Annotated in this window: 105 protein-coding genes, 2 tRNA genes, 1 rRNA gene, 1 other RNA gene and 3 pseudogenes (1 of these 112 running past the window's edge); 18 read left to right on the top strand and 94 right to left on the bottom strand. The window is 67.7% G+C overall.

The window, feature by feature from the left end; genetic code table 11:
- The 9 genes from SA87_RS10235 to SA87_RS10275 all read right to left on the bottom strand — a co-directional run.
- Positions 1-103, bottom strand: a 23S ribosomal RNA gene (locus SA87_RS10235); the annotation flags it as partial.
- 102 nt (positions 104-205) lie between these two features.
- On the bottom strand, positions 206-1,045 hold the full coding sequence (locus SA87_RS10240; protein WP_066202670.1) for an NAD kinase: 840 nt from the start codon (positions 1,043-1,045) through the stop codon (positions 206-208).
- A 257-nt stretch (positions 1,046-1,302) separates the two neighbouring features.
- A complete protein-coding gene (locus tag SA87_RS10245) occupies positions 1,303-2,187 on the bottom strand; it encodes a fumarylacetoacetate hydrolase family protein (RefSeq protein WP_082718130.1) in 885 nt (294 codons plus the stop codon).
- 77 nt (positions 2,188-2,264) lie between these two features.
- Positions 2,265-3,212, bottom strand: coding sequence for an RluA family pseudouridine synthase (locus SA87_RS10250; RefSeq protein ID WP_066202673.1), 948 nt, complete (start codon positions 3,210-3,212; stop codon positions 2,265-2,267).
- Between the two features lie 101 nt (positions 3,213-3,313).
- A complete protein-coding gene (locus SA87_RS10255; RefSeq protein ID WP_169793252.1) occupies positions 3,314-4,753 on the bottom strand; it encodes an LCP family protein in 1,440 nt (479 codons plus the stop codon).
- 201 nt (positions 4,754-4,954) lie between these two features.
- The gene (locus SA87_RS10260) at positions 4,955-6,388 is read right to left on the bottom strand and encodes an ABC transporter substrate-binding protein (protein WP_066441229.1); all 1,434 of its coding nucleotides are present in this window, start codon (positions 6,386-6,388) and stop codon (positions 4,955-4,957) included.
- Between the two features lie 268 nt (positions 6,389-6,656).
- Positions 6,657-7,295, bottom strand: coding sequence for a cell wall hydrolase (locus SA87_RS10265; protein WP_066202681.1), 639 nt, complete (start codon positions 7,293-7,295; stop codon positions 6,657-6,659).
- Between the two features lie 93 nt (positions 7,296-7,388).
- On the bottom strand, positions 7,389-8,888 hold the full coding sequence (locus SA87_RS10270; RefSeq protein WP_066202687.1) for a carboxypeptidase M32: 1,500 nt from the start codon (positions 8,886-8,888) through the stop codon (positions 7,389-7,391).
- A 127-nt stretch (positions 8,889-9,015) separates the two neighbouring features.
- Complete coding sequence (locus tag SA87_RS10275; protein ID WP_066202689.1) at positions 9,016-10,197, bottom strand: glycerate kinase family protein; 1,182 nt, start codon at positions 10,195-10,197, stop codon at positions 9,016-9,018.
- 202 nt (positions 10,198-10,399) lie between these two features.
- Between SA87_RS10275 and SA87_RS10280 the strand changes: the two genes are divergently transcribed.
- Positions 10,400-12,292 (top strand): asparagine synthetase B family protein, encoded by a 1,893-nt coding sequence (locus SA87_RS10280; protein ID WP_066202692.1) that lies wholly within the window; start codon positions 10,400-10,402, stop codon positions 12,290-12,292.
- Positions 12,293-12,506: 214 nt separating this feature from the next.
- On the top strand, positions 12,507-12,974 hold the full coding sequence (locus tag SA87_RS10285; protein WP_066441121.1) for a divergent PAP2 family protein: 468 nt from the start codon (positions 12,507-12,509) through the stop codon (positions 12,972-12,974).
- Here the strand turns inward: SA87_RS10285 and SA87_RS14135 are convergent.
- From SA87_RS14135 to SA87_RS13600, 4 genes and pseudogenes are all read right to left on the bottom strand, one after another.
- Positions 12,961-13,413 (bottom strand): annotated as a pseudogene (locus tag SA87_RS14135) (3D domain-containing protein); the annotation flags it as partial. The gene SA87_RS10285 and the pseudogene SA87_RS14135 sit on opposite strands and share 14 nt — an antisense overlap.
- 557 nt (positions 13,414-13,970) lie before the next feature.
- Positions 13,971-14,231: a YuiB family protein gene (locus tag SA87_RS10295; RefSeq protein ID WP_066202695.1), complete on the bottom strand. Its 261-nt coding sequence runs from the start codon at positions 14,229-14,231 to the stop codon at positions 13,971-13,973.
- 104 nt (positions 14,232-14,335) lie between these two features.
- The gene (locus tag SA87_RS10300; RefSeq protein WP_066202698.1) at positions 14,336-15,535 is read right to left on the bottom strand and encodes an NAD(P)/FAD-dependent oxidoreductase; all 1,200 of its coding nucleotides are present in this window, start codon (positions 15,533-15,535) and stop codon (positions 14,336-14,338) included.
- A gap of 284 nt (positions 15,536-15,819) precedes the next feature.
- Positions 15,820-16,233, bottom strand: a complete 414-nt coding sequence (locus tag SA87_RS13600; RefSeq protein WP_211264226.1) for a HesB/IscA family protein — start codon at positions 16,231-16,233, stop codon at positions 15,820-15,822.
- A 112-nt stretch (positions 16,234-16,345) separates the two neighbouring features.
- On the opposite strand from SA87_RS13600, the gene mqnE (SA87_RS10310) reads away from it, so the two are divergent.
- A complete protein-coding gene (gene mqnE, locus SA87_RS10310) occupies positions 16,346-17,446 on the top strand; it encodes an aminofutalosine synthase MqnE (protein ID WP_066202704.1) in 1,101 nt (366 codons plus the stop codon).
- Between the two features lie 112 nt (positions 17,447-17,558).
- Positions 17,559-18,764 carry an aminofutalosine synthase MqnE gene (gene mqnE, locus SA87_RS10315; RefSeq protein WP_082718105.1) on the top strand — a complete coding sequence of 402 codons (1,206 nt, stop codon included), beginning with the start codon at positions 17,559-17,561 and terminating at the stop codon, positions 18,762-18,764.
- Here the strand turns inward: mqnE (SA87_RS10315) and SA87_RS12830 are convergent.
- Positions 18,653-18,958, bottom strand: coding sequence for a YuzB family protein (locus SA87_RS12830; protein ID WP_082718106.1), 306 nt, complete (start codon positions 18,956-18,958; stop codon positions 18,653-18,655). The two genes, mqnE (SA87_RS10315) and SA87_RS12830, sit on opposite strands and share 112 nt — an antisense overlap.
- A 160-nt stretch (positions 18,959-19,118) precedes the next feature.
- On the opposite strand from SA87_RS12830, the gene SA87_RS10320 reads away from it, so the two are divergent.
- Positions 19,119-19,379, top strand: a complete 261-nt coding sequence (locus tag SA87_RS10320) for a NifU family protein (protein ID WP_066441179.1) — start codon at positions 19,119-19,121, stop codon at positions 19,377-19,379.
- A 140-nt stretch (positions 19,380-19,519) separates the two neighbouring features.
- Here SA87_RS10320 and SA87_RS13340 read toward each other — a convergent pair whose 3' ends face one another.
- The gene (locus tag SA87_RS13340) at positions 19,520-20,311 is read right to left on the bottom strand and encodes a hypothetical protein (protein WP_066202707.1); all 792 of its coding nucleotides are present in this window, start codon (positions 20,309-20,311) and stop codon (positions 19,520-19,522) included.
- Between the two features lie 47 nt (positions 20,312-20,358).
- Here SA87_RS13340 and SA87_RS10330 point away from each other — a divergent pair, with 47 nt between their 5' ends.
- Positions 20,359-20,856, top strand: coding sequence for a phosphatidylglycerophosphatase A family protein (locus tag SA87_RS10330; protein ID WP_066202710.1), 498 nt, complete (start codon positions 20,359-20,361; stop codon positions 20,854-20,856).
- A gap of 62 nt (positions 20,857-20,918) precedes the next feature.
- On the opposite strand, the gene SA87_RS10335 is transcribed toward SA87_RS10330, so the two are convergent.
- Both SA87_RS10335 and SA87_RS10340 read right to left on the bottom strand, forming a co-directional pair.
- Positions 20,919-21,716, bottom strand: a complete 798-nt coding sequence (locus tag SA87_RS10335; RefSeq protein ID WP_082718082.1) for an HAD-IIA family hydrolase — start codon at positions 21,714-21,716, stop codon at positions 20,919-20,921.
- On the bottom strand, positions 21,713-22,219 hold the full coding sequence (locus SA87_RS10340) for a hypothetical protein (protein ID WP_066202716.1): 507 nt from the start codon (positions 22,217-22,219) through the stop codon (positions 21,713-21,715). Before SA87_RS10340 ends, SA87_RS10335 begins: the two co-directional genes overlap by 4 nt.
- Before the next feature lie 366 nt (positions 22,220-22,585).
- On the opposite strand from SA87_RS10340, the gene SA87_RS14140 reads away from it, so the two are divergent.
- Positions 22,586-22,852: a DUF3055 domain-containing protein gene (locus SA87_RS14140; RefSeq protein WP_066202722.1), complete on the top strand. Its 267-nt coding sequence runs from the start codon at positions 22,586-22,588 to the stop codon at positions 22,850-22,852.
- Here the strand turns inward: SA87_RS14140 and SA87_RS10355 are convergent.
- Both SA87_RS10355 and lipA read right to left on the bottom strand, forming a co-directional pair.
- Positions 22,849-23,214: a YutD family protein gene (locus SA87_RS10355; RefSeq protein ID WP_245637721.1), complete on the bottom strand. Its 366-nt coding sequence runs from the start codon at positions 23,212-23,214 to the stop codon at positions 22,849-22,851. The genes SA87_RS14140 and SA87_RS10355 overlap by 4 nt on opposite strands.
- A gap of 44 nt (positions 23,215-23,258) precedes the next feature.
- The gene (gene lipA, locus SA87_RS10360; protein WP_272999762.1) at positions 23,259-24,188 is read right to left on the bottom strand and encodes a lipoyl synthase; all 930 of its coding nucleotides are present in this window, start codon (positions 24,186-24,188) and stop codon (positions 23,259-23,261) included.
- 104 nt (positions 24,189-24,292) lie between these two features.
- Between lipA and SA87_RS10365 the strand changes: the two genes are divergently transcribed.
- Positions 24,293-25,300, top strand: coding sequence for a M23 family metallopeptidase (locus SA87_RS10365; RefSeq protein WP_156423442.1), 1,008 nt, complete (start codon positions 24,293-24,295; stop codon positions 25,298-25,300).
- Between the two features lie 6 nt (positions 25,301-25,306).
- On the opposite strand, the gene yunB is transcribed toward SA87_RS10365, so the two are convergent.
- The 9 genes from yunB to SA87_RS10410 all read right to left on the bottom strand — a co-directional run bounded on the left by yunB (position 25,307) and on the right by SA87_RS10410 (position 34,034).
- Entirely contained in the window at positions 25,307-26,092 is a 786-nt protein-coding gene (yunB, locus tag SA87_RS10370) for a sporulation protein YunB (protein WP_066202729.1), read from the bottom strand.
- Between the two features lie 63 nt (positions 26,093-26,155).
- A complete protein-coding gene (locus SA87_RS10375) occupies positions 26,156-26,413 on the bottom strand; it encodes a DUF6154 family protein (RefSeq protein WP_066202733.1) in 258 nt (85 codons plus the stop codon).
- On the bottom strand, positions 26,410-28,032 hold the full coding sequence (locus SA87_RS10380) for a bifunctional metallophosphatase/5'-nucleotidase (protein WP_169816962.1): 1,623 nt from the start codon (positions 28,030-28,032) through the stop codon (positions 26,410-26,412). Before SA87_RS10380 ends, SA87_RS10375 begins: the two co-directional genes overlap by 4 nt.
- 159 nt (positions 28,033-28,191) lie before the next feature.
- Entirely contained in the window at positions 28,192-29,589 is a 1,398-nt protein-coding gene (gene sufB / locus SA87_RS10385) for a Fe-S cluster assembly protein SufB (RefSeq protein ID WP_066202737.1), read from the bottom strand.
- A 39-nt stretch (positions 29,590-29,628) separates the two neighbouring features.
- Positions 29,629-30,099 (bottom strand): Fe-S cluster assembly sulfur transfer protein SufU, encoded by a 471-nt coding sequence (gene sufU, locus SA87_RS10390; RefSeq protein WP_066202742.1) that lies wholly within the window; start codon positions 30,097-30,099, stop codon positions 29,629-29,631.
- Positions 30,053-31,339: a cysteine desulfurase gene (locus SA87_RS10395; RefSeq protein ID WP_066202744.1), complete on the bottom strand. Its 1,287-nt coding sequence runs from the start codon at positions 31,337-31,339 to the stop codon at positions 30,053-30,055. The genes sufU and SA87_RS10395 overlap by 47 nt, the downstream gene beginning before the upstream one ends.
- Entirely contained in the window at positions 31,336-32,625 is a 1,290-nt protein-coding gene (sufD, locus tag SA87_RS10400; RefSeq protein WP_066202748.1) for a Fe-S cluster assembly protein SufD, read from the bottom strand. The genes SA87_RS10395 and sufD overlap by 4 nt, the downstream gene beginning before the upstream one ends.
- A 2-nt stretch (positions 32,626-32,627) precedes the next feature.
- Positions 32,628-33,413, bottom strand: a complete 786-nt coding sequence (sufC, locus tag SA87_RS10405; protein WP_066202751.1) for a Fe-S cluster assembly ATPase SufC — start codon at positions 33,411-33,413, stop codon at positions 32,628-32,630.
- Positions 33,414-33,611: 198 nt separating this feature from the next.
- Complete coding sequence (locus SA87_RS10410) at positions 33,612-34,034, bottom strand: hypothetical protein (RefSeq protein WP_156423579.1); 423 nt, start codon at positions 34,032-34,034, stop codon at positions 33,612-33,614.
- Between the two features lie 110 nt (positions 34,035-34,144).
- On the opposite strand from SA87_RS10410, the gene SA87_RS10415 reads away from it, so the two are divergent.
- The gene (locus SA87_RS10415; protein ID WP_066202757.1) at positions 34,145-34,333 is read left to right on the top strand and encodes a hypothetical protein; all 189 of its coding nucleotides are present in this window, start codon (positions 34,145-34,147) and stop codon (positions 34,331-34,333) included.
- A 210-nt stretch (positions 34,334-34,543) separates the two neighbouring features.
- On the opposite strand, the gene gcvH is transcribed toward SA87_RS10415, so the two are convergent.
- The 4 genes from gcvH to SA87_RS10435 form a co-directional block, all read right to left on the bottom strand.
- Positions 34,544-34,924, bottom strand: a complete 381-nt coding sequence (gene gcvH / locus SA87_RS10420; protein WP_066202760.1) for a glycine cleavage system protein GcvH — start codon at positions 34,922-34,924, stop codon at positions 34,544-34,546.
- A 101-nt stretch (positions 34,925-35,025) separates the two neighbouring features.
- Complete coding sequence (locus SA87_RS10425) at positions 35,026-35,640, bottom strand: peroxiredoxin (RefSeq protein WP_066202763.1); 615 nt, start codon at positions 35,638-35,640, stop codon at positions 35,026-35,028.
- Positions 35,641-35,760: 120 nt separating this feature from the next.
- On the bottom strand, positions 35,761-36,129 hold the full coding sequence (locus tag SA87_RS10430; protein ID WP_066202772.1) for an ArsR/SmtB family transcription factor: 369 nt from the start codon (positions 36,127-36,129) through the stop codon (positions 35,761-35,763).
- Positions 36,083-36,451, bottom strand: a complete 369-nt coding sequence (locus SA87_RS10435; protein WP_066202775.1) for an arsenate reductase family protein — start codon at positions 36,449-36,451, stop codon at positions 36,083-36,085. The genes SA87_RS10430 and SA87_RS10435 overlap by 47 nt, the downstream gene beginning before the upstream one ends.
- A 178-nt stretch (positions 36,452-36,629) precedes the next feature.
- Here SA87_RS10435 and SA87_RS10440 point away from each other — a divergent pair, with 178 nt between their 5' ends.
- Positions 36,630-37,199 (top strand): acyl-CoA thioesterase, encoded by a 570-nt coding sequence (locus tag SA87_RS10440; protein ID WP_082718364.1) that lies wholly within the window; start codon positions 36,630-36,632, stop codon positions 37,197-37,199.
- A 105-nt stretch (positions 37,200-37,304) separates the two neighbouring features.
- Here SA87_RS10440 and SA87_RS10445 read toward each other — a convergent pair whose 3' ends face one another.
- The 7 genes from SA87_RS10445 to SA87_RS10475 all read right to left on the bottom strand — a co-directional run bounded on the left by SA87_RS10445 (position 37,305) and on the right by SA87_RS10475 (position 46,104).
- Positions 37,305-39,080, bottom strand: coding sequence for an acyl-CoA dehydrogenase family protein (locus SA87_RS10445; RefSeq protein ID WP_066202778.1), 1,776 nt, complete (start codon positions 39,078-39,080; stop codon positions 37,305-37,307).
- A 78-nt stretch (positions 39,081-39,158) separates the two neighbouring features.
- Positions 39,159-40,343: an acetyl-CoA C-acyltransferase gene (locus tag SA87_RS10450; RefSeq protein WP_066202781.1), complete on the bottom strand. Its 1,185-nt coding sequence runs from the start codon at positions 40,341-40,343 to the stop codon at positions 39,159-39,161.
- Between the two features lie 22 nt (positions 40,344-40,365).
- Positions 40,366-42,759: a 3-hydroxyacyl-CoA dehydrogenase/enoyl-CoA hydratase family protein gene (locus SA87_RS10455; RefSeq protein WP_281180936.1), complete on the bottom strand. Its 2,394-nt coding sequence runs from the start codon at positions 42,757-42,759 to the stop codon at positions 40,366-40,368.
- Positions 42,760-42,921: 162 nt separating this feature from the next.
- Entirely contained in the window at positions 42,922-44,268 is a 1,347-nt protein-coding gene (locus SA87_RS10460) for an MFS transporter (RefSeq protein WP_066202784.1), read from the bottom strand.
- Positions 44,269-44,334: 66 nt separating this feature from the next.
- A complete protein-coding gene (locus tag SA87_RS10465; RefSeq protein ID WP_066202787.1) occupies positions 44,335-44,985 on the bottom strand; it encodes a YigZ family protein in 651 nt (216 codons plus the stop codon).
- 209 nt (positions 44,986-45,194) lie between these two features.
- Positions 45,195-45,268, bottom strand: a tRNA-Thr gene (locus SA87_RS10470).
- A gap of 185 nt (positions 45,269-45,453) precedes the next feature.
- Complete coding sequence (locus SA87_RS10475; RefSeq protein ID WP_066441855.1) at positions 45,454-46,104, bottom strand: NUDIX hydrolase; 651 nt, start codon at positions 46,102-46,104, stop codon at positions 45,454-45,456.
- Positions 46,105-46,206: 102 nt separating this feature from the next.
- Here SA87_RS10475 and hemQ point away from each other — a divergent pair, with 102 nt between their 5' ends.
- Complete coding sequence (gene hemQ, locus SA87_RS10480) at positions 46,207-46,941, top strand: hydrogen peroxide-dependent heme synthase (protein ID WP_066202993.1); 735 nt, start codon at positions 46,207-46,209, stop codon at positions 46,939-46,941.
- A gap of 98 nt (positions 46,942-47,039) precedes the next feature.
- Here hemQ and ssrA read toward each other — a convergent pair.
- The 14 genes and pseudogenes from ssrA to SA87_RS10545 form a co-directional block, all read right to left on the bottom strand.
- Positions 47,040-47,392: a transfer-messenger RNA gene (ssrA, locus tag SA87_RS10485) on the bottom strand.
- A gap of 237 nt (positions 47,393-47,629) precedes the next feature.
- The gene (locus SA87_RS10490) at positions 47,630-48,937 is read right to left on the bottom strand and encodes a DNA recombination protein RmuC (RefSeq protein ID WP_066202995.1); all 1,308 of its coding nucleotides are present in this window, start codon (positions 48,935-48,937) and stop codon (positions 47,630-47,632) included.
- 133 nt (positions 48,938-49,070) lie between these two features.
- On the bottom strand, positions 49,071-50,711 hold the full coding sequence (gene rlmD / locus SA87_RS10495) for a 23S rRNA (uracil(1939)-C(5))-methyltransferase RlmD (protein ID WP_082910539.1): 1,641 nt from the start codon (positions 50,709-50,711) through the stop codon (positions 49,071-49,073).
- Positions 50,712-50,798: 87 nt separating this feature from the next.
- Positions 50,799-51,269 (bottom strand): SsrA-binding protein SmpB, encoded by a 471-nt coding sequence (smpB, locus tag SA87_RS10500; protein WP_066202792.1) that lies wholly within the window; start codon positions 51,267-51,269, stop codon positions 50,799-50,801.
- Positions 51,270-51,287: 18 nt separating this feature from the next.
- A complete protein-coding gene (gene rnr, locus SA87_RS10505) occupies positions 51,288-53,618 on the bottom strand; it encodes a ribonuclease R (protein ID WP_082910540.1) in 2,331 nt (776 codons plus the stop codon).
- A 200-nt stretch (positions 53,619-53,818) separates the two neighbouring features.
- A complete protein-coding gene (locus tag SA87_RS10510) occupies positions 53,819-54,634 on the bottom strand; it encodes an alpha/beta hydrolase (RefSeq protein ID WP_082910541.1) in 816 nt (271 codons plus the stop codon).
- 99 nt (positions 54,635-54,733) lie between these two features.
- Entirely contained in the window at positions 54,734-54,967 is a 234-nt protein-coding gene (gene secG / locus SA87_RS10515) for a preprotein translocase subunit SecG (RefSeq protein ID WP_156423533.1), read from the bottom strand.
- Positions 54,968-55,196: 229 nt separating this feature from the next.
- A complete protein-coding gene (locus SA87_RS10520) occupies positions 55,197-55,919 on the bottom strand; it encodes a class II aldolase/adducin family protein (RefSeq protein WP_169816963.1) in 723 nt (240 codons plus the stop codon).
- A 67-nt stretch (positions 55,920-55,986) separates the two neighbouring features.
- On the bottom strand, positions 55,987-57,036 hold the full coding sequence (mtnA, locus tag SA87_RS10525) for an S-methyl-5-thioribose-1-phosphate isomerase (RefSeq protein ID WP_066202803.1): 1,050 nt from the start codon (positions 57,034-57,036) through the stop codon (positions 55,987-55,989).
- A 29-nt stretch (positions 57,037-57,065) separates the two neighbouring features.
- Positions 57,066-58,280, bottom strand: a complete 1,215-nt coding sequence (gene mtnK / locus SA87_RS10530; protein WP_066203009.1) for an S-methyl-5-thioribose kinase — start codon at positions 58,278-58,280, stop codon at positions 57,066-57,068.
- A 37-nt stretch (positions 58,281-58,317) separates the two neighbouring features.
- Entirely contained in the window at positions 58,318-59,292 is a 975-nt protein-coding gene (locus SA87_RS10535; RefSeq protein ID WP_066202805.1) for an ABC transporter permease, read from the bottom strand.
- Positions 59,293-60,150: an ATP-binding cassette domain-containing protein gene (locus SA87_RS14515; protein ID WP_409359820.1), complete on the bottom strand. Its 858-nt coding sequence runs from the start codon at positions 60,148-60,150 to the stop codon at positions 59,293-59,295.
- A gap of 144 nt (positions 60,151-60,294) precedes the next feature.
- Positions 60,295-60,807: pseudogene (locus SA87_RS14520) on the bottom strand (ATP-binding cassette domain-containing protein); the annotation flags it as partial.
- Positions 60,808-60,818: 11 nt separating this feature from the next.
- Entirely contained in the window at positions 60,819-61,913 is a 1,095-nt protein-coding gene (locus SA87_RS10545) for a sugar ABC transporter substrate-binding protein (RefSeq protein WP_245637718.1), read from the bottom strand.
- A 223-nt stretch (positions 61,914-62,136) separates the two neighbouring features.
- Between SA87_RS10545 and SA87_RS10550 the strand changes: the two genes are divergently transcribed.
- A complete protein-coding gene (locus SA87_RS10550) occupies positions 62,137-62,901 on the top strand; it encodes a DeoR/GlpR family DNA-binding transcription regulator (protein WP_066203012.1) in 765 nt (254 codons plus the stop codon).
- A gap of 102 nt (positions 62,902-63,003) precedes the next feature.
- On the opposite strand, the gene eno is transcribed toward SA87_RS10550, so the two are convergent.
- The 6 genes from eno to SA87_RS10580 form a co-directional block, all read right to left on the bottom strand.
- The gene (gene eno, locus SA87_RS10555; RefSeq protein ID WP_066202814.1) at positions 63,004-64,308 is read right to left on the bottom strand and encodes a phosphopyruvate hydratase; all 1,305 of its coding nucleotides are present in this window, start codon (positions 64,306-64,308) and stop codon (positions 63,004-63,006) included.
- A 216-nt stretch (positions 64,309-64,524) separates the two neighbouring features.
- The gene (gene gpmI / locus SA87_RS10560) at positions 64,525-66,090 is read right to left on the bottom strand and encodes a 2,3-bisphosphoglycerate-independent phosphoglycerate mutase (protein WP_245637719.1); all 1,566 of its coding nucleotides are present in this window, start codon (positions 66,088-66,090) and stop codon (positions 64,525-64,527) included.
- A gap of 110 nt (positions 66,091-66,200) precedes the next feature.
- Positions 66,201-67,064, bottom strand: coding sequence for a triose-phosphate isomerase (tpiA, locus tag SA87_RS10565; RefSeq protein WP_066202820.1), 864 nt, complete (start codon positions 67,062-67,064; stop codon positions 66,201-66,203).
- Between the two features lie 136 nt (positions 67,065-67,200).
- Complete coding sequence (locus SA87_RS10570; RefSeq protein WP_066202824.1) at positions 67,201-68,385, bottom strand: phosphoglycerate kinase; 1,185 nt, start codon at positions 68,383-68,385, stop codon at positions 67,201-67,203.
- A 197-nt stretch (positions 68,386-68,582) separates the two neighbouring features.
- Entirely contained in the window at positions 68,583-69,590 is a 1,008-nt protein-coding gene (gene gap / locus SA87_RS10575) for a type I glyceraldehyde-3-phosphate dehydrogenase (RefSeq protein WP_066202830.1), read from the bottom strand.
- Between the two features lie 64 nt (positions 69,591-69,654).
- Positions 69,655-70,704, bottom strand: coding sequence for a sugar-binding transcriptional regulator (locus tag SA87_RS10580; protein WP_066202833.1), 1,050 nt, complete (start codon positions 70,702-70,704; stop codon positions 69,655-69,657).
- A gap of 240 nt (positions 70,705-70,944) precedes the next feature.
- On the opposite strand from SA87_RS10580, the gene SA87_RS10585 reads away from it, so the two are divergent.
- Positions 70,945-71,020: transfer RNA gene (locus tag SA87_RS10585), tRNA-Arg, on the top strand.
- 78 nt (positions 71,021-71,098) lie between these two features.
- Here the strand turns inward: SA87_RS10585 and SA87_RS10590 are convergent.
- Complete coding sequence (locus SA87_RS10590; RefSeq protein ID WP_066202836.1) at positions 71,099-71,386, bottom strand: hypothetical protein; 288 nt, start codon at positions 71,384-71,386, stop codon at positions 71,099-71,101.
- Positions 71,387-71,584: 198 nt separating this feature from the next.
- Between SA87_RS10590 and clpP the strand changes: the two genes are divergently transcribed.
- Positions 71,585-72,190 (top strand): ATP-dependent Clp endopeptidase proteolytic subunit ClpP, encoded by a 606-nt coding sequence (clpP, locus tag SA87_RS10595; protein WP_066202839.1) that lies wholly within the window; start codon positions 71,585-71,587, stop codon positions 72,188-72,190.
- Positions 72,191-72,249: 59 nt separating this feature from the next.
- On the opposite strand, the gene SA87_RS10600 is transcribed toward clpP, so the two are convergent.
- The 34 genes and pseudogenes from SA87_RS10600 to SA87_RS10765 all read right to left on the bottom strand — a co-directional run bounded on the left by SA87_RS10600 (position 72,250) and on the right by SA87_RS10765 (position 110,240).
- On the bottom strand, positions 72,250-73,518 hold the full coding sequence (locus tag SA87_RS10600; RefSeq protein WP_066202843.1) for a LysM peptidoglycan-binding domain-containing protein: 1,269 nt from the start codon (positions 73,516-73,518) through the stop codon (positions 72,250-72,252).
- Between the two features lie 235 nt (positions 73,519-73,753).
- Positions 73,754-74,023 carry an HPr family phosphocarrier protein gene (locus tag SA87_RS10605; RefSeq protein WP_066202849.1) on the bottom strand — a complete coding sequence of 90 codons (270 nt, stop codon included), beginning with the start codon at positions 74,021-74,023 and terminating at the stop codon, positions 73,754-73,756.
- Positions 74,024-74,094: 71 nt separating this feature from the next.
- Positions 74,095-75,054 carry a DNA-binding protein WhiA gene (gene whiA / locus SA87_RS10610; protein ID WP_066202853.1) on the bottom strand — a complete coding sequence of 320 codons (960 nt, stop codon included), beginning with the start codon at positions 75,052-75,054 and terminating at the stop codon, positions 74,095-74,097.
- A gap of 19 nt (positions 75,055-75,073) precedes the next feature.
- Positions 75,074-76,036 (bottom strand): gluconeogenesis factor YvcK family protein, encoded by a 963-nt coding sequence (locus SA87_RS10615; RefSeq protein ID WP_066202857.1) that lies wholly within the window; start codon positions 76,034-76,036, stop codon positions 75,074-75,076.
- Between the two features lie 34 nt (positions 76,037-76,070).
- Positions 76,071-76,940, bottom strand: a complete 870-nt coding sequence (rapZ, locus tag SA87_RS10620) for an RNase adapter RapZ (protein ID WP_066203015.1) — start codon at positions 76,938-76,940, stop codon at positions 76,071-76,073.
- Positions 76,941-76,945: 5 nt separating this feature from the next.
- Positions 76,946-77,452, bottom strand: coding sequence for an NUDIX domain-containing protein (locus SA87_RS10625; RefSeq protein WP_066202860.1), 507 nt, complete (start codon positions 77,450-77,452; stop codon positions 76,946-76,948).
- Positions 77,453-77,659: 207 nt separating this feature from the next.
- Entirely contained in the window at positions 77,660-78,607 is a 948-nt protein-coding gene (trxB, locus tag SA87_RS10630; protein ID WP_066202862.1) for a thioredoxin-disulfide reductase, read from the bottom strand.
- A gap of 298 nt (positions 78,608-78,905) precedes the next feature.
- On the bottom strand, positions 78,906-80,060 hold the full coding sequence (locus SA87_RS10635; RefSeq protein WP_066202865.1) for a tetratricopeptide repeat protein: 1,155 nt from the start codon (positions 80,058-80,060) through the stop codon (positions 78,906-78,908).
- Between the two features lie 224 nt (positions 80,061-80,284).
- Positions 80,285-80,962: an imidazoleglycerol-phosphate dehydratase gene (locus SA87_RS10640; protein ID WP_066202868.1), complete on the bottom strand. Its 678-nt coding sequence runs from the start codon at positions 80,960-80,962 to the stop codon at positions 80,285-80,287.
- 22 nt (positions 80,963-80,984) lie between these two features.
- A complete protein-coding gene (gene hisD / locus SA87_RS10645) occupies positions 80,985-82,370 on the bottom strand; it encodes a histidinol dehydrogenase (RefSeq protein WP_066202871.1) in 1,386 nt (461 codons plus the stop codon).
- On the bottom strand, positions 82,367-83,230 hold the full coding sequence (gene hisI / locus SA87_RS10650) for a phosphoribosyl-AMP cyclohydrolase (RefSeq protein ID WP_066202874.1): 864 nt from the start codon (positions 83,228-83,230) through the stop codon (positions 82,367-82,369). Before hisI ends, hisD begins: the two co-directional genes overlap by 4 nt.
- Positions 83,227-84,027 (bottom strand): imidazole glycerol phosphate synthase subunit HisF, encoded by an 801-nt coding sequence (gene hisF, locus SA87_RS10655; protein WP_066202877.1) that lies wholly within the window; start codon positions 84,025-84,027, stop codon positions 83,227-83,229. Before hisF ends, hisI begins: the two co-directional genes overlap by 4 nt.
- The gene (gene hisA, locus SA87_RS10660) at positions 84,024-84,812 is read right to left on the bottom strand and encodes a 1-(5-phosphoribosyl)-5-[(5-phosphoribosylamino)methylideneamino]imidazole-4-carboxamide isomerase (RefSeq protein WP_066202879.1); all 789 of its coding nucleotides are present in this window, start codon (positions 84,810-84,812) and stop codon (positions 84,024-84,026) included. Before hisA ends, hisF begins: the two co-directional genes overlap by 4 nt.
- A gap of 192 nt (positions 84,813-85,004) precedes the next feature.
- Positions 85,005-85,664, bottom strand: a pseudogene (hisG, locus tag SA87_RS10665) (ATP phosphoribosyltransferase); the annotation flags it as partial.
- A complete protein-coding gene (locus SA87_RS10670) occupies positions 85,654-86,898 on the bottom strand; it encodes an ATP phosphoribosyltransferase regulatory subunit (RefSeq protein WP_066202887.1) in 1,245 nt (414 codons plus the stop codon). The gene SA87_RS10670 and the pseudogene hisG, both read right to left, overlap by 11 nt.
- Before the next feature lie 132 nt (positions 86,899-87,030).
- Positions 87,031-87,873 carry a prolipoprotein diacylglyceryl transferase gene (lgt, locus tag SA87_RS10675; protein WP_066202889.1) on the bottom strand — a complete coding sequence of 281 codons (843 nt, stop codon included), beginning with the start codon at positions 87,871-87,873 and terminating at the stop codon, positions 87,031-87,033.
- An 81-nt stretch (positions 87,874-87,954) separates the two neighbouring features.
- Positions 87,955-88,950 (bottom strand): HPr(Ser) kinase/phosphatase, encoded by a 996-nt coding sequence (gene hprK / locus SA87_RS10680; RefSeq protein ID WP_066202890.1) that lies wholly within the window; start codon positions 88,948-88,950, stop codon positions 87,955-87,957.
- A 41-nt stretch (positions 88,951-88,991) separates the two neighbouring features.
- Entirely contained in the window at positions 88,992-91,862 is a 2,871-nt protein-coding gene (uvrA, locus tag SA87_RS10685; RefSeq protein ID WP_066202893.1) for an excinuclease ABC subunit UvrA, read from the bottom strand.
- A complete protein-coding gene (gene uvrB / locus SA87_RS10690; RefSeq protein ID WP_066202898.1) occupies positions 91,814-93,850 on the bottom strand; it encodes an excinuclease ABC subunit UvrB in 2,037 nt (678 codons plus the stop codon). Before uvrB ends, uvrA begins: the two co-directional genes overlap by 49 nt.
- 90 nt (positions 93,851-93,940) lie before the next feature.
- Positions 93,941-95,179, bottom strand: coding sequence for a PDZ domain-containing protein (locus SA87_RS10695; protein WP_066202900.1), 1,239 nt, complete (start codon positions 95,177-95,179; stop codon positions 93,941-93,943).
- 76 nt (positions 95,180-95,255) lie between these two features.
- On the bottom strand, positions 95,256-96,749 hold the full coding sequence (locus SA87_RS10700; protein ID WP_066202903.1) for a S41 family peptidase: 1,494 nt from the start codon (positions 96,747-96,749) through the stop codon (positions 95,256-95,258).
- A gap of 61 nt (positions 96,750-96,810) precedes the next feature.
- Positions 96,811-97,986, bottom strand: a complete 1,176-nt coding sequence (locus tag SA87_RS10705) for a murein hydrolase activator EnvC family protein (protein WP_066441205.1) — start codon at positions 97,984-97,986, stop codon at positions 96,811-96,813.
- Between the two features lie 76 nt (positions 97,987-98,062).
- Entirely contained in the window at positions 98,063-98,944 is an 882-nt protein-coding gene (gene ftsX / locus SA87_RS10710) for a permease-like cell division protein FtsX (protein ID WP_066202904.1), read from the bottom strand.
- Complete coding sequence (ftsE, locus tag SA87_RS10715) at positions 98,941-99,633, bottom strand: cell division ATP-binding protein FtsE (protein WP_066441203.1); 693 nt, start codon at positions 99,631-99,633, stop codon at positions 98,941-98,943. The genes ftsX and ftsE overlap by 4 nt, the downstream gene beginning before the upstream one ends.
- A gap of 411 nt (positions 99,634-100,044) precedes the next feature.
- Positions 100,045-100,485: a GNAT family N-acetyltransferase gene (locus tag SA87_RS10720; RefSeq protein ID WP_066441202.1), complete on the bottom strand. Its 441-nt coding sequence runs from the start codon at positions 100,483-100,485 to the stop codon at positions 100,045-100,047.
- 104 nt (positions 100,486-100,589) lie between these two features.
- A complete protein-coding gene (locus tag SA87_RS10725) occupies positions 100,590-101,654 on the bottom strand; it encodes an ABC transporter substrate-binding protein (protein WP_156516538.1) in 1,065 nt (354 codons plus the stop codon).
- Between the two features lie 173 nt (positions 101,655-101,827).
- Positions 101,828-102,974, bottom strand: a protein-coding gene (gene prfB, locus SA87_RS10730) for a peptide chain release factor 2 (RefSeq protein WP_156423546.1) whose coding sequence is annotated in 2 segments (ribosomal slippage) — positions 101,828-102,901 and positions 102,903-102,974 — 1,146 coding nt in all. Because the reading frame shifts where the segments join, the coding sequence is not laid out codon by codon here.
- A gap of 79 nt (positions 102,975-103,053) precedes the next feature.
- Complete coding sequence (gene secA, locus SA87_RS10735) at positions 103,054-105,924, bottom strand: preprotein translocase subunit SecA (RefSeq protein WP_066203029.1); 2,871 nt, start codon at positions 105,922-105,924, stop codon at positions 103,054-103,056.
- Positions 105,925-106,195: 271 nt separating this feature from the next.
- Positions 106,196-106,750, bottom strand: a complete 555-nt coding sequence (gene hpf / locus SA87_RS10740) for a ribosome hibernation-promoting factor, HPF/YfiA family (protein WP_066203032.1) — start codon at positions 106,748-106,750, stop codon at positions 106,196-106,198.
- A 338-nt stretch (positions 106,751-107,088) separates the two neighbouring features.
- Positions 107,089-107,289, bottom strand: coding sequence for a cold-shock protein (locus SA87_RS10745; protein ID WP_066202908.1), 201 nt, complete (start codon positions 107,287-107,289; stop codon positions 107,089-107,091).
- A gap of 162 nt (positions 107,290-107,451) precedes the next feature.
- Positions 107,452-108,393, bottom strand: coding sequence for a hypothetical protein (locus tag SA87_RS10750; protein WP_066202911.1), 942 nt, complete (start codon positions 108,391-108,393; stop codon positions 107,452-107,454).
- A gap of 75 nt (positions 108,394-108,468) precedes the next feature.
- Complete coding sequence (locus SA87_RS10755; protein WP_066202914.1) at positions 108,469-109,404, bottom strand: PP-loop family protein; 936 nt, start codon at positions 109,402-109,404, stop codon at positions 108,469-108,471.
- A 4-nt stretch (positions 109,405-109,408) separates the two neighbouring features.
- The gene (locus SA87_RS10760) at positions 109,409-109,612 is read right to left on the bottom strand and encodes a ubiquitin family protein (RefSeq protein ID WP_211258053.1); all 204 of its coding nucleotides are present in this window, start codon (positions 109,610-109,612) and stop codon (positions 109,409-109,411) included.
- Positions 109,613-109,700: 88 nt separating this feature from the next.
- A complete protein-coding gene (locus SA87_RS10765; RefSeq protein WP_066202917.1) occupies positions 109,701-110,240 on the bottom strand; it encodes a 2-thiouracil desulfurase family protein in 540 nt (179 codons plus the stop codon).
- Between the two features lie 375 nt (positions 110,241-110,615).
- On the opposite strand from SA87_RS10765, the gene SA87_RS10770 reads away from it, so the two are divergent.
- The 4 genes from SA87_RS10770 to SA87_RS10785 all read left to right on the top strand — a co-directional run.
- Entirely contained in the window at positions 110,616-112,007 is a 1,392-nt protein-coding gene (locus tag SA87_RS10770; RefSeq protein WP_066202920.1) for an ABC transporter substrate-binding protein, read from the top strand.
- Between the two features lie 19 nt (positions 112,008-112,026).
- Complete coding sequence (locus SA87_RS10775; protein WP_066202923.1) at positions 112,027-112,950, top strand: carbohydrate ABC transporter permease; 924 nt, start codon at positions 112,027-112,029, stop codon at positions 112,948-112,950.
- Positions 112,940-114,112 (top strand): carbohydrate ABC transporter permease, encoded by a 1,173-nt coding sequence (locus SA87_RS10780; RefSeq protein WP_245637720.1) that lies wholly within the window; start codon positions 112,940-112,942, stop codon positions 114,110-114,112. The genes SA87_RS10775 and SA87_RS10780 overlap by 11 nt, the downstream gene beginning before the upstream one ends.
- Positions 114,113-114,216: 104 nt before the next feature.
- On the top strand, positions 114,217-114,920 hold the 5' portion of the coding sequence (locus SA87_RS10785) for a TraX family protein (protein ID WP_066202926.1). The gene runs 100 nt beyond the window's last position; 704 of the gene's 804 nt are visible here — the first part of the coding sequence; its start codon is at positions 114,217-114,219; its stop codon lies off the right edge, out of view.

Consider the following 114,920-nt stretch of genomic DNA (forward strand, 5'->3'; position numbering starts at 1 on the left):
ATCCCGGCCCGCTTGCGGCTCCCCGGGGCGTTTCGCCGCTTGCCGCGCCCTTCATCGGCTCCTGGCGCCGAGGCATCCACCGTGCGCCCTTCCACCTTTGCCTCGCCCACGATCCAGTTTTCAAGGAGCGTTCGACGGCAAAGCCGTCAGTGACAATAGCTAATATATCACGACGGCGGCACCATGTCAAATGGTATTTTATGCATCAGTCGCCCAGGAACTTCATCCGTACCCGCTGCCAGAAGGGAAAGTCGCGGTAGCGGGCAAAACGAACTTTTTCTTCCGCCACGTGGGCCTGGATGCGGACGACGCCTTGGGCGTAAAAGACGTTGCCGTCGACGCCGACGAGCATCTCGCCGTCGGGGTGCATCGGGTAGATGTCGAGCACGTGATGCCGCGGCAGGATGAACGACCGGCCGAGCGTCCGGTATTCGACGTTGTTGATCGCCGCCAGCTCCGACACCTGCAGCGCCGCGATCGACGGGTGGAGGATGCTCCCGCCGACGGAATGGCTGTAGGCGGTCGAGCCCGAAGGCGTTGAAAGGATGAGGCCGTCGCCGCGAAACGTCTCGAACCGGTCGCCGTTGATCCAGACGTCGACGACGAACGTCGAGAGGGTCTTCGACCGGACGATCGTCTCGTTCAAAGCGAGGTGCCGGTGGCGGCGGCCGTCTTTATATTCGAAGATCGCCGCGACGAGCGGGTACTCGACGATCCGCGGCGCCTCCGTCTTCAGGATCGTCTCGATCATCCAGTCGGCTTCGTACCGCTTCCAGTCGGCGTAAAAGCCGAGGGTCCCGGTATGCAGGCCGACGAAGGCCGCCTCCGGCACCTTCGGGTAATAGCGGTGAAACGCCTCGAGCATCGTCCCGTCGCCGCCGACGGCGATGACGAGCTCCGGCGCCTCCGCCAGCTCAAAGCCGGACCGAAGGAGCGCTTCCCGGATGCGCTCGGCGATCCGCTCGCTTTCTTCGTCCGGCCGGACGACGAGCTGAAAGCGCGAAAAGCGCCGCCGGGGCGCGTTTTTCGGCTCCTGCTCCTCCATCGCCGCCTCCCCTCCGTCCCAATCACGGCCTCCTTCGACCGGCGACCGCCCCATTGGAAGGTCCAGACGCCCGCCCCGGTGGTCGGGCGTAAGTCTCCGGGCGCCGCCCGGGGCCGCGCATCTTGCGGGCGCGACCCGGAGGACGGCCGGGCGGCGTCAACGCCGCCCGCGCTCCGCCCGTGGCGGAGCGCGGGCGCTTAAGCCGGCCCGCGACGTTCATGACGAAAACAGAGCGATGGCCGAAACCCGGCCGGCGCTCACGCTCCCGGTCGCGCGGCGACGCGGTTTTTGAGCCGGCCGATGCCGTCGATCTCCACGACGACTTCGTCTCCGGGCTTAAGAAAACGGGGGGGCGAAAAGCCGGCGCCGACGCCGCTCGGCGTGCCGGTGGCGAGGATAAGCCCCGCCGGAAGCGTCATGCCCCGGGAAAGTTCGGCGATCAGGGCCTCGATCGGCCAGAGGAGGTCCCGCACCGAACCGTTTTGCCGGAGCTCGCCGTTGACGGTCGTGCGGACGACGAGCGCCCGGGGATCGGGAATCGCCGCCCGCGGGACGATCTCCGGCCCGAGCGGAGCAAAGGTGTCCAAACTCTTCCCCTTAAAATACTGCACGTGCTTTTTCTGCAAATCTCGCGCCGTGACGTCGTTCAGGATCGTGTAGCCGAAAACGTGCTCGAGCGCCCGCTCCGGCGGAATGTCCCGGCCGCTTTTGCCGATGACGACGGCGAGTTCCCCTTCGTAGTCCAAGGCTTCGGTGACGCCGACGTGAGGGTCGATCGCCGCCTCCGGCGGAAGAAGCGCCGTCGGCGCCTTGGTGAAAAAGACCGGCGCCGACGGCGGTTCCCCGCCGCCCATCTCCTGGGCGTGATCGGCGTAGTTTTTCCCGACGCAGACGATCGGATACGGCGTTCGAAGCGGAACGTCGAGCGTCACCTCGTCCGGCGCGTACGCCGGAAGCTTGAGCCGCCCCGCCTCCGCCGCCTTAAGGATCGCCTCCGCCGCCCGCCAGGCGGCCTCCCCGGCGGCGATGAACGCATGAAGCGACGCAAAGCCGAGCGCCTCGTCGAGGGCGACATACCGATCCCCAGAGCGAAAGCCCCAGCGGAGCGCGCCGTCCGGCGTCAAAAATGTGGCCCACGCCATGCCCATCCTCCTTCCTGCGTCGACCGGTCTCCTGCAGGCGATTGCAGGGCCAGGCCTCAGGCGGCCGACCACCGCGATTATACCGCGCCGGTCCCCTGGTTCGCGAGGGCCTGAAGCAGGCGTTCGAGATCCGGCGGAAGCGGCGCTTCGACGGTCACCGGTCGATCCTCAAACGGATGATGAAACGCCAGGCGATAGGCGTGAAGCGCCTGTCGCCCGAGCGGCGCCGCCGGATGCTCCCGGCCGCCGTACGTTCGGTCGCCGAAAAGAGGATGGCCGAGGTGCGACAGGTGGACCCGGATCTGGTGCGTCCGGCCGGTCATCAAGGCCACGTCGAGGAGCGCCGCCCCCGCATAGACGGCCAGCGTCCGGTAGCGGGTTCGGGCCGGCTGCCCGTCCGGCGCGACGATTCGCCGCTCCGAATGCGCCGGATCCCGGGCGATCGGAGCGTCGATCTCCCCTTCCGGCGGATCGGGCACACCGTGAACGACGGCGAGGTAGCGCCGGTCGATCATCCCGCGCCGGAGCGGGGCGTCCAGGCGGGCGTGGGCGAGGGCGTGCCGGGCGAAGAGGACGAGGCCGCTCGTCTCCCGGTCGAGGCGGTTGACCGGACGGATGCGGGTGCGAATGCCCCGGGCCTGAAGCCAGCCGGCGACGGCGGCGGCGAGCGTTCCGCCGCTCCCCGGCTCGCCGTCCCGGCCGATCGGGTGGACGAGCATCCCCGGCGGCTTGTCGACGGCAAAGTAGTGGGCATCCTCATAAACGACCCGGATCGGGATCGGCTCCGGCGTGACGCCGTAGCTTTCCGGCGGCGCGATGCGGACGCTGATCCGATCGCCCGCCCGAACCCGCGCCGCCGTGTGGGACATCCGGCCGTTTAGGCGAAACGCCCGGGCATGGACGATCCGCTGGTACAGGCGTCCGGTGAGCCCAAACCGCCGGCGCATGAGCCTTCCCAGCGCCTCCCCGTCTTCATCGGGCCGGACGACGGCCGTCCACCACCCCCCGCGTTCAAAGGCGTCCATCCTCCCCCCTCCGAGCGGTCCAATCCCTTCTCAGAACAAACAACCTCTGAACAAAAAAGCCGCGCCGTCGCGCGGTGTCCCACATCCTGCGTCCGGTCCGCCTACGGCCGCCTTTCGGCCGGCTCGGGCGGCGCCGGAGCGCCGTCTGCCGGCGGCGCCGGCGGCACCGTCCCGTCGCTCGGCGTGAGGGGGACGTCCGGAGAATCGCCCTGACGCGAAACATCGCCCTCCGGCGTCCCTTCGTTCGACGGCACAGCATCCGGTGGCGGCGAATCCGACGCTGGCCCGCCGGACGACGGCGGCGCCGCCAGCGCTCCCTCATCGGAAGGCCCGGATCTTTTCTCCGGAGTGGAACCGACCGCCCCGGAGGAAGGCGTCTTCCGGCTCGGCGCCGATTGGGCCGGCGCGGGCTTGGCCGGCGCGGGCTTGGCCGGCGCCGCCTTTTTGCTCCCGGCGGACGAATCGCCGCCTCCCTGCCGGTCGTTGGCCGGGTCGATGAGCGCCATCCCTTTTTCCGGGTCGAGCCCAAGCGCCTGCCACAACGTCTCCCGGATGCGCTTCAGCTCTTCCTCCGGAAAAGCGACGTACGCTCCGCCGGCGGAGTAAAAACCGTACGGATGCGCCTCGATCGTCGTGATCGCCTCCGAGCCGACGCCGAGGAAGGCCGAAAGAAGCGAGCGGATTTCTTTTTTCGTAAAGTCGGTCCGGACGTGGTCGCTCACGATGTCGAGCAAGGTGAAAAAGCGGGTGACGCCCTGGATGGATTTGACCTTGTCCGCCACCTTTTGAATGACGATCTGCTGCCGCCGGTTGCGATCAAAATCGCTCGAGTAGTACTTCGGCCCCCGATCGTCATGCCGGTGGCGGACGTAGCCGAGGGCCTGCTCGCCGTTCAAATGCTGCAGGCCGGGGGAGAGGTCGATCACCGTGCCGTCGGTGGGGTCGTGGTAGACGAGCCGGCGCTCGACGTCGACGTCGATGCCGCCCAAAGCGTCGATGATCTCCTTGAAGGCAACGAAGTCGAGAAGCACGTACCGGTCGACCGGAACGCCAAAATATCCGCTGACGGTTTTTTTGACGAGGCTCGGCCCGGTGTCGGTCACCGGCTTTCCGTTTCGCTCGGCACGGGCCTTCCGGTTTTCGCCGATGGCGTAGGCGGCGTTGATCTTCGCGTAACCGTACCCCGGGATCATCACCCGGGTGTCCCGCGGGATGGAAAGGAGCGTGATCTTCCGCTCCGCCGGATTGACCACGGCGAGCATGATCACGTCGGTGTTCAGCGAACCGAGGTCCGGCCGGGTGTCGGTGCCGAGGAGGAGGACGGTAAACGGCTTTTCCGGCGGCCGCTCGGCGACGGCCTCCGCCGACCCGACGCCGTCGGCTTCGTTCCCTTCGCCGGCCGTCATCTTGTCCAGCGCGTGGTCGATCCGCCACATCGCGTAACCGGCGCCCCCGACGACGGCGAAGACAAGGGCGACCAGGGCCCAAAACCACCCCCGCCGCCACCAGCCGCCGGCCGGTCGATTGTCCATCACGTCCATCGCTGGCTCCCCCATCGGCCGGCGCCACAAGGCGCCCGCCTCTCTTTTTCCGCGCCCGTGTTCCCGGGTGACTCCCTCCGTAGGATATCCGATGCGACGCCGTTTGACAAGCGGCGAACGCTTCCGGCCGCCGACCGGCCATTCCCTGCCGATTCTGCCGTCGCCGACCGTTCCGCCGACAAAGGCGACGGCCTCCGGCCCCTAGCGGCCAGCCGGTGCCGACCACGCCCGAAGTCGCCGTTCCACCTCCGCGAGCGCCTGCGCCACCGCCTCCGGCCCGGCTGGGCCGGCCGAAAGGCGGGAAAAGGCCTCCCGGAGCAGCCCTTCCGCCTGCACGTACGTCTCTTCCGGGACGCCGGGCGGAGCGTACGGCGAGGGAAGGGGCGCCGGCGCGTCGGACCAGAACGCCGAGAGGTGAAGTCCTTCCCACGCCGGACGCCGGTTGGCGTCGACGCGGGTGAGAAGCTCCCAAAGATCCGTACTCCGCTTGGCTTCGGCGACCCGGTCGCTCAGGACAAAGCGGAGGAAATCGAGCGCCCGTTCGGGATGGTCGCTTTTGGCATTTACGGTCAGGATGAGGCTCGGCCAGAACGGCCCGCCGACCGCCCGGCCGTCGTCCGGCCGGGGAAAACCGACAACGTTCCAGGAAAACGCCGGCCGGACCCACCGGTCGCCGACGTACACGTTCTCCCCGCTAAAGAGATCGATGAGCCGCCTGAGGTCGTAAAACGTCACCACCATCGCCGCGGCCCGGCCGGTGAGAAAATCATCTTCGGCATACAGCGGTTCCGCCGGCGCCGATCCCTCGGCGGAAAGCTGCTCGTAGACGGAAGGGGCCAGCCAATTTTCCCGGCGCCAGCGGAGAAGATCCGCCCACGCCTCCCGGCGGGCCGGAAGGTCGAGCGTCGGCTTTCCGTCGGCGGAAAAAAGGCCGCCGCCGGCTTGCGCCACGCGGTATTCGGCGAGATCATACAGCGTCGAAAACGGGCCGTTGCCGAGGGAAAGGCCGTACCGCAGGGGACCGCCGGCGCGGGCGACGACGGCGGCGAGGCGCTCCCGCCATGCGCTCCACGACATGCCGTCGGACGGCGGTTCGACCCCGGCGCGGCGAAACGCATCGGCGTTGTAGACGATCGCCGTCGCGGCAAACGTCGGCGTCAGGCCGTACAGGTGGCCGTCCACCGTGAGCCCGGAGACGACGATCGGCGCCAGCGCCTCCGGCTTAAACTCCGGTTCCCGCAAAAGATCGTCGAGCGGCCGGAGGAGGCCGTTTCTGGCCAGAACCGGGTACACGTCCGGATCGACGACGACGAGATCCGGCGGCGGCCCGCCGTCGCCGGAGAGCGCCGCCCGGTAGCGTTCGAGGAGCGTCTGCAGATAGTCAAGCTGATCGGTCCGCTCCGGAAGCGAAAGGAGCGTCCGCTCGATCGACGCTTCCGGGTGCGCCACGAGGTACAGCGTCGCGTACTCATCGAAGGCGTAACCCGCGACAAGCACCCGAAGCGGGCCCGCCGCCCCCCGCTCGGCCCGGCCGCCGGCCGCACACCCGGCCAAAACGAGGACGAGGAGCATGGCAAAAAACGGCCGATTCCATGCCCTGAGAAAAAACCGCCGATCCCCCGCCGGCCAGCGCATCGCTTCGTCCCCTGCCTTCAATGTTTTTAGACGGGTTGTCTTTTTAGACGGGTGGTCGCCGGCGAAGTTGCACCTCCGGCGGCGTCCCTTTCGACGACCTCTTTCGACAACATGACAAAAGCCCGCCAGCGGCGGGCTTTCGCCTGCGTTCTCTTTCATCGTAGTCGACCGGACGAGACGTTGTCAACGGTCAGACAGACGGAGCACCGAGGATGTGTCGCATTCTCCCCCAACTTGCCCGGAACGCGGGGGGACAGAGCATAAGAACCTATAGGGCAAAAAGATGCGTTCCGATGCGGGCCGTGACCGGCCGGCTCCGCATCCAGGCGGAGGTCGTTTGGGCCGGATTGTAGAAATAGAGGGCGCCATGGGTCGGATCGTCGCCCCGAAGGGCGGCGTAGACCGCCCGGTAGGCCGACGCCGTCGGCGTGACCCGGAAGAAGTACCCGTTGGCGACGGATTCAAACGCCCGCGGCTCAAACAGGACGCCGGCCACCGTCGACGGAAAGGCCGGATGCCGGACCCGGTTCAGGATGACCGCCGCGACGGCCACCTGGCCGGCGAACGGCTCTCCGCCCGCTTCCGCGGTCACCATCCGCGCCATGAGGTCGATCTCCCGGGCGGTGAACGTCACGCCGTACAGCCGGGCCCACGTCCGGGGGCCGACGATGCCGTCGACGGCGAGGCCGTGAACCGCCTGAAACCGCCGCACCGCCTGCTCCGTCCCCGGCCCGAAACGGCCGTCCTGAGGCCCCGCATACAGACCGAGCTGATCGAGGCGATGCTGAAGATCGTAGACGTAACCGCCGGCATCGCCGATCTTCAGCGTCGGCGCCGCCGCCGCCCCCGCCGGCAGACCGATCGCCGTCAGCGCCAGGAAGGCGGCCAGCGCCCAAGCCGTCCGCATGGGCCTGCCCCCTTTCATGAGGCCAGTATAGCGGACGGCCGGCGAAATGGGGGTGGTAATTTGCGGGAGCGCCTTCCGGCGGCGCCGGCGAAGTCAGAGCCGGTAGACCGCCCGCACCTTGTCCTCGAGGTAGCGAAGAAGCGGGGCCGGGTCCGGTTCCCGGCCGGTGGCCCGCTTGAGGAGCTCCGGCGGATCGTACCGGTTTCCGTGGGCGTGAACGTGTTCGGTCATCCACGCCCGAATCGGCGCAAAGTCGCCCCGTTCGATCCGCTCGTGAAAATCCGGAAGGTCCCGCAGCAGGGCCTCGGTGAGCATGGCGGCGTAGAGGTTCCCGAGGGCGTAGGACGGAAAATAGCCGAACAGGCCGGAGCTCCAGTGCACGTCCTGCAACACGCCCCGGGCGTCGTCCGGCGGCGTGAGGCCGAGCAGTTCCTCCATCTTCGCGTTCCACGCCGCCGGCAGATCTTCGGCCTCCAGCTCCCCGGCGAACAGGGCCTTCTCCAGCTCATACCGGAGCACGATGTGGAGGTTGTACGTCACTTCGTCCGCCTCGACGCGGATGAAGGAGGGGGTGACGACGTTCACCGCCCGGAAGAGGCGTTCCGGCTCGACGCCGGCAAGCGCCGGGAACTGCTCGGCCACGATCGGCGCCGCGTATCGCCAGAACGCCAGGCTCCGGCCGACGACGTTTTCATAAAAGCGCGATTGGGATTCGTGGATGCTCATCGAGGCGGCGGCCATGAGGCCGTAGCGGGCGAGGGAAGTCGGCAGATTTTGCTCGTAGATGCCGTGCCCCGCCTCGTGCAGGGTGGAAAAGAGCGACGAAAACGGATCGTCTTCAAAGTAACGGGTCGTGATGCGGACATCCGTCGGCTCGATGCCCATCGTAAACGGGTGGGCGCTTTCGTCGAGACGACCCCGGCGATGGTCGAAGCCGATCGCCTCCGAGAGGCGAAGCGAAAGCGCCCGCTGCGCCTCTTTCGGAAAGCGGCCTTTGAGGAACGACCGATCCGGGGTCTCTCCCGAGGCGGCAAGCGCCACGAGGCGCGGGAGCGCCTCTCGGAGCGGCCGGAAGAGGGCGTCGACCCGCTCCACCGTAAGCCCCGGCTCGTACTGGTCGAGGAGAGCGTCGTACGGGTGGCCGGCCGGCTCCAGATAGTCGATAAACTCCCGCACAAGCTGAATCAGCTCCCGGAGCACGGGTAAAAAGGCGCCGAAGTCGTTCTCTGCCCGGGCCTCCCGCCAGATCGACTCCCCTTTGGCGGCGAGGACGTGAAAGGCCCGGTAGCGCTCCGGAGGAATCTTCTGAAGCCGCCGCACGTCCCGGAGAAGGACGGTGACCATCCGCCGTTCCTCCGGAGCAAGCGCGTCTCCCTCCGCTTCCAGCCGCTCCAGCGCCGCGACGAAAGTCGGCTCGGTGAGGAGCCGCTGGCTTTCGGCACCGAAAAAGCCCATCGTCTCCGCCCGGGCTTCGACGCCGCCGGGCGGAAGCATCGTCTGCATGTCCCAGCCCATGAGCCCCGCCGCCGCGTGATAATGCCGCAGGCGTTCGACGGTCTCAAAAACGGTCAAAAGCGCCTCGTCGCGCCGCATCGATCGGTCTCCTTTCCCGGCGTCGGATCCAGGGCCGCGACGATGGATGCGCCGGGCGCGCCGGCGATGAGCCCGTTCGTGGCTTCGCCCCACCCCACCGCTTCGCCCCGCGCCTTGAGATGGTCCGTCAGGCGCCGAACGACGTCCGCGCGGCCCGAAGGGCGGAAAACAGTTCGTAAGCCAGCGCTTCCAACCGACTTCGGGCGACGGCCGGTGCCGGAGGATCCGCCGCGCACTCCGGCGGCACGGTGGCCAGGGCGGCGGCAAACCGATCGCCGAGTCCTTCCCGTCCGACGGCGATGCGCCCCGAAAGGAGGAAAACCGGCCGGCCGTGCAGCCGGGCGAGGCGGGCGACGGCGGCGGGCACCTTGCCGAAAAGCGTCTGGCGGTCCGTCTGCCCCTCGCCGGTGACGACGAAATGAGCGCCGGCGATCGCCGCCTCAAGGCCGACGAGTTCGGCGATGCCGTCGGCGCCGGGGAGAAGGCGGGCGCCGAGGCGCGCCAGGGCAAAGCCGAGGCCGCCGGCGGCGCCGGCGCCGGGGGCGCCGACGGCCGCCTCCGGTCCTCCCGGGCAGGGCGGCGGCGCGTCGCACACCCGCTCCGCAAACCGCCGAACGGCCGCGTCGACCTCCGAAAGCGACGCCATCGGGAGCCCCTTCTGCGGCCCGAAGACGAACGTCGCGCCGTCCGGGCCGACGAGCGGCGCCCCGACGTCGGCGAAGACGGAAAGCTCGAGGTCGGCCGCCTTCTCCAGGGCGGGCGCCAGGTCGACCTCGGCGAGAGCGAAAAGGCTTTCCGCCGCCGGATCGAGTTCTCGCCCGGCGGCATCGCGAAAGCGGGCGCCGAGGCCGGCGAGAAGGCCGAGGCCGCCGTCGTTCGTGAGGCTCCCGCCGAGGCCGATCCAGAACCGGCGAAAGCCCGCATCCCGGAGATGGACGATGAGCCGGCCGAGGCCGACCGTCGTCCGCCGGAGGACGGGAACCGGCCGCGCCGTCCGCCCGACGATCCGGGCGCTTTCGACGACCGCCACCGGCCCCCCCGGCCCGTCCACCACGCCGTATTCGACCGGCCCCACCACGCCGGAAGCGTCTTCGACGAAGGCGACCTCGCGCCGTCCGCCGCGGGCCTGAAGAATCGCCTCCAGCGTCCCTTCGCCGCCGTCGGCCATCGGGATCAAGATCGCTTCGGCCTCCGGCCAGGCCGCCCGAAGCGCCGCCACCATCGCCGCCGCCGCTTCCGCCGCCGTCAGGGTGCCCTTGAATTTATCCGGCGCAAGCACGAAACGCACGGCGGCACGGGGGATCGGCATCCGCTTCACCCCTTTCCTCGCGCCGGACGGCTTCCCCCGGCGCCGAATGCCCTGCGCTTTAGTCCCGGCCCCTCAGCGTCAAGCTCGTAGCAACCGGCATAAGACAAGGGGCGCCGAACATAGCGTTACGGCGAAGCACCCGAGGGAAAACGTCGGCATCCGGGCGATGCCGGCCTCACCCCCCGACAAAGGAGCGACGACCATGGACGCGTTTTCCGGCGTGATCGCTTTCGACGCCCCTGCCCCGACGGAACGGCTGGCCCGGGAAGCGACGATGATGCTCGACGGGCTCCGCTCCCGCCTCGGATCGACCGAACCGCCGGCGGCCCACGGCCTTCGGCGGACGGCGGCGATGACGGTGATCGCCGACGACCGGGCCGCCGTCGCCATCCTCCGGCATCCGGACCGCCCCCTCATCCGCATCCTGACGGGCGAAGAGGCGGACGGCCCGCCCTTCCCGGACCGTCGACGTCAGGAAAACCCGCCCGCGCCCCGACGCTGGGCCCTCTGGCTCGGTCACCCCCTCGCCGCCGCGCCGCCGGAAGCCCTGCTGGCCGATCCCGTTTTGGCCCTGCTGGCGGCGGGGAGCGATTTTGCCGTCGTCGCCTGGGACCCGGCGCAACAGACGCTTTTTTTGGCCCGCGATCCCCTCGGCTACCGGCCGGTATGGGGCTACCGCCATGCGAACACGCTCCTGTTTGCCTCGGACCCCGCCGCCTTGTTCGCCCATCCGGCGTTCCGGCCGCGGCTCGGTCCCGAAGGATTGAACGTCCTCTTCGCCCTCGGGCCGTACCGCCCGCCGGAGCACGGCCTCCTGGAAGACGTGTTCCAACTCCGGCCCGGGACGTACCGGCTGGAAAACCCGGCCGGGACGAAGCGGGGCATCTACTGGTCCCTTGCCGGCCTCCCGCCCCTCGAGCGGCCGGTGAAGACGGAAGAAGCGGTCGAAGCGGTCTTGCCGCTCCTTCGCGCCGCCGTCCGCCGCGCCGCAGGAGGAGATGTGACGGCGGCGTTTTTGTCCGGCGGCCTCGATTCGAGCGCCCTCGTCGCCCTGCTCGCCGAGATCGTCCCCCGGCCGGTGGAGACGTTTTCCGTCGAGTACGAAGACAACGAACGCTTCTTCCGCCCGACGGCCACCGTCCCCGAACGGGACACGCCGTACATCGGCGAGATGGTCCGCCACGCGAAAAGCCGCCACACGACCGTCGTCCTCGACGCCGACGCCCTTTTAGGCGCCCTCGAGCGGTCCCTGTGGGCTCGCGGGCTTCCGGGCATGGCGGACATCGATGCGGCGCTCATTCTCTTCGCCGAAGCGGTCGCCCAAAGCCGCCGGGCGGTCCTCTCCGGAGAAGGCGCCGATGAGCTCTTCGGCGGCTATCCGTGGACGTTCGACCCGGAAGCCCGGGCGCTCGCCGCTTTTCCGTGGGCCAAAAACATCGACCGGCGCCTTCAGTATCTCCGCCCCGACGTCCGGGCCGTCCTCGCGCCGGACGCCTACCTCCGCGCGTCGTGGCAGGAGACGCTCCTCGAACTCGCGCCGCCGGCGGCGCTTCGGGCGCTTCAGGCCACCCCGGACGGCGGCCCGGAAGCGGAAGAGGCCCGCCTTCGACTCCTCGGCTACGTCAACCTCACCCGCTGGGGAACGGTCCTCCTCGAGCGAAAAGACCGCATGACCCGCCTCTTCGGCATCGACGCCCGGCTGCCCTTCCTCGACCGCCCGCTCGTCGAGGCCGTCTGGCGGCTCCCGTGGTCGCTCAAGGTCGCCGGAGGCCGGCCGAAGGCGCTTCTCCGGGAAGCCCTCGCGGGGATCGTCCCGGCGTCCATCCGGGCGCGGCGGAAAAGCCCCTTTCCGAAGACCTTCCACCCGCGCTTTGCCGAAGGCGTTCGAGCGCTGGCCGAAGCCCGCCTTCGGACGCCGGAGGCGCCTCTTTGGACGTGGATCGATCGGGACGCCTTCGCCCGGCTGATCGCGACCTTTCCGAATCCGGAGCCGTTCCCCTGGTTCGGGCAGCTCCTCGATGCGCCGGGGTGGGTCGCGTACCTGCTCGCCGTCGACCGCTGGCTGGACGCCCTCCGGCCGAGCGTGCGCCTCTAGAGAGCCGGAGCCCCGTTCCCTTGCACCCTCGCCGCCCGATCGGGTATACTGGGGACGGCCGAAGTCGTTTGCCCGACCGGAGAAACCGGTTTTTCCCAGCTTAACACGAACCCCTGCTCGAGGCAAGCCGCCGGGGCGCCGAGCCCCGGCTTTTTCCCGATCGTCCGCACCGACCGGCGCCGGGCGTGCCCCAAAAAAGGAGCGACGGCCGACGATGGAACCGATCGCTGCCCTCCTGGACAACGTTCCGCTCGTCGCCGCCGTGACGGCGGTGGCACTGGCGCAGCTTTTGAAAGTGCCCCTCAACTACCTCGCCAACCGGACGCTGGACTGGACGCTCCTCATCAGCCCCGGGCGCATGCCGAGCTCCCACACCGCCGGCATGAGCGCCCTTTCGACGGCGATCGCCCTCGTCGACGGCGTCCGCTCATCCGTCTTTGCCCTCGCCTTTTTGACGACCGCCATCGTCATGTTCGATGCCGCCGGCGTCCGGCGCCACGCCGGCGAGCACGCCGCCTGGTTGAACCGCCTCATATTCGAAAACGGCGCCCTCGGCGAGGAATTCCGCCGGAGTGCCCAGGAAGAGATCAAACGCTTAAAAGAAATCATCGGCCACAAGCCGAGCGAAGTGCTCGGCGGGCTCGTCCTCGGCGTGTTTGTCGGGTGGCTCATCGCCCGCTAAGCGGCGCCGGACCAAGCGCGTCCGGCGCCGCTTCGGCGTCGGTCCAAAGCCGCCGGAGGACCGCCTCGGCGTCGGCATTGAGCCCCTCGAGTTCCCCTTCCGTCAGGCGGCCGTCGCCCCGGACGAGGAGCGTCACCTCCACGGTCCGTTTGCCCCACTCGCGGTAGACGGCATCGACCGTCGGAAAATACAGATCGATCCGGTACCCCTTGATCCGGCTCCCGGTGTCGGCGACGACGCCGTAGCCGTACTCCGGGATATAGAGGATGCTCCCGATCGGAAAGACGGTCGGATCGGCGGCGATGGTCGAAAACGTGTCCCGCCGCACCCGGACGCCGGAGGAGGTGATGCCGTAGGCGGGATCGCCCGGGCTTTTGCCGGTCGATTCTTTGCCGGCGGTGTAACCGGTGGCGACGACGCGGTAGCGCGGATATCCGTCCCGACCGGCGTCCGGACTTTCCCGCGGCAACCCCCCCTCCGGGACGGGCGCCTGAGGAGCAGGATCGGCTCCGACGGCGGGGGCTTCCTCCGGAGGGGGAGCCGCTGCGGGGCCGAACGTCGGCTCGCCGGTCGCCGGCGGCCGGCGAGCCGCCGGAGCGGCGAGAACGCCGGCCCCGGCCCGGGTCGGGCCGGGCGGCAGCGAGGCTTCCCCTTCGGCCGGGGGAGACGCCCGCTTCGCCGTCCCTTCGGAGGCACCGTCGCCGGCGCCGCTTCCCGAAGCGAACGCCGCCGGCGCCTTACGCCGACCCGCGAGGGCGCCGTCGCCGGCGGCCGGAGCGAACGCCGGATCGCGTGAAAGGCCGGCCGCCGCCACCCCAGGCGCTCCCGCCTGGCCGGTCGCCGGCGGCGACGGCTCGAGGCCGGCGAGCATCAGAACCAGGAGCCCCGCGACCGCCGACCAGACCCGGGGAAACGGGCCGCGGCCAGCCTGACCCATTGGAAAAATCCCCCCTCCGGCCACCAGTGTGGCCGCCGAAGGGGGGATTTATACGATCGCTAGTACATCCGGTATCCGTGCGTGCGAAGGTAGTGAATGACGCCGCCGCTCGTCCAGGCGCCGAGGATGCCGAAGGCGAAGACGACGACGTCGACCCACGTCAGGCGCCCGACGGCGAGATAGGCGGCGATCGGAACGAACACGCTCAGGACGCCGGGAAGCCAGGTTGTCTTCAAAACCATGTTGAGGATGAAACCGAGGGCGAAAAAGAGAACGAAAAAAAGCGGAAGCGAAACAATAAATTGCAGCCAGCTGAACATCGGATCCCTCCTGGGGTCGGCGATTCCGCGCCGGAGCGACCGGCGGGGGTCGAATCGGGTCCTTCCGCCGCGGCCGTCAACCCGCCGCCCCCCAACCGACGGCGTCAGGCGAAAAAGTAGCGGATTTTCTTCAGTACGATCGGCATGCCGCCGAGCTGCCAGAGATACCGAAGGTCCGACCCCCGTTTCAGGAGCGAAGCGATGAGGCCGTAAAAGCGCCGCTTGCCGACGATGCCGATGCCTTCCCACCGGCCGAGGGACGCAAGCGTCCCCTGGATGTTCGGCTTAAACGGCTGCATCGGCGTCCCGCGGAGGATGGCCGCGAGATTGAGGGCGGCCGCCCGCCCCTCTTGCACGGCGATCTGGGCCGTCGGCGGATACGGGCGGCCGTCCTCGCCGAAGACGACGGCGCTGTCGCCGACGACGAAAACGTGATCGTACCCCGGGGCCCGAAGGTACGGGTCGACCTTCACCCGGCCCCGAATCACCTCGAGTCCGCTCGCTTCGACGATCCGATTGCCCCGCACGCCGCCGGTCCAGACGACCGTCTTGGCCCGAATCTCCCGATCCCCCTGAAGCACCACGCCCTCCGGCGTGCACGCTTTGATCGGCGTGTTCGTATGGACCTCGATGCCCTTTTCCCGAAGCTTCGCCTCCGCGTAGGCGACGAGAGACGGGTCGAAGCCGGGAAGAATCGTCGGCGCCGCCTCGACGTTCACGAGCCGGACCGCCTCCTCCGGCACGTCGTAGGCTCGGGCCAGCCGGGGCAACCGCTCGGCGAGCTCCGTGACGAACTCGATGCCGGTAAAGCCGGCCCCCCCGACGACGATCGTCGTGTACGCCGGATCTTCGCCTCGGGCCCGGTAGAGGGAAAACATGTACTCGATGTGCTCCCGGATGACCCGGACGGAATTGAGGCTCCGAATCGCAAAAGCGTGCTCCCTCAGCCCCTCGATGCCGAACGTCTCCGGCTCGCTGCCCAGGGCGACGACGAGGTAGTCAAACGGGATCGTCTCGCCGCCTTCGAGCTCCACGATCCGACCCGCCGGATCGAAGCGCTTTACCGTTCCCTGGCGGAAATGCACCCGATCGAAGTCGAGGACGTCCCGAAGCGGCACGCGAACCTTCTCGTCGGCCGCCGTCCCCGCCGCCGGCTCGTGCAGGTGCGTCGTCATGTAGTGGTAATCGTGCTTGTTGATCAGCCAAACGTCCGCTTCCCCGTCTTCCAGCGTCCGCATGAGCGTCGTCGCCGCCATCAGACCGCCGTACCCGGCCCCCAGAATCACAATCCGCGGCGTCGCCACATCCGCCACCCCTTTAGCCGTGCTGTCCGGTCCTCTCCCGTAGTGTGCCCGCCGCGCTCCCCGAGGCGGGTGGGAACCATTGCCACATCTTGTGCATTTGTTCACATTATTGATCCCTGCATCCCTTCTTTCCTACTTTACAACCTCCGGCGGCGAAAAGCAAGGCAAAGCGCGTTTCCCCGAACGACGCCCTGAAGCCGCCATGAAAACATGAAAAAAAAAGCCTGCTGCTTGTGCGCAGCAGGCCTTCGGCGGTTCGGCGCCTCCAAAACCCCATTCGACGCTCAGACTTCCGCCTCCTCCGGCAACGTGTACGAAGCGCCGCAGCCGCACGACGGCACAAGCTTCGGGTTGAAGACCGTAAAGCCGGTCTCGGGGCCGTCGTCCACGTAGTCGATCTCGACGCCGTCGACGTACCGGAGCTCGCCTTCCTTGACGAGGACCGTCACGCCGGCGACGTCGATCGCCCGATCGTCGTCCCGCCGTTCGGTATCGAGGGCCAGGCCGTAAGAAAACCCGCTGCAACAGCTCGGCTGGACGCCGATCCGAAGATACCCCTCGGGAACGTTCGCCTGGGCGATCAGTTCCCGAATCTTTGCGCTCGCCCGCTCGGTGAGCGTGACCATCGTCATCCCTCCTCGCGCCCCGTCGTTCGAGATGTGTCCTTTTTTCGAACCGATGCGTTCAGTATAACGCATCGCCCTAGGGAAAACAAGGGAAGCCGCCGGCGCGATCCGTTCAAAGCTGGCGGGGGGCGGACGAAAGGCGTATAATGGGCCTATATCGGGAGGGGAGGAAAGGGGGAGCGCCGTGGCGATCTCCACCGACACGCTCGCCGACATCGAGGAAAAAGTGTACCGCGGCGAGCGGCTCACCTACGAAGACGGCCTGCGCCTCATGCGGTCGAACGACCTCCTGGCCCTCGGCCGGATGGCCGACTTCGTGCGGCGGAAGAAAAACGGCGACCACGTCTACTTTATCGTCAACGCCCACCTGAACTACACGAACATCTGTTACCTGGATTGCAAATTATGCGCTTTTGGCGTCAAGCCGGACTCCCCGCGGGCCTACGCCCTGTCGCTCGACGAGATCGAGAAGAAGCTTTTGCAGCTCAAGGGAAAAGGGGTGACCGAGCTCCACATCGTCGGCGGCGTCAACCCGCGCCTCCCGTTTTCCTACTACGAAGACATGCTCCGGCTGGCGAAAACGCACCTCCCGGAAGTGCACGTTCAGGCGTTTACCGCCGTCGAGCTCGACTACCTCGCCCGGGTCTTCAAGATGGACATTCCGACGGTTCTTGCCCGGCTCCGGGACGCCGGCCTGGGCTCGATCTTGGGCGGCGGCGCCGAGATCTTTCACCCCGAGGTTCGTTCGATCATCGCCGGCCACAAGACCGACGCCGACCGCTGGCTTCAGATCCACCGGGAAGCCCACCGGCTGGGCCTTCGCTCCAACGCCTCGATCCTATACGGGACCGTCGAGCGGCCGGAGCACGTCGTCGATCATCTGCTCCGGATTCGGGCGCTTCAGGACGAGACCGGCGGCTTCGACGCTTTTTTCGGTTTCGCCTTTCACCCGGAGAACACCGCCCTCGCCCGGGAGTATCGCCTGGAGGGCGAGACGACCGGCCTCACCGACCTTAAAATGCTTGCCGTCGCCCGCCTCCTCCTGGACAACGTCCCGCACATCCGCGCCTTCTGGATGATGATCGGGCTGAAGCTCGCGCAGGTCTCCCTCTATTTCGGCGTCGACGATCTGGACGGGACGGTCATGGAAGAACAAATCGTCCACGACGCCGGCGCCAAGACGCCTGAGATGACGCCCAAAGAATCGTTCATCCGCATGATCCGGGAGGCCGGGCGCATTCCGGCGGAGCGGGACACCCTCTACCGCATCCTCCGGACGTACTGAACCCGCTCCCGGATGTCGCCGGTCCTCCGGCCGGAGCGCGGCGGACGGACCGGGGCGGACAAGCTTCGGCGGGCGGAGCGACTCATCAGACCTTGCGAAAGGAGCGTGCGCGATGCGCGACTGGGCGGTCCTCGACCCGGCCCTCGAGCCGATCATCGACAAAGTGCTCGCCGGCCGGCGCCTCAGCGTGGAAGACGGCCTCGTGCTCTACCGCTCGCCGGACCTCCTTACCGTCGGCCGGCTGGCGGACCTCGTCAACCGCCGGCTGAACGGCGATTACGCGTATTTTATCGAAAACATGTACATCAATCCGACGAACGTCTGCGAAGCCAGCTGCGCCTTCTGCGGCTTTCAGCGCAAGCCCGGCGAAGAAGGCGCCTACACGATGATGCCCGAAGACGTCCTTCAGTACGTCCGGGAACGGATGAACCCGAACATCCGGGAATTCCACATCGTCGGCGGCCACAACCCCCTCGTCCCGTTCGATTACTACGTCGACATCGTCCGGACGCTCAAAACCCACTACCCGTCGGTGACGATCAAGGCGTACACCGCGGCGGAGATCGTCTTTTTCAGCAAACTCTCCGGTCGTCCGGTCGAAGACGTCCTCAAGATCCTCATCGACGCCGGCCTCGAGACCCTGCCGGGCGGCGGCGCGGAAATCCTTTCCGAGCGCTACCGCCGGAAGATGAGCCCCGACAAGGCGACGGTCGACGAATGGCTGAGCGTCCACCGAACGGCCCACCGCCTCGGCCTCAAAACCCATGCGACGATGCTTTACGGCTCGCCGATCGAAACGCTCGAAGAGCGCCTCGAACATATGCGCCTCATCCGAGAACTCCAGGACGAAACCGGCGGTTTCCTCGTCTTCATCCCCCTCGCGATGCAGCCCCGCTCTGTGACGGCAGGCATCAAAAAGCGGACGTCCGCCTTCGACGACCTCCGGACGATCGCCGTCGCCCGCCTCATGCTGGACAACGTCCCGCACATCAAATCGTACTGGATCAACATCGGCACCCAGCTCGCCCAGCTGTCGCTCACCTTCGGCGCCTCCGACCTTCACGGCACCCTCGTCGAGGAGCGGATCAGCCACGCCGTCGGCGCCCTCACCCAGACGGCCCTCACCCGCGACGAGCTCGTCTGGCTCATCCAGGGCGCCGGCAAGATCCCGGTCGAGCGGGACACCTTCTACAACGTCATCCGCCTCTACGGCCCCGACGGTCCTTCGGCCCAGAACCGCCCCGCCCCTTCCTCTTCGGCGCCGGCCGAATCGCCAGGGCCGGCGGCGTCGGCCTCGAGCGCCCGTCGAATGGCGTAAAGGAGCACCTCCGGCGTCTCGGCGGTGAAGAAGGCGCCGTTGACCAGCGCAAACGGCTGGAGAAAGCATTCACTGCAGTAGCCGAGGCAGGCGTAGCGGACGACGTCGACGCCCGGCTCCGCCTCCAGCGCCTCGGCGACCGCCTCCGTCCCGGAGGCGAGGTTGCTCTCGCAAAACTCGACGATGCCGAACATCGTCCCTCCTCCTCATGGCGCCGGCCGGGGCGGCGCCCGCCACCGCGGGCCGGCCGACACCCATCATACCAAATTCCCCGGCCGACGGGGCGCCCGCCGCACCGCCCGCCGCAAAAAACGGCCGACCGGACGCTGGCCGGTCGGCCGAAAATCGCTTATAATGGTTCTAAGAACCATCCTCATCGAGGTGGCGACGATGATCGAAGCCCGCATCGAACGCATCCTCCGCCGCCTGCGGCCGGCGATCCAGCAGGACGGCGGAGACGTCGAACTGGTCGCCGTTGAAGGCGACGTCGTCAAAGTCCGCCTCACCGGCACGTGTCTGATCTGCCCGAGCCGCGAGCACACCCTGAAGGCGGGCCTGGAGCAGGCGATCACGGCCGCCGTGCCGGAGATTCGCGCCGTCGAACACGTCTCCTGAGCGGGGCGCCCCACCGCGACGACCGGCGCGGCCTCTCGTTTCGGCCGATCGCCTCGGACCGTCTCGGCCGTCCGCCTCGATGGTCCGCCTCGGGCCGCCCCTCAGGAGGACCCCGTCGCCGTCTGCTTGGGCGCGTCGCCTCAGCCGACCGCTTCCAGTCCCCTCTCCAGCCAGTCGATCGCCGGCGCCGAAAGGCCGATCGAGGCGAGGAGCCGCCGGATGCGCGCCACCGCTGCGGTGCGCTTTTTTTCTTGGCGAAAGGCTGCCGCCAGCCGGGCGGCCTGCTCCGGCGCCTGCGGCGCCCCCAGGGCCTCGAGCCAGCCCGCCGGATAGGCCATCCGGGCGTAGAGGAACGGCCCCGCATCCTCCGGGAGGGCAAACGCCCGGCGGTACGCCTCGAGAAAGGCCGCCGCGTACGCCTCCGCCTCTTCCGGCGGAAAATGGAGCGCGGTCCAGCCCAGGGCGTCGCCGACTTCCGCCTCCGGCCAGTCGGCGACGTACGGGGCCTCGCCGCCCTCCGCCTCCGCCGCCACGGCCTCCGGAGCAAACGGACTCAGCACCGCCGCCCGGTGCCCGGCCCGGCGGGCGGCCCGCGCCGCGTATCCAGAATCATGCAAGTAATACAGAAGCGCTTGCCCGAGCTGATGGGCGTACGCGGCGCCAGGCGCCGTGCCGGTGGCGACCGCCGGCGCCGCCGCCCGGAGGGCCGCCACCCAGCCGTCGATCCACCGGCCCGCCTGCACCCGGCTCGCCGGCGCCGGCATCCCGTACGTGAGGGCGTGCCGCCGGGCCAGCCACCGGCCGAGTTCCTCCGGTGCCGGCCGAAGAACGGCCGACGCCCCTGCTCGCGCGGCGCTCGAACGCAGGCGGCCCGGCGCCCCTTCGCCCATCAACCTCCGACGGATGTCCGCCGTCCATGCCCGCTCCCACACTGCGCATCCCCCCGTTCCACTCTATGCCTGCGAAAGGGGGACGATCCGTGCCGGACGACGAAACCTTAAAGGCGCGGGCGCTGGAACTCCTCGAAGCCCGGGGGGTGACGCTCCGGGACCTCGCGGAGCTCGTTTATTTTTTGCAAAAACCGTACCACCCGGACCTCACCCTCGAGGAGTGCCAGGCGAACGTCGCCCGCGTCCTGGAAAAACGGGAGATCCAGAACGCCGTCCTCACCGGCATCCAGCTCGACATGCTGGCGGAGCAAAAAAAGCTCCTCGAGCCGCTTCAGACGATGGTCGAGCGAGACGAAAGCCTCTACGGCATTGACGAGGTCCTCGCCCTCGCCATCGTCAACGTCTACGGGAGCGTCGGCTTTACGAATTACGGCTACGTCGACAAGGTCAAGCCGGGCATCTTAAAACGGCTGAACGACCATACCGACGGCGCCGTCCATACCTTCCTCGACGACATCGTCGGCGCCATCGCCGCCGCGGCCGCAAGCCGCCTCGCCCACACCCGCGCCGGTTACCGGCGGCCTTAGGCGAACGGAACCGCGGCGGCCGATCGGCGCCGATGCGTTCCGCCGGGCGTCTTCCGGCGCCTTCAGGGGCCGGTCAAAAGCGACCGGAGCGCCTCCAGATTCGGGACCCGGCCGGCCGGCGGATACCGCCGGAGGGCGCCCTCCGCCGGCGGCACGCCGGTTTCGACGAGGTAAGCGTCGATCCCCGCGCGCCGGCCGGCGGCGATGTCGGTCAGGACGTTGTCACCGACGAGGGCGACGGCCGACCGGGGAAGGCCGAGGCGCCGGAGGGCCGCCCGGAGCATCGGGTAACGGGGTTTTCCCACCACCCGGGGCGTCCGGCCCGAAGCGACCCGAAGCAGCTCGACGATCGAGCCGTTCCCCGGGAGCCACCCGTCTTCCCCCGGCAGGCGCAGGTCGCAATTCGTGGCATAAAAGGGAACCCCGGCGGCGAGCGCCCGGAGCGCCGCGGTCAGCTTTCCGTAGGTGAGCGTCCGGTCGAGGCCGACGGCGACGGCGTCCACCGGCCCGGCCGGGTCGGCGCCCGCTTCGACGACCCGAAGGCCCCGGGCCCGAAGCGGCTCGTAAAGCCCGGCCTCGCCGATCGCGAGCACCCGGCCGCCGGGATACCGCCGGGCCAGCATCTCCGCCAGCACGTCCGCCGAGGTGAGCACCTCTTCCGGCCGCACCGGAAGCCCCGCCGCCGTAAGCGCCCCGGCGACCGCCGCCGCCGTCCGGGTCGCGTTATTCGTCAAGATCAAAAAGGCCGCCCCGGCCGCCCGAAGGGCGTCGAGGAACGCCCCGGCGCCCGGAAGCGGCCGGGTCCCCCGGACGAGCGTCCCGTCCAGATCGAGGAGCCAGCCCCGGTACCGCACCGTCACCCCTCCCCCGCCCCGCCGCCGGCGCTCGCATTGCCGGCGGGACCGGCAGAATCCTCCAGGGCGACGCCTTCGGCCCGGAGGAAGGCCCGCACCTCGTCGACGAAGGCCTGAAGCGCCGGCCGGATCTCCGCCAGGAGGGCCGCTGCATCGAGGGACCGGCTGAGGTACTCCCGACTCACCGTCCGATAGGCGGCGGTTAGCTTTCTGAGCCCGTCGGCCGCCTGCGGGAGCACGGCCCCCTCCTCGAGGAGGATGTCGATCATCGCCTCAAAACCGCCGGCCTCCCGGTGCACGACCCACTCGACGACGATGAGGCCGACGTCGCTCATCGACTGAAACAGCCGCTCCACCGCCCGTTCGAGGGCGAAATCGGCCGGCGCCACGGCGCCGGTCCGATCGCCCCGGTGCGCCTCGGCCCACGCCAGCAGGGCCGGAAGCGATGCGACGAGGCGGTCCACGTCTTCCAGCGCCGCTTTGAGCCGAAGCCGCGTCGTCCGGTACACCCTCTTCCTCCTTCCCCCTCTCTTTTCCGTCTCTCCGGTCTCGCCCCAGCCCGGCCTTCCGAACCGCCTCAAGGCCGTCGCCGGGCCAAGGCGATCACGAGGCCGACGGCAACGGCGATAAAAACGAGAATGAGGACCCCCTGCATCACTTCCATCATCGCCGTTCGACTCCCTTCGCCGATCGACTCCCCCGAACCGGCGCCGCCCGCCGTCAGGACGGCGCCGCGCCGATGCCCCAGAATCCGAAAACGGCCCCCACGCCCGATCGGGCCGGATCCTTCGGAACGACCGGACGGCCGCCCCGTCCGAACCCCCGCCATCCGATCCCGCGCCGTCAATCCCGAACGCCAGGGAGGTTTGTCCACCGTGCAGCGGCAATTTCTCTACGACGAAGACATCACCGCCGACGTCCGGTTCGTCAGCTTTTTCGACGAAACCGGACGGTTCGACCTCGCCATCGTCAAGACCGACCGCTTCTTCGGCAAACGCCTCGTCCTCGACATGCAGCGGAATCGCTTTGCCATCCTCGGCGAAGACGACCTCGCCGAGCCGGGGCTCCTGGAAGACGCCTTCGGCCTCGACGCCGAGGCGGCGGCGGCGCTCCGCTCTTTTCTCGAAGAAGTGATCGCTTAGCCGCCCCGCCCGGGCTTGAGACGCCGCACGACAAAATAACGACAGCCAAAATTACAGTATTCTTGAACGTAATGATCGAGGGCGCTGATCCGCTGTTCCGGCGGCACGCCCTTATTTTTGTCGCTGTAAAACCCTTTCAGGCGGAGCTGGTCGTAGCTCCAGTCGCCGACGATATAGTCGTACTTGTTCAACACGTCCTGATAGCGGGCGCGAAACGCCTCGGCGTTCCAGCCGCCCCGAACGTCCAGCACCACCTCAAAAACCCCGTGGGACAGATGGACGAGGCGCCGGCCGGCTTCAGAAGCGGCGGCTCCTGCCGCCGGGGGCGCCGGCGACGGTTTGTCCTCTTTCAGCGCCATCACCTCCGCCAAGCGACCGGCGACAAAAACGCCGAAGGCGGGACAGACTACACTTCGAGCCGTTCGGTTCCCGATTCGAGAAAGCGCACGGCGCCGGCTGCCGTCGCCTGTTCTCGGGCGTGATACGAGCTTCGGACGAGCGGCCCGGCCTCGACGTGGGCAAAGCCGCGCCGGAGGCCTTCTTCCCGCAGGCGTTCGAACTCCTCCGGCGCATAGTACCGCGCGACGGGAAGCTGCCGCCGGGAAGGACGGAGATACTGACCGATCGTCAGGATGTCGACGCCGCTCGCCCGAAGGTCGTCCATCGTTTCGATGAGCTCCTCCCACGACTCGCCGAGACCGACCATGAGGCTCGATTTCGTCGGGATCTCGGGCCGGAGGCGCTTCGCCTCCCGGAGGACCCATAGCGACCGTTCGTACGTCGCCTTGGCCCGGACCGACGGCGTCAGCCGCCGCACCGTCTCGACGTTGTGGTTGAACACGTCCGGACGGGCCTCGAGGACCATCCGGAGCGCCGCCGGATCCCCGCCGAAATCCGGGGTGAGCACCTCGACCCCAACCCCCGGAATTTTGGACCGGAGCGCCCGGATCGTCGCCGCAAACTGCCCGGCGCCCCCGTCCGGAAGATCGTCCCGGGCGACCGACGTGACGACGACGTACCGAAGCCCCATCGCCCGGGCGGCTTCGGCCACCCGCTCCGGCTCCTCCGGATCGGGGGCAAGCGGCCGGCCGGGGGTGACGGCACAGAACCGGCAGGACCGGGTGCACCGGTCGCCCAGGATCATGAACGTCGCCGTCCCGGCGTTCCAGCACGAATGCAAATTCGGACAGCGCGCTTCCTCGCACACCGTATGGAGCGCCCCGGTCCGAAGGGCCGTCTTGACCTTGCGGAAGGCGACTTCGGTCTGAAGGGCCTCCCGGGCGAGGTGCGACCGAAGCCACGCCGGCTTTCTCATCTCGCTCCGTCCTTCCGGCACGCCGTTCACCTCTTCTCCGGCGCCGACCGGTGCCGGCACCGCGCTATGGTGCTATTATAACGAAACGGGTCAAAGAGGCCAAAATCGCCGAAAGGGGGGATCGGGTGCGTCCGCACCGTCTCGGTCCGGCGATCTTCGCCGCCTTCGTCGCCGCAACGCTCGTGCCGGCGTTCGCCGCCGCGGCCGAAAACCCGGCCGGGGAAAGGGGCGAGGCGGCCTATGCCGAACGGATGGCCCTTTACCGGTCTGTCGCCGCCTTGACCGACGTCCCCTGGACGCGGCTTGCGGCCGTCGATCAGTTTGCCCGCTCCCTTCAGAAAAAACGAAGCGACGGACCGATCGCCTTCCGCTTTCCACCCCCCCTCTGGGCCGGGCCGACCAACCCCGACCCGGAGGACACCGACCCGCGCACGATCGCCCTCTTCGGCGGCCTCGGCCGGGACGGCGACGGCGACGGCTTTGCCGACCAGCGCTCGCCCCTGGACGTCCTCCTCGTGCTCGCCGAACGCCTCCGGGACGCCGGGAACGACTGGCCGCAGGCGGTCGCCGAGCTCTATCCGTCGGACAAAGACCGGATGATTCTCAAAGCGTTCGAAGCGCTTTACGCCGCTTTCGGCCGCCTCGACCTGTTCGACACGGCGTTCGTCGTCGACCGCCGGCGACCGTACAGCTATACGAACACCTGGGGGCAGCCCCGGGGCTTCGGCGGCCGCCGCTTTCACGAGGGAGCCGACATCTTCGCCCCGTACGGGACCCCCGTCCGGAGTGCCACGTACGGGGTCGTCGAAGTCGCCGGCTGGAACGTCTACGGCGGCTGGCGGGTGGGAATCCGCGATCTCAACAACATTTACTACTACTACGCTCATCTGTCCGGCTTCGCCCCCGGCGTCCGGCCGGGGAAGATCGTCCGGCCCGGCGAGGTCATCGGTTACGTCGGCTCTTCCGGCTACGGCCCGCCGGGGACGCAGGGCAAATTCCCGCCGCACCTCCATTTCGGCATGTACAAATACGACGGTCGCCGGGAATGGGCCTTCGATCCGACGCCCCACCTCCGGCGCTTCGAGCGGCTGGAACGGGAAAAGGCCCGGCCGCGGGAGCGCACCGGCCCTTAGCGACCGCTACCGCGGCGCGGCCGGCGGAGGCGAACGGTCCGGCGCGGCCCCCGACGCCGGGCCGGACGGGGCGCCGGCGGAAGGGGGCCCGGCGCCGGTCCCGGAAGGGCGCAAATCCGGCGGCGGCAGAACCGGAATCGGCGACGGAGCCCCGTTTTTGAAATAATAAAGCGGCACCTGGCCGACGATGAGCTCCTGAGCGACGGCGATCCGCTGTTCGATCGTTTTTTCGTTTGAGGCAAACGGAATGATCACCCGCATGCGGAGTTTGATCTTCAAATAAAGCGTCAAAAGCACGTTGTTGATGCCGGTCTCCTCCACCGCCGGCTCGAGCTCCACTTCCGCCGCGCCGATGGGGACGATCGTCACCGGAATGCGCGGGCCGGTGTCGGCCAGCACTTCGCTTCCGAGGGCGACGCCCAGCGGAACGTCGATCCGCTGCCGGGAGAGCGTCCCCAGCGTCTTGCGCATGCTTTCCTCCGCCAGCGCCTGCACCCGGGCGGCGCCGCCGGCGTCGAGACTGATGGCGATGACGCCGCGGTTCGGATCGATCGTTTTGATCAGGAGATCCCGGCCGTTCGGCATCTCGTCGAGGCGGCTTCTTACGGCCTGCATGATCGCCAGCTCGGCGATCTGGACGACCCGGACCTCGGCGTAACTCCGGATCATCGGCATCATCCGCCGCTCGATGAGGTAAAATCCTTGGACGAAGAGAACGAGCGCCGCCGTGAAGACGAGAAAAAAAATCGAGCGGCGCCGGAAGCGCCGCCGAAAGGCCGTCGGCCTCGCCATCGCGCTCCCCCCGGTTTTACCTTATGCCGGGAGCGGCAGGGGAAGACGCCGCGAGGCCGACGATCAGTGCAGGTTGGGATCGACGGGGGTCGCGTCCTGGGGCGGAAGTAAGCCCTCCTGCATGAGCTTCTGCTTGAGCAGTTCGACGACGTACAGCGATACCATCTGGAACAGTTCGTCGTCGCTCATCCCTTCGATGAACCGCAGAAGATCTTCCCGCTCATGATCAGAAAATAATTGCAGCACCACTTCCAGCGGCCCGTCGGGATGCTCGACGAGCTGTTCCCGGTACAGCTTGAACACATCGTCGACAAACTTCATCCGCCCAACCCCTCTCCGCCAGCGTCTTGTGCGCGCCGCCGGAAGCGCGGCCGCTCGGCTTCGGTGTGGTCGACGCTTCGGCCGAGCTCTTCCGCGAGGTAGTGCCGGAGGTAAAACGGAGCGCAGTACGTCACCGTTTCCGGCCGGTGGTGAAGGCCATCATACGCGCGCATGAAGACGAACATGTCGGCGGTCGCGACGCGGAGGACCTCTTCGTCGACGAGGCGCCGGCCGTCCTTCAGGAGGGCGACGACCGCACGCCGGTCGCCCGCTTCCGCCACCTCGACGTCGATGCCGTCGACCGCCGGGTGGCCGAGGACGCGCCCCCGAAAGCCGTACCCCCGCACCTCCGCCGTCATCCGGGACGGCCGAAGGGCATCGCTTAGAATTTGCTTTAATTCTAATGCCCGAAGCGATAGAACGCAAGGGGAGATCGGGTGCGGGCAGGCCGAGAGAACGGCCGCATAGGGGACGACGCCCGCGGAAAGGCCGTGAAGGAGAAGGCCGCTCGTCACAAAGGCGACGTCCGCCTCCGTCGCCCGGCGGATCGCCCGGGCGAGGACGTTCGCGAGGGGCGATTCCGCCACGTACGAGACGCCGAGCGGCCGGGCGAGGCGGGCCACCGGCCGCTCGAGGTTCGCCGCCGAGGCCGCTTCCGCCTCCCGGATCGCCGCGGCGACCGCCGGATGCGGCGCTTCTTTGTCCACGGCGACGGTCCGCGCCCGGACGACGAGCCCGGTCGAAGTGAAAACGAGGTCCACCTGGCCGACCTCGGCGCCGCCGCGGCCGGCCTGGATGATCGTCGTCCGGCCGACCCGCTCCCCCTCCGGAAGGCGATGGTGGGTGTGGCCGCCGAGGATGACATCGAGCGCGGGAAAGCGCTTCGCCAGCTCCCGGTCGGCAAACAGACCGAGATGCGAAAGAAGCACGAGCGCATCGACGTCCGGCCTGAGGCGCGGCACGAGCTCCGCCAGCGCCACCTCCGGCGGCTCCACCCGCCAGCCGAGAAGCGCGTAGTAAAAAAACGGCACCGTCACGCCGATGAAGCCGATCGCCCGGCCGCCGACCGTCCGGACGGCGAACGGCCGCGCCCACGCCGGCCGCCGGCCGCTTCGGTCGAACAGGTTGGCGACGAGGACGTCAAACGGCGCGCCGCGGTAGAGGGCGTCGAGCGCCTTCGGCAGGAGCGAAAGCCCTTCATTGTTCCCGATCGCGATGAAGTCGTAGCCGGACGCCTTGAGCGCCCGCACGTTGGCGCCGCCGGTCGTCGCCTCCGTGAGCGGATGGGCCCGGTCGATGTGGTCGCCGCCGTCGAGCAAAAAGACCGCCTCGCCCCGGCGCTCCCGCCGGAGGCGTTCGACGTAGCCGGCGATCTTCGGCATCCGGTCGAAGCGGCTGTGAACGTCGTTCGAATGGATGAGCGTCACGCGCAACGCCATCCCCCCGATCGACCCAAGCATACGCCTTCGGATCGCCGAGTTCAACGGCCGGCCGCCGGACGCCGGACGAAGCGCCGCGCCGATCGAGCGCCGGGCGATATCCACAACGTCGTCACCGGTCGGCGGCCGGGCCAAGCGCCACGCCGGACCTCGAGACGACGGCGCCGGCCCGTCGCCCATCCCGGGACGGAGGCGGGGCCGTGCGGCGACGCGAAAAAGTCCCTGCCGGACGTTCGGCAGGGACCGGGAGAACGCTCCGTTCAAGCAAGCGCCCGCGCCGCCTGGCGGGCGGCGATCGGCCGCCCCTTCGGCCGGCTTCGGCAGAAACCGGGGGAGAAATCAGCCGATGCTTCCTTCCATCTCGTAGGCGATGAGCCGGTTCAGCTCGACGGCGTACTCCATCGGCAGCTCCTTCGTGAACGGCTCGATGAAGCCCATGACGATCATCTGCGTCGCTTCCTGCTCCGTCAGTCCCCGGCTCATGAGGTAGAAGAGCTGCTCCTCGCTCACCTTCGACACCGTCGCCTCGTGCTCGAGGACGACGTCGTCGGTCCGGATTTCGTTGTACGGAATCGTATCGGAGATGGACCGGTCGTCGAGAATGAGCGTGTCGCACTTGACGTTGGCCTTCGAGCCGCGGGCGTTTTTGCCGAAGTTCACCAGGCCGCGGTAGTTGACCGCGCCCCCGTCTTTGCTGATCGACTTCGAGACGATCGTCGCGGTGCAGTTCGGCGCGAGCATGTGGACCTTGGCGCCGGCGTCGAGCACCTGGTTTTTCCCGGCGACGGCGATCGAGAGGATGTCCGCCCGACCGCCTTCGCCCTTCATGATCACCGCCGGGTACTTCATCGTCACCTTGCTGCCGAGGTTGCCGTCGACCCACTCCATCGTCGCGTACGCCTCGGTCATCGCCCGCTTCGTGACGAGGTTGTAGACGTTCGTCGACCAGTTCTGGATCGTCGTGTACCGGGCCCGGGCGCCGCGCTTGACGATCACCTCGACGACGGCGGCGTGGAGCGAATCCGTCGAGTAGACCGGTGCCGTGCACCCTTCGACGTAGTGGGCGAACGCCCCCTCGTCGACGATGATGAGCGTCCGCTCAAACTGGCCCATGTTTTCCGAGTTGATGCGGAAGTACGCCTGAAGCGGCACCTCGACCTTGACGCCCTTCGGCACGTAGATGAACGTCCCGCCGGACCAGACGGCGCTGTTTAAGGCGGCGAACTTGTTGTCGGACGGCGGGACGACGGTCGCAAAATACTGCCGGAAGAGCTCGGGGTATTCCTTGAGCGCCGTGTCGGTGTCGAGGAAGATGACGCCCCTCTCCTCGAGTTCCTTTTTCATGTTGTTGTAGACGACTTCCGACTCGTACTGGGCCGAGACGCCGGCGAGGAACTTCTGCTCCGCCTCCGGGATGCCGAGGCGCTCGAACGTCTTTTTGATCTCCTCCGGCACCTCGTCCCACGACCGGCCACGGCGCTCCGACGGCTTGACGTAGTAGGTGATGTTGTCGAAGTCGATGGCCGAAAGGTCCGGCCCCCACGTCGGCATCGGCTTGGCGAGAAAGATGTCGAGCGCCTTCAGCCGGAACTCCGTCATCCAATCCGGCTCGCCCTTCATCTTCGAGATGTCGATGATGAGATCCCGGGTCAGCCCCTTCGGCGCCCGGTAGACGGCGACGTCCGGGTCCCGAAAGCCGTAGCGGTACTCGGAGCTGACGGGCACGTCGTGGACCATCGGCGCTCCCTCCTTCGGATCGCGTGATGGAAAACGGGCTTACGGCGCCGGCGTTCCGGCGGGCGATTCGGCCGCCGCGCCGCCTTCGGCGAGGGCGCGCTCCAGCGCCTTCCAGGCGAGCGTCGCGCACTTGATCCGAACCGGAAACTGATGCACCCCTTGAAGGGCGACGGCGTCCCCGAGCGCCTCCTCCGTCGCCGGGTCCAGGGGCTCCCCCTGCACGAGGCGGAAAAACGCCCGGGCGAGCGCTTCCGCCTCGTCCGCCGTCTTCCCCTCGACCAGCGCCGACATCATCGAAGCGGAGCTCATGCTGATCGAGCATCCCTCGCCGACGAAGCGGACCGCCGCGAGGCGATCGTCCTCCCGCCGGACGTAGAGCGTGATCCGGTCGCCGCAGGACGGGTTTTTGAGCTCGACCGCCAGGACGCCGGGGCCCTCCAGCGTCCCCCGCTTCCGGGGGTGCTTATAGTGATCCAGGATGATCTCCCGATACAGGTTCTCCAAAGACATCGCCGAAAAACTCCTTTGCCCGGCGGACGCCGACGACGAGCCGTTCGACGTCGTCCTCGTCGTTGTAGAGGTAAAAGCTCGCCCGGACCGTCGCCGGCACGCAGAGCCGCGTCATGAGCGGCTGGGCGCAGTGGTGGCCGGCCCGGACGGCGATCCCTTCGGCATCGAGGACGGTAGAGACGTCGTGGGCGTGGATGCGGCCGACGTTGAAAGCGACGACCGCGTGCCGGTCGGTCCGCGGACCGTACACGGTGACCCCCGGCTCGTTCGCCAGCGCCTCCGCCGCCAGATTCGTCAGGCGGACGACGTGGGCTTCGATCGCGTCCATGCCGATCGCTTCGAGGTATTCGATCGCCGCTCTGAGGCCGATCGCCTCGGCAATCGGCGGCGTCCCCGCTTCAAACTTCCACGGCGGCTCCCGCCACGTCGCATCGAAAAGCGTCACCCGGTCGATCATCTCGCCGCCGACTTCGTACGGCTCCATGGAGCGAAGGTGCTCTTCCTTGGCATAGAGGACGCCGATGCCCGTCGGGCCGAGCATCTTGTGGCCGGAGAAGGCGAGGAAGTCGACGTCGAGCGCCCGGACGTCGAGCGGAAGGTGCGGGGCGCTCTGGGCGGCGTCGACGACGATCACCGCGCCGACGGCGTGGGCCCGCCGGGCGGCGTGGGCGATCGGGGCGACGGCGCCGGTCACGTTCGAGACATGGGCCAGGGCGACGATTTTCGTCCGGGGAGAGATCGCCTGATCGATCGCCGCCTCGGTGATCCGCAGGTCGTCCGTCGGCTCGATAAAGACGAGGCGGGCGCCGGTCTCCCGGGCGACCCGCTGCCACGGGAGAAGGTTCGCGTGATGCTCGAGCGGCGTGAGCACGATCTCGTCGCCGGGGCCGAGTCGCGGCCGGGCGTACGCCTGGGCGACGAGGTTCAGGCTTCCGGTGGTGCTCCGGGTAAAGACGATCTCCGCCGCCGATCGGGCGCCGAGAAAGCGTCGGACCGCCTCCCGGGCCGCCTCATACGCTTCGGTCGCCCGGCCGGCGAGGGTGTGGACGGCCCGGTGGACATTGGCGTAGTCCCGCTCATAGAAGCGGGTCATCGCCTCGAGGACCGCCCGGGGTTTTTGCGCCGTCGCGGCGCTGTCCAGGTAGACGAGGGGCCTTCCGGCAATCGTCTGATCGAAGATCGGAAAGTCGGCGCGGAGTGCCTTCGGCACGAGCGGGCGACGCAAGGTGCGGTCCGTCATCGGCCGATCTTCTCCTCGATCGCCTCGACGAGGCGGTCCCGGGCGGCCGGAAGCGGCACGCGGGCGATCACCGGATCGAGGAAGGCGCGAAGGAGCAACCGTTCCGCCTCCCGCCGGGGAAGCCCCCGGGACATGAGGTAGTAAAGCTGGCCCTCATCGATCCGCCCGACGCTCGCCGCATGGCCGGCCTTGACGTCGTTTTCCTCGATGAGGAGGATCGGATTGGCGTCGCCCCGCGCCTCCGGGCTCAGGATGAGCAGCCGCTCCGTCTGCTCGCCGCTCGATTTCGTCGCCTTCTTTTCGATCTTCGTCACGCCGTTGTACACCTGGTGCGCCCGATCGAGGAGGATCCCCTTGGCGAGGAGCGCGCTTTCGGTGTGGCGGCCGAGGTGCCACACCCGAAGGTCGAAGACGCCCCGCTGCTCGCCGGTGCCGACGCCGATCATGTAAAGTTCGGTCCGGGCACCCTCCCCTTCGAGGCGCGCCACCGTCGGCGCAAAGGTGTCGGCGTGGCCGACCTCGCCGATGGCCCAGATGATCTCGCCGTCCCGGCCGACCCGGGCGACCCGCCGTCCGTGATCGACCGCCCCGCGGCCGAGGCGGCTCAAGGCGGCGTAGCGGAGCCGGGCGCCGTCTGCGACGTAAAGTTCGGTCACACTGTGGTGGACGGTCGGCACCCCGTCCGGCGAAAGATGCGTCTCGATGAGTTCGAGGGAGGCCCCGGCCTCGACGACGACGACGAGGCGCACCGACTGCCCCCGCTCCCCGGACCAGACGACGAGCTGAACCGGCCGGTCGAAGGCGACGCCCCGCGGCACGTAGACGAAGGCGCCCCCTTGGAACGTCGCCGCCGAAAGGGCAGCCAGGCGGTCGTCTTCCGGGCCGACGAGACCGAAAAGATACCGCGGAAGCCGCTCGTCGGCGAGGGCCGCCCGGAGGTCGGCGACGACGACCCCCGACGCCTCGGCCGCCTCGAGGTCAAAGGCGACGCTCCGGCCTCCGTCCAGAAGGACGAGCGCCGGCGCCCCGGCATCGAACGACCGCCGAACGGCCTCGGGCAGGTCCCCGGCCGGCGCTGCTTCCGCGAATGGCGACCCCGGCTCGACCGCCGTCCACGGCCAGGAGGCGATGCGGATCTTCTCCGACGCCGGAAACGGAAGCGCCCTTAGGCCCTCCGCCCCCCGGCGCCGGGCGTCCTGAAGCCAGGCGGGCTCTCCCGGCGGCAACTTCTGAAGAAGCTTTTCCGCCAGCTCCGCATAAGCGTCCCGCACGTCGGTCGGCGCCATCGTCACACCTCCTGCCCGACCGTCTCGTCGACGATGCCGAGCGCTTCTTTGATCCAGTCGTACCCTTTCGCCTCGAGGGCTTCCGCGAGCTCCGGCCCGCCGGATTTGACGATCCGGCCCTGCATGAGGACGTGGACGAAGTGCGGCCGGATGTAATTGAGGAGGCGCTGGTAGTGGGTGATGACGAGGACGCCCAGGTTTTCCGACAGCATCTCGTTGACGCCCCTGGCGACGATCTTCAGGGCGTCGATGTCGAGGCCGGAGTCGACTTCGTCGAGGATGGCGATCTTCGGCTCGAGGAGCATCATCTGGAGAATCTCGTTCCGCTTCTTCTCGCCGCCGGAAAACCCTTCGTTGAGCGACCGCCGGACCATATCCTGCGGCATCTCGAGCGTCTTTAGGGCCCGGTCGAGCTTCCGGACGAACTCCATGAGCGGGATCTCGTTCCCTTCTCCCCGCCGGGCGTTGATCGCCGTCCGGAGGAAGTCGCTCGTCGACACGCCGCTCACTTCGCTCGGGTACTGCATGGCGAGAAAGAGGCCTTTTCGCGCCCGCTCGTCGACGGACATCGCCAGGACGTCTTCGCCGTCGAGCGTCACCGTCCCGGCGGTCACCTCGTAGCGGGGGTGCCCCATGAGCGCCTGCGCCAGCGTGCTCTTGCCGGTGCCGTTCGGGCCCATGATCGCGTGCACTTCCCCGCCGCGGATGACGAGGTTGAGCCCGCGGATGATCGGCTTGCCGTCGACCGCGACATGCAGATTTTCTATCTTCAATTCCGGTCGCGCCATCGTGTCGCCTCCGTTTGCATGAGGTGGTTCCGATCCCATTGTACCGCACGGCGCCGGCGTTTTCAACTGATTCTCAATTACAGAAGCAAACGAGGCCAAACCGACAGGATTTTTCTTTTGCGAACCGTTCCAATGGCCGGCCCGCAAAACGCCCCGCCGCCCCCTCGGCGGGCCGTCTCCCCGGCCGCCGATCGCCGTTCAGCCGTCGGCCTGCCGGTTCTCAGCCTGAATCCGGGCCCGAAGCTCGAGAAGCCGCCGAAGGCGGTCGTGGAGCTCCCGTCGCCACAGGCGATCGTCGAGCGCCCGGGCGGCCGAAAGGAGATCGAGCGCCTGATCGATCAGCCCCTCGACGAGCGCCTCGGCGTCGCCGTCGTCCCAGAAGGGCTGGGCCGCCCGGAGCGCCGCCTCGTCGTACCGGAGGAGCTCGGCGACGTCGACGACGCGGGCGCCGTCGGCTTCCGCGTAATCGAGGAGGAGATCAAAGGCGTCGGCGACCAGAGGATGGACGTCGAACCGGCGGCAGACCGGGCAGTAGACGAGGGGGACGCGATCGAAGACGATGCCGTTTCGCCTCAGGCGCCCGATCGAGCCGACCATCATCGCGCCGCAACACCAGCTCATGGCGATGTCTCCTTCACCGAAGCCCCGAAAATCGACGAATGAAGGCGGGCGCTTTACGGGCGTTCACCGGTGTGTTATAATGTGACCAAACGATGACATGTGGCCGGACGATGATCGCCGGAGGAGGGGAGGGGTGGACCGTGTTTCACTATCTCGTCGCCGTCCTCGCGGTCGTTTTCTTTTTCCTGGCGCCGACGCTGCCGTGGAAGATGCTCGCCGTCGGCGTCCTTCTCGTCGCAGTTCCCCTTTTCTTGCATGAGTTTTTAAGCGCCGATGTCACCGGCGACCGGCGGTTTTAGAGCCGGCCGGGCGGCCTCCGGCTTGCGGGCCGGTCGGAAGTCGGCCGCTTGTCAGCCGGGGCGACGGCGCACGGCTTTGGGGCCGGCGGCCGCCCGCGCGACCCGATCGGCGTCCGAGGGCCCATCTTCGAGAAGACCGCCTAAAGAAAAGACCGCCGAAACGGCGGTTTTTCTTTTGCCGGCGATCCGTCCCGGCGGTGTGCGCATCCGTCATTCGCCGATGTGAGTTCGGTAGGCCTCGGCGTCGAGAAGCGCCGCGAGCTCTTCCGGGCGGCTCATCTCGACGACGATCATCCAGCCGTCGGTGTACGGCGCCCGGTTGACGAGCTCCGGTTCATCGGCCAGCCGAGCGTTGACCTCGACGACGGTCCCGGAGACGGGGGCATACAGCTCGGAGACGGTTTTCACCGATTCGACGGTGCCGAACGGTTCGCCGGCCGTCACGGTCGCGCCGACTTCCGGGAGCTCGACGTAGACGATGTCCCCGAGCTCATCTTGCGCAAAGTCGGTGATCCCTATGTACGCTCGGTTGCCCTCGACGCGGACCCACTCGTGCTCGCGGGAATACCGGAGTTCCGCGGGAAATTCCACCCTCACACCCTCCTCTCCGTCCTCATGCCCATCATACGACGTTCGCCCCTTCGATGCAAACGGGCAAAAAAACGCCGGCCCGCATCCGGGCCGGCACCGCTTCACTTGAGCGCCTCCGCCACCTTGCCGACGAGATCCATGCCGGGCCGGAGGGCCTTTTCGCCCTTCCGCCAGCCGGCCGGGCAGGCGACGCCGGGATTCTTCCGCACGAAGTCGAACGCCTCCAGAAGCCGGAGCGTCTCTTCGGCGTTCCGGCCGACGTCGTACCACGTCACTTCCTGCGCCCGGAGGATGCCGTCCGGATCGACGATGAACGTCCCCCGAAGCGCCGTCCCGTCCGTCTCGTTGTAAATGTTGAGCGCCCGCGCAAGCCGCCCGGCATGGTCCGCCGCCATCGGAAAGCGCACGCCTTCGAGCAGTTTCTCCGACTCCAGCCACGCCTTGTGGGTGTAGACGGTGTCGGTGCTCACGCCGACGACTTCCGCCCCGAGGGCCCGGAAGGCGTCATAGTGCCGGGCGAAGTCGGCGAGCTCCGTCGGGCAGACGAACGTAAAGTCCGCCGGGTAGAAAACCAGCACCGTCCACCGCTTCTCGGGCGCCGACGGGCCGAGGCGGATCTCGCCTTCGGTCTTCGTCTCGGGAAAGTACGCCGGCAGCACGAGGTCGGGCAGCGCTTCGCCGAGTCTGACGATGGTCGTCGTCTCCGTCCCCTGCATCGAAGTCCTCCTTCTCCTTTTCACGGGAATTTTGAAGGGTCGCCTCATGGGAAGAAGTTCCCGGGCGCCTCCTATTATAGGGGAATTCCCCGGCGAAGACAAGTTAAGACTAAGAACAATTTAATTTTCGTCCGGCGCGCCGGCCGCCGGCGGGGCGGCTCCGTCGAGCTGAAACAGGAGCCCGGCGAGCACCGCCCGAAGGCGCCGGACGTCGACTTCGTAGCAGACCCACGGCCCCCGTTCCTCGGTGACGACGAGCCCCGCTTCCCGGAGGATCTTGAGATGATGCGACACCGTCGACTGGGCGAGCCCGAGCTCGGCGACGAGGTCGCCGCAAAACTGCCGCCGCTCCAGAAGAAGCTGCAAGATCCGGTAACGCGCTTCGTGCCCGAGGGCTTTGAAGACGGCGACGGCCTCCGCTTCCGGGCCGACGGCGCCGGTCTCAAGCCCCTTCGCCTCGGAGCCAGACCCGCTCCATCGTTGCTTCATCAAACCCGATCGTCACCCGCTTTCCGTCGGTGATCACCGGTCTCCGGATGAGTTTTCCATGCGCGGCGAGGAGGCGAAGTTTTTCGTCGTCGCTCATCGACGGCAGCCGGTCTTTGAGGCCGAGCTCCCGGTAAAGCCCGCTCGAAGGATTGAACCACCGGTCAAGGGGAAGGCCGCTTTTTTGCCAGAGATCCCGAAGCGTCTCGATGTCGGGCGTCTCGGCGACGATGTCGACGATCCGGTACGAAAGGCCATGCCGGTCCAGCCACGCCTTTCCCTTGCGGCTCGTGGCGCATTTGGGATAATGATACAAGGTAAGCACCGACGTCCTCCTTTCCGCTTCCTCTCTCCGTATTCTATCACCTTTCCGGCATGGGACCACCTTTCCGGCATGGCCCCCCTTTCAGGCATGCCACCTCCTTTCCGGCGTGCGACGCCCTTTTCCGCCGTTCGACCCCGCCGAGCCGAAAGCTCCCTTTAGAGCTGAAGGAGGGAACGTTTTGCATCGATCTGTCGAGCGGGAGGAACCAAACCCGACCGCCCACGCCCGGCAGGCGCCCGGCGCCAAGCCGTGCCGCGAAAGCCGGGTGGTGAAGACGCGCCTCATTTTTCCCAAGGACACGAACCGCCACGGAACGCTCTTCGGCGGCGAACTCATGCGGGACATCGACGACGTGGCGGCGATCGCCGCCATGCGGCACAGCCGCCGGCAGGTCGTCACGGCATCGATCGACTCGATCGATTTTCTCCGGCCGATCGCCCAAAACGACGCCATCACCCTCGAGGCGTTCGTCACCTGGACGGGGACGACGTCCATGGAAGTGTTCGTCAAGGTCATCGCCGAGGATATGTTGAGCGGCGAGCGGGAGGTCGCGGCGACGGCCTTCGCCACGTTCGTCGCCCTGGACGACGCCATGTGCCCGGCGCCGGTCCCTCCGGTCTACCCCGAAACGGAAGAAGAGTGCCTTCTCTACGACGGGGCGCCGGAGCGGGTCGCCGAGCGGAAGCGGCGGAAAGAAAAAAGCCGCGCCTTTGCGCGGCTGTTCGAAATCGGCCGCCGGGACGGCTGAAGGAGGCGAACCGAAAATGCGCGCCGGAGCGTTCCGCCGCGGTTTTGGGTGTCGGGCCTCATCGGCGGAAAACCCGCACCGGCGCGGGACGCCCGACCGGCCGGTTCAGGCCCGGACGGTGTAGCCATCGGCGGCGAGCACCCGCCGGGCGATCGTCCGCCGGAGGGCGACGAGGTTCGCCGGCGTCCGGCGGGTGAGCTTCCGGAGGACCGACAGCTGCGTTCGGAGGAGATCGCCTTCCTCCATCGCCGCGAGGGCTTCCCGGGCGACCCGTTCGATCCGGTCGAAGTGGGTGTGGGCAACCGCCCGGGCGAGGTCGATGTGCCCGCGGGCCTCCGCCTCGCCGCTTCGGGCGAGGGCTTTCTCCGCCCGGAGAAGGCTCGATTCGAGGGCGAAGAGGTCGATGGCCAGATCCGCCGCCGCGGCGAGAAGCTCCTGCTCCGCCTCGAGGGCCTGGCCGTACTTCTGGACCGCCGTGCCGGCGACGAAGAGAAAGATCTTCTTTCCTTGCTCGAGAAGCGCCCGGGCCTCGCCGAGGGGGCCTTCCGGGATGTCGGCGGCGCCGACGGCTAGAAGCTCGTCTTCGAGCCGCCGGGCGGCGCCGAGGAGGTCGAGCTCGCCCCGCCTCGCCTTTTTGAGGAGCATGTCGGGGATGAGGAGGCGGTTGATCTCGTTCGTCCCTTCAAAGATGCGGTTGATGCGGCTGTCCCGGTACGCCTTTTCGACCTCGTATTCGGCCATGTAGCCGTAGCCGCCGTGGATCTGGACGCCTTCGTCGACGACGTAGTCGAGGGCTTCGGTGGCGTAGACCTTGTTCACCGAGCTTTCGATGGCGTACTCGGCGATCCCCCGGGCGACTTCCCGGCCGTCGTCCCCCCTGTCGCCGAGCGCCCGGAGCATCTCGTCGAAGTAGCCGGCGGTCCGGTAGAGGAGGCTCTCGGCGGCGTAAGTGCGGATCGCCATCTCGCCGAGCTTCGCCTGGATGAGGGCGAAGTCGGCGATCGGCCGGCCGAACTGTTTCCGCTCTTTGGCGTAGCGGGCGGAAAGCTCGATCACCCGTTTGGCGGCGCCGACGGCGCCGGCGGCGAGCTTGAAACGGCCGATGTTCAGGATGTTGAAGGCGACGACGTGGCCGCGGCCGACTTCGCCGAGGACGTTGTCCACCGGCACCGGCACGTCTTCGAGGATGAGGGTGCGGGTCGACGAGCCCTTGATGCCCATCTTCTTTTCTTCCGGGCCGGTCCGGACGCCGGGGAAGTCCCGTTCGACGATGAAGGCGGTGAATTTTTCGCCGTCGACTTTGGCGTAGACGACGAACACGTCGGCGAAGCCGGAGTTGGTGATCCACTGTTTCTCGCCGTTCAGGATGTAGTGGGTGCCGGCGTCGTTCAGGACGGCCTTCGTCCGGGCGCCGAGGGCATCCGAGCCGGAGCCCGCTTCGGTGAGGGCGTAGGCGGCGATCTTCTCCCCGCCGGCGAGGGCCGGGAGGTATTTCTGCTTCTGAGCTTCGGTGCCGAAAAAGACGATGGGCAGCGTCCCGATGCCGGTGTGCGCTCCGATCGTCAGGGCAAAGGAGCGGGCCGGCGCCAGCGTCTCCGCGAGAAGCGTCGTCGTCGTCTTCGGAAGGCCGAGGCCGCCGTATTTTTCCGGCACGTCGCCGGCGAGAAGCCCGAGCTCGCCGGCTTTTTTCATCAGCCGGACGGAATGTTCGAAGGCGTGCTTTTCCTCGATCTCCTCGAGCACCGGGAGGACGTCTTTTTCGACGAACTGCCGGGCCGTCTCGGCGATCATCCGTTCGTCTTCGGTGAGGTCTTCCGGCGTAAAGACCCGCTCCGGCGGAATGGCGGCGATGAGATACGATCCGCCCTTGACGAGGTCCATGCGCGTTCCTCCTTCCGGATCGACGTCGACTCAGGCGTCGGCGCGTCGTGATCGTCGCTTAGCCGCCGCACCGGGGCCTCAGGCGCTCGCCGGCCGCTCGAAGACGCCGGCGGCGCCCATGCCGCCGCCGATGCACATCGTCACGACGCCGTAACGGCCGCCGCGGCGCTCCAGTTCGTGCATCAGCGTCACGGTGAGCTTGGCGCCGGTCGCCCCGAGGGGATGGCCGAGGGCGATGGCGCCGCCGAGGACGTTCGTCTTCGCCCGATCGAGGCCGAGCTCCCGGATGACGTAGAGCGTCTGGGAAGCAAACGCCTCGTTCAGCTCGATGAGATCGACGTCGTCGAGGTCGATGCCGGCGATCTTCAGGGCCTTCGGCACGGCAAACACCGGTCCGATGCCCATGATGTCCGGATCGACGCCGGCGACGGCAAAGGAGCGGTAAATGAGGCGGGGGGTGAGCTCCAGCTCGCGGGCTTTGTCGGCAGACATGACGAGGACGAACGCCGCGCCGTCGCTCGTCTGGGAGCTGTTGCCGGCGGTGACGGTGCCGCCCTCCCGAAAAGCCGGCTTTAAGGCCGCCAGCTTTTCAAGCGACGTGTCCGGCCGTACGCCTTCGTCGGTGTCGAAGACGCGGGTCGTCTCCACGACGCGGCCGTTTTCGTACCGCCTTTCGACGACGGTGAGCGGGACGATCTCGTCTTTGAACTTTCCGTCGGCGATGGCGGCGTGGGCCCGCCGATGGCTTTCCAGGGCGTAGGCGTCCTGGTCTTCGCGGCTTACGCCGAAGCGCCGGGCGACTTCCTCCGCGGTGTGGCCCATCGCCATGTACGCCTCCGGCATCACCGTCATGAGGTCCGGATCCGGTGCGACGACGTGACCGCCCATCGGCACGAGGCTCATGCTCTCGACGCCGCCGGCGAGGATGACGTCCGCCTGGCCGAGCATGATCCGCTCGGCGGCAAAGGCGATCGTCTGCAGCCCGGAGCTGCAGTAGCGGTTGATCGTGATCCCCGGCACGCTCGTCGGCAGCCCCGCCGCGAGGACGATGTTGCGGCCGAGGTTCATTCCTTGTTCCCCTTCCGGGAAGGCACAGCCGACCATGACGTCGTCGATCTCCCGCGGGTCGAGCTGGGGCACCCGGGCGAGGAGCGCCTTGACGACTTCGGCGCCCATCTTCACCGGCGAGTAATGGCGGAGCGCCCCCCGCGGCGCCTTGCCGACAGCCGTCCGAAGGCCGGCGACGATGACGGCGTCTCGCATGCGACTTCCCCTCCTCGCCGGATCAATTCCGGAGCGGTTTTCCGGTCTTCAGCATGTGGGCCATGCGGGCCTGGGTCTTCGGCATGCCGATCAGGCTCAAAAAGGCCTCCCGCTCGAGGTCGAGGAGGTACTGCTCGTCCACGAGCGTCCCCTTCGGCACCCGCCCGCCGGCGAGGACGAAGGCGAGCTTGTCGGCGATGACGGCGTCGTGGTCGGTGATCGCCCGACGGTTTTGCAGCTGGTAGATGCCGAGGCGCATCGTCGCGTAGCCCGGCTCGCCGACGACGGGGATCTTCCGGGGCGCCGGCGGGGTATAGCCCGTCCGGACGAGCTCGAGGACCGCCCGCTTCGCCTCGGCGAGAAGGTGCTCCCGGTTCGGGACGACCGCGTCGGTCGGTCGGAGGTAGCCGAGGCGCCGGGCGTCTTCGCCGCTCGTCGACACCTTGGCCATGGCGATCGTCTCGAAGGCGTGGTTGACCAGCGGCTGAAGGTCCAGCTTGACCCCCTCCGGCACCCGCTCGACCATGCGAAGGAGGAATTCCTTCGTCCCGCCGCCGGCGGGGATGAGGCCGACGGCCGTCTCGACGAGGCCCATATACGTCTCGGCGGCCGCCACGATCCGGTCCGCCGCCGCCGCCACCTCATAGCCGCCGCCCAGCGTCATGCCGAACGGCGCGGCGACGACCGGCCGGCGGGCGTACTTGATCCGAAGCGTAAAGGCCTGAAACTCCCGGACGAGCCGGTCGATCTCGTCCCAGTTTTCATCTTCGGCCTCCATGAGCATGAGCATGAGGTTTGCGCCGGCGCTGAAGTTTTTTCCTTCGTTGCCGACGACGAGGCCGTCGAAGTGGTCGTCGAGGAGGCGGAACGCTTCGTTCGCCACGGCGACGATGTCGGTCCCGAGGGCGTTCCCCTTGCTGTGAAACTCGAGGGCCAGGACGCCGTCGCCGAGGTCGACGAGGGAGGCGCTCCGGTTGCCGCCGATCGTCCGCCCGGCCGCCTTGAGGCGCTTTAAGGAGAGGGCCTCCGGCGGGAGGACGATGGGCGCGTAGCCGCCGCGGCCGAAGACGACCACCTCGGTCCCCTCCTGGCGGTAAAACGCCGGTTCCGGTTCCCGGAGGAGCGCCTCGACCCAGTCCGGAAGCGTCTCGCCCTCCTTTTTCATCCGCTCGGCGACCCGCCGGACGCCGAGGAGGTCCCAGAGTTCAAACGGCCCGAGGCTCCAGCCGAAGCCGAGCTTCATCGCCCGGTCGATGTCGGCCGGGCTGTCGGCGATCTCGCCGACCTTGGCGGCGGCGTAAAGGAGCGTCTTTTTCGTCACTTCCCACGCGAACCGGCCGGCGACGTCGTCGGCGAACAGGAGGCGTTCAAGCCGCGTCTTTAGATCTTTTCCCTGGCCGGCGACGAGCGACGGCGCGGAAAACGCCTGCCGCGGCCGGTACTCGAGGGTCTTAAGATCGAGGGCGAGGATTTTTTTTTCGCCGTTTTCCCGGACCTGCTTGTAAAAGCCGGCACCGCGCTTCTGGCCGACGAGCCCCCGCTCGACCATCGTCCGGAAGACGTCCGGCGCCCGGAAGGCCGCCTTTTCGTCCGGATCGGAGACGTTTGCCACGACGTTGTTCGCGACGTGAAGGAACGTATCGAGGCCGACGACGTCGAGGGTGCGGAACGTCGCCGACTTCGGCCGGCCCATCGCCTCGCCGGTGATGGCATCGACCGCCTCCACCGAAAGCCCCATCGCCTCCATCGTCCGATAGGTGACCAGAAGGCCGTAGGTGCCGATCCGGTTGGCGATGAAGTTCGGCGTGTCCTTGGCGACGACGACGCCCTTGCCGAGCTTGACTTCGGCAAACCGCCGCATGTCTTCGACGATCTTCGGATCCGTCTCCGGATGCGGGATGAGCTCGAGCAGCGGCAGGTAGCGCGGCGGGTTGAAAAAGTGCGTGCCGAGAAAGTGCCGCCGGAAGGCCGGGCTCCGGCCCTCGACCATGCGGGCGATCGAAATGCCGGAGGTGTTCGTGCTGACGACCGTCCCTTCCCGCCAGTATGGCTCGACCCGCTCGAGGAGCGCCCGCTTGGCGCCGAGATCCTCGACGATGGCCTCGATGATCCAGTCGACCTCGCTCAGGCGGTGAAGGTCGTCTTCGAAGTTGCCCGTCTCGATCAAGTCGAGGGCCTGAGGGGTATAGAGGGGCGACGGGCTTTCCTGAAGAAGCCGCGCCTTTCCCGCCTCCGCCAGGCGGTTTCGCACCGCCCGGTCCTCGAAGGTCAGCCCCTGCGCCTGTTCTTCGTCCGTAAGCGCTTTCGGCACCATGTCCATGAGGAGCACCCGGAGGCCGACGTTGGCCAGGTGCGCCGCGATGCCCGCCCCCATGACGCCGGCCCCGAGCACCGCCGCCCGCGTGATGCGCCGCAATCGGATCCCTCCCCGTTGGCCCGGAATGACCGCATCGACGTTCCGCCTGTTCACATCCCGGGCCGCGCCGCTCTTGAATGAATGCTCATTCATTCTTTTTTACTATAACGCGCCGCCGGGCAGTTTGCAACCGCCCGGCGGCGCCGCTTCGGCGCTCCGGCTTCATCCCGTCCGCTCGGCTTCCGCCGGTTTGGCCCCGACCCTCGGCTCCGGCGCCCGGGCGGCCAGGGCCGCTCCCCCGGCGAAGACGCCGGCGGCAAGCAGCCGAAGGAGCGACGACAGATGCATCGCCCCGTGGAGGCCGATGAGGCCGGCGAGCCAGACGCCGACCTGCGGCGCGAGAAAGCCGACGACGCCGACGCCGACGTTGAAAAGCGCCACCGCCGCCGTCCGCTTCTCCGCCGGTGAGACGGCGAGGAGTTCGTTGAAGAGAAGGAGCACGGTTCCGGCGACGAAAAGCCCGGTGAAAAAATTGACAAAAAGCAGGTAGACCGGCGAGGTCGAAAGCACCGTGAGCGTCGGCGCCGTCGCCATACCGACGGCCGTCACCGCGAGCATCGGGCCGCCCCCAAACCGCTCGGCGAGGCGGCCCCAGGCGGTGAAGGCGATGATCTGGGACAGCTGGTTGGCGACGGTAAAGAGCGCCAGCCAGAGGGCCGTCGCCTGAACGACCTTGACGTTGTACAGGTTAAAAAGCGGCCACGCCATTTGCCAGGCGAAGTTGAAAAACAGGCCGGCAACGAAAAAGCGGGCGTATGCCGGCGACCGAAGCAGCCCGCGAAACGCCCCCATCCCCCGAACGCCGTCCTCCGGCGACGCCGTTTCGACGTGCTGAACGAGCGCCGCCGTCTCCAGAAAACCGAACAGAGCGGCCAGGGCGATGAACGCCTGGTACGGGCCGGGAGATCGCTTGTCAAAGGCGTTCAGAATGAGGCCCGACGCGAGGACGACGAGCATCGTCCAGAGGGTCGTGTCCCGGTTCCGGCGGCTGAAAAAGCGATTCCGCCGCTCCGGCGGGATGAGGGCGCCGATGAACGCCTGCCAGCCGAGGGCGCCCAATGCCGTCGGGACGTTCATGAGGGCGACGAAGAGGACGACCCACCACGCCGGGTCGAGCCACGGCTGCACCGGCGCCAGGGCCACGAGGAGCATGAAGACCTTGCCGAGGCCGAGGTTCGCCGCCGTAAACGGCTTGAGGCGCCTCAGCCGCGCCAGCCAGAGCGCCCCGGGAATAAGGACGAGGAAGTTCACAAGCTGCGGCAAAGACGAAAGAAGCGCCACCTGATAGTCCGTCGCGTGCAGCGCTTCGATGGCAAACAGCGGGAGAAAGCTCGAGAAAATGCCCGCGGCGATGGCGGCGAAAATGCCGTTTTGGATGCTTTTTTCCATGTTGTACGCGAGGCGCGCCTCATCGCTCCACGCCTCCGGCGGCTCCGAAGGCCTTCGGGACGCTTTCGACCGGAATAACGCCGCCCGGCGAAGGCCGACCGTCCGGCGCCGTCCGTCCATCGTCGATCCCTGTCCTTTCCGGCATCGATCCCGGCCTTTTTTTCGCTCCGATGGGGTGGCGCCTGCCTATCCCTCGTCGTCCGCCGGGACGATCGGCTCGTCGAGCCAGGTGGCGCCGTCGAAGGCGGCCCGCCCCCGCCCCCGGGTGGCGGCGGCGACGGCGGAGAAAAACGCCTCGGTCTCATCCGGCAAAACGGCAAAGACGAGCCCCACGACGTCGAGGTAAGCGACGTCCGCCGGACGGAAGCCCGCCCGGGCGAGGACCGCCTGGACCGCTTCGACGTCGGCGTACGACAGCGTCAGGCGGTACCGCACCGCCGGTCGCCGGCGGATGAGGCCGGCGGCCCGAAGGCCGAGATGAGCCGATTTGCGATAGGCCCGGATGAGCCCGCCGGCGCCGAGCTTGATGCCGCCGAAGTAACGGGTGACGACGACGACGGCATTGGTCACTTCGCGGGCCAGGAGCGCCTCGAGCACCGGCCGGCCGGCGGTGCCGGCCGGTTCCCCGTCGTCGTCGGCGTGCTGGATCCGGTGGTCGACGCCGACGACGTAAGCGCTCACGTTGTGGGTCGCGTCCCAGTGTTTTTTTTGCATCGATTGAATAAATTCCCGCGCTTCCGCTTCGCTTTCCGCCGGGCGGGCGTAAGCGATAAAGCGCGACCGCTCGACCGTCCACTCGGCCGTCCCCGGCCCCGCCAGCGTGACGTACGGCGTCATGGACCGCGCTCCTCCGTTTGCCGATGAGACCCGACCGGGCCGAAGCCCCGAGCAGGGGGCCGAGGCCCGGCGCCGGGAGCATGACCGCCGCGAGATCCCAGGGCAAGGCCGGCGAGGGGAAGGCCGGCGAAAAACGGCAGGGGGGGCAACGCCCAACAAACGGCAAGCAAAAATAAAAAGCAAGGCTTCCCCTTGCTCATCGTCGATGCTGGTGCCGAGTCGGAGAGTCGAACTCCGAACTGCGCATTACGAGTGCGCCGTTATACCGTTTAACTAACTCGGCACGACCTTTTTTCCTCGGCCTGACTTTTCTTCCTCATCATCGGCAGGGTCATGGACTCCGGTCGGCTTCCCGCCTCCGACGCCGGCGGCTTCCCGCCGTTTCGCCCGCGTTCCGACGCCGGCCGGCCCGTTCTCGCCGGCGGTCACGCTTCCCTATTATACACGGCGGCGCGGTTTTGTCAAACCCTACGGCTCTGGCATTTTTTGCACAAGCTGCAGGAAGATATGCACGAGACGGGCGGTGAGCCCCCAGATGACGTGGCGGTCGGTGAGGTAAAAGAGCTCCGGGATCGTCCGCCGGCGGAAGGGGTAGCTGCGGCCGCCGGGGATCCGCTCGAACGGAAAATCGTCGCCGGGAAGCAAGGCGAGGGTCGCCTCGTACACTTCCGGCGGATGGACCAAAAACCAGCCGACCGGAACGGTGAAGACGTGATCGACCTCCGCCGGGTTCGGCCGGATCGCCTCCGACGCCGGGATCTCGCCGACGTAGGCGTGAACGGCCGCCTGATAGGGCGGAAGAAGAATCCCGAGCTTCGACCAGAGCGACAGCCGCTCCCGCGAAAGGCCGAGCTCCTCCGCCGCCTCCCGAAGCGCCGTCTCCGCCGGCGATTCGTCGTCGGGCTCCACCCGCCCGCCGGGGAAGCTCACCTCGCCGGGCTGCCGCCGGAGCGTCCGGGCCCGCACTTCGAAGAGAAGGTGCGCCTCTCCGTCCCGTTCGACCACCGGCAAGAAGACCGCATAGGGCTCCAGCTCGGCAAAGCCGTACAGCCGTTCCCCGCCCTCCTCCCTTCGGCCGGAAAACCGCCGCCGCAGGCTCGAAACGTCGATCCCGTCCACCCCACCCACCGCCTGCCGCTATTTTCGATGCCCTTATGGTACAATACATCCTGAGAGCGGGGCAAGCCTGCCCGGACCCACGACCGAACCGGAGGGATGACGATGCCCGAACCGGCCCACACCGTCGAAGGTTGGCACGTCGTGCATGATTTTCGATCGATCGACTGGAGGGCGTGGAAGACCGCGCCGGCCGCCGATCGCACCCGAGCCCTAGAGGCGCTGGAGGCGCTCCTGACCGACTGGCAGAAGGCCGAAGACGAAGGCCGGGGGTCGTACGGCGTCTTTCAGATCGTCGGGCAGAAGGCGGACCTCCTTTTTCTCCATTTCCGTCCGACGCTGGATGAGCTGCTCGCCGTCAAGACGGCCTTCAACCAGACGACGCTCGCCGATTTTCTCCGACCGGCGTACGGCTATTACTCGATCGTCGAGCTCGGCGGATACACCGGCAATCCGGAGGAAGACCCGTGGGCGAAGGCCCGCCTCTATCCGAAAGTGCACCGGGACGGTTACGTCTGCTTCTATCCGATGAACAAAAAACGCGCCGGCGCCGACAACTGGTACATGCTGCCTCAGGAAGAGCGGGCGCGGATGATGCACTCCCACGGCGACATCGGCAAAAAGTACCGTGGCCGGGTCACCCAGGTGATCAGCGGCTCTCAGGGGCTCGACGACTGGGAGTGGGGCGTGACGCTGTACGCGCCGGATCCGATCCATTTCAAAAAGATCATTTACGAAATGCGCTTCGACGAGGTGAGCGCCCGCTTCGGCGAGTTCGGCCCCTTCTACGTCGGCAAGGGCCTCGACCTGGGCGGGCTGAAGGCGCTTTTCTCCTTCTGACGGGAAGCGCTTGAAGGGAAAAGACACGCACAAAGCGCGGGGCGATGCCCCGCGCTTCGGTTTTTCTTTCGGCCGGCCTCCGGAGCGCCGGGTATGTATGGTGGAGGCGGGGGGAATCGAACCCCCGTCCGAAGGCCTCGCCGCAACCGCTTCTCCGAGCGCAGCTCAGGTTTTGTGACGCCGCAGGCGCTCCCCTGAGCCGGATCGTCCTGAGGCCTGCCCGATTCGGTCTCTTCGGCGGCCTCCGGGCGAAAGGCCGGCCGCGTAGCCCGCTAAGCTGGCCCCGCTCCGTCAGACGCGGGCGATCCGACGGGCGAGGTTAGCCGGATTAAGCGGCTAAAGCGAGTTCGTTCTTGTTGGCACTTATTGGCCGTCCGCGTTGTTGCGGGGACGCGGCCCCCCGGCTCGCTACGGTTGCACGATCGACCCCCGTCGAACCCAGAACGCCCCCATCTAAGCCCCCTAGGGGCAAACTTGATCATAGCACATTTCCTCAAGAAAAAGCAAGGGCCTCCACTCGTTTCCTTTCTGCAGGTTTTCTGGGACTGGGGGCGGCGACGGAGGGGGGCGTCCATCCGCCGTCGGGACGTCCCGAAACCGCGACGGGCCGATGCGCCGGCCAAGACCACCGGCGTTGCCGCCGGAACGCCGCCGGAACACCGCGACGCCGATCGAGCGCTCCTTTGCCTCACCCGTCTTCTTCCCCCGCCCCAAGCAGGCGGCCGGCCTCCGCCTCGGGGAGGACCTCGACGTCTTTTAAGCGCCGGACGATCGTCCGGGTTTTTTTCGTCGCGTCGTCGAGGGAGTGGCTCGCTTCCTGCAGCTTTTTTTGCGTTTTGTCCAGGAGCTCGGCAAAGCGGGCAAAATCGTTTTTCACCGCGCCGAGAAGCCGCCACACCTCGCCGGAACGCCGCTCGATGGCCAGCGTGCGGAAGCCCATCTGCAGGCTGTGGAGGAGGGCCGCAGCCGTCGTCGGTCCGACGACGACGACGCGAAACTCCCGCTGGAGCGCTTCGAACAGGCCGGGCCGGCGGAGGATTTCCGCGTACAGCCCCTCGAGCGGCACAAAGAGGAGGGCGAATTCGGTCGTCTGAGGCGGATGGACGTATTTCGCCTGAATCGACCGGGCTTCGGCCCGAAGGCGCGCCTCGAGCTTCTGCCGGGCCTCGTCGACGGCCTGGCGGTCGCCGGCCTCTTCCGCCTCGAGGAGGCGCTGGTAGTCTTCCAGCGGGAATTTGCTGTCGATCGGAAGCCACACCGGCCCTTCGCCCTTCCCCGGCAGCCGGATGGCGAAGTCGACCCGCTCGCCGCGGGGGCCGAGCGGCACTTGCTGTTCAAACTGATCGGCGGTGAGGATCTCCGAAAGGAGCCCCTCGAGCCGGATTTCGCCGAGAAAACCCCGGGCCTTCACGTTCGTGAGCACCCGTTTGAGGTCGCCGACGCCGGCGGCGAGGGCCTGCATCTCGCCGAGCCCCTGATGCACCCGCTCGAGCCGTTCGCTCACCTGACGGAACGATTCGCCGAGGCGCCGTTCGAGGGTTTCGTGGAGCTTTTCGTCGACCGTCCGGCGCATCGCCTCGAGCTTTTGTTCGTTGTCCTGCCGGAGCCGCTCGAGCTTCGCCTCGACGGCTTCCCGCAGACGTTCGAGCTTCGTTTCGTTTAACGAAAGGAGCGCCGTCAGCCGCTCCGTCATCTCACCGAGGGTGGCGTGCTGCTTGCGAAGATCGCCGTCGAGGCGCTCGGCAAGCATCGCGCCGAGGCTCCGGATCGAGGCGGCCAGCTCTTCCCGTCCGGCCCGGGCGGCTTCTTCGGCCTGCAACCGGTCGCGGACCGCCTCGTCCCGAAGGAGCGTCCGGAGGTCGTCGACGGCCTTCTCGAGCCGACCGAGCCGCTCCCGAACGTCGGCCGCGTCCCCTTGCCCGCGACCGCCGAAGCGGCGGACGAGGAAGAAAACGAGAAAACCAACAACGATCCCGCCGGCGACGCCGAGAAGCATCGGACCGATAAAGGACGACGAGGCCGCCGGGGTGAAGGCTTCGCTGGACGACAAGGACGGCTTCCCCCGCTTTCGTCTTCTCCCAAGCCACCGGCGGGTCTTCCCGCCTTTTTCCTTGTCCTTCGGGTTGGTCCTAGCTTCGGTCCGGGGCCTGGTTCCGCGGCGTTTGCTCCGAGCTCCGGCCCGCGCGTTCCAGTCGGGCGACGAGCTCGACGTGGGCCGTCTGCGGAAACATGTCCACCGGCTGAACGGCGACGAGCCGGTAACCGAAGGCCGAAAGCTCCCGGACGTCCGGCGCAAACGTCTCCGGGTTGCACGAAACGTAGATGACCACCGGCGGCCCCAGGCGGCCGATCTTTCGCATCACCTTGCCGCCGGCACCGGAGCGGGGCGGGTCGAGAAACAGGAGGTCGACCCGGCCGCCCAGGTGCTCCACCGCCCGATCGAGCCCCCGCCGGACGTCGTCGGCGAGGAAGGTGACGTTCGGCACGGCGTTTTCCCGGGCGTTCTCCCATGCCGCCTCGACCGATTCCGGGACGAGTTCGACCCCGACGGCCGCGGACACCTTTCGGGCGAGGGGGAGGGTGAACGTCCCGACGCCGGAAAAGAGGTCGATCGCCCGCATGTCCGGCTCCGGTTCGGCGAGGGCGAGGGCCGCCTCTAGGAGCGCTTCCGCCTGCACGGGGTTCGTTTGAAAAAACGTCTGCGGCAGGAGGCGGTAGCGCATCCCGCCCAGCGTATCGACGAGGAACCCCTCGCCGGCCAGGAGGCGAACGTCATCATAGCCGACGGCGTCGGAAAGCCCTCCGTAGGCGACCCAGTAGAGGCCGGCCAGGCGAAAGCCCGCCTCATCCGCCGCCGCCTGAAGCCGCGCCACCCAGTCGCGGGCGGCGGCCTGAAGCGCCGGATCGTCCGGCGGCCGGGCGGCAAAGAGGGCGACGAGGACGGCGCCGTCCGATCGGGCGCGCCGGACCATGAGGTAGCGCAAAAGCCCCTCGTGGCGCCGTTTGTCGTATCCCGGAAGGCCGTGCGCCCGGGCCCAAGCGGCCGTCTCGGCCGCCATCCGGAACATGTGCGGGTGGGCGATATAGCAGACGTCGAGGGGCACCGGCCGATCGTAATGGCCCAGGCGGTTTAAGCCCGGCGCGCCGTCCGGGGCAAAGGTGAATTCCATCTTGTTCCGGTAATGCCACGGCTCGTCCATGCCGACCGCCGGACGAACGACGTCGGCCGGAAGGCCGTGGGCTTCGAGGAGATCGCGAACCCGTTCCGTTTTGAAGGCGACCTGCGCCGCGTAATCGATGTGCTGCCAGGTGCAGCCGCCGCACGTGCCGAAGTGGGGACAGCGGGGTTCGATGCGGGCCGGATGTCGTTCGAGGACCGTCTGAACGGCGGCGATCCGGTGGCCTTTGAACCGCCAGTCGGTGAGGACCGCCCGCACCGTCTCGCCGGGGAGGGTGTAGGGGACGGCGACGGGGCGAAGGCGCCCCTGCCGTTCCACCTCCGCCTGGCCGAACCCCCGGCGGTCCAGCCGTTCGATCCGAAGCACCCGCACGCCCTGGTCGTCGCGGACGGCGCTTCGCCCCGGCTCGGAGCCGCCCGGCCCCGCGGCGGGTTCGGCTCCCGCGGGCGGCGCTTCGCCCTCCCCCGCGGCGCGGCCAGCTCGCTCGAGCGCCACTTCCTTTGGACGACCCGGGCCGCCTGGGTCCGCGGACCGCCCGCTTTGGGCGCCCGGAACGGCGGCCCCTTCGGCCACAAGGCGTTCGTCGGCCATGCCGGCCCTCCTTTCTTCTTCGTCTTCTTCTTCAGGGGAGATCGTCCGCCGGGCGAAGGCGGGCCGGCAAAGCGGGCGGCCCGGCGCTTATTTGAGCCGGCCGCGGAAGGCCCGCTCCGCCTCCCGGCGGACCGCCTTTTCCCGAAGCGCTTCCCGTTTGTCGTGGAGCTTTTTCCCTTTGGCGAGGGCAAGTTCGACTTTGATCCGGCCGCGACGGAGGTAGACGGAAAGCGGGACGAGGGTGTAGCCCTCCTCCCGCGTCTTGCCGATCAGCCGGTCGATTTCCCGCCGGTGAAGGAGCAGCTTCCGGGTCCGGAGCGGGTCGTGGTTGAAGCGGTTGCCCTGCTCGTAGGGGCTGATGTGCATGTTCAGCACGTAGAGTTCCCCGTTTTTGACGTACGCGTAGCTGTCCTTGAGGTTGATCCGCCCCTGTCGGGCGGACTTCACTTCGGTGCCGGTGAGGACGATGCCCGCCTCAAACGTCTCTTCGATAAAGTAATCGTGGCGGGCTTTCCGGTTCTGGGCGAGGATTTTTTTCCCTTCCTCCTGGCGTTCCACCGCCGCCTCCCCCCTGGTTCAGCGCTTGGACCGCTTTTTTCGCCGCCCCCCGCCGGGCGATGCGGGCGGTGCGGCGTCCGGGTTCGAGGGATGCTTCTTGGCCCGGGACCGGCCCCGCTTTTTCTTGCTCCCTTTCTCCCGGGCGGAACCGGCCGCTTGATCGCCCACCGGGCGGGCGGCGCGGATGACCTTGACCCGGCCTTCCGAACGCCGGCGCGCGGGGGCCGTTCCTTCCTCGACGAGGACGAAATCGACCGTCCGCTCGGCGATGTTCACGCCGACGCAGCGGACGCGGACCGGATCGCCGAGGCGGTACGTCTTCCCGGTGTGTTCCCCGATGAGGGCGTACTGCCGTTCGTGGAAGTGATAGTAGTCGTCCCCCATCGTGCTGACGTGGACGAGCCCTTCGATCGTGTTCGGGAGCCGGACGAAGAGGCCGAACGACGTCACGCCGCTGATCACGGCGTCGAATTCGTCGCCGATCCGCCCGGCCATATATTCGGCCATCTTCAGGGCGTCGGTCTCCCGCTCCGCCTCCATCGCCACCCGCTCGCGAATCGACGATTGCTCGGCGATGTCCGGGAGCGCTTCCCGGATGGCGGCGAGGGCGGTCGGATCGAGATCGCGGTCGAACTCGTACCGCCGGATCAGCCGGTGGACGACGAGGTCCGGATAGCGCCGAATCGGCGAGGTGAAGTGGGTGTAGTATTCGGCGGCGAGGCCAAAATGCCCTTCGTTCGTCGCGGCATACCGGGCCTGCTGCATCGACCGAAGAAGCACCTGAGCAATGATCGCCTCCTCCGGCTCGCCGCGGGATTCGTTCAGAATCGCCTGCAGCGCCCGGGGCTGGACGCGGCCCGGGGCGCCCCGGACGATGTAGCCGAAGGCGCTGATGAACGCAAGAAAGGCCTGGATTTTCTCCGGGTCCGGCGGCTCGTGGATGCGGTAGAGGAAGGGGAGATCCCGGAAGGCGATGTGCTCGGCCACCGTCTCATTGGCCGCCAGCATGAAGTCTTCGATGAGCATCTCCGCCTTGTCCCGCTCCCGCGGCCGGACGTCGATCGGCCGCCCCCGGTCGTCGAGGACGATGTGGGGCTCCTCCAGGTCGAAATCGAGCGCCCCCCGCTCGATGCGGCGGGCCCGAAGCCGCTCGGACAGCGCCGCCATCTCGAGGAGCATCGGCGCAAACGGATGGAGCGGGTCGTCAGGCGGGACGGCGCCTTCCCGAAGCAGGCGGTTGACGTCGGTATAGGTGAGGCGCGCGTCGGAGCGGATGACGCTCGGGTAGAAGACGTAATCGAGGCGCCGGCCGGTCCGGTCGAACGTCATCTCGCAGGTGATCGCCAGCCGATCGACGCCGGGGTTCAGGCTCGCGATGCCGTTGGAAAGCTCCGGCGGAAGCATCGGGATCACCCGGTCGACGAGGTAGATGCTCGTCCCGCGCCGGTACGCCTCCCGGTCGAGGGCCGTCCCTTCCCGGACGTAGTGAGCGACGTCGGCGATGTGGACGTAAAGCCGCAGCCGGTCGCCGAACACTTCGAGGGAGACGGCGTCGTCGAAGTCCTTCGCCTCCTCACCGTCGATCGTCACCGTCATGAGCGCGGTCAGATCCCGCCGCCCGATCCGCTCTTCCGGGAGCACCGCCTGCGGCAGCGCCCGGGCCTCCGCCAGGACATCGTCGGGAAACGCCTCCGGCAACTCGTACTTCCGGATGATGGAACGAATGTCGACGCCGGGCTCCCCTTCGGCGCCGAGGATTTCGACGACGCGGCCGAGGGCGGTGACATCCTCCGTCGGGTAGCGTTCGATCCGAACGACGACCTTATCCCCTTGCCGGGCGCTCAGCGTCCCGTCCGGCAGGACGAAGATCACGTCGCCGATCCGCCGGTCGTCCGGGACGACGGCACCGCCGCCGGGCGTCTTGTGAAACGTCCCGACGATCTCCTTCTTCGCCCGGGCGAGGATGCGGACGACCTCCCCTTCCATCCGCCGGCCTTCTTCGGCGGGGCGGTTGATCCGGACGAGGACCCGGTCGCCGTGCCAGGCGCCGTTTAAGTCGCCGGGATGGATGTAGACGTCCGGCTCCCCCGGGGTGTCGGGGATGAGGAAGGCAAACCCCTTGCGGTGTCCTTCGATCGTCCCCCGGACGAGGTTCATCATCTCCGGCAGGCCGTAGCGGCCGGCCCGGGTGCGGACGATCTTCCCCTCCGCTTCGAGGCGACGAAGAAGGTCGCTCAGGCGTTCCGCCGCCTCCGGCGTCTGGATGCCGAGGGCCGCTTCGATCTCGGCCCGCCGCATCGGCCGGCCGCGAATGGTCGATTTGAGCAGGGCGATCAGCTCGGACTCCACCGTCTGTCCTCCTTTGAGAAGAGCCGGACACCTCGTCCGCCCTTCGCTTCCCCGCGGGCCGCCCTTTCTCCGGACGCCGCGCCGCTTCCGGCGGGCCCTGCCGGCCGGCGGGGCAAACCCTTTGGCCGGCGACTTTTAAGGCACCGCGTTGATCCCAGGATGTCTGGCCGCGGCCGGGAAAAACCCGGGTGTCCCTTTGATCAAACCGGCGCCCCGCCCGATTCCGGCGGCGCCGGCGCGCCGGGGACATGGGTATGAAGAAACCGCGCGATGTCCCGAAAGAGGGCCTCCTTTTCCCGTTCGAGGACGATCAGATGGGACGCCTCCGGATACCAGACGAGCGCCTTTTTGGCCGGCGGCGTGCCGGCGCGGCGATAGATCCGCTCCGCATCGTGCGGAAAGATCGTCTCATCCCGGAGGCCCTGGGCGATGAAAAGCGGCACGCGAACGTCGGGCAGTTCCCGCCGGACGACCCGAAGAAGGCGCCAAAGCTCCGCCACCGACCGCAGCGGGATTCGATCATACGGCACGAGATGCGCCTCGATGTGGGGCGGCTTTTTGCCTTCTCGCGGCCGATACGGGGAAAAGCGGTGGACGAGCGGGGCGAGGTAAGCCCGGCGATCGCGAAAGCGGAGCGGGGCCGCGAGGACGACGGCCGCCCGCGGGGCAAGCTCCCGTGCCAGGAGGAGGGCGATCGCGCCGCCCATCGACAGCCCGGCGACGACGACGCCGCCCGGCGCCGCCTCGGCGAGCCGAAGGGTGGCCGCCCGGGCGCCGTCGACCCAGTCCGTCCAGCGCGTCCGGCGGAGGGCCTCCGGCGTCTCGCCGTGCCCCGGAAGCAGGGGCGCATGCACCGTATACCCCAGCCGATGAAAGAAAGCCCCCATCGGCCGCATCTCCGACGGCGTCCCGGCAAATCCGTGCAAGATGAGGAGGCCGATCGGACCGCCCGTCCAGAAGAACGGCGACGGCGAGCGGGCGACGGCGTTCACGCCCGACCCCTCCTTGATGTCCAAGCCGCCGCTAGGGTTGGCTGATGAAAAACGCCACCTCTTTCCGGCGAGGCGGCGGATCGGCGCGGCCGGCGAGGATGCCGGCCCGAACGTTGGGACGGATCACTTCCCGAGATAGGCGACGGCCATCGCGAGCAGCATAAAGGTCACGGCGAGGATCCGGGTGAGGTTGTGGAGCAGGCCGTCGATCCCCCGGGCCTTCTGCCGGCCGAAAAGCTGCTCGGCGCCGCCGGTGATGGCGCCGCTCAGCCCGGCGCTTTTTCCCGCCTGCAGCACGATGACGGCGATGAGCATGAGGGCATTGATGAGAAGAAGGACGGTCAAAATCGTCGCCAGCATGATCGACCCTCCACGGAGCCGGCGGCCGCCTGGGGCGCGCCGTTGTCGCCTGTAGTCTAACATAGCCTGAAAGGCCGCGCAAGAAGCGGGGATCGGGGCGGTCGACGCCGGTGACGGTTGGTTTCATCGCCTGCGTGAACGACCTTCGGGGTGCGCCATCTTGACGCTCAGCGCCACCTGGGCTTCGATGATGGCCCGGGCGCCGGAGTAAAATAAGGCCGGCATCTCACCGGCCTTTTTCCGACCTTGGCTTCGATCCCTGTTCGAAGTCTTCCGCACAAATATCCACTCCAGAAGGACAGGGAAATCCCCTCGGCGAACGGACCGAACTGCCCATCGCCTCTTTGATGGACTCGAGTTCCTGAACCCGCGCGTGCGAAAGCCCCCGAATCCGCCCGAGGGTGCGGGCCAGAAAGTGGATCTTCGCCATCTGCTCGACGTTTTCCAGCAAAAAATACGCTGACCACAGATCCTCGGCCCAAGCCACCGCCCCGTGGTTTTCCAAGAGGAGCGCGTGATGATGGCGAAGATACGGGGCGATGGCTTCAGCCACTTCTTCCGTGGATGGGAGACCGTAAGGCGCGATCGGCACCTCGCCGACGTAGATGACCGACTCGGGTAAAAATGCCCGATCCAGCGGGATCCCGGCAACGGCATGGGCGGTGGCATACGGCGGATGCGCATGAACGACCGCCCGGACGTCCGGGCGTTCCCGGTAAATGCGAAGATGCATCTTCAGCTCAGAGGTTGGGGATCGATGGCCCTCCACGGGGCGCCCGAAAAGGTCGACCTTGACCAGCATTTCCGGCGTCATCATGCCCTTGCTGACGCGGGTCGGGGTAACGAGCACCTCCCGTTCCGACAATCGGACCGAAATGTTTCCCTCCGTGCCGGCGACAAACCCGCGTTCAAAAAGGAGTTTTCCGACCCGGCAAATCTCCTGACGCACCTGTTCGTCCGGCGTTTCCGTTCCGTGCAAATGAAGACCCTCGCTTTCTTGTGATTCCCCGGCTAAGTTACCTCTCCAATAAATGCGGGAGGGTTTCGCTATATGGCGGCCGAATCACTCCTTTCTCGGTGATGATGCCCGCCACAAGCTCATGCGGCGTCACATCGAAAGCGGGGTTATAAACGTTCGCGCCTTCCGGAGCGATCCGGCAACCGTAGCACGTCCGCACTTCGTCCGGATCCCGCTCTTCAATGACGATCTCATCCCCCGTCGCCGTCTCGAGGTCAATCGTCGAACTCGGCGCGGCCACGTAGAACGGGATGCCGTGGGCCTTGGCCAGGAGCGCCAGCCCGTACGTGCCGATTTTGTTGGCCACGTCACCGTTTCTTGCGATGCGGTCGGCGCCGACGATGACGAGATCGACCCAGCCCCGCCTCATCACCACGGCCGCCGTGCTGTCTGTAATCAGCGTCACGTCGATCCCGGCGTCCATCAGCTCCCATGCGGTCAGCCGAGCCCCTTGCAAAAGGGGCCGCGTCTCATCGGCAAACACGCGGATCGTCATCCCCTGCGCTTTGGCCAGGTAAATCGGTGCGACGGCCGTCCCGATGCCCGCCGTTGCCAGTTTGCCGGTATTGCAGTGCGTGAGCACCCCCATACCGTCCTGAAGCAGGGAAAGACCGTGTCTCCCGATCGCTTCCGTCATCGCCCGATCTTCGTCCTGAATCGCCCGGGCTTCCTGGAGGAGCGCCTGCTTGATTTCTCGAACGGGTCGCTCCCGCAACGAAAGCGCCTTTCTTTCCAGCCGGTCGAGCGCCCAGAACAAATTGACCGCCGTCGGACGCGAAGCGGCAAGAAACTTTTTTTGTTTTAATAAATGATCGTAAAATGCATCAAACGACGCCTCCGGCGCCTCCCGCACGCCGATCACCAGCCCGTAAGCGGCCGCCACCCCGATCGCCGGGGCACCGCGCACGCGGAGCTTCCGGATGGCTTCGAAGACCCCTTCCACCGAATCGAGGGCGAGGAAATGCTTCTCCTGCGGCAGCCGCGTCTGATCCAGCAGGATGAGACGGTCGTTCTCCCAGCGGAGATAGGATTCTTGAGGGGCGGGCATCCGGACTTTTCCTCCCAGAAAATATAAGCTTACATTCTTTTTTCCGCTTTCTCTTCTTCACGATGCGCCGTCTTGAGCGTCGCCACGAAGGCCGACCCGTCGAGGTGGCGGTACCGGTCGAGGATGAAGACTTTTGCCGCCCTGAGGAGCGTCCGCTCCGCCTTCAGGCGCTTCTCGGGGTCCGAGATGGACGTGATGTCTTTGACGTGAGCCAGGCCGATGATGCGGCGGGCGAGCTCCAGGCCGGTCACGCCGGCGCTGTCGACGATGACGCGATCGACGTAATCCTCCGCAACCCCAATGCCCCGGGCCAGCGGGTCCCGGGCGTCCTGATGCCAGGCGGCGAGAAACTTGGCCCGGAAACGGTCGACGACGCCGGCGATCGCCTGCTCCAGCCAGTGCAGGTAATCGAGGCGCGCCGCTTCGTCTTCCATCGTCGCTCCGGCGTTGGCCCAGGCGAACATCAAATTGGCCACGACGTTGCCGACGTCATAGCCGATCGGTCCGAAAAAGGCGAACTCCGGATCGATCACCTTGGTCTCCCGCTCGTCGACGAAGATCGATCCGGTGTGCAGGTCGCCGTGGATGAGCGCCTGCGCTTCGGACATAAACTGCCATTTCAGCTTGGCGACTTCCCGGCGGAGCTCGCCGTCGCCGTATATCATCCGTTCGATCCATTCCCGGTTGGGCGGATAAGGATCGTTTCGCCGCTTGGCGTCCGTAAACGGCTCGGTGTACACGAGATCTTCGGTGATCTCGCACAGGTCCGGATTGATGAATCGCCGAACGAGCGCCTTTTTCACCTTCGGGTCCATGGCGACGTCCGTCGTATAAAACAGCGTCTGCACCAGAAACGTGGTGATGTGTTCGACGAAGTGGGGCAGCTTCCGGTGCTCCATGAGCGCGCGCCGCATGATCGAAAGGTGAGACAGATCCTCCATGGCAAAGGCGCGCATCACCTCGTCGTACGCATAGACTTCGGGGGCCAGGCCGGGGGCGAGTTCGTTATAACGTTTGAGCATCTCGTACTCGATCCGGACGCGATCGGGAGTGATGCGAAACGCGTCGGAGATGCGGGCCGTCTCGCCTCCCTGTTTGATGATGAGCGACCGGCCCGACCGCCGATCCCGCACCCGAAAGACGTAATTGATGTTTCCGTCGCCGATTTCTTCGCTTTCGAGTTCGGCATCGGCCGGGAAAAAGCCCCGCTCCTTGGCATACGCGATGGCGTCGTCCGGTTGCATGACGAAAAAGCGATCAAAGCGCAACGGGACCCCTCCCTCAGTGCTTCTTATGCCAGTAGGTCGAGGCAAGCGCCAGCGCCAGGATCGTCCCTTTGACGATGTTCATGGAATAATACGGAACCGACATCATCACCAGCCCGTTTTCCAGAACGCCGATCAAAACCGCCCCGGCAAACGTGCCGATGGCGTTCGGCTTGCCCTGCCCGGCAAACGAAAACCCGATGAAGGCCGCAGCCACGGCGGGCATGAGGTAGCCGGCGCCGGCGTTCACCTGAGCGGAACCGATCCGAGAGGCGATCAGGATCCCGCCGACGGCGGCAAACAGCGCGGACAGAACGTAGGCGAGCGCCCGATACCGGTCGACCGGGATGCCCGCCAGCCGAGCCGCCTCCAGATTGCCGCCGGTCGCATACATCAGGCGCCCGTAGCGGGTGTGGTTTAGGAAAATGTGAACGAGGGCGACGGCGACGAGCATGATGACGATGATCGCCGGCACCTGGCCGAGCGCCTTGAAAAGCGGCGGGATCGTCCCGTCCGTCGGCGTCCCGTCGAGCCGCGGCATCCCTTCGCTGATGGAACCGCCGCCGGTGTACGTCATGGCGATGCCTTCAACGATAAACATCGTCGACAGCGTGGCCACGAGATCCGGGATGCGGAACTTGACGATGAGGAGGATGTTCACCAGCGCGACGCTGAGCGACAGAATCAGCGCCAGCGCCAGCGAGATCGAAAACGGCAGGCTGTACCAGACGAAAAACGAAACGACGAGAGCGCTCGCCAGCGTCGCGGTCGACCCGATCGACAGGTCGAGGCCGTTTACCGCCAGGGCGATCGTGAGCCCGATCGCAATCACCGTCACGATGGAGATGCTCCGTAAAATAGAAACGACGTTGGACGGCGAAAGAAAGGTCGGAAGCAGAGCGGCAAAGACGACGGTGATGAGCCCGATCGCGATCAGGACGCCCCACCGGCCGAAGAAGGCGCCCCACGAAAAACCGGTCCCGCGTTTCACCTACATGCCTCCCGACGCGTAGTACAGCAGTTTCGACTCGGTCGCCGCTTCGTCCGCCAGCTCCCGAACGATTTTTCCGGCGTACATGACGTAAATGCGGTCGGCCACCTGAAGGAGCTCGGCAAATTCGCTCGTCGCGTAGAGGACCGCTTTCCCCGCTTCGGCCAGCCGACGGATGAGGTCGAGGATTTCGGCTTTGGCGCCGACGTCGATCCCCTTCGTCGGCTCATCGAAGAGGTAGACGTCGGCCTGCCGGAGGAGCCACCGACCGATCACCACCTTCTGCTGGTTCCCGCCCGAAAGGTAGGCGACCGCCTGGTGGGGATGAGGCGTTTTAATCCCCAGCGTTCGGATCATCGCGTCGCTTTCGTGCTCGATCGCTCCGGAGCGGAGGATCCCCCAGGGACTCATGCGATCGAGCGCGGCGATCGTCAAGTTCCAGGCGACCGACGCATCGAGCCACAGCCCTTCCTTCCGCCTTTCCTCGGGGACGAGGACGATCCCGTGTCGAACCGCTTCCCCGGGGTTTCTCAAGCGCACCGCGCGATCGCGCAGGACGATCGTTCCGCGGCGGATCGGGCGGGCGCCGATCAGCGCCTGGCAGAGTTCGGTTTTCCCGGCGCCGACCAGGCCAGCGATGCCGACCACTTCCCCCGGGCGAACGTGGAAAGAGACGCCGTCGATGCGGCCCTCCCGATCGGCCAGCCCTTGTACGGCCAGGATGGGACGTTCGTCAGAACCGGGCTTCTTTCGCGCCGGAGAGGAGGCCGAAAGCGTTCTTCCGAGCATCGCCCGGACGATCGCTTCCGGTTGAATCTCGTTCAGCCGTCCGCGATGGACGACCTGGCCGTCGCGCATGATCGTGATCCGATCGCCAATCGCATAAAGCTCGGGAATGCGGTGGGAAATGAACAGGACGCCGATCTGATCCCGGCGGACGAGGTCCCGGATGACGCGGAACAGTTCCTCGCTTTCCTGGGCGCTCAGGGCCGCCGTCGGCTCGTCCAGAATGAGAAAGCGCCTCCGCTCGACGATCGAACGGGCGATGAGGACAAGCTGCTTTTCCGCCAGGCTGAGCGAGGCGACCGGGCGCCGAACGTCGAGTTCGATGCCCAGCGTCGCCAGCGCCTCCTTCCCGAGCGCGTAGACGTCCCGCCAGCGAACCCACGCCCTCCGGCTTCCGGCGCCGTGGGTGAGCCAGTCGAGGGCGATGTTTTCCGCCACCGACACCGACGGAACGAGGGCGGCATCGACCTCTTGGTAGACGATGTCGATGCCGAGCGCCCGGGCTTCCGCCGGGTTGTGGATTCGCACCGGACGGCCGTCGAGGCGGATTTCCCCGGTGTAGTGGGTGTAGAGGCCGGAGAGCACCTTCATCAGCGTCGACTTCCCGGCCCCGTTCGCTCCGACGACGGCGTGCACCTCGCCGGTGCGAAACTCGGCGTCCACCCCGCGGAGGGCCTGCACGCCCGGAAAGGAAAGAGAGAGATCGTGCACCGAAAGCACATGCGCCATCGACCGTCACCTTAACGCTTCCCGAAATGTTCGCGGAGCGTCTCCATCCACGCTTCGTTAAAGTCGTCCGCCTGACCCCAGCCGGGCACGACGTCCTTGAGGTTGGTCATATTGGTGTCGGGTTTGAGCTGCTCCTTTCGGATCAGCTTCGGCTCCAGTTCATAGGTGTCCGGCGTCGGTTCGCCTGCCAGTTTTTTGGCCAAAAGCCGCATATCCATGATCCCGATCACCTTCGGGTCGACCGCCGCCGTGGCGACCCACGGGCTCCCCGGCTCCCGCATCAGGTTGATGTCCTGGTTGGAGATGTCGATCGAGATCAGCTTGATGTCCTTGCGCCCTGCTTCTTGCAGCGCCTTGTACGCCCCCTTGGCCATCTCATCCCAGGACGCCCAGATGGCATCGACCGATCCCGGCGGGTATTTCGCGAGCACGGCGCCGACCTTGTTCGCGATGTCGCCCTGAACATCCTGGAAGTTGGTCGGCCCGATCGTCTCCACGGTCTGGATCTTCCCGTCTTCTTCGTACTTTTTGTAGATCTCCTCCCGGCGATCGAGCGGCGGGACGCCGCCGAACCAGAGCTTGATCACGCGCGCCGGTTTGCGGTCCGGAAAGGCGTCGATGAGCGCTTCCAGGGACAGGGCCGCCAGCATATGGTCGTTCTGAAACGTCGTCGTGACCCCCGGCAGCGTCTCGCCGTTTTTGTCAATGATCGTATCGAACGTGACGACTTTCATCCCTTTGTCCAGAGCCGGTTTGATCATATCGTACGAATAATCTTTTTTCCCGTGCGAGATGATCAGACCGGCGTAATCTTTTTGAATCGCCTGTGCGACGAGATCTTGAAACTTGGCGTCATCGTTTTCAGCGATAAACGTGTCCACCTTAAAGCCGAACGCCTCGCCTTCGCTCCGCGCGCCATCGAGGAATTGCTTCGTGTGATCGTCCGACGGCAAATTCCGAATGACGGCGACGCGAATGTTCCCCTGAACCCCTTCGGGAACCCCTTCGAGCTTGGCCCCTTCGGCCGCTTTCGGCGGCGCCGGATTGGCCGTCTCCTTCGCACCGCACGCCGCCGTCACCAGCAGCACGAGCAGCGTAAGTAGCATCCATCCGGATCTCCGCATCCCGCTCCCCCTCCAAATCGATTCGGTCATCAATATTGATAATAAATGAACAACGGAAGTAAAGTCAAGACTTCCAACCGAAATGTCTTGGTTTTTGTTCTGTTTTCCTTTGCTTTTATGCGGCTTTGCGACCGCTTGCTTGCGATGGCGTTGTCAACGATTAAAATGAGGCTGACTTCGACCATGCTGCTTGGGAGTGAAGGCCGTGCTTGGCGCCGAACGGAGAAAAAAGATCATGGAGCTTCTCCTGCTTCAGGGCAATGTCGTCGTCTCTGACCTCAGCAAACGCTTCGGGGTCAGCGAAGAGACGATCCGCCGAGATCTGGAAAGGCTGGAAAAAGAAGGTCTGCTGGTCCGAACCCACGGCGGGGCATATTTGTCCGAATATGTGACCAAGGAGTATCCCCTCTCTCTCCGAGAAATCTCTTACGTCGAAGAAAAAAAGCAAATGGCCGTGCTGAGCGCGGAACTCATCCAGCCCGGCGATACGATCATGCTCGATGCGAGCTCGTCATCGCTTTTCATCGCCCGGCTGATTAAGCGAATGCGGAAAAAAGTAACCGTCATCACGAATGCCCTGAAGGTGGAAATCGAGCTCGCCGACCTGGAACCGATCAAGGTGGTGAGCACCGGCGGCACGCTCCGATCGCCCTCGCTGTCTCACGTCGGTTACGCGGCGACGGAAAGCTTAAAAACGTATTTCGCCGATAAAGCGTTCATCTCGCCGACCGCCGTGCATCCGGAGAAGGGCCTGATGGATTCCAATGAATACGAAGGCGAAATTCGCAAAATGATGCTCAGGCAGGCCGAACAGAAAATCCTCGTCGCCGATCACACCAAATTCGGCAAAACGGCGTTTTACCTGATCGATCCCCTCGAGCGCATCCAGCTCCTCATCACCGATCGTCCGCCGGCAAAGGAGTTTCGGGACGCCCTGGACCTTCTCGGCATCGCCGTCCGCCACCCCTAAAAGACCATCGGCCCGACATCGCCCATGCCGGGCGCACCAAAAAAGCACGGGAACGCCTCGTTCCCGTGCTTTTTTTGCGACTTTAAGGCTTCTCAAGAGGCTTTACGGGTGCCCTTCCCCCTCCCGCCCGAAGGCGCTCCAGCCGGCAAAACGGGCGGCGTCGCCGAGGGCTTCTTCGATGCGGAGGAGCTGGTTGTACTTCGCCACCCGGTCGGTCCGGGACGGGGCGCCGGTCTTGATCTGACCGGCGTTCGTCGCCACGGCGAGATCGGCGATGGTGACGTCTTCCGTCTCGCCGGAGCGGTGGGAGATGATCGTCCGGTAGGCGGCCCGCCGGGCCGTGTCGATCGCGTCAAACGTCTCGGTGAGGGTGCCGATCTGGTTGACCTTCACCAGGATGGCGTTGGCGGCACCGGTCCGGATGCCGGTTTTGAGCCGCTCGACGTTGGTCACGAACAGATCGTCGCCGACGAGCTGCACCCGGCGGCCGAGCCGATCGGTGAGCATCCGCCAGCCGTCCCAGTCGTCTTCGGCGAGGCCGTCTTCGATCGAGACGATCGGATAATCCCGGACAAGCTTCTCCAGATACTGGACGAGCTCCTCGCTCGACCGGGTCGTCCCCTCGCCGCGAAAGACGTAGCGGGACCCGTCGTAAAGCTCCGTCGCGGCGCAGTCGAGGGCGATGGCGACGTCCTCGCCGGGGCGGTATCCCGCCCGCTCGATCGCCAAAAGGATCGTCTCAAGGGCCGCTTCCGCCGAGCGAAGCTCAGGCGCAAAGCCGCCTTCGTCGCCGACGGCGGTGGAAAGCCCCCGCTCGGCGAGGACTTTTTTCAGGGTGTGAAAGACCTCCGTTCCCATCCGGAGCGCCTCCCGAAACGACGGCGCCCCGGCCGGGACGATCATGAACTCCTGAAAGTCGATCGGGTTGTCGGCGTGCTTCCCGCCGTTCAGGATGTTCATCATCGGAACCGGCAAAAGCCGGGCCAAGGGACCGCCGAGGTAGGCGTAAAGCGGAAGGCCGAGGGCGTTCGCCGCCGCATGGGCGACCGCCATCGACACGCCGAGGATGGCGTTGGCGCCGAGGCGGCTTTTGTTCGGGGTGCCGTCGGCGGCGATGAGGGCCGCGTCGACTTCTGCCTGCGCCCGGGCGTCCAGGCCGACGATCTCCTCAGCGATCTCGCTTTCGACGTTATCCACGGCCACCTCGACCCCTTTGCCGAGGTAGCGGGCGCCGCCGTCCCGGAGCTCGATCGCCTCGTGCTTCCCGGTCGACGCGCCGGACGGGACGATCGCCCGGCCGACGGCGCCGCCGCTCAAATGCACTTCGACTTCGACCGTCGGGTTGCCGCGGGAGTCGAGCACCTCCCGGGCGTAAACCTCTTCGATGATCGTCTGCGGTGTGCTCATGGACGTCTCCTTTCTGCACGGACGAGGCGCCGTGCCGTCCGCAAGGCGTCCGGGCCCCCTTGGATCTCGGCCGGCGAGAAAGACACAGGTCGCAAGCGGCCGCCCGCCCGCTGGGCTGTGCCCGAATCGACGCTTTCTCTCCGTTCGGCTTTGCTCCCGCCACCGTCTTTCCCAACCGGAGGGGCTTTCGGCGCCGCCTTTCGCTCACGGGGCCGCTTACGGCGCCGCTTCGACCGGAGCCCGGAGGAGCGAACGGCCGGTCATCGCCGCCGGCTGCGGAAGGCCGAGGAGCTCCAGCATCGTCGGCGCGATGTCGGCGAGGATGCCGCCGTCCCGGAGGCGGACGTCGAAGCGGGTGACGATGAACGGCACCGGGTTGGTCGTATGCTGCGTCACCGGCCGCCCTTCGGCGTCGAGCACCTCGTCGGCGTTCCCGTGGTCGGCGGTGATGACGGCCACCCCGCCCAGGGCGAGGACCGCCTCGACGACGCGGCCCAGGTTGTCGTCGACCGCCTCCACCGCCCGAATCGTCGGTTCGAGCTTCCCCGAGTGACCGACCATGTCCGGGTTGGCGAAGTTGAGCACGATCACGTCGGGCGGGTCGGTCCGGAGCTCGGCGAGGAGGGCGTCGGTCACCTCGTAGGCGCTCATCTCGGGCTTCAAGTCGTACGTCGGCACCTTCGGCGAGGGGATGAGCACCCGCCGCTCGCCGGGGAACGGTTCCTCCCGGCCGCCGCTGAAAAAGTACGTCACATGCGGGTATTTTTCCGTCTCGGCGATGCGAAGCTGCGAAAGCCCCGCCCGGCTGATGACTTCGCCGAAGGTGTCGGCCGGCATCTCCGGGGGAAAGGCGACTTCCGCGGCGACGTCCTCGGAATACCGGGTCATCGTGACCAAAAGGAGCGCCGCAGGCCGCGACGGCCCCCGGTCAAAACCGGCAAAATCGGCGTTCCCGAGCGCCTGCGAAAGCTGGATCACCCGGTCCGGCCGGAAGTTGAACACGACGACCGCATCGTCGTCCCGGATGGGCGCGACGGGCCGGCCCGCCTCGACGATCACCGTCGGGACGACGAACTCATCGGTCACGCCCCGCTCGTACGAGCGGCGGACGGCCTCGATCGGATCGTCCGCCGTCTCGCCGATGCCGTCGACCATCGCCCGGTAGGCCTTTTCCGTCCGCTCCCACCGCCGATCCCGGTCCATGGCGTAGTAGCGCCCCGCGACGGTAGCGATGCGCCCGACGCCGAGGCGGCGCATCGCGGCGCCCACCGCCTCCAGATAGCCGATGGCGCTCGCCGGCGGCGTGTCGCGGCCGTCGAGGAAGGCGTGAACCGCCACCCGCCTCAGGCCGTGCCGCCGGGCGAGCTCGAGCAGCGCGAGGAGATGCCGGAGATGCGAATGGACGCCGCCGTCGGAGACGAGCCCGGCGATATGGAGCGTCCGTTCCGGGGCGGCCTGAACATGCCGAACCGCGGCGAGAAGCGCCGGGTTGTCGAAAAAGGAGCCGCCCTCGATCGCCCGGTCGATCCGCGTCAGGTCCTGGTAGACGATCCGGCCGGCACCGATGTTGAGATGGCCGACCTCGGAGTTTCCCATCTGCCCCGGCGGAAGGCCGACCGCCTCCCCGGAGGCCTGAAGCGTCGTGTGCGGATACGTCGCCCAGTACCGGTCGAAATTCGGCTTCCGGGCCTGGGCGACGGCGTTGCCGTGGCGTTCTTCCCGAAGGGCAAACCCGTCCAGGATGATCAGGGCGAGCGGCTTCGGGCGCCGGTGTTCGGCCACAGAAATCCCTCCTTCCGCCCGCAGCATGGCGCAACATCGGTCAACGTCCGGTCGGCCCCGTTCGAATCCGGCCGGCGCCGGCAAAGCGGCACCGCAAAGCCGGGCGCCTCTCAGCCCGAGCGTTCACCGGCCGCGCCGGGCCGTTCGCCGGCAGCCGCCGTTCGTCCGCCGTCATGCGCGGGCCGGTCCGCCGGACGGCCGGCGGCGAGGTCGACGAGCCGGAGAAAATGCCGGACGTCGAGGCTCGCCCCGCCGACGAGGGCGCCGTCGATGTCGGGTTCGGCGAGAAAACCGCCGAGGTTGTCTGCCGTGACGCTCCCGCCGTAGAGGATTCGCGTCGCCTCCGCCGCCTGTGCGCCGAAGCGTTCCGCCACTTCGGCCCGGATGAACCGGGCGACCGCCTGCGCCGCCTCCGGTGTCGCCGCCTCTCCGGTCCCGATCGCCCAGACCGGCTCGTAGGCGATGACGAGGCGGCCGGCGGCGGCCGCTTCCGGCGGCACGGCGGCGAGCGCCGCGGCAAGCTGCGCCCCCACCGCCGCCTCCGTCTCCCCGGCCCGGCGGGCGTCCAGCGTCTCGCCGACGCAGACGATCGGCGTAAGATCGTGCTCGAGCGCCCGGGCAACCTTGGCCCCGACGACGGCGTCTTCGCCGAAATCCCGCCGCCGTTCGGAGTGGCCGACGATGACGTAGGCGACGCCGAGGACGGTGAGCATCGGCGCGCTCACTTCGCCGGTGTAGGCGCCGGAGGCTTCGTGGTGGACGTTCTGGGCGCCGAGGGCAAAAGAAGCGCCCCCGGGGAAAAGGAGCGGGTAAAGCGCCAGCATCGGATACGGCGGGCAGACGACGACGTCCGGAAGCGCCGCATGGACCGCCTTCCGGGCGGCCAGCCCTCCCTCGAGGGCGGTGAAGTCGGTCGCCGCTTCCGGCCACGTCTTGTGCATCTTCCAGTTGGCGGCTATGAGCGGTGTTCGCATGACGTCGTCCCTTTCTCGGTTCGGGCCGAGCCGGCCGGACCGGATGGACCGGACCGGTCGGCCCGGCGGATGCTTCCGTCGCCGAAAGAATGGGCAAGGTCGGACTCCGGCGGACGTCGTTTGGGGACCGGCGCCGTCACGGCCGGCGCATGAGCACCGCGACGCCCGGGAGCGTTTTTCCTTCCAGAAACTCGAGCGTCGCGCCGCCGCCGGTCGACACGTGGGTGATCCGATCCTTGAGGCCGGTTTCGTTCAAGGCGGCGACGGAATCGCCGCCGCCGACGACCGACATGGCGCCCGACGCGGCCACCGCCTCCGCGATCGCCCGGGTCCCTTCGGCAAACGGCGGGAGCTCAAAGACGCCCATCGGTCCGTTCCAGACGACCGTCTTCGCGCCGAGGATGACCTCCCGGAACCGCTCCCGGGTCCGGGGGCCGATGTCGAGGGCCTGCCAGCCGTCCGGAACCGCCCGGGCGTCGGCGACGTCCGTTCGGGCGTCGGCTGAAAACCGGTCGGCAACGACGACGTCTGCCGGCAGCATGAGCGGCTTCCCGAGCGCGCGGGCTTCGTCGAGGAGCGCCCGGGCGACGTCGACCGCCTCCGGCTCGACGAGGGAGGCGCCGAGGGACGCCCCTTCGGCGAAGAGGAGCGTGTTCGCCATGCCGCCGCCGACGAGGACCGCGTCGGCCTTGGCCAGGAGGTTTTTCAAAACGCCGATCTTGTCCTTGATCTTCGCCCCGCCGACGATGGCCACGAACGGCCGCTCCGGCGCCTCCAGCACCCGGGTGAGCATCCGGATCTCCCGCTCCATGAGCAGCCCGGCGACGGCCTGGGGTGCCCGCTCGGCGATGCCGACGGTGGAGGCATGCGCCCGGTGGGCGGAACCGAAGGCGTCGCCGACGTAGACGTCCGTCCACGCCGCCCAGGCCGCCGAAAGCTCGGGATCGTTTTTCGTCTCGCCGGGGTGAAAGCGGACGTTTTCCAGAAGCAGGATTTCCCCTTCCCGGAGGGTTCGCACCGCCGCGTCGACTTCCGGGCCGGCGACCGCCGGGATGAACCGGACCGTCCGACCGAGGAGCGCTTTTAGCCGTTCGGCCACCGGCTCGAGGGTAAGGGCCGGATCCGGCGCGCCCTTCGGCCGGCCGAGGTGGCTCGCGAGGACGATCTTCGCCCGACGGTCCGAAAGCGCCTCGATCGTCGGCAGGTGCGCCCGGATGCGGGTCTCATCGGCGATGCGGCCCCCGTCGAGGGGCACGTTAAAATCGACCCGGACAAAGACGGTGCGCCCGGCAACGTCGACATCCTGAAGGGTGGCAAGCATCGCGATTCCTCCTTCCCCAAGGATGCGCCGGGCGGGGCGGGAGACCGTAAAAGGGGGACCGGAAAGGGGCCGCCCGGTCGACTTCACCGGCCGCCCGCGTCAGGCGGCCGGCGGGCGGAGTCGGAGCGGCCGGCGGGCGGGGACTGACGGACGGTGAGGCGAGATCCGGACGGTCGTCCGAAGGGGCCGGGCCGCCGTCAGGCGAGGCCCCGGCGGACGACGATGTCGACGAGATCGGCGACCCGGTTGGCGTAGCCCCACTCGTTGTCGTACCACGCGATCACCTTGACCATCCGGCCGTCCAGGACCATCGTCGACGGCGCATCGACGATCGACGAATGGGGATCGCCGTTGAAGTCCCGGGACACGAGCGGTTCATGGGAGACCGCGAGGATGCCCTTCATCGGTCCTTCGGCCGCCGCCGCCAAAGCGGCGTTGACCGCCTCGACGGTGACGTCCTGTTCCACCTCGGCGACGAGGTCGACGACCGAGACGTTCGGCGTCGGTACCCGGAAGGCCATGCCGTTTAGCTTACCGGCGAGCTCCGGAAGCACCTTGCCGACGGCCCGGGCCGCCCCCGTCGTCGTCGGGATGATCGAAAGCCCCGCCGCCCGCGCCCGGCGAAAGTCTTTGTGGGCGAGATCGAGGATCTGCTGGTCGTTCGTCACGGAGTGGACCGTCGTCATGAGGCCCCGGCGGATGGTGAACGCCTCGTGGAGCACCTTGGCCACCGGCGCCAGGGCATTCGTCGTGCAGGAGGCGTTCGAGAGGATGTGGTGCCGGGCCGGATCGTAGGCCGACTCGTTCACGCCGAGAACGACGGTGACGTCTTCCCCTTTCGCCGGCGCCGAGATGATGACCTTCTTCGCCCCGGCCTGAAGGTGTTTTCGCGCGTCTTCGGCGTTCGTAAACCGCCCCGTCGACTCGACGACGATGTCGACGCCGAGGTCACGCCACGGGAGGTTCGCCGGATCCCGCTCCGACGTCACCCGAACGTTCCGGCCGCCGGCGCGAAAGCCGTCCGCCGTCACCTCGACCGACTCCGGAAAGCGGCCGTGGACCGAATCGTACCGGAGGAGGTGGGCGAGCATCTCGGCGTCGGCGAGGTCGTTGACGGCGACGATCTCGTACGTCGAATGTCGGAGGGCGGCGCGAAAGACGAGGCGGCCGATCCGGCCGAAGCCGTTGATGGCCACGCGGACCATGGAAGGCTCCTCCTTTGCGTATTATTTTCGAAAAACCGCCGTCTGTCAATCGGACGGCCGGCGGTCAGTCGGCCGGCGGCGGGGCCAGCCCATTCCGGATGGCCTCCGCCGCCCCCTGGTCGGTGATCAGCTCCTGAAACAGGCCGGTCTTGGCCAGGGAAATGATCGCCGCCGCCTTGGGACGGCCGGCGGCGACGGCGATGCACCGCTTGGCGCGAAGCTCTTCGATGGAAAGGCCGATCGTCGGCATCTGAGCGACGAGGCGCCCGTCTCCGTCGTAGTATGCGCCAAACGCCTCGCTCACGGCGCCGCGCCGCTCGAGTTCCGCCCGGATCGCCGCATCCGCCCGCCGCCTGAGGCTCATCGTCTTGGCGTCGCCGATGCCGTGGAAGACGACTTCCGCCCGGCGGACCTCGTCGAGCCGACGGCGGACGTCCGCCTCCTCCAGCATCGCCCGGATCGTCTCCGGCGACAGCTGATCCGGCACGCCGAGGCGGACGAAGCGACCGCCGGCGCGATCCGCCAGCCGGGCGGCGATGGTGTCGGCCTGGATGTCGATGTGTTCGCCGAGGCCGCCCCGGGCCGGGACAAAGGTCACCTCCGGATGTTTGCGCCGCGGCCGAAAGACCTCGGCGACGGCGGCCATCGTCGTCCCGCCGGCGACGGCGATGACCCGCGCCTCCTTCATCGCCCGCTCCAGGGCGATGGCCGCCGCCCGGGCGACCGCGGCGAGGTCGTCCGGCTGCCGGGCGACGTCGCCGGGGACGACGACGACCCGCTTCAGACCGAGGAGGCGCTCCACCGTCCGGGCGAGGGTGCGGAGGGCGCTGAACGCATCGACGAGCGGTTCGAACGCCTCGAGGAGGGTTAGCCCATCCGGGCTGGCGACGACGCCCCGGCCACCGACGACGACGAGCCCCTGGCGCTCCAGCGCCTCGATCTCCGCCCGGAGGACCCGTTCCGTAAGCCCCAGCCGCTCGGCCAGCGCCCGGCGCCCGACGGGGCCGAAGAGGGCGATCGCCTCGAGCGCCGAAAGCCGCCGGGCGAGGGATGGACGGAGTTCCGGAAGCAGCCGTTCAAACAGGCCGAGCGCCGCCTCGAGATCGCTGGACACCGAAGCCCTCCTTTCGCGCCTTTCGGGACTTTTTTTGTCCCTAGAGACTTATAACGTCCCTAGGCGGCCACACATCCCCTTTTCCCCACGATGGGTCGAGGTTCAACTTCGTCGAGGTTCAATGTTCATGATAGGCCGGCCAGGGCCCGCTGTCAAAAAGAAACATCGGCCGCGGTCATGCAATATTAACATCTTGCCTTCTCCGCGGCCGGCGGATATAATGTATCCTGTCACGTGGATGCACCCGTAGCTCAGCTGGATAGAGCGTTGGCCTCCGGAGCCAAGTGCGGGGGTTCGAGTCCCTCCGGGTGCGCCATTTTTTTATGCTCTGAGACGATGCCGTGCGGTCGAGGCGCCGAGCGATGAAGCCGGCGAAGCCGGACGGCTTTTGTGTTCATTCCCCGTCCGTCCCGGCAAACCAAAGCGTTGACGGGGGCGCCGTCTCCACGGCCCGCAGTCGGTCGAGGTGAACGACGATCAGCCGATCGGCGCCGAGGGTCCCGACCTGGTGCACGACGACCGCCGCCTTTTCGATGCGTTCGACGAGCCGTCCGGTGGCGGCGGCCGGCCGGCCGTCGATGCTGTCGTAGTGGACCGTGACGCGGACACCGGAGGCGATCAGGCGATCGAGGAGCGCCACGTCGGGACGGGCGAAGGTGCGGCGGGTTTTGAAATCCAGCATCTCGCGCTCACCTCTTTGGCGTTGGTTGGCCGGCTTGATCCGCTCACCACGAAGGCGTTTGAGTTTCCGCAGAAACAGTTCCGTCGATTCGGTTCGACGCCGGGAAAGGGAAATCCTGCTTCATTCCAAAACTTCTGATCATTCGACATTCCTTTTCCCGCCTCGACACCCTTTGACGGCGGCGGGCGGAGGTCGATCATGGTCTACGTTCCGACGGTGATCGAACAGACGAGCCGCGGGGAGCGGGCCTACGATCTGTACTCCCGGCTGCTCCGGGATCGGATCATCTTCCTCGGCACGCCGATCGACGACGAGGTGGCGAACCTCGTCGTGGCCCAGCTCCTCTTTCTTGCGGCGGAAGACCCGAATAAGGACATCGCCCTGTACATCAACAGCCCCGGCGGATCGATCTCCGCGGGGCTGGCGATCTACGACACGATGCAGTTCATCAAGCCCGACGTGGTGACGATCGCCCTCGGGCTGGCGGCGTCGATGGGGGCGTTTTTGCTCGCCGCCGGGACGCCGGGAAAGCGCTACGCCCTGCCGAACGCCGAAATCATGATTCATCAGCCGCTGGGCGGCGTCCGGGGACCGGCGGCGGACATCGCCATCGGCGCCCGCCGGATCTTGAAGCTTCGCGACAAATTAAACCGCATCCTCGCCGGGCGGACCGGCCAGCCCCTCGAGCGGATCGAGCGAGACACCGATCGGGATTTCTTCATGACCGCCGAGGAGGCCCGGGCCTACGGCATCATCGATCACGTCATCGCCTCCCGGAAGGACCTCACCCTTTCGGAACGCTGACGCTGCCCGAGGCGCGCGCCGCCCGGAGCGGCGTTTTTTTATTCGCAGCGCGCCCGCTTTTATTTGGGCCACGCCCGAACGGAAAAGGCATCCCGGAGGAGCGCCCACGCCGCCGGGGCCGGCCGGCCGAGCGCCCAGAAGGAGAGGCCCCGAAGCCGGTAGCGCCGGACGAGGCGGAACTTGGCGGAAAGCGAGCGGACGTCTTCGAACCAGACGAGGTGCGCGCGGCCGGCCGGGTCGCGGTAGCGAAAGACCGGCGCCTCCGCCCGCTCGTCGTACGCCACCTCGGCGCCGGCGGTGCAGGCGAGGCGTAAGGCATCGCCGAGGCCGAGGGCCCGGGCGCGGGTCCGCCCCTGAACGGCCGGAAGCGCCCAGTCGTACCCGAAAAGCGGCGCGCCGAGAAGGAGCTTTTTCCGCGGCAGCACCCGCACGGCTTCCGCGACGGCCGCTTCCAATTCCGGAAGCGGAGCGATCGGCTGGGGCGGTCCGTCGGCGTGAGCCCAGGCGTCCGTTTTCAGGGTGACGGTGTGGACGAGGGCGCCGATCGCCCGGTAGGCCTCCGCCGGAGCGCCGGGCTCCGGCGGCGGGAGAGCGACGGAGACGACGAGCCCCGCCCGGCCGAGGCGAAGCACTGCCCCTTTGAGCCAGGCGGCGAGCCGCCGGAGATCGTCCGGCGCGAGGCCTTCGAAATCGAACTGCACGCCGCGGTAGCCCCGCTCCCGGGCGACGGCGACGAGCTGCCGGGCCAGCGCCTCCTGCCACGCCGGGTCCCGCCAGAACGCCCGGACGATCTCCGGTCGGAAGGCACCGCCTTCGATCGGCGCGACGACGAGGACGGGCGCCGCCGGCGTCCCCTCCAGGGCGTCCCGAACCGCTTTGTCGGCCGGGAGGACGAGGCCGCCGGCCGCGGTCATCTGGGCGTAAAATACGTTCACCGCCGTCAGCGTCGGCGCCGCCTCCTGAACGACGGCCCGGTCCCGCTCCGGCCGATCGCCTCGCGGCTCGAGGTAGGCATGGGCCTCGATGACCGGCGGGGGAACCTCCGGCACCCCAAGGCGCATCCCGGGGACGAGCGCCGCCGTGTGGGCGAGCCGGTTTTTCGCCACCCATGCGTCCGGCGGTATGCCGGTCCGTTCGGCGATCGCCGCGAGGGTGTCGCCGGGCCGGACGATGATCGTCGCCGGCCCGGGCACGAGGAGGGCCTGCCCGACAGCGAGGCATGCCGGCGCCTCCAGACCGTTTTGCGCCATGAGCGCCGGCACGGTCGTGCCGTAGAGGCGGGCGAACGCAGGAAGGGAATCTCCCCGACGAACGACGACGATCTGCACGCGCTTTCGCCCCTTTGCCGAGACGTTCGCTCTTTCCTATGCGGCGGAGCGGTGCGGCGTTCCCGGGCGCACGCCCTCCCTCCTGGGCGCCAACCCATAAAATAAAACCGCCCGGTCTTCGCCCGGGCGGAGCCCCGCCGGCCGTCGGGCGTCCGCCTGCCGGTGCGGACCCCCCGACGAAGTCGCCGGAGCGGGCTGCCGATGGCCTCCGTTTCCTGAACCGCCAAAACCACGCTCAGGCAAAGGTGAAATTTTCTTCGGCGACGAAGGCGGAAAGCCGCTTGAGCGCCTCGTCGGCGTCCGGGCCTTCGGCCTTCAGGACGATCTCCGTCCCCGGCGCGATGGCGAGGCTCATGACGCCCATGATGCTTTTGGCGCTCACGCGCTTGTCGCCTTTTTCCAGCCAGATCTCCGCCTGAAAGCGGTTCGCTTCCTGGACGAACATCGCCGCCGGCCGCGCCTGCAGGCCGGTTCTCAGATTGACGCGCACCCGTCTTTCCAGCACCGCCCCCGCCTCCTTCCGCCCTGCGGGATGCGCTCGTTGACCTCAGCGAAGGGAATGATGGGTTTATTATATCACATCGGACGCCGTGTCGACTGAATCTTCATGGCGATTTCATGGATTTTCCGCAAACGGTGGTTGATGCCCGATTTGCTGACCGGCCCGCCGGGGAGGAGTTCGCCGAGCTCCTTCAAATTGGCCTCCGGGTGCCGGAGGCGCGCCTCGGCGACCTCCCGGAGCTTCGGCGGCAGCGCCTCGAGGCCGATCGTCTCCTGGATCAGGGTGATGTCTCGCACCTGGGCCATCGCCGCCCGGACCGCCTTGTTCAGGTTGGCCGTCTCGGCGTTCACCAGGCGGTTGATCGTGTTCCGCATGTCCTTCATGATGCGGACGTCTTCAAAGCGAAAGAGCGAATTGTGGGCGCCGATCAAGCTCAAAAACTCGGTGATCTGGTCGCCTTCTTTGAGGTACAGGATCGTTCCCTTCGGCCGAACGAGTCGACGGGGCAAAAGACCGAAGTGGCGGAAAAGCGCCTCCAGCCGGTCGGCGTGGTCGCCGTCGCCGGCGGTGAGCTCGAGATGATAGGAGTGGGCCGACGGCGCGTTGACCGACCCCCGGGCGAGAAAGGCCGCCCGGAGGTAGCTTCGCTTGCAGCATGTTTTTTTCGTCACCTCGTCCGCCGGGGCGCCGACGAAGGCGCCGGCGGCGGAATCAAGCCGGAGGCCGAGATGCGCTGCGACCGCCTCCGGCGGAAGCGGCAGCCGGATGACATACGTGTTGTTTTTCCGGAGGCGCCGGTTTTTCCGCACGATGACGCGGCCGGGGGCGCCGAGGACGTCCCGGACGTGGACGTAGATCCGCCGGGCGATGGCGGCATTTTCCGTCGCGATCTCGACCGCCGGCCGGCCGGCGTCCTCATCGTCGACGATGCGGCCGTTCAGGCGGGCGAGCGCGGAAAGCTCCGCCCGCCGGCAGCAGGCCGGGAGATCCTGAATGCGGGTGAGCTCATTTTTCGCCTCCCGGGCAAACGACACGGCGACGCCCCCTTCCGTCTCAAAAGAGGGACGAAAGGAGCCGCTCGCCGACCTTGACGGCGTCGTGCCGGATGAGGCCCGTCTTCGGGTCGGCGAGGACGAAATCGTCTTCGATCAGGCGATACCCTCGGGCGCGGAGCACCTCCCGATCGACCCGGACCGCCTCCTGACCTCCCTCCCGGTAGCGCCTAGCGAGCGGCTCGGGGATGGGGCCGGTGTTGACGACGAGGACGTCGAACAGCTTCGGCGCGCTGTGGGCCTCGACGGCGGCGACGTGGTCGAAGGCGGTGTAGCCGTCGGTCTCGCCGGGTTGGGTCATGAGGTTGACGATGAACGCCTTGGGGGCTCGGCTTTCGGCGATCGCCCGGACGAGGCCCGGCACGAGGAGGTTCGGGATGAGGCTCGTGTACAGGCTCCCCGGCCCGAGGAGGATGAGCTCGGCCTCCCGGATCGCCTGAAGCGCCTCCGGAAGGGGGGCCGCATCGGGCGGGTCGATCATCACCCGCCGGATCGGCCGGCCGGCCTTCGGGATGTTCGACTCCCCCTCGACGACGGTGCCGTCGGCGAGCTCCGCCTTGAGGCGAAGGGGGGCGTTGGCCGCCGGCAGGACGACGCCCCGGACGGCGAGGACGCGGGAGAGGGCCCGCACCGCCTGGGCGAAATCGCCGGCGATGTCGCTCATGGCGGCGATGAGGAGATTGCCGAGCGCGTGCCCCGACAGGGCGCCGTTCGTGCGGAAGCGATACTGCATGAGAGCGGAAAGGAGCGATTCTTTTTCCGCCAGCGCGACGAGGACGTTTCGGATGTCCCCCGGCGCCGGGATGTCCATCTCCGCCCGAAGCCGCCCCGTGCTCCCGCCGTCGTCGGCGACGGTGACGATGGCCGTGATCGCAAACGGACCGGCCTTCAGGCCCCGGAGAAGGCTGGATAGCCCCGTCCCGCCGCCGATGGCGACGACGCGGCGCTTTGGCGCATGCCCCATGGCTCTCCCTCTTTTCTCCCCGGATGGTTTTTCTTTATGCGTCTTCGCCGCTCCGGCGCCCCCGGTCGACGTCCCGGTGGATGATCTTCGTCGGCCAGCGGTCGGCGAAGTGCCGGGCGATCGCCTCGGCGACGGCGACAGAACGGTGCCGGCCGCCGGTGCAGCCGACGGCGACGACGAGTTCCGCCTTTCCTTCCCGTTCGTACTGAGGCAGGACGAACTCGAGGAAGTCGATCAGCCGGTTCATCAGCTGGCCGGTCTCCGGCCGGTCGAGGACGTAGGCGGCGACGTCCGGATCCGTCCCCGGCTTGGGTCTAAGCTCCGGCACGTAGTGGGGATTGGGGAGAAAGCGGACGTCGAAGACGAGGTCGGCATCCGGCGGCGGACCGTATTTGAAGCCGAACGAAACGAGATGAAGCCGCATCTTCACCCCGCCGGCCGCCGGGGCAAACCGCCGGGCGAGCAGGGCCCGAAGGTCTTCCGGGCGCATCTCGGACGTGTCGATCACCTGATCCGCCCGCCGGCGGACGTCCGCCAGCATCGCCCGCTCCCGGGCGATGCCCTCGCCGACCGGTCGATCCGGAGCGAGGGGGTGAGGCTTTCGGGCCGCCTTGTACCGGGCGATGAGGACGTCGTCCCGCGCCTCGAGGAAGACGAGCAGGTAGCCGATCTCCCGCTCGTCGAGCGTTTCCAAAGCGCTCAGGAGGTCGTCAAAAAAAGGGCCGCCCCGGAGGTCGACGACGACCGCCGCGTTCGGCGCCGCGGCCGACTGCCGGATGAGTTCGGCGAATTTTTCCAAAAGGACCGGCGGCAGGTTGTCGACACAAAAAAAACCGAGTTCCTCGAGGCTTTTCAAAGCGACGGTCTTCCCGGCACCGCTCATGCCGGTGATGAGAAGAAGCATCGCCTTCACCTCGGCCGGACGCCGTCCGCGTCGGCTGCGTGGGCTTCGGTCGGATCAAACGCATAGGCGAGCAGCGCTTCGTCGGGCGTGTAGACGAACCGGCCTGTGAGGGGCAGACGACCGGCGGGGGCGAAGACGAGGCGGGAGAGAACGATCCGGTCGCCGGCCGGCATCGGCAGCCGGTCCAGGGCCGTGATCGGTTGCCACGCGAGGACGCCTTCCGCCGCCTCGTCCTTGAGCGTTCCGGACCAGCCGTCGGCGACGAAGGTAAAGAGCATCCACTCGTCCTGAAGCTCCCCGTCCGCCTGAACGTCGATGACGAAGGCGCCCCGGAGGTGGGCGGACGTCAGAACGAGCCCCGTCTCCTCCTCCACCTCCCGGCGGACGGCTTCGCCGAGGCTTTCCGCCGGCTCGACCTTGCCGCCCGGGATGTACCAGTATCCGCGGCGGGGTTTTTGCAGCATCAAAAGCCGCTTCCCGTCGGTGATGAGGCAGTTGACGACCCGCCGCACCGTCCTCCCTCCCTCCGAACGCCCTAAGCATAGCACGGCCCCGGTCCGGGGGCAACCGGGGCGCGGACCGGTTCCGAAGACCACGGTTCCCAAGACAAAAAAAGCGCCGCAGGGGGACGCCCGCGGCTTGGCAGGGGATTTATCTTAAAGGGGGTCACTACGCCTCCCATTATAGGCGTCCTTTGTTTCAAAGCCGTTACGGTGACATTAAGATTTGTTAACAATCGCCGCGTCGTGAAGCGACTCGAGATACTGTTGCGCCGCCTGGGCGGCGATGGCGCCGTCCGCGGTGGCGGTCACGATCTGCCGGAGCTTTTTCTCCCGGACGTCGCCGGCGGCAAAGACGCCGGGGATCTTCGTCCGCATCTCTTCGTCGGTGACGATGTAGCCGGCCTCGTTCGTGATGCCGAGGGATCGAAACGGCTCGCTCAGCGGATCGAGGCCGACGTAGATGAAGACGCCGTCGATCGGCATCGTCGTCGTCTCGCCGGTGACGACGTTTTTCAGGACGACCCCTTCGACGCGCTTCTCCCCGAGAATTTCAACGACGACGTGGTTCCAGATGACGTCCGTCTTTTCATTGGCGAAAAACCGATCCTGAAGGATCTTCTGGGCCCGGAATTTGTCCCGCCGGTGGACGACGGTCACCTTCTTCGCAAAGCGGGTGAGATACGTCCCTTCCTCGAGCGCCGAGTCGCCGCCGCCGACGACGATCAGGTTTTTATCCTTGAAAAACGCTCCATCGCACACCGCGCACCAGGAGATGCCCCGGCCGGCGAGCCGGTCCTCCCCCGGAACCCCGAGACGCCGCGGCGTGGCGCCGGTGGCGATGATCACCGCCCGGGCGCGGTACGTCTCGTCGTGCGTCCGGACGATCTTCACGTCGCCGTCCGGCTCGAGGCCGGTCACCTCGCCGTAGACGTACTCGGCGCCGAACTTCTGGGCGTGTTCGAACATCTTGGTGGCGAGATCCGGCCCGAGGATGTTTTCGTAGCCTGGATAGTTTTCCACGTCGGCGGTGTCGTTCATCTGCCCGCCGGGCACCCCCCGTTCGATGAGCAGCGTCGACAGGTTGGCCCGGGCAGCGTAGACGGCGGCGGTCATTCCGGCCGGACCGGCGCCGAGGATGGCGACGTCGTAGAGGCGGTCGCTCATCGGCTTTTTCCCTCCTTTGCGGCTCCCTTGCGGCCGGTGCGGCTCCCTTGCGGCCGGGCCAGGCCGCGGCGGAGCCGGCCGGCTAGATCGATAAGTATCGATTTGGCTACGCCCTCATCTTACCCCATCGCCTTCGGTTTGTAAAGCCAAACCGATCCCGGACCGCCGTACCGGGAAACCGCCGTCGGTCGGGCCCCTTTCCGGAAGGCCCCGTTCCGGGGGAGGGCGTTTTTTCCGGCCGCTTATCGGAAAAGCCGCTTCTTTAGCTCCCCCGCCCGTCCCCGTTCAAGAACCGCGGTCACCGCTCGAAGACCGCTTCATCCGGCGGGTAGCGGTACGAAAGCCGCTTCCGGTGCCGGCCGGGCGCCTTCGGGGCCCCCGCGCCGGGCGATCCGCCCGGTCCGCTCAGCGCCCCCTGACGGGCCGGCGCTGCCTTGCGGGCCCGTCGCTCGGCCCGGTCGAGATAGCGGAGCATCGCCGCCCCGACCCAGCCGCCTTCCGTCCGGCCGGCGAGGAGGCGCCAGAAGCGCCGGGCCTCCTCCCACCGGCCGGTGTTGTACGCGGCGACGGCGAGGTAATGAAGCACGCCCGGGTGAACTTCGTCCGGCGCCCGCCGGAAGAGACCATGAAGGAGCGCATACGCCCGATCGTCTTCGCCTAGGATGCCCAAGGCCAGGCCGAGGCGATACCGGACGTCGAGGGAAAGGGGCAGGATCGTCCGCAGCCGGCGGGCAAAACGCCGGGCCTCGCGGCGCCGTCCCCGTTCATGCAAAAAGATGGCGTAATCGGCCATGAGCTCGACGTCGTCCGGAAAGCGCTGGAGGGCTTCCTGAAACGTCGCTTCCGCCGACTCGACGAAGTCCAGCCGGCGGTAACACTGGACGAGGCGGCGCCACGCCGGCCGGACGTCCGGCGCCGACTCGAGAAGCGCCCGAAACGCCGCCGCCGCCTGAAGGTAGCGCTCCGCCTCGTAGTGAAGCACCGCCCTCTCCAGCGCCGGGATGTGCTCTCGAGGCGTATTTTCGTGGATCGTACGCCGGATTTCCGATTCGAGATAAGCTCGGAATCCCTGCAGATCGCCGTCCGGCTCAAACGGTGAACGGGAAAAGGCCGCCTCCATCCGGTCGAGGGCGAGACGGGCATGCAGAAAATCACCGTAGTTGACGAAATTCTGCGCCAAGAGGTAATACGCCCGCGCCGGGAGGGCCCGAATCGACGCGGCGTACGGCGGTGGAAAGGTGAGCCCCTGCCGGCCGAGGGCACCGAGGATCAGGCGGAGCGAGGCGTCGTGCAGCCCGTATTCCGTAAAGAGCGCCGCCGCTTCGACCAGGGCATCGAGGGTGCCGGCATCCTCGATGAGCGCCTCGGCCAAGCCGGCGGCCGCCGGCGCATCGCCGGCCAGAAGCGCCTGCCGGATCGCCCGCAAGGCGTCCGGCGCCGGCCGTTCCCCCACCGGGCATCCTCCCTTCCGTTCCCACGTTCGGAGCGTTCAAGCTCCCGTTTCAGTGTACCACACGGCGTCGGAGGTGGCGAGGGCCCGTCCGCCGGCGGCCGGAACCGGACGCGGCGAAAGGCGCCGGGCACTCCCCGACGGGCGATGAACCCGAGCCCGGCGAGGCCGCCGGCCCGCCGCATGCCCGAAGGCGCCGGCATTCCTGCACGCCGGATCCGCCGCGATCAGCCTTCGCCGGGCCGCTCTCCGCCCTTCGGCGCTTCCTCCACCGTCACTTCCCAGCCGATGGCGCCGGCGACGCCGGCGAACAGGCCGGTCCGTTCCGACCGCCGGGCGAGGGCGGACGCGAGCGCCTGGCCGAAGGCGCGAAACGCCGCCTCCCACAGGTGGTGCCCGTGCCGCGGCCGGCCTTTCAACAGATCGAGGTGCACCGTCGCCAGCGCCCCCTGCACGAACCCCTCAAAAAAGGCGATCAGATCTTCGCTCCGGACCCCTTCCGTCGCCTCCGGAAGCGTCACCGCCCCGGCGTCGAAGAAAAAGCCCGCCCGGGACTCGAAGCTCACGACCGCCCGCGCGAGCGCCTCGTCGAGCGCCCCGTAGGCAAACCCGTAGCCGGAAAGCCCCCGCCCCTGATGCCGCTCGACGTACGTCCGGATCGCCCGGCCGAGGGCGATGCCGACGTCTTCTGTGACGACATGGGCGAGGAAAAACCCGTCGAGCCGGACCTCCACCGAAAGGTCGAGCTCGCCGCGCCAGGCGATGTGCTCGAGCATGTGGTTAAAAAACGGAAGCGGCGTCTTCAGCCGCGCCTTGACTTCCGGCGACGGCGGTCGGAACGCGACGGCGACGTCGATCGCCGACTCCCGGGTCGTCCGCCGGACGCGAATCGTCTCTCCCTCCACCGCCGATCTCCTTCCTATCCGCTTATCCGCGCCGATTCCCGTCGTCCGCCCCTTCCGCCTCCACCGGGCCGACCGCCGGTTCCCCCGGCCGAGCCGCTTCGGTCGCCTCTTCGTCCTCGAGGGCCAGGGCGTGGGCCGGAAACCCCTCCACTTCCGCCAGCAGGCGGGCGTAGGGCCGAAGCCGCCGGTAGCCGGCTTCCGTCGCCCACGCGAGGGAGGTCCGTTTCAAAAAGTCCCACACCGACACGGCGGATGTCGTCTTCGCGTGGCCTCCGGTCGGGAGGATGGCGTTCGTGCCGACGACGAAGTTCCCGAGGGCGATCGGCGTCCACGGGCCGAGCAAAATTTCGCCGGCGTGCTCCAAACGCCAGAGAAGGGCGTGCGGGTCCCGGACGTGAAGCACGAGGTGTTCCGGCGCATAGTCGTTCACGAAGGCGATCGCCTCGTCCATCGACCGGGCGATCACCCCGCCGCCGTACGTCCGAAAGACCGCCTCGGCAAACCGCCGCCGCCCCTCCGGAAGCCGCCCCAGAAGGCGCCGGAGGGCCGCCTCGGCGGCCTCTAAAAGCGCCCCGTCGTCCGTCACGAGGAGCGCCGCCGAATCCGGGCCGTGCTCCGCCTCGTTCAGCCAGTCCCGGGCCACCCGCTCCGGGTCCGCCGACCCGTCGGCGAGGACGATCGCTTCCGACGGGCCGGCCAAAATCCCGATGTCGATCGTCCCGACGAGGAGCCGTTTGGCCGCCGTCACGTAGGCGTTTCCCGGCCCGATCACTTTATGCATCTTCGGCACGGTCTCCGTGCCGAAGGCGACGGCGGCGATCGCCTGGGCGCCGCCGACGGTGTAGACGGCATCGACCCCGGCGTGATCGGCCGCGAGGACGACCGCCGGATCGTGGCCATCCGGCGCCGGCGGCGTGAGGACGATCCGCCGCGGCACGCCGGCCACCCGCGCCGGCACCGCCAGCATCAGGAGCACCGACGGAAACGACCCTTTCCCCCGGGGGACGTACACGGCGACGTCGGGGATCGGCGTCACCCGCTCGCCGGCAAACACCCCCGGCGACACTTCCGTCCACCAGACGGGCTTCGGGAGCTGCGCCCGGTGGAACGCTTCGATCTGCCGGGCGGCGACGCGGATCGCCTCGTCGAGGGCCGGGTGCGCCCGCCGGAGCGCCTCCGCCCGCTCGGCGATCTCCGCCCGGTCGAGCTTCATCGCCGCCGGCGTAAGCCGCACCCCGTCGAACCGCTCCGTCAGCTCGATGAGCGCCGCATCGCCCCGTTCCCGGACGGCGTCCAAGATCGCCCGGGCCGCCTCGAGTTCCCGGTGGATCTCCCGTTCGCTCCGGCGAAGCAGCCGGCGCCGCGCGTCCGGGGAAAGCGTTGCCAGTTCGAACCGCTGAACGATCATCGCCCGTCCTCCTTCGACGGTCGCCCCGACCGGCCGGCGCTCCGGGGCACGAAGGCGTCCGCGGCGGGGCGAGCCCGAGCCTCGAGCACGGCGGCCACCGCCGCCGGCGAAAGCCCCGTTTCGGCGAACAGGACGGCAAGGTGGTACAGAAGATCCGCCACCTCTTCCGTCAGCGCTTCCGGGCGACCGTCCTTCGCCGCAAGGAGCACCTCCGCCGCCTCTTCGGCCAGTTTTTTTAAAATCTTATCCCGACCCTGCGCCAGCAGGTAGGCCGTGTACGACGCCTCCGGCGAGGCATGCCGCCGCGCCTCGATCCGCGCCGAAAGGGCCCCGAGCGCCCGGCCGAGGGCGCCGTATCCGTCCGCCGAAAGCGCGCCGGCCGCCACGGTTCGGGCTGCTCGATCCGTTGCCGGATGGGCCCAAGCTTTGGCGTCGGCTGCCGCCACCGGCTCCGCCGCCGCTTTGGCTTCGGCCGTCCGCTCTGCCTCCGCCCTCTCCTCCAACCCCCCGGCCGGGGCGAGGCGCCCGTCCGACGCCCGGGCGACCAGCGGCCGGTGAAAGCACGTCGGCGCGCCGGTGTGGCACGCCGGGCCGTGGGGGATGACCGAGACGAGGAGCGCATCGCCGTCGCAGTCGAGCTTAAGGTCGACGACCGTCTGCCGGTGGCCGGAAGTCGCCCCTTTGTGCCAGAGGGCCTGGCGGGACCGGCTGTACAGCCACGTCTCCCCCGTCTCAAGCGTCTTTTTGAGCGCCGCCTCGTTCATGTAGGCGAGGGTGAGCACGTCTTTCGTGCGGGCGTCGACGAGGACGGCCGGGATGAGGCCGTCAGGACCGAACCGGACGTCGCCGAGACGGATCATGACGTCCCGCCCTCCGGCGCGCCGGCCGCCGGCGCCGGACGGACGGCGATGCCAACGTCCCCGAGCGCCGCCTTGAGCGCCGGCAGGGCGATCTCCCCCCGGTGAAAGACCGAGGCGGCGAGGGCCGCCCGGGCCGGCGTCTCCCGAAACACGGCCACGAAATGCTCGATCGCGCCGGCGCCGCCGGAGGCGATCACCGGAAGCCCCGACGCCTCGGCGACCGCCCGGATGAGGGGAAGATCGAACCCCGCCTTCGTCCCGTCGGCGTCGACGCTCGTCAGGAGCACCCACCCGGCGCCCCGGCGGGCCCACTCCGCCGCGAGCGCCGTCGCCGGCCGGTCCGTCCGCCTTCGGCCGCCGTGGGTGACGGCGACCCACGTCCCGCGTCCGGCGTCCCACGCCGCGTCCAGGGCGACGACGACCGCCTCGGCGCCGACCTCCTCCGCCGCCGCTTCGACGACTTCCGGCCGTTCGACGGCCGCCGTCCCGATCGCGACGAAGTCGGCCCCGGCCGCCCGGATCCGCCGGACGTCCGCCCGATCCCGGATGCCGCCGCCGACGATGAGCGGCACCGAAAGCGCCGCCCGCACCGCCCGGACGACGTCGACGAACGTCTCCCTCCCCTCGACCGTCGCCGTAATGTCGAGAAGCGCCACCGCATCGGCCCCTTCCCGGTCGTAACGCCGGGCAAGCGCCACCGGATCGCCGACGTCGACCATCCCCCGAAAGGCGACGCCCTTGACCACCCGGCCGTCCCGGACGTCCAGGCACGGGATGATCCATCTCGCTTCGCTCATCGGCCGTCCTCCTCTTCTCCCGCCTCTTCCCCGACGGCCGGATCCGCCTCGGCGGCGGCCTGAAGGGCCGCGGCGAGGTCCAGCGTCCCGGCGTACAGGGCCTTGCCGATGACGGCCCCGACGACCCCGTCGCGCAAGCGGGCCGAAAGGCGCCGGACGTCGTCGACGCTCCGAACGCCGCCGGAAGCGATCACCCGAAGCCCGCTCGCCCGGGCGAGGGAGGCCATCCGGTCGGCATCGACGCCGGCCAGCGTCCCGTCCCGACGGATGTCGGTCACGATCACCGTCCGGACGCCGGCGGCGGCGATCCTCCGCAGCACGTCTTCCGCCGCGGCGTCCTTCGTCTCGGCCCAACCCCGGACCGCCACTCGATTCTCCCGAAGGTCGACCCCGACGGCCACCGCTTCGCCGGCCTCCCGAACGGCGGTCGCCAGCACGTCCGGCGCCTCGATCGCCGCCGTCCCGACGATGACCCGGGCGACGCCGAGGGCGAGGACGCGCCGGATGTCTTCGAGCGTCCGGAGCCCTCCGCCGACCTGCACCCGAACGCCGCGGGCGGCGGCCCGGCGGACGATGGCGGCAATCGGCCCGACGTTCACCGGCCGGCCGCTTCGCGCTCCGTCGAGATCGACGACGTGAAGCCACCGGGCCCCCCGGGCGATGAACGCTTCGGCCGCCGCCTCCGGGGCGCCGTAGACCGTCTTTTGCTCAAAATCCCCCTGCACGAGGCGGACCGCCTGACCGCCCAGAATGTCCACCGCCGGGTAAAGCTCGAACGTCATCATCGGCTTTCTCCCTCACCGGCCGAACGGCCGACCGAGAACCGCTCCGTCTCCGGCCGACTCCGGCCGGACGCCCGCACCGTCGGCGGCCCCTCGTCGGGCGCCGTCCCCGGCGAAATCCGGCCGGGCGACCGGCCCCCCGCGTTCGGCCGCCGGCGACGCGGCCGGCGCCCCGGCCGTCCCGCCCGCCGAGCTGACGACCGCCGCCAGCGCCGCCTGAAAACGGCCGACGGCGTCCGCCTTCAAGCGGAGGCTCGCCCGGTTCGCGATCAGCCGGCTCGTGATCGGCGCGATCACCTCGAACTCCCGGAGGCCGTTTTCCCGGAGCGTCCGCCCGGTCGAGACGATGTCGACGATCCGCTCGGCGAGGCCGAGGAGCGGCGCGAGCTCGATCGACCCCGACAGGGCGATGATCTCGACCTGCTCGCCCCGGGCGGCAAAAAACCGCCGCGCCGTCCGCGGATACTTCGTCGCCACCCGGGGCATCGACCGGGTCGGGGGCAGGGGGGCGCCGAGGCCGGCGACCGAAAGCCGACAAGCCCCGATGCCGAGATCGAGCAGTTCGTACACATCCCGCTCCAGTTCCAAGAGGACGTCCTTGCCGACGATGCCGAGATCGGCGGCGCCGTCTTCGACGTAGATCGGCACGTCCACCGGTTTGGCCAGGATGAACTGAAGCGGCGCGCCGACCGCCCCGGACGCCTCCCGGCCAACGTCGATGATGAGCCGCCGGGAGTCTTCCTCCTCCGGCGGCACGCCGATCCTCGCCGCCCGAAGCAATTGAAGCGCCTCCCCGAGCACCCGCCCCTTCGGCAGCACGATCCGAAGCCCGTCCCACCGCCCGCTAGCGCCCATCGCCGGCCCCTCCTTCTCCGGTCCGGGCGCCGCCTGCCCGGTGTCCGGCGCCGCCTTCGCCGGTCGCGCCGATCGCCCCGCCCGCATCGCCGATCCCATCCTCCCTTTCCTCCACCAGCTCCACCGTCTCTCCGGCGGCGACCCGACGACGGGCCTCTTCGAACGCCTGCCGCCGATTCCCTTTCTGAATTCGGATCGCGGTCCGCGGCCGGGGCGGAAGCGGCACCTCGACGATGGCGAGGGTCCGCTCGAGGTCGAGGGCAAAGCCCGTCGCCGGCGCCTCCCGGCCGAAGCGGCCGAGGAGGTGGTCGTACCGGCCTCCCCGGACGAGGGGCGCGCCGGCGCCCTGGCCGTAGCCTTCGAACACGATGCCGGTGTAGTATTCGAGATCCGGCACAAACGCCGGATCGGCGAGCCACCGAACGTCGGGAAACAGGGCCGCCGCATCGGCCAGAAGGTCGAGGAGCGCCGAAAGCCGCTCCTCGACCGCCCGGGCCACGTCGACCGCCGCCGCGTCGCCGGACGCTCGGGTGAGCGCCCGAAGCGACCGGCCGAGCGCATCGGCCCGCTCCGGCTGAAGCGGGCCGAGGAGCGCCGCGAGCGCCGCCCCGACGTCGCCGCCGATCCGACCGGCGGCGGCAGAAAAGGCGGCGAAATCCCGCCGGAGGAGCGCCGTCTCGAGGGCCGACCGCTCCGCCTCCTTAAGCCGGAGCGCCGCGAACACGAGCGGCACGAGCGCCGCATCGCCGACGACGAACGCCGGCGCCGGCACGCCGGCGGCGATGAGCGCCTCCGCCGCGACGACGAGCGCTTCCAGATCGCCGGCTCCCGGCCCGACGCCGATGAGCTCCACCCCGACCTGCCAGCGCTCTGCCTGACCTTCCTCCCCCGCCTGCGGCAAGCGGAAGACCGGTTCGGCGTACGACAGCCGCAGAGGAAGGGGCGTCGACCGGAGGGTCGAGGCCGCCAGCCGGGCGATCGGCGTCGTCATGTCCGGCCGGAGGACGACGAGGCGCCCTTCGGCGTCAAACAAAGGAAACATCTTTGCCGGCGCCACCCGGGCGTAGCGGCCGATCGTCGCCTGGAACTCCAGCGCCGGCGTCGACACCCGCCGGTACCCGTAGCGGGCGAACAGCTCCAGCCACCGCGCCGTCAAAGCCTCCATCCGCGCCATCAGCGCCGGCGGCCGGTCGTGGAACCCGAGGGGTTTTTCGAACGCATAGGCGCCGTCCATTTTTTCACCATACTTTATACTGATAATATGGTAGCAGACTAAAGGATGCTCTCATTGTAAGGGACGGGGCGGGAAAAGTCAAACGCCGGAAGGGCTTTCATCCGGAGCGCCCACAACAAATCCGCCGGCGTCTCAGCAGACGTCCGGCGGGGCCGGGCGGTCCGGCGGGGCGTCGTACCGCGTCGCATCGGGCTGCCGGCGGCGAAAGACGATGACCGCCACGCCGAGGGCGATGAGAAGGAGGCCCATCACCTGGGCCATGCGGATCGTCGGCGTGAGCATCAGCGAATCGGTCCGCATCCCTTCGATATACGTTCGACCGACCGAATACCAGATGGCGTACAGGGCGATGAGTTCGCCCCGGAGAAGCGAAAGCCGGCGGCGGACGGTGATGAGCAGGAGAAAGCCGAGAAAATCCCAGATCGACTCGTACAGAAACGTCGGATGATGGTACGTCCCGCCGATGTTCATCTGCTCGATGATCCAGTTCGGCAGGTGGAGCGATTCGAGAAACGCCCGGGAGACGGGACCGCCGTGGGCTTCCTGGTTCATGAAGTTCCCCCAGCGGCCGATCGCCTGGCCGATGATCAGACTCGGCGCCGCGACGTCGAGGAGCCACCAGACGGACACCCGCCGCCGGCGGGCGTAAAAGAGCGCCACGAGCCCGCTGCCGATGAGGGCGCCGTGGATCGCGAGCCCCCCTTTCCAGACGGCGACGATGTCTTCCGGGTGGGCGGCGTAGTACGGCCACTGAAAGAGGACGTAATACGCCCGGGCGAAGACGATCGCCACCGGCACGCCGAGGAGAAGGAGGTCGTAAAAAAAGTCTTCGGCGACGCCGAAGCGGCGGCCTTCCCGGACCGCGACGAAGAGCCCGACGAGGGCGCCGATGCCGATCAAAATGCCGTACCAGTGCACCGCGAGGGGGCCGAGGCGAAACGCGATCGGATCGAACGGTGCGCCGGACAGAATCATCCCGTCCCTCCTGTTCGCGCCCCGGCCACGGCCGAGGCGCCGGTCTGCCGTCGCTTGGGTCCGCGGTGCGCTTCGTTCCGGTCAGTCGTACGCTTCTTCAAAAAACCGGGCCAGCTTTCTCGCCTCCTCGGCGCCGGCGGCGATGGCCCGATCGAGGCGCTCGGCAAACTCCCGGGCCGGGTGGATCCCCATGAGCTTCAGCCGGTAGTGCATCGCCGCCACTTCGACGATGACGGCGAGGTTTCGGCCCGGCCGGACGGGGATGACGACGAGGGGCAGTTCGGTGTCGAGGATGCGGATCTTTTCCTCGTCGAGCCCGAGGCGGTCGTAGCGCTTCCGGGAGTCCCAGAACTCGAGCCGGACGACGAGGGAGATCTTTTTCCTGAGCCGGATGGCGCCGGCGCCGAAAAGGGCCATGACGTTCAAGATGCCGAGGCCGCGGATCTCCAGCAGATTTTCGATGAGCGGCGGTGCCTCGCCGATGAGCTCCCCTTCGGCCGTCTTGAGGATCTCGACGGCGTCGTCGGCGATGAGCCGGTGCCCCCGTTTGATGAGCTCGAGGGCCGTCTCGCTTTTGCCGATTCCGCTCTGGCCGATGAGGAGGATGCCGATGCCGTACACCTCGACCAGGACGCCGTGCATCGTCGTCCGGGGCGCAAGGGCTTTGTCGAGGAAGTCCGTGAGGAGGCTGATGAGCTTCGTCGTCTTGATCGGCGTGGAAAGAAGCGGCACGGCCCGATCCGCCGCCGCCGCGACGAGTTCCGGAGGCGCCTCGACGCCGTGGGCGAGGATGAGGCACGGCGTCGCCGGGTGCATCAGCTTGGCAAACCGGTACTGGCGCACCTCCGGGGCGAGTTCCGCGGCAAACGTCATCTCGGTCTTTCCGAGCACCTGGATCCGCCGCACCGGATGGTGGGCGAAGTAACCGGCGACGGCGAGCCCCGGCCGGTGGATGTCGCCGGTGACGACCGGCCGGTCGAGGCCCGCCTCGCCGGCGAGGACGTCGAAGCGAAACCGCTCCACGAGCTTCCGAACCGGAATCGACCGCCGGGCTTCTTCTTCGCGGCCGTCCTCCATGTCCGCCCCTCCTCCCGTCCTGACCCGCCTTCCCACCGGTCTTACCCGACCTCGACGCGACGTTGAGCCGCCGCCTGCCGGGCCCGATCCCGCTCGAGCACCCGGGCGAGGTAGCGGCCGGTGTGCGATTCCGGCACCGCCGCCACCGCCTCCGGCGGCCCGGCGGCGACGATCGTCCCGCCCCCGTCGCCCCCTTCCGGCCCGAGGTCGATCAGGTAGTCGGCCGATTTGATCACGTCGAGATTGTGTTCGATGACGACGACGGTGTTCCCGCCGTCGACGAGGCGCTGGAGAACCTCGATGAGCCGCCGGACGTCCTCGCTGTGGAGACCCGTCGTCGGCTCGTCGAGGATGTAGAGCGTCCGGCCGGTCGGCCGCCGGCCGAGCTCCGCCGCGAGCTTGACCCGCTGCGCCTCGCCACCGGAGAGGGTCGTCGCGCTCTGGCCGAGGCGGATGTAGCCGAGGCCGACGTCCTGAAGCAGCCGGAGCCGCCGGGCGATCCGCGGCACGTCGGCAAAAAACTGAAGCGCCTCGTCGACGGTCATCTCGAGAACGTCGGCGATCGTCATCCCTTTGTAACGCACCTCGAGCGTCTCCCGGTTGTACCGCTTCCCCTTGCAGGCGTCGCACGTCACGTAGACGTCCGGGAGGAAGTGCATCTCGATCTTGATGACGCCGTCGCCGCGACACGCCTCGCAGCGGCCGCCCTTGACGTTGAAGCTGAAGCGGCCCTTCTGATATCCCCGGACCCGGGCCTCCGGCGTCTGGGCGAACAGCGCTCGGATGTCGTCGAAGACGCCGGTGTACGTCGCCGGGTTCGACCGGGGCGTCCGGCCGATCGGGCTCTGATCGACGGCGATCACCTTGTCGAGGTGCTCGAGCCCGTCGATCCGGTCGTGGGCGCCGGGCTTGGCCTTGGCGCCGTGGAGCGCCCGGGCGAGGGCCTGGTAGAGGACCTCGTTGACGAGCGTGCTTTTCCCCGATCCCGAAACGCCGGTCACGGCGACGAACAGGCCGAGGGGCACGGCGACGTCGATGTTTTTCAAATTGTGCTCCCGGGCGCCCCGGACGACGAGCCACCGCTCCCCCGGCGGCCGGCGCCGCACCGGAAGCGGGATCCACCGCCGGCCCGAGAGGTACTGGCCGGTGATCGACGTCGGATGCCGGGCGACCTCCTCCGGCGGCCCGGCGGCGACGACTTCGCCGCCGTGGATGCCGGCGCCGGGGCCGATGTCGATCAGGTAGTCCGCCGCCCGCATCGTGTCTTCGTCGTGTTCGACGACGACGACGGTGTTGCCGAGGTCCCGCATCGCCTTCAGGGCGGCGATCAGCCGGTCGTTGTCCCGCTGGTGGAGCCCGATGCTCGGCTCGTCGAGGATGTAGAGGACGCCGGTGAGCTTCGAGCCGATCTGCGTCGCGAGCCGGATGCGCTGCGCTTCGCCGCCGGAGAGCGTCCGGGACGAGCGGGCGAGGGTGAGGTAGTCGAGGCCGACGTCGATGAGAAACTGAAGCCGGGCGGTGATTTCGTTCAGGATGAGCCGGGCGATCTCCCGCTCTTTCGGCGTGAGTTTCTCCGGAAGGGCCCGGAAAAATGCGAGCGCCTCGCCGAGAGGGAGGTTGACGATGTCGTCGATCGACCGGCCGTCGATTCTGACCGCCAGCGCTTCCGGCCGAAGGCGCTTGCCGCCGCACGCCTCGCACACCCGCTCGCTCATGTACGACTCGATCCACTGCTTGACCGCTTCCGAGTCCGTCTCCCGGTAGCGACGGGTGAGGTTCGGGATCACCCCCTCAAAGCGCACCGCTCCCTCCCGAACGATGCCGAAGTCGCTCTCGTACCGGAAGGGGAACCGCTCGTCGCTGCCGTAGAGGAGGAGCCGCCGGGTCGCCTCGGGGAGCGCCCGGTAGGGGACGTCGCCGTCGATGCCGAAGTGGTCCATTGCCGCCGCGAGGAGCTGTTCGTAGTACGTCCCCCGGGCCTCGGCAAACGGCGCGATCGCCCCTTCGTTCAGGCTTCGGTCGGGGTCCGGGACGACGAGCTCCGGATCGACCTCAAGCTTCACGCCGAGGCCATCGCAGCTCGGACAGGCGCCGAAGGGGCTGTTGAACGAAAAAAGCCGCGGCGAAAGCTCCGGCAGGCTGAAGCCGCAGATCGGGCAGGCGTATTTTTCGCTGAAGATGAGCGTCTCGCCCCCGACGACGTCGACGAGGACCTTGCCGTCGCCGAGCTGGAGGGCCGTCTCGAGGGAGTCGGCGAGGCGGCTTTCGATGCCGGCTTTTTTCACCAGCCGGTCGACGACGACTTCGATCGTGTGCTTTTTGTTTTTGTCGAGCTTCGGCGTCTCCTCGACGGGAACGATCTCCCCGTCGATCCGCACCCGGGCAAACCCCTGTCGCCGGACGGCTTCGAGAAGCTTGACGTGCTCGCCCTTTCGCCCTTCGACGAGGGGGGCGAGGACGATGAAGCGGCTTCCGTCCGGAAGGACCATGAGGCGATCGACCATCTGTTCCACGGTCTGCGCTTCGATCTCGAGACCATGGGTCGGACACGTCGCCCGGCCGATCCGGGCGAAAAGCAGCCGGAGGTAGTCGTAGATCTCCGTCACCGTGCCGACCGTCGAGCGAGGATTCGTGCTCGTCGTCTTCTGGTCGATGGAGATCGCCGGCGACAGCCCGTCGATGCTGTCGACGTCCGGCTTGTCCATGAGGCCGAGAAACTGCCGGGCATAGGCCGAGAGCGACTCGACGTAGCGGCGCTGCCCTTCGGCGTACAGCGTGTCGAAGGCGAGGGACGACTTGCCGGAACCGGACAGGCCGGTCAGCACGACGAGCTTGCCGCGGGGGATCTCGACGGTGATGTTCTTTAGATTGTGGACGCGCGCCCCTTTGACGACGATCTTGTCTTGCGCCATGCACCCTCCCCCTTGAGCTCGATGATGAGGTCCCGGAGCTCGGCCGCCCGTTCGAAGAGGAGGGCGTCCGCCGCCTCCTTCATCTCCCGCTCGAGGCGCGCGATGAGCTTCTCCCGGGCATCGGCGGTTTTCGCCCGGCGGATCTCGGCGAGGTAGTCCGTCTTCGGCTCCTTCGCCCGGGTCGCTTCGATGACGTCATGCACCTTTTTCCGGACCGTCTCCGGCGTGATGCCGTGGGCTTCGTTGTAGGCGAGCTGGATCCGGCGCCGCCGCTCCGTTTCGTCGATCGCCCGGCGCATCGCCTCCGTGATCCGGTCGGCATAGAGGATGACCTTCCCGTTCGCGTTCCGGGCCGCCCGGCCGATCGTCTGGATGAGGGACGTCTCGCTCCGGAGGAAGCCTTCTTTGTCGGCGTCGAGGATCGCCACGAGGCTCACCTCCGGGATATCGAGCCCCTCCCGGAGGAGGTTGATGCCGACGAGGACGTGGAAGACGCCGAGGCGGAGGTCCCGGATGAGAGCGAGCCGCTCGATCGTCTGGATGTCGGAGTGCATGTAGCGGACCTTGATGCCGAGCTCCTTCAGGTAGTCGGTGAGGTCCTCCGCCATCCGCTTGGTGAGGGTCGTCACGAGCACGCGCTCGTCCCGCTCGATGCGGAGGCGGATCTCCTCGACGAGGTCATCGATCTGACCGGCCGTCGGCCGGACGACGACTTCCGGATCGACGAGGCCGGTCGGGCGGATGATCTGCTCAACGACGTCCGGCGCCTTTTCCAGCTCGTACGGCCCCGGCGTCGCCGAGACGAAGATCGCCTGGCGGATCCGCGCCTCGAATTCTTCAAACTTGAGCGGCCGGTTGTCCGCCGCCGACGGCAGCCGGAAGCCGTGCTCGATGAGGGTCAGCTTCCGGGACATGTCCCCGTTGTACATCCCCCGAAGCTGCGGGATCGTCACGTGAGACTCGTCGATGACGAGAAGAAAATCGTCGGGGAAATAATCGAGCAGCGTATACGGCGGCTCCCCCGGCGCCCGTCCGGTGAGATGCCGGGAGTAGTTTTCGATCCCCGGGCAGTAGCCGAGCTCCCGGAGCATCTCGATGTCGTAGCGGGTCCGCTGCTCGAGCCGCTGGGCTTCGAGGAGCTTCCCGGCCGCCCGGAGTTCCCCGAGCCGCTCCTCGAGCTCCGCCTCGATGCTCCGGATCGCCCGCTCGAGCGTCTCCCGACGGGTGACGTAGTGGGACGCCGGGAAAATGGCGACGTGCTCCCGAAAGCCGGTGATCTCGCCGGTGAGAACGTCGATCTCGGCGATCCGCTCGATCTCGTCGCCGAAAAACTCCACCCGGATCGCCTGCTCGCTTCGGGATGCGGGGAAGATCTCGACGACGTCGCCCCGGACGCGAAACGTCCCCCGGTGGAAGTCGTAGTCGTTCCGGGTGTACTGGATGTCGACGAGCTTCCGGAGCACCTCGTCCCGGGGCTTTTCCATCCCGACCCGAAGCGAAAGGACGAGGTCCCGGTATTCCGCCGGGTCGCCGAGGCCGTAGATCGCCGACACCGAAGCGACGATGATGACGTCCCGCCGCTCGAAGAGGGCGCTCGTCGCCGAGTGGCGGAGCTTGTCGATTTCGTCGTTGATGCTGGCGTCTTTTTCGATGTAGGTGTCCGTCTCCGGCACGTACGCCTCCGGCTGATAGTAATCGTAGTAGCTCACGAAATATTCGACGGCGTTGTGGGGAAAAAAGGCGCGAAACTCGTTCGCCAGCTGCCCGGCAAGCGTCTTGTTGTGGGCGATGACGAGTGTCGGCTTTTGCACTTCGGCGATGACGTGAGCGATCGCAAACGTCTTGCCGGTGCCGGTCGCGCCGAGAAGCGTCTGAAACCGTTTGCCGGCCCGGATTCCCTCGACGAGGGCCCGGATCGCCTTCGGCTGATCGCCGCGCGGCTCGTAAGGCGCCACGAGTTCAAACCGGCGGCCGGTCGCCGTCGCCATGTCGATCCCCCTTTCCGCGCTTCAGGCCACCTTTCCTCGAGCCCTCCCGGCAGACCGTCCGGGCCGCCATCTCTTCCCGCCCTCTTACGTTCAGATCGTCGCCTCCTCGGCCGGCGCCTGCTCGGTCGGCCGGCCCGGCCGCGCGACGGGCAGCCGAAGGAGGCCGAATACGGTTTTCGGCACGGGAATGGCGGGCGCCGCCGGCGGAGCGAAGATCAGACCGAACAGATGGGGCGCCCCGGCATAGCGGGGCGACTCCCGAAAGAGCCGCTCGCCGCGCTCGTCGAGCAGGACGAAACGGGCGTACGGCTGCGCCCTTAAGGCGAAATAGACGTCGTCCGCCGTCCGGACCGGCCGCCGGTTGACCTCGAGCACCCGCCACCCCGGTCGGATGCCGAGGCGCCGGGCCGGCGAACCCGGAACGGTGGCGAGAACGACGAGACCGCCCGCGTCATCCGGCCGCACCGCCTTCATCCGAAGCATCGGCCGACCGGACCACCGGTCGACGAAGGCGAGGAGGACCGCAGCCGCCAGACCATCCGCCGGCGTCGCCGGGGCGGCCCACGCGGCCCAGGCGAGGAGGCCGAGGAGCGCGGCGCCGCCCAGCCGACGCCGCGCCGCCTGCCGGCGCGCTTGCCCCGGAACCGCGCCGGGGCTGCGTAAGACGCTTACGCCGGCGACCGGAAGCGGTCCGCTGCCCCCCCAGAGCGGCGCCCCCCAGGCGAGGACGAGCTGCCGGCCGGTCTCCACGCCGCCCCGAGCCGTCCGGGTGGCGTAGGGCGCATAAAGCCCTGCGGGCGCGGTCCCCAAAGCCACCCCTTCGGCCGCCAGCGCCGCGGCGCCCAGGGCCAGCCACGCGGCGGGAGCCGTCGCCGCCAGGGCCGCCGCGGCCGCCCGGACCGACGACAGCGCCTCCCGGACCGATCCGGCTTTCGGCAGAAGGTTGAAAACCCAAACGGCTTCGGGCGGCGCCGACGGGTCGGCGAAGCGCGGACCGGCGAAGGCGATCAGGCTCCCGGCGGCGGCCAGAACGGCGGCCGCCGGCGCCGGTCGGGCCAGCGGGAGAAGGAAAACGGAGGCGCCGAGGGAAAGGGCCGTCACGCCGAGGAGGGCTTCCGGCGGCGGAAGCGGCGGCAGGAGAACCGCCGCCCCCGCCGCGCCGGCGCTCGCGGTCAGCCAGAAGCGGAGCGACGCCCCCATGCGGACGAGCGGCGCCTCCAGGCGAAGGCCGAACGTTCGGCGCTCCAGCCCTTTTTGCCAGCGAAACGCGAGCGCCGTCCAGCCCGCCGCCCACACCGCCACCGCGGCCAACCAGAGCCAGCCGCCCATGCTGCCGATCCTCCTTCTTTCCGCCCGATAAGCCGCGCCGGCCGACCGTCCGCCTTGGCGGTTTCATCCGGCCGCTTCACCGGGCCGCCCGGGTCCGGACCTCCTGAGCGAGCACCTGGAGCGCCTTTTTGAGCTGCACGTCGTTTGCCGGGTCTTTGATCTTCTGGTACAGCCGTTCCGACAGCCGGGCGCCGGTCGCCCCGTCGACGACGCCCGTCACCGGCAGGCCCTCCTGCTGCTGAAACGCCCGCACCTGCGCCTCCGTCGACGCGTCGAAATACCCGTCCGTCCGGTCGACCGGGAGCCCGAGGGCGTTTAACATTTTTTGCAGCACCGCCACCGCCTGATCGTTCATATCCCGCCTGAGAGGCGCCTCGACGGTGAGCGGAGGGAGGTGAAAATAATCCGGCTGCTTCACCGCGACCGTCGGCTGGACGCCTTTTTTGTGGATCCACGTCCCGTCCGGCGCCAGCCACTTGGCGACGGTGAGTTTGATCGATCCGCCGCCGGTAAGATCCCGCGTCACCTGCACCGTTCCCTTGCCGAAGGACGGCGTCCCGACGACCGGATAGCCGGCGCCTTTTAAGGCCGCTGCGAGGATCTCCGAGGCGCTGGCGCTTCCTTCGTCGATCAGGACGACAAGAGGCCGCCCGTCGCCCTTAAGCTTGGACCGGTAGACCTGCCGCTCGCCGTTCCGATCTTCCACCTGGTACAGGATCCCTTCCCGAGGAACGAGCTCCTCCAGGATGCCGGTGACCGCCTCGAGGTAGCCGCCGGGGTTGCCGCGCACATCGATGACGAAGCCCCGGGCGCCCTCCCGATCCAGCCGCTTCATCTCTTCGAAAAAGCGCTGGGCGGTGTTTTCGGCAAACGAGGTGATCTCGATCCAGCCGAGCTTCACGCCCTGGACGTCGTACAGCTTGCTGTGGACGCTCTCGAGGGGGATCGTGTCCCGGACGACGGTGATCGTGATCGGTTCGCTCATCCCGCTCCGGACGATTTCGAGCACGACCTTCGTCCCTTTGGGGCCGCGGATCTTCTTCACCGCCTCCTGAAGCGAAAGCCCTTCGAGGGACTCGCCGTTGACGCTCAAAATCTGGTCGTTCGGACGGATCCCGGCCTTCTCCGCCGGCGACCCCTTGATCGGGGAGACGACGGTGAGCTTACCGCCGATCATCGTCACTTCCGTACCGATCCCCTCAAACGAACTCGACAGCGACTCTTCAAACTGCTTGAGTTCCTCCGGGTCGAGGTACGTCGTGTACGGATCGTCGAGCGACGACACCATGCCCCGGATGGCGCCGTCGATGAGCCGATCCGGCGTCGCCGCCTGTTTGTCGACATATCCGTCGCGCAAAATCGCATAGGCGTCGACCAGCCGGCGAAACTCGGCCGGCGCCTTCACCGGCGGCGTCGGCACGTCGCCGGCCAGAGCCCCAAAAGGGAGTTGCGACCCGGCCCCCCAGCCGCCGAGGACGAACACGGTCGCCCCGCTGCCGAAAAGGGCGCCGACGAGGAGCGCGCCGATCAGACGGAGCCGCCCGCGATGATGCAATCTGACCGCCCCCATCAATAAGCATAAAACAGACGCCCGAGGCGTCTGTTCGCCGTCCGGATAGCTGTATTATACCTTAACGACCCAAGTAATTCTTCGGATTGACGTAATCCCCGTTTTTAAGCACGGAAAAATGGAGGTGCGGTCCCGTCGAAAGGCCCGTCGTCCCGACCTCGGCGATCGTCTGACCGCGGCTTACGACCTGACCGACGCTCACCTTGATGCCGCCGGGGCGGATGTGGCCGTAGAGGGTCGACATGCCGCCGCCGTGGTCGATGATGATCGTGTTCCCGTAGCCGCCGTAATACTCCGCCAGGATGACCTTCCCCGCCTCGGCGGCGGCGATCGGCGTCCCCTCCGGCGCCGGAATGTCGATTCCGGAATGGAAGCTTCGCTGCTTCGTGATCGGGTGGATCCGGTAGCCGAACGGCGACGAGATGGCGAAGTAACCCGGCACCGGCCAGGCGAGCTGACCGCCGCTCCAGTAGACCTTCGTCAGGGCCTGGTTCAGGCGGTTGTACTCCTTGACGAGGGCCGAAAGCTGCTGGTCGTACTTTTCGAGTTCCTTTTCGTAGTCGACCGCCTGGGCCTGGAGCTGGGCGATCTGGACCGTCCGCTCCTTCTGCAGGCTCGCCAGGCGGGCCTTTTCCGCCTGAACCTGGGCGTACTTTTGCCGGAGGGCGGCGAGCAGCCGGTCGAGCTCCGCCTTCTTCTCGGCGATCAAGGCCCGATCCCGTCGGTTGGCTTCCAGCAGCGCTTCGTCGTGGGCGACGACCTTGCCCATGAGCACCAGGCGGCTCAAAAAGTCCCCCATCGACCGGGCGCCGAAGAGGACTTCCCAGTACGAGACGGGCCCCCGCTCGTAAAGCGCCCGCACCCGTTTCTTCAGGATCGCCTGCCGCGCCGCGATCCGCGCCTCGGCGTCCCGAAGGGCCGCTTCGGTCTTCGCCACGTCGGCTTCCGTCCGGGCGATTTCGCCGTGTAGCTTGCGCAGTCGGGTCTCCGCCTCATTCATCTTGAGGTCGAGGTAGCGGATCTCCTGGCCGAGGCGCTTTTGCTCCGCCCGGTTGGCCTGAAGCGCCTCCGTGACCCGTTTGGACTGGTTTTTGAGTTCGGCCTGCTTCTGTTTGTTTTGTTCGAGAGCCTTTCGGATCTCCGCTTCGCTGAGGCCGAGCGCCCGGCCTGAGCCCGGCGCGAAGACGGCGATGAAGGCGACCAAGGCGACGATGAGCCATCCGGTGGCGCGTGGCACGATCCTCTCCCTTTCTCCTCTTTCGCTTCCCCGTTTCGCGTTCGCTTCGCCGCGTCGGCGGCACCCGTCCGCATCCTCAGACGCGGAGGAACTTCCGGATCGAGGCCAGCGTGCCGACGACGCCGATGCCGAAGCCGAGGCCGACGATGAGCGCCGCGAGCGGCTCGGCGACGGCGGAAAAAGGAAGAAGCGTCACGAAAGGCAGGCGAATTCGCGTAAGCAGCGCGTCGTAGCCGTAGGCGAGCGCGCCGAGGGGAAGAAGCGCGCCGGCGAGGCCGATGAAGGCCCCTTCGATGAAAAAGGGCCAGCGGATGTACATCCGCGTCGCCCCGACGAGGCGCATCACCTCGATCTCGTCCCGCCGGTGGACGATCGTCAGCCGGATCGTGTTGGCGATGAGAAACGTCGCCACGCCGACGAGGCCCGCGACGATGACGAGCATCGCCCGACGAAGGAAAGCCGTCGTCTGGAAGAAGACGTCGATCCACTCCTTGCCGTAACGGATCGTCTCCACTTCCGGGCGCGCCGCCAGCCGCTCCGCGACGGTTGCCGTCTCCTCCGGAGACTTCGTCTTGACGACAAAGGCATCCGGCAGAGGGTTGTCCTCTTCCAAACCATCAAACAAATCGGCCATATCTTTATAATCTGCCTTCAGTTGCCGCAGACCTTCGTCCTTCGGGATGAAGCGGACGTCCGCCACTTCCGGCATCGCCCGGATCGCCGCCTCCAGCGCCGCGACCGCCTCCGGCCCGGTGCCGTCCTTGAGAAAGAGGCGGATTTCGACCTGTCGTTCCATTTGCTCCGTGAGATGCTGGACGTTCAGCGCGATGGCGGCAAAAACGCCGACGAGAAAGAGCGCCACCGCGACGGTGCTCACCGCCGCGAGGCTCATCCACCGGTTGCGCCAGACGGCCCGGAACGCGTCCCGGACGTGCCGGCGCATCGTCCTGAGCTTCACCGTCCGACCGCCTCCCGCACCTGCCGCGCCGGTCGGTCGTAGGCGACGCGGCCCCCTTCCAACCGAATCGTCCGGCGCGGAAACCGTTCGATGAGCGCCCGGTCATGGGTCGCCATGACGACCGTCGTGCCGAAGGCGTTGATTTCCATGAGCAGCCGGACGATCGACGCTGCCGTCTCCTCATCGAGGTTGCCCGTCGGTTCGTCGGCGATGAGGAGCTTCGGCTTCGGCGCCAGCGCCCGGGCGATCGCCACCCGCTGCTGCTCCCCGCCGGAAAGTTCCCGGGGAAACCGGCGGGCATGGGCCTCTAACCCGACGAGATCGAGGAGCTCGGCCACCCGGCGTCGGATCTCCCGCTCCGGCAGCTCGAGCACTTCCAGGGCAAAGGCGATGTTTTCTGCCACCGTCAGCCGGTCGATCAGGCGGTAGTCCTGAAAGACGACGCCGACCGACCGCCGGAGTTCAGGGACCTGCCGCGCTTTGAGCTTCGTCAGATCGAAGCCGCCCACCTTGATCGTCCCCTTGGTCGGCCGCTCTTCCCGATAGACGAGCTTGAGCCACGTCGACTTGCCGGCGCCCGACGGCCCGGTCAGGTAGACGAACTCGCCGGCCTTGATCGAGAGGGTGACGTCCCGCAAGGCGACGACGCCGTTCCGGTAGGCCTTCGTCACGCTGTCCATTTCGATCAACGGCAGGCACTCCTTTGACGAGCGAATTCGACGCGTTATTTCCCGGGAAAAAACGGTCGAATTCTCGTATGTAGCCGGGTCTATTATAGCATGAAAAGACGAGGCGGTTCGACCGGATCGACAAAAAAACACCGGGCAAAAATCGCCCGATGTCCCGACCGTCCGCGGACGATGCGGCGTCCGCAGACCGGCGCCCACCCCGCCCGCCGGTGAACCGGTGAGCGCCGCACCGCGGAAGACACGGCGCCCGTCACGTCTCGGGAGCAACGGCATCCGCGCCGCTGCCGATGACAGGCCGTCCGCCCGGCCTCGGTCGATCCGGCGTTCGCCGGGCGCAGGGGGGCCAGGCAAGGGGCAGGTTGAACGGCCTTGGCCTGGTCCGGCGGTTCGGCGCCAAGACGCCCGCCGAAATCAAAACGCCCGCCGAAAGATGTAGCTCGCCTTCAAGTAGCCCATCTTCTCTTCGTAGAAGCGATGGGCCTCCTCCCGCGCCAGGCCGCTTGTGATTTCCAACTTTTCGCACCCTTGTTCTTCGGCCCACCGCTCGACGTACGCCAGAAGCTTCTCGCCGTACCCCTGGGACCGGCGAGAGACGTCGGTGACGAGGTCGAGCAGGTAGAAGTACCGGCCGTTATAAAAGCTGTGGAGGATGTACCCGCCCGCCAGGGAGACGAGGTCGTCCTCCACGAACAGGCCGAACAGCCGGTAACCGAAGGCCCGCATCGCTTTGAGATGCGCCCGGTAATCCGCTTCGTTCAGGTGGTGCCTGAGCTGATGCATGAGGCGATAGGCCGCCTGCTCCGCCGCTTCGCCGACGAGCTCTTCGATGCGAATCTCTCCCGCTTCGCGCACCGGTAGCCCCCCTTTAAAAAAGCCGCCGGCAGGCGCCCTGCCGGCGGCTTTTCGCCAATCGGTTGTGACGCTTCCCTGCGCCCCGGGCCGCACCGTCTGCGACGTCAGTACGCGACCTTGACCTCGGCCTCCAACGCCGCCGGAAGGACGATGCCGAGCCGCTCGAGGGCCCGGCGGTTGACGACGAGCTCGGTGTCCCGGACGACGAGGACCGGGATCGCCGACGGCGGCGTGCCGTCGAGGATCCGCGCCGCGATCTCGCCCGTCCGCCGGCCGAGGGCCCGCTGGTCGATGCCGTAGGTGGCGACGGCGCCCTTGGCGACGGTGTCCGGATCGGAGGCGAACACCGGCTTCCGGGCCTCGCCGGCGGCATCGAGGTAGGCGTCGGCGGCCGAGACGACGAGGTTGTCGTTCAGGATGAGAAAGGCGTCGACCCGGCGGGCGATCGACGCCACCGCCTGCGGCACCTCTGCGGCGGCGGTCACGCCCCGCTTTTCGATCGCAAGCCCCCGATCGCGGGCCGCCGCTTCCGTCGCCCGGAGCTGCGCTTCGGCGTTCACTTCGCCGGAGTGATAGACGATGCCGATCGTCCGGGCGTCCGGAAGCACTTTCCGGATGAGGTCGAGCTCGAGATCGACGGGCGTCTGGTCGCTGGAGCCGGTGATCCGTTCCCCCGGCCGGTCGAGGGCTTCCACCAGGCCGGCGGCGACGGGGTCGGTGACGGCGGCAAAGACGATCGGTTTGTCGGTGACCGCCTCTTTGACCGCCTGAGCCGACGTCGTGGTGATGGCGATGACCAGATCGAGCGGAGAAGCGGCAAATTTTTCCGCAATCGCCGTCGCGATCGATCGGTCGCCTTGAGCGTTTTCATAGTCAACCTGAAGCGTCTTCCCCTCGACGTACCCCGCCTCCGCCAGCCCCTCGAGGATGCCTTCCCGAATGGCGTCAAGCGACGGATGCTCGACGATCTGCGTGATCCCGATCGCCTTCGCGCCGGACGGCTTCTCGCCCGCCGCCGGCCCAGGGGCCGCCGGCGCTTCGGCCGGCGCCGAAGCCCCCGACCCCGCCTCGCCGGCCCCGCCGGTCGGGCGGCCGCAGGCGACGAGCCCCAGAAGGACAAAAAGCGCCGCCCCCGCGGCAGCGCGCTTCACCCACATCATCCACCGCACTCGACTCAACTCCCCTTCGCTCCCCTCGCCTCGGCTGTTCTCCGAAAGAAGGCCAGGCCGTTCCCCGACGGGATACCACGCCGGAGCCGCGCCTTCGCGCGCGGCCCCCGCGTGTGAATGAATCCATGTGTTTATCTTATAGCACAGAACGGCGTGACACACCAGTGTAACTTTTACTCCACCTGATTCGCCGCTTCCGCCGGCGCCGCCGGCCGTCCGCCGGCAGCCTGCCACCGGAGGTAGGCATCGATGAACGGATCGAGCTCGCCGTCCATCACCGCCTGGACGTTGCCGACCTCCACGCCGGTGCGGTGGTCTTTGACCAGGCTGTACGGGTGAAAGACGTACGAGCGGATCTGGTTGCCCCAGGCGATTTCTTTCTGCTCACCGGCGAGGGCCTTGAGCTCTTTTTCCCGTTCTTCGAGCGCCCGCTCCAGAAGCCGCGCCCGAAGGATCTTCATCGCCCGTTCGCGGTTTTGGATCTGGGAGCGCTCCGACTGGCAGGTGACGACGATGCCCGTCGGCAGGTGCGTGATGCGGACGGCGGAGTCGGTCATGTTGACGTGCTGACCGCCGGCGCCGCTCGAGCGGTACGTGTCGATCCGGAGGTCTTCGTCCCGGATTTCGACGTGGACGTCTTCGTCGATCTCCGGCAGCACGCTCACCGAAGCAAACGACGTATGCCGCCGACCGGAGGCGTCGAACGGCGAGATGCGCACGAGGCGGTGGACGCCTTTTTCGCCTTTGAGGTAGCCGTAGGCATTTTTCCCTTTGACGAGAAGCGAAACGCTTTTGATCCCGGCCTCCTCGCCCGGAAGCAGGTCGAGCACCTCGACCTTAAACCCCCGGTCTTCCGCCCACCGCTGGTACATGCGGAAGAGCATCGACGCCCAGTCCTGGGACTCGGTGCCGCCGGCGCCGGGATGAATCTCGAGGATCGCGTTTTTCCCGTCGTAGGGGCCGGAGAGCATGAGCTCGAGCTCGTACGCCTCGAGCGCTCCGGCGAGGGCCTTGACGGTCGCCTCGAGCTCCCGGACGAGCTCCGGATCTTCTTCTTCTTTGATCAGCTCGAGGAGCGCCTCGATGTCGTCCTTTTTCCGGACGAGATCTTCATACGCCTCGATCGTTTCCCGAAGGGCATGCGCCTCCGCCGAGATCTGCTGTGCCCGCTCGGGGTCCGACCAGAAATCCGGCGCGCCCATCTGGGCCTCCAGGGTCTCCAGGCGCGCCCGCTTCCCGTCGGGGTCAAAGAGACCCCCTTAAGGCCCAAAGCCGCTCAAACAGCCGCCGCGCATCCTGGCGCAGTTCGTACAGATCCATCCTCATCACCTCGGAGGTCGGGATAGAGACGCTTGGTTCGACGTCCGGAGTTCGGTCTCACCCCGGGACGCCGGGGCGCTCAGACGTTTTTTCCGTGGCAGTGCTTGTACTTCTTCCCGCTTCCGCAAGGGCAGGGGTCGTTCCGGCCGATCTTCGGCCCCTTGACGATCGGCTGTTTTTTCTTCTCGTCGCCGCCGCCTAAGCCGACCGGAGACCGGGGCGACGGGACGTCCAGAGTCCCGACCGGAGGCTTCACGGCCTCGACCGACCCGGGGGACTGGCGGACGGCGTCCGCCCCCCCGCTTCGCGGGCGAACGCCTTCGGCACCGGCGGCCTGGGCCTCCGCCACCGCCACCCGGACGACGGAACCGGCGCCGACCTGGGCCTTCATCATATACGTCGTAACCTCTTCTTCGATGCTCGCGATCATCTGCTTGAACATCTCGAAGCCCTCAAACTGGTACTCCCGAAGCGGGTCCGTCTGCGCGTAGGCCCGGAGGTGGATGCCCTGCCGGAGCTGGTCCATCGCGTCGATGTGGTCCATCCACTTGGCGTCGACGACCCGGAGGAGGACGACCTTTTCGAACTCCCGCATGACCTCCGGCGTGATCGCCGCCTCCCGCTCCTCATAACGGACTCGGGCCCGCTCGACGAGGCGGCCTAAGATCGTTTCTCGATCGAGGCCCCGGAGCGCTTCCGGCTCGACGTCCCCTTCCTCGAAGACGGAGGCGTTTAAGGCCGCCACCAGGGCCGGGAGATCCCACTCTTCCGGGACGAGATCGTCGGTAAGATGGGCCTCGACAAGACGGCGAATGTGGCTTTCGATCATGCCGAGGACGATCGGCTTGACGTCGTCGGAAAAGAGGACCTCCCGTCGCTGCTTGTAGATGATCTCCCGCTGCTCGTTCAGCACGTTGTCGTACTGAAGGACGATCCGGCGCCGGTCGAAGTTGAGGGCCTCCATCCGCTTCTGGGCCGACTCGATCGCCCGGGTGACGAGGGGGCTTTCGATCGGCTCGTCGTCGGGAAAGCGGAAGCGCTCCATGAGCTGCTTGACCTGCTCGCCGCCGATCTTCTGCATGAGCTCGTCTTCGAGGGAGAGGAAAAACTGCGAGTGGCCGGGGTCCCCCTGGCGGCCGGAGCGGCCCCGGAGCTGGTTGTCGATTCGCCGGGCCTCGTGCCGCTCGGTGCCGATGATCGCAAGCCCGCCGAGTTCGGCGACGCCGGGACCGAGCTTGATGTCGGTGCCGCGGCCGGCCATGTTCGTCGCGATCGTCACCGCCCCCCGCTCGCCGGCGCGGGCGACGATCTCCGCCTCGCGGGCGTGGTGCTTGGCGTTCAGCACCTCGTGCGGGATGCCGCGGCGGATGGCCTCGGCGGTGACGACCGCCGTCCGGAACGCTTCGAACGCTTCCCGGGCCGCTCCTTTGAGCTCGCCGAGGCGCGCCTCGTACGGCTCCAGGTCCTCCGGCCGGACGGCCGCCGGCCGGGCGAGGCGCTTTTTCAGCTCGGCCCACTCCGGCCGCCCGTCGTCGGCGAGAAGCTCCAGGAGCGCCCGACCCCGCTTCTCCACCCGCGGGAGATACCGGCGGACGTCCCGGAGCATCTCGGACAGGTGCTCCGACACCTCGATGGAGACCGTGCCGACGAGGACCGGCTGGCCGGTCAGGTGCCGCCGGACGATTTCCTCGACGACGGCGTAAAACTTCGCCTCCGCCGTCTTGAAGACGACGTCGGGGGCATCGACCCGGATCATCGGCTTGTGGGTCGGGATGACGACGACGTCCATGCCGTAGATCGACTTGAACTCTTCTTCTTCCGTCTTGGCCGTGCCGGTCATCCCGGCGAGCTTCCGGTACAGGCGGAAGTAGTTTTGCAGCGTGATCGTCGCGAGCGTCATCGTCTCTTCCTGCACCCGCAGGCCTTCCTTGGCCTCGATCGCCTGGTGCAGGCCGTCGGAGTACCGCCGGCCGTACATGAGCCGGCCGGTAAACTCGTCGACGATGATCACCTGGCCGTCTTCGACGACGTAGTCGACGTCCCGGCGCATGAGGACGTGAGCCTTGAGCGCCTGCAGGATGTGGTGGTTGAGATCCATGTGCGCCGGGTCATACAGATTGGCGATGCCGAAGTATCGCTCCGCCTTGGCGACGCCCCGCTCGGTCAGGGCGACGGAGTGGGCCTTCCGGTCGACGGTGTAGTCTTCGTCGGCCTGAAGCCCCCGGACGAAACGGTCGACGGCGTAGTAGAGGCCGCTGTCTTTTTTGGCCATCCCGGAGATGATGAGCGGCGTCCGCGCCTCGTCGATGAGGATCGAGTCGACCTCGTCGATGATGGCGTAGTAAAGCGGCCGCTGGACGATCTGTTCCTTCGTCAGGGCCATGTTGTCCCGGAGATAGTCGAAGCCGAACTCGTTGTTCGTCCCGTAGGTGATGTCCGCCCGGTACGCCGCCTGCTTTTCGGCGTGGCTCATCCCCGGGACGTTCAGGCCGACGGTGAGGCCCAAAAATTCGTAGATCCGGCCCATGTCCCGCCGATCTCGGGCGGCGAGGTAGTCGTTGACCGTGACGACGTGGACGCCCTTTCCGAGGAGCGCGTTCAGGTACGCCGGCAGCGTCGCGACAAGCGTCTTCCCTTCGCCGGTTTTCATCTCCGCAATGCGGCCGTCGTGAAGCACCATGCCACCGACGAGCTGGACGTCGAAGTGCCGGAGGCCGAGGGTCCGCTTCGACGCCTCCCGGACGACGGCAAACGCCTCGATGAGGAGATCGTCAAGCGTCTGGCCGTCTTCGAGCCGCCGGCGGAATTCGTCCGTCTTCGCCCGAAGCTCGGCGTCGGAAAGCCGCTCCATCTCCGGCTCCAGCGCGTTGATCCGTTCAACTTTTTGCATATACCGCCTCACCTCCCGCTCGTCCCGCGACGGGAGGAGGCGACGGATGAGCCCGATCATCGGCCGAAGACCCCTTCCGGAAAAGCTGGTTTGATTGTAGCAAAGCAAACGGTGAAAAAACAAGAAACGAAGGCCCCCGCCTTCGTTTCCCCTGGTCCGTCCGGTTGTCCCGCTTCCCTGTCCGCGGCGCCCCCGTCATGGGCGCGAAAAGCGCCGCCAGGCGCTACGACCGCTCTTTTGCCTTTTCCGGCTTTCCGGCCGACCGGCCGGCCTGGGCCGCTCCTCCTGTCCGGCACGAACGCCTTACGCCCGATCCGGCTCGATGAGGCCCTTACGCCCACTCCGGCTCGATGAGACCGTAGCTTCCGTCCCGGCGCTTGTAGACGATGCCGATGCGGTCGGTTTCGGCGTTCTGGAAAACGTAAAAGGTATGGCCGAGAAGCTCCATCTGCAGCGCCGCCTCTTCTGCGGCCATCGGCTTTAAGGCAAAGCGCTTCACCCGAACGATGCGGGGCGCCTCCTCGGCCGGCGCGACGTCCGAAGGCTCGGCCGTCTCTCGAAAGAGTCCCTTGAGGCCGTCCGACTCCCGCGGCTTCCGGTGAAGGCGCGTCTTGTACTTGCGGATCTGGCGGGCGATCTTTTCGGCGACGTTGTCCACCGCCGCATACATGTCTCCGGTCTTGTCCTCGGCCCGGAGGATGAGGCCGGGCGTCGGGATCGTCACCTCCACCCGGTGCCCGTCCCGGTAGACCTTCATCGTCACGTGGACGGTGAGCGAGGCGTCCTCGGCGAAGTATTTTTCCAGCATGCCGCCGAGCCGCTTTTCCGCGTAGGCCCGTAAGGCCTCCGTCACCTCGACGTTTTCGCCGCGGATCAAAAACCGCATCGCCAAGACCCCTTTCCGAAAGCGCTTTCGGGCGCCTTCGCTGATGCTTTGAGTATAACGCGATCCGCCCGGCGGCGTCAAACGACAAAAAATCATCCGGCGGATCGGCCGCGCAAAGGCGCCGGGCGAGGCGCCGGCCAACAGAAAGCGCCCTCCGTACCGCGCTTCGGAGGGCGCACCGATTGGCCTTTGTCGACGTTCATTCGCCCTTTCGGCGTCTGCCCGATCGGACAGGGAGGCATCCGCCTTCCGGTGAGGCATCCGCCGCCGGGCGCCGATGGGCGCCGGAGAAATCTCCCGGACGGCGATTGCCGTCGGGATCGAACGATGGCCGCGGCTTAGAGCTTGACGACGTTGGCCGCCTGCGGACCGCGAGCGCCTTGCACGATGTCGAAGGAGACCCGCTGGCCTTCCTCGAGCGTCTTGTAGCCTTCACCGACGATGGCGGTGTAGTGGACGAAGACGTCCTCTCCGCCGTCCCGCTCGATGAAGCCGTACCCCTTCGTGGCGTTGAACCACTTGACCCGTCCTTGATACACGAACCGTCTTCCCTTCCTTGAAAAAATGGCATAAGCTCGCGGCCGTGCGAACCCGCGGCCTTTCGCAGGCGCCAAGCTTATGGGGTCACTATACCACATCGCGCGCCCGGACGCAAGGGCGCCCGTTCGCCGGGCGGCCGTTCCCTCAGAAGAGTCGGCCGCTCAAAAGAGGCGGCTGGCCCCTTCGCCGAGGTACAGGCGGTAAAGGCGGACGCCGTCTTTTTCCGGCGCCATCCAGAAAAGCGCCCCCTCGGCAAAACGGACGTCCCGCCCCGGCGTGACGATCGTCCGCTCGACGGGCAGGCGAAAAGACGCCCGGAGGCTTCCGTCCGTGCCGAAAAAGCCGACCGAGCGGGCCTTCCGGAGTTCTGTCTCGGTCGATCGCCGAAGCACCGCCTCGACGATCCCTCCGTCCGGGACGGCCCTCACGAGGATCGCCTGTTCGAGAAGCGGCCGCCCTTCCACGGTGAGGGCGTACGGAGTTCCCGCCGGCGGTCGAACGGTGATGCGGATCGCCCCGTCCGCCATCCGTTCCGCCGACCAGGCCGCCCCGGGGCGCCCGAACCGCATGAACGCGTCCGCCTCGGCCATCGGCTCCGGTTCCGACCAGCGGCCCGCCTCAAGGTCCAAGGTCCGCGTCGCCTCGTGACAGAGGTCGAAGACCTGAAGGACCGGCCGATCGGCGGGAAGCCCCGTGGCGCCGAGTTCGCCGGCCGGCCCAACGTCGAGGTCCTGGAGCCAGCAGGCCTCCGGCACCGCCAGCGTCTCGGGATAGCGGCCGGCGGCCGCCTCCGAAAGGGGCCGGATGAGGATGCGCCGGTTGGCGGTGTCAAGGAGAAACAGCTGATCGTCGAAGACGTCGAAGCTCATCGGCCCCTGGTCGATCCACTCGTCGCGAAAGGCGTTGAAGCCGACTTCGTCCGGAGCCGTCCCGTAGGCCAGGCGGACGACCTCGATGAGGCGACCGGCGCCGGAGGCGGTCCAGCCGGGTCCTTCCGGCGCCGCCTCCGGTGGACCGCAACCCGCCCCCAGCCCGAGCACGAAAAGACCCCCGGCGGCCCGGGCGAACCCCCGGGCGAGCCGGCAAAAAAACGAACGCCCCATGGCCCCGATCCTCCCTGCGGCGGTCGCCGGCGCCGGGACGCCCGAGCCGCGGCATCGACCGCCGAAACCGCAGGCTTACTCGACGCCGGCGGCGGTCATGAGCCGCACTTCGTCCACGCCGACCCGCTGCATCATGCGGCAGAACGAGCAAACCTCCGCCACCGTCGGCTGGCCGCAAACCTTACAAGGTCGCACCTCCGGCCGTTCCGTCGCCCCTTCGATCGCCGCCCGCCCCCGCTCGTAGAAGCCGAGCAGAAACTGCCGTTTGGCGCCGGGAGAATGAAGTTCCAGCTGGTTTAAGAGCTCCTTGTAGAGGTGGCTCCGGGCGCCGACGGCGTGCGGACATTCTTCGACGATGTAGTCGATGCCGGTGAGGATGGCGTAGGCGGCCGTCTCCCGCTCCGTCAGGCGGATGAGCGGCTTGACCTTGCGGCGAAAGCCGTTTTCCGCCTCGAGAACCGGCGACTGGCGCCGGAGCGCCTCGAGGTTCCAGTGCAGGACATTCCCGAACAGCGTCGCCGCCTCGTCGTCGAGGTTGTGCCCCGTCGCCAGGACGTCGTACTCGCCCTTCTCCGCTTCGAGGTTAAAAAGATACCGTTTGGCGAGGCCGCATCCGGAACAGGCCGGCCGCCGAAGCGAGCGGGCCAGCTCCGGCACCGTGACGTCGTACTGCTCCTTGAGAGAGACGATCCGGAGCGTCGCCCCCCGGGCGGCGGCGAAGGCCTCCGCCTTTTCCCGCGAGGCGGCGGAGTAGTCGCCGATGCCGAGGTCGATGTAAAGGCCGTCGGCCCGGTAGCCGAGCCTAAGGAGCACCTCCCAGAGGACGAGGCTGTCTTTTCCGCCGGAGACGGCGACGAGGATCCGGTCTTCCGTCGTAAACATCCGAAAGTCTTGAATCGCCCGCCGAACCTGGTTTTCGAAGTACGCGAGAAAATGTTCCCGACAGAAGGCGGTGTTGTGCTGGGGAAGCTCAATCACCGCCTTTGCCTTGCACACCTTGCAAAGTCGCATGCCTTCACCCCCCGGAGATGGCAGAACGGACTTCGATCTCCTCCCCGTCCTCCACGACGTCGTCGAGCGTAAGGAGCGTATTCCCTTTGATGACGAGCGTCGCCTCGGGATTCATCTTGAGCTCCCGAAGGATCTCCCGCACCTTTTTCGGACCGGAAAAGGTGAACTCTTTTTTTTCCGGAATGCGCATGATGACGCGCACGACCATCCCCCCAGAACACAAAGGCGGCGCCCCGTCGGGCGCCGAGCGATTGGGCGTGCTTCTTTTTTATTTTAGCAGTGTCGGGCGCCGAAGTCTAACCCCCCCTCGGCGCTTCCGGCTCGGCATCGGAAGGTCCGTTCGCCGACGGCCCTTCCGCCGCCCGGAGGGCCGCCTCCGCCCGGTCGAGCTCGTCTTCCCCGAAGACGAGGAACCCGGCTTCCCGGAGCCTCCGGGCCGTCACCCCTTCGCCGGGGATCTTGCGGCCGCTGAAGGTGCCGTCGTAGATCCGCCGGCTGCCGCACGACGGGCTCGACTGTTTGAGGAGGGCCAGGGCGACGTCAAAATGCCGCGCCAGGGCGAGGGCCGCTTCGGCCCCTTTTTGAAACGCTTCGGTCACGTCGCGACCGTCGACCGTCACCACCCGATCGCCGCGAATTTCGGCCGGCGGCCGCGGCGTCGAAAGCCCGCCGGCGACTTCGGGGCAGACGGCGATGACGCGACCTTCGGCCAGCCAACGCCGGAGCCTCGGGTCGTCGACGAAGTTGTCGTCGCCGGTATACGTCACCGGGTGCCCGAGGAGGCAGGCGCTCACGAGGATGGCCCGCCGCCCCGATCCGCCGCGGGATGCCGCCATCCCCTCGCCTCCTTTCCGGATCATGAATCCGCAAACCGCGATTCCGGCAAAGGGCCTGTTTTCATTATACCTTCCATCATGCCTTGCTTCCTTGTTCGGTGAATCGGACCCCATCGCCGGGTCGGCCGGCTTCCTCCGGCGCGTCCGGCCCGCGCTTCGGGTCGGCGCACGAAGCGACGGTTCGCGCCATTTTTACCGAACCTTTACGTCATCTTTACAATGTCTTCATCGCCTCTTGACAGTATTCGACTATCCTGGGGGAGGGACCGAAGGGTAGACCGGGGCGCCGCGGGTTAAGCACTTAATCTCCATTTGCGGCGCGCTCCGCCCCCTCTGGCCGGTCCGGACTTTCATGCGGCAAAAGGAGGCACCGTCATGCCCCCCATCTTCCGCCCGCGGCTTTTTGCGCTGCTTCTCGTCGCCGTCCTTTCCTTCGCCGCCGCCGGCTGCGGTCAGGGCGGACGGCCGACCGGAGACAGCGCCCCGACGAACGCAGCGCCGACGTCCCAAAGCGCCGGCGCTCCCCCGGCCGAAACGGCTTCTTCCCGGCCGGTCGAGCTTACGTTTTTCTACCCCGTCGGCGTCACCGGTCCCCTCACGGAAATCATGAACGGCCTCGTCGACGAGTTCAACCGGACGCATCCCGGCATCCGCGTCAAACCGGTCTTCACCGGCAACTACGCCGACAACACGGCCAAAATCGTCACCGCCTTAAAAGGCGGCAACCCGCCGGACGTGGTCATTTCCCTCTCCCAGGACCTCGCCTACCTGCGGGAAATCGACGCGATCCAGCCTTTCGACGACCTCTTTGCCAAAACCGACCCCGCCCTTCGCTTCGACCCGCAGGACTTTTTCCCCGCCTTCATGCTGAACTCCCAGATGGAAGGCAAGACGTGGGGCATTCCCTTTCAGCGGAGCACGCCGGTCATGTATTACAACAAGACGGCTCTGAAAGAGGCGGGCCTCGACCCGGAAAAGCCGCCGGAGACGTGGGATGAGCTCGTCGACGCGGCGAAGAAGACGATGCGCCGGGAAAACGGAAAGGTCGCCCGCTGGGGGGTCGAGATCCCCATCTCCGGCGTGAGCACCTGGCTTTTTGAAGCCCTGGCGCTCGAAGCGGGACAGGGCCTCTATGACGGCGACCCGACGAAGGTCTTCGTCGACACGCCGGCGGCAAAGCGGGCAATGCAGTGGCTCGTCGACCTGAGCCATCGGGAGGGCGTGATGCCGGAAGGCGTGATCGACTGGTCCGCCGCCTCAACCGACTTCACCGCCGGAAAGACGGTCTTCCTGTATCACTCCACCGGAAGCCTGAGCGCCATCCTCAAACAGGCCAACTTCGACGTCGGCGTCGCCTTCTTGCCGAAAGACAAGCAGTACGGCGTCCCGACGGGCGGCGGCAACTTCTACATCCTGAAGGGCATTCCGGAGGCGCATAAGGAGGCGGCCTGGACCTTCGTCCAGTGGATGGTCTCCCCCGAAATCGCCGCCCGCTGGTCCATCGACACCGGATACGCGCCGGTCCGGAAAGCGGCGACGGAAACCGACCGCTGGAAACAATACGTCGCCGAGCGGCCGCAAGCGGAAGTCGCGCTGAGGCAGCTGGAATACGCCCATCCCGAATTTGCCCCCTATCAGCGGCCGCAGGTGCAAAAGATCGTCGCGGACGCGATCCAGGCGGTCCTCACCGGCGCGGCGACCGTCGACGACGCCTTTGCCCGGGCCCAGCAGGACGCCGACCGCATCCTGCAAAAAGTCGCTCGCTGACTCGGCGGGAGGGAACGCGATGGCGGATCTTTCCCGGCCTCTCTTCCGGCGCGCCGCCCTCCCGGCCGCGTCCGCCGGCGCGGCTTTCCGGCGGCGCCTTTTGCCGTACGCCCTCATCGCCCCCGCCCTTTTCTTCGTCGCCGTCTTCAGCACCTATCCGGTGCTGAAGACGCTTCTTTTGGCGGGAACCGCGGAAGGCGGCATCGGCCGCGCATTCGGGGATCTTTGGAGGGATCCCGTCTTCCGGCTCTCCCTCGGGGCGACGCTTCGTTTTCTCGCCTACTCCTCCCTTCCGGCGATGGCGATCGCGTTTTTCCTCGCCCTCTGGATCCACGGCCGGCCGAGGCGATTTCGGCGAGCGCTCGAAGGGGTCTGGGTGCTCCCGCTGGCGCTTCCGGTGGTGAGCGCGGCGGCGATCTGGCTGTTCGTGTTCACGCCTCAGTACGGCCTCCTCGCGGTCCTCGCCGACCGCCTCGGCTTGACCGATCCGGCCCTGCTCCGAAAGCCGGAGACGGCCCTCTGGGCCCTGGCGGTCGTGGAGATCTGGCGCGAGATGGGGTTCAACCTTCTCGTGTTCCTCGCCGGCCTCTCGACGATCCCCAGAGACGTCGAAGAGGCGGCCCGCCTCGACGGCGCCGGGGAAGGGCGTCTCACGCTCATGATCCGTCTGCCGCTTCTTTGGCCGACGATCATCTTCGTCGGAACGGTCAGCCTCCTGCACGCCCTGAGCACGATCGACCCGATTTTCGTCATGACGCAGGGCGGCCCGAACAACGCCACCAATCTGCTTCTCTATCAGATGTACCTGACCGCCTTTTTCTACGGCGACTGGCCGCGGGCGGCCGCCACGGCCGCCGTATTCCTCGTCCTGGCCGGCCTCATCGCGGGCGTCCAGGTCTACGGCCTGGAGCGGCTTTTCGGGAGGGATGACGGTGTCGCTTGAACGCAGTTGGGTCGTCCCCGAAGCCCCGCCGGCGGAAGGCAAAGCGGCTCCGGCGGGCGGCGGGGCCGAGGCTCCGGAAGGGGGAACGCCCCATCCATCAGGCGGGAGAAAAACGGCGGCCGAGGGGAATCGGGCGGCCGGCGAAAGGACCGGGGCGGCCGGGGAGAATCGGGCAGACGCCGGGAGGACCGATGCGGCGGGAGCACGACGATCCATCGGAGCGGAGTCGAAAGCGGAGGAAGACGAGGCGGCCGCGCCCGGTTCGGTTTCGTCCGGGCGGCCGCGGGCCGCTTTCGCGCTCAGGGCCGACCGCGCCGGACGGTTCCGGTTTCGCCCGGACGCCCTCGGAGCGGCCGCCGCGACGGGGATCGCCGTCGTTTTGGCGATCGTCTGGGCGCTTCCCCTTCTCTGGACCGCCGTCACGGCCTTCCGGCCCCTCGACGAAAGCGTCGGCCGGAGCCTTCTGCCTTCCCGCCTCACCGTCGAGGCCCTCGCCGCCGCGTGGTCGTACGCTCCGTTCGGCCGGTACTACCTGAACACCTTCGTCATCGTCGTCGTCGTCGCGCTCGTTCAGGTGCTCCTCGCCGTCCCGGCCGCTTACGCCTTTGCGCGGCTTCGGTTCTTCGGCCGCGACGCCCTCTTTTTCCTCTTTTTGCTCCAGATGATGCTGCCGATGAACGCCCTCGTCCTGCCGAACTATCTGACGATGAAAGCCCTCGGCCTTTTGAACACCCTGTGGGCGATCATGCTCCCTTACTTCGGCTCCGGGATGGCGGTCTTTTTGCTCCGGCAGGCGTTTCGAAGCGTCCCGCAGGCGTATGAAGATGCCGCCCGCATCGACGGCGCCTCGCTCGTCCAGGTGCTCCGGCACGTCTACGTTCCTCTGGCGCTGCCGAGCCTTCTCGCCTTCCTGTTCTTTTCCGTGAGCTATCACTGGAACGAGTTTTTCTGGCCGCTCATCGTGACGGACGACGACGCGGTCCGACCCGTGACCGTGGGCCTGGCGAAATTCACGCAGGCGGCCGAGGCCGGCGCCAACTGGCAGCTTTCCGCGGCCGGCACGCTCATCGTCGTCGGGCCCCTCATCGCCCTCTTCTTCCTCTTCGCCGCCTGGGGAAGGGCCCGGCGGGCGATCGGGGCGGACGCCGGCCTCAAAGGATAGGAGGGCCAGGCCCCTTTTCGCCCCCCGCGCGGGCCGCCGTTTCCCCGGCGTTGGCCGCCTTCCGGGAACGTGGTACAATACGGAAGAGGAAAGGGGCGGTCAACGTGGCGGATCTTTCGGGCCCGAACGCATCGCCTTCCCGTCCCGCACCCCCCGGTCATGAGCGCGGCCGAACGGCCGCTGCGGGCGGCGGGTGGGGGGCGTTTCTTTTTCCCACCGGTCCCCGCCGGGAACTCGTCCGGTGGATCGCCCTGCTTCTGATGGCGTTCGACCACTGGGCGGCGTGGACGGCGCCGGGCGATCTCTGGCTCCGGCTCCCGGGCCGGGTCGTCTACCCGATCTTCGCCCTCTTCATGGGGGCCTCCCTCGCCCGGGGGTTTCCCGTCCGCCGCTACGTCCGGCGGCTTATCCCCTTTGCCCTCGTCGCTCAGCTCGGGTTTGTCGTCTTCTTCTGGCCGACGTATGCCGGCCGTCCGGTCCTTCTTTACTGGAACATCCTCTTCACCCTGCTGCTGGGGGCGCTGGCGTGGGACGCGCTTCGGCGCCGGGCCTGGATCGAGCTGGGGGCCGTCTTCCTCCTGGCCCCCTTTGTCGACTACGGGGTGGCGGGGGTGCTTGCCGTCGTCCTTTCGGCGCGCCTTGCGGAAGCCAAACCCGGGGCGCCGCCGCTTGAACGGCTGGCGAACGGGGCCGCCCTCTTCGCCGTCTGGCTCGCCCTCAACGTCCAGCCCGGCCGCACCCCGGCCGAGCTCGCCCTCACCTTCGGCGCCTGGCTCACCGTCCCGCTTCTCTGGCTCCTTGCGCGGCT

This window comes from Hydrogenibacillus schlegelii (assembly GCF_001653195.1).
Lineage (GTDB): Bacteria > Bacillota > Bacilli > Thermicanales > DSM-22653 > Hydrogenibacillus > Hydrogenibacillus schlegelii.

Bases quoted from the DNA above. Each gene is read 5' to 3' on its own strand.
- SA87_RS10240 (WP_066202670.1), bottom strand. From the start codon at position 1,045: ATGGAGGAGCAGGAGCCGAAAAACGCGCCCCGGCGGCGCTTTTCGCGC.
- SA87_RS10245 (WP_082718130.1), bottom strand. From the start codon at position 2,187: ATGGCGTGGGCCACATTTTTGACGCCGGACGGCGCGCTCCGCTGGGGC.
- SA87_RS10250 (WP_066202673.1), bottom strand. From the start codon at position 3,212: ATGGACGCCTTTGAACGCGGGGGGTGGTGGACGGCCGTCGTCCGGCCC.
- SA87_RS10255 (WP_169793252.1), bottom strand. From the start codon at position 4,753: ATGGACGTGATGGACAATCGACCGGCCGGCGGCTGGTGGCGGCGGGGG.
- SA87_RS10260 (WP_066441229.1), bottom strand. From the start codon at position 6,388: ATGCGCTGGCCGGCGGGGGATCGGCGGTTTTTTCTCAGGGCATGGAAT.
- SA87_RS10265 (WP_066202681.1), bottom strand. From the start codon at position 7,295: ATGCGGACGGCTTGGGCGCTGGCCGCCTTCCTGGCGCTGACGGCGATC.
- SA87_RS10270 (WP_066202687.1), bottom strand. From the start codon at position 8,888: ATGCGGCGCGACGAGGCGCTTTTGACCGTTTTTGAGACCGTCGAACGC.
- SA87_RS10275 (WP_066202689.1), bottom strand. From the start codon at position 10,197: ATGCCGATCCCCCGTGCCGCCGTGCGTTTCGTGCTTGCGCCGGATAAA.
- SA87_RS10280 (WP_066202692.1), top strand. From the start codon at position 10,400: ATGGACGCGTTTTCCGGCGTGATCGCTTTCGACGCCCCTGCCCCGACG.
- SA87_RS10285 (WP_066441121.1), top strand. From the start codon at position 12,507: ATGGAACCGATCGCTGCCCTCCTGGACAACGTTCCGCTCGTCGCCGCC.
- SA87_RS10295 (WP_066202695.1), bottom strand. From the start codon at position 14,231: ATGTTCAGCTGGCTGCAATTTATTGTTTCGCTTCCGCTTTTTTTCGTT.
- SA87_RS13600 (WP_211264226.1), bottom strand. From the start codon at position 16,233: ATGCGTTATACTGAACGCATCGGTTCGAAAAAAGGACACATCTCGAAC.
- mqnE (WP_082718105.1), top strand. From the start codon at position 17,559: ATGCGCGACTGGGCGGTCCTCGACCCGGCCCTCGAGCCGATCATCGAC.
- SA87_RS12830 (WP_082718106.1), bottom strand. From the start codon at position 18,958: ATGTTCGGCATCGTCGAGTTTTGCGAGAGCAACCTCGCCTCCGGGACG.
- SA87_RS10320 (WP_066441179.1), top strand. From the start codon at position 19,119: ATGGTTCTAAGAACCATCCTCATCGAGGTGGCGACGATGATCGAAGCC.
- yunB (WP_066202729.1), bottom strand. From the start codon at position 26,092: ATGGCGAGGCCGACGGCCTTTCGGCGGCGCTTCCGGCGCCGCTCGATT.
- SA87_RS10375 (WP_066202733.1), bottom strand. From the start codon at position 26,413: ATGAAGTTTGTCGACGATGTGTTCAAGCTGTACCGGGAACAGCTCGTC.
- SA87_RS10380 (WP_169816962.1), bottom strand. From the start codon at position 28,032: ATGGGCGACGGGCCGGCGCCGTCGTCTCGAGGTCCGGCGTGGCGCTTG.
- sufB (WP_066202737.1), bottom strand. From the start codon at position 29,589: ATGGTCCACGACGTGCCCGTCAGCTCCGAGTACCGCTACGGCTTTCGG.
- sufU (WP_066202742.1), bottom strand. From the start codon at position 30,099: ATGTCTTTGGAGAACCTGTATCGGGAGATCATCCTGGATCACTATAAG.
- SA87_RS10395 (WP_066202744.1), bottom strand. From the start codon at position 31,339: ATGACGGACCGCACCTTGCGTCGCCCGCTCGTGCCGAAGGCACTCCGC.
- sufD (WP_066202748.1), bottom strand. From the start codon at position 32,625: ATGGCGCCGACCGACGTGCGGGACGCTTATGCGGAGCTGGCGGAAAAG.
- sufC (WP_066202751.1), bottom strand. From the start codon at position 33,413: ATGGCGCGACCGGAATTGAAGATAGAAAATCTGCATGTCGCGGTCGAC.
- SA87_RS10410 (WP_156423579.1), bottom strand. From the start codon at position 34,034: ATGAGCTGGTGTTGCGGCGCGATGATGGTCGGCTCGATCGGGCGCCTG.
- SA87_RS10415 (WP_066202757.1), top strand. From the start codon at position 34,145: ATGATCGCCGGAGGAGGGGAGGGGTGGACCGTGTTTCACTATCTCGTC.
- SA87_RS10425 (WP_066202763.1), bottom strand. From the start codon at position 35,640: ATGCAGGGGACGGAGACGACGACCATCGTCAGACTCGGCGAAGCGCTG.
- SA87_RS10430 (WP_066202772.1), bottom strand. From the start codon at position 36,129: ATGAAGCAACGATGGAGCGGGTCTGGCTCCGAGGCGAAGGGGCTTGAG.
- SA87_RS10445 (WP_066202778.1), bottom strand. From the start codon at position 39,080: ATGGACCTCGTCAAGGGCGGATCGTATCTCATCGCCGCCATTCCGCCG.
- SA87_RS10450 (WP_066202781.1), bottom strand. From the start codon at position 40,343: ATGCGAGACGCCGTCATCGTCGCCGGCCTTCGGACGGCTGTCGGCAAG.
- SA87_RS10460 (WP_066202784.1), bottom strand. From the start codon at position 44,268: ATGGACGGACGGCGCCGGACGGTCGGCCTTCGCCGGGCGGCGTTATTC.
- SA87_RS10465 (WP_066202787.1), bottom strand. From the start codon at position 44,985: ATGACGCCGTACGTCACGCTGGCGGGGCCGGGGACGGCCGAGTGGACG.
- hemQ (WP_066202993.1), top strand. From the start codon at position 46,207: ATGCCCGAACCGGCCCACACCGTCGAAGGTTGGCACGTCGTGCATGAT.
- SA87_RS10490 (WP_066202995.1), bottom strand. From the start codon at position 48,937: ATGCTTCTCGGCGTCGCCGGCGGGATCGTTGTTGGTTTTCTCGTTTTC.
- rlmD (WP_082910539.1), bottom strand. From the start codon at position 50,711: ATGGCCGACGAACGCCTTGTGGCCGAAGGGGCCGCCGTTCCGGGCGCC.
- mtnA (WP_066202803.1), bottom strand. From the start codon at position 57,036: ATGCCCGCCCCTCAAGAATCCTATCTCCGCTGGGAGAACGACCGTCTC.
- mtnK (WP_066203009.1), bottom strand. From the start codon at position 58,280: ATGCAACCGGACGACGCCATCGCGTATGCCAAGGAGCGGGGCTTTTTC.
- SA87_RS14515 (WP_409359820.1), bottom strand. From the start codon at position 60,150: ATGCGCGACGGCCAGGTCGTCCATCGCGGACGGCTGAACGAGATTCAA.
- SA87_RS10545 (WP_245637718.1), bottom strand. From the start codon at position 61,913: ATGCTACTTACGCTGCTCGTGCTGCTGGTGACGGCGGCGTGCGGTGCG.
- eno (WP_066202814.1), bottom strand. From the start codon at position 64,308: ATGAGCACACCGCAGACGATCATCGAAGAGGTTTACGCCCGGGAGGTG.
- tpiA (WP_066202820.1), bottom strand. From the start codon at position 67,064: ATGCGAACACCGCTCATAGCCGCCAACTGGAAGATGCACAAGACGTGG.
- SA87_RS10570 (WP_066202824.1), bottom strand. From the start codon at position 68,385: ATGCTTGCCACCCTTCAGGATGTCGACGTTGCCGGGCGCACCGTCTTT.
- gap (WP_066202830.1), bottom strand. From the start codon at position 69,590: ATGGTCCGCGTGGCCATCAACGGCTTCGGCCGGATCGGCCGCCTCGTC.
- SA87_RS10590 (WP_066202836.1), bottom strand. From the start codon at position 71,386: ATGCTGGATTTCAAAACCCGCCGCACCTTCGCCCGTCCCGACGTGGCG.
- clpP (WP_066202839.1), top strand. From the start codon at position 71,585: ATGGTCTACGTTCCGACGGTGATCGAACAGACGAGCCGCGGGGAGCGG.
- SA87_RS10615 (WP_066202857.1), bottom strand. From the start codon at position 76,036: ATGGGGCATGCGCCAAAGCGCCGCGTCGTCGCCATCGGCGGCGGGACG.
- rapZ (WP_066203015.1), bottom strand. From the start codon at position 76,940: ATGCTTCTTCTCATCACCGGCATGAGCGGTGCCGGGAAGACCGTCGCT.
- trxB (WP_066202862.1), bottom strand. From the start codon at position 78,607: ATGAGCGACCGCCTCTACGACGTCGCCATCCTCGGCGCCGGTCCGGCC.
- hisD (WP_066202871.1), bottom strand. From the start codon at position 82,370: ATGATCGTTCAGCGGTTCGAACTGGCAACGCTTTCCCCGGACGCGCGG.
- hisI (WP_066202874.1), bottom strand. From the start codon at position 83,230: ATGATCCGTCTCGGCGACGTCCGGTTCGGTCCTGACGGCCTCATCCCG.
- hisF (WP_066202877.1), bottom strand. From the start codon at position 84,027: ATGAGCGAAGCGAGATGGATCATCCCGTGCCTGGACGTCCGGGACGGC.
- hisA (WP_066202879.1), bottom strand. From the start codon at position 84,812: ATGATGACGTTCGAGCTTTACCCGGCGGTGGACATTCTGGGCGGTCAG.
- SA87_RS10670 (WP_066202887.1), bottom strand. From the start codon at position 86,898: ATGGACGGCGCCTATGCGTTCGAAAAACCCCTCGGGTTCCACGACCGG.
- lgt (WP_066202889.1), bottom strand. From the start codon at position 87,873: ATGATTCTGTCCGGCGCACCGTTCGATCCGATCGCGTTTCGCCTCGGC.
- hprK (WP_066202890.1), bottom strand. From the start codon at position 88,950: ATGGAGGACGGCCGCGAAGAAGAAGCCCGGCGGTCGATTCCGGTTCGG.
- uvrA (WP_066202893.1), bottom strand. From the start codon at position 91,862: ATGGCGCAAGACAAGATCGTCGTCAAAGGGGCGCGCGTCCACAATCTA.
- uvrB (WP_066202898.1), bottom strand. From the start codon at position 93,850: ATGGCGACGGCGACCGGCCGCCGGTTTGAACTCGTGGCGCCTTACGAG.
- SA87_RS10695 (WP_066202900.1), bottom strand. From the start codon at position 95,179: ATGGGCGGCTGGCTCTGGTTGGCCGCGGTGGCGGTGTGGGCGGCGGGC.
- SA87_RS10700 (WP_066202903.1), bottom strand. From the start codon at position 96,749: ATGGGGGCGGTCAGATTGCATCATCGCGGGCGGCTCCGTCTGATCGGC.
- secA (WP_066203029.1), bottom strand. From the start codon at position 105,924: ATGATCGGGCTCATCCGTCGCCTCCTCCCGTCGCGGGACGAGCGGGAG.
- hpf (WP_066203032.1), bottom strand. From the start codon at position 106,750: ATGCGGTTTTTGATCCGCGGCGAAAACGTCGAGGTGACGGAGGCCTTA.
- SA87_RS10750 (WP_066202911.1), bottom strand. From the start codon at position 108,393: ATGGGGCGTTCGTTTTTTTGCCGGCTCGCCCGGGGGTTCGCCCGGGCC.
- SA87_RS10755 (WP_066202914.1), bottom strand. From the start codon at position 109,404: ATGCGACTTTGCAAGGTGTGCAAGGCAAAGGCGGTGATTGAGCTTCCC.
- SA87_RS10760 (WP_211258053.1), bottom strand. From the start codon at position 109,612: ATGGTCGTGCGCGTCATCATGCGCATTCCGGAAAAAAAAGAGTTCACC.
- SA87_RS10765 (WP_066202917.1), bottom strand. From the start codon at position 110,240: ATGGCGGCATCCCGCGGCGGATCGGGGCGGCGGGCCATCCTCGTGAGC.
- SA87_RS10770 (WP_066202920.1), top strand. From the start codon at position 110,616: ATGCCCCCCATCTTCCGCCCGCGGCTTTTTGCGCTGCTTCTCGTCGCC.
- SA87_RS10775 (WP_066202923.1), top strand. From the start codon at position 112,027: ATGGCGGATCTTTCCCGGCCTCTCTTCCGGCGCGCCGCCCTCCCGGCC.